General features: G+C 71.4%; 108 protein-coding genes and 1 pseudogene (2 of these 109 cut by a window edge). 68 read left to right on the top strand and 41 right to left on the bottom strand.

Translation table 11 applies throughout. The annotated features are described in order from the left end of the window. Together ACFYX4_RS09610 and hemB are read left to right on the top strand one after the other, a co-directional pair. On the top strand, positions 1–1,384 hold the 3' portion of the coding sequence (locus tag ACFYX4_RS09610; RefSeq protein ID WP_389328551.1) for a uroporphyrinogen-III synthase. The gene continues 326 nt to the left of window position 1, outside the view; 1,384 of the gene's 1,710 nt are visible here — the last part of the coding sequence; its start codon lies beyond the left edge, outside the window; it ends in the stop codon at positions 1,382–1,384. A gap of 162 nt (positions 1,385–1,546) precedes the next feature. Beyond that, on the top strand, positions 1,547–2,539 hold the full coding sequence (hemB, locus tag ACFYX4_RS09605; RefSeq protein WP_389328548.1) for a porphobilinogen synthase: 993 nt from the start codon (positions 1,547–1,549) through the stop codon (positions 2,537–2,539). Between the two features lie 56 nt (positions 2,540–2,595). Here the strand turns inward: hemB and ACFYX4_RS09600 are convergent, their stop codons facing one another. Continuing rightward, positions 2,596–3,267 (bottom strand): DUF4232 domain-containing protein, encoded by a 672-nt coding sequence (locus tag ACFYX4_RS09600; RefSeq protein ID WP_389328545.1) that lies wholly within the window; start codon positions 3,265–3,267, stop codon positions 2,596–2,598. 197 nt (positions 3,268–3,464) lie between these two features. Here ACFYX4_RS09600 and ACFYX4_RS09595 point away from each other — a divergent pair, with 197 nt between their 5' ends. After that, positions 3,465–4,841 carry a helix-turn-helix domain-containing protein gene (locus tag ACFYX4_RS09595; protein ID WP_389328542.1) on the top strand — a complete coding sequence of 459 codons (1,377 nt, stop codon included), beginning with the start codon at positions 3,465–3,467 and terminating at the stop codon, positions 4,839–4,841. Here the strand turns inward: ACFYX4_RS09595 and ACFYX4_RS09590 are convergent. The 4 genes from ACFYX4_RS09590 to ACFYX4_RS09575 form a co-directional block, all read right to left on the bottom strand. Continuing rightward, positions 4,781–4,981, bottom strand: coding sequence for a hypothetical protein (locus tag ACFYX4_RS09590; protein WP_389328539.1), 201 nt, complete (start codon positions 4,979–4,981; stop codon positions 4,781–4,783). The two genes, ACFYX4_RS09595 and ACFYX4_RS09590, sit on opposite strands and share 61 nt — an antisense overlap. Before the next feature lie 168 nt (positions 4,982–5,149). Next, the gene (locus tag ACFYX4_RS09585; RefSeq protein WP_389328535.1) at positions 5,150–5,968 is read right to left on the bottom strand and encodes a DUF4253 domain-containing protein; all 819 of its coding nucleotides are present in this window, start codon (positions 5,966–5,968) and stop codon (positions 5,150–5,152) included. A gap of 51 nt (positions 5,969–6,019) precedes the next feature. Further along, positions 6,020–7,789 carry an arginine--tRNA ligase gene (gene argS, locus ACFYX4_RS09580; RefSeq protein WP_389328532.1) on the bottom strand — a complete coding sequence of 590 codons (1,770 nt, stop codon included), beginning with the start codon at positions 7,787–7,789 and terminating at the stop codon, positions 6,020–6,022. Positions 7,790–7,909: 120 nt separating this feature from the next. After that, a complete protein-coding gene (locus ACFYX4_RS09575; RefSeq protein WP_389328529.1) occupies positions 7,910–8,923 on the bottom strand; it encodes a hypothetical protein in 1,014 nt (337 codons plus the stop codon). A gap of 160 nt (positions 8,924–9,083) precedes the next feature. On the opposite strand from ACFYX4_RS09575, the gene lysS reads away from it, so the two are divergent. Continuing rightward, a complete protein-coding gene (lysS, locus tag ACFYX4_RS09570) occupies positions 9,084–10,823 on the top strand; it encodes a lysine--tRNA ligase (protein ID WP_389328526.1) in 1,740 nt (579 codons plus the stop codon). A gap of 96 nt (positions 10,824–10,919) precedes the next feature. Here the strand turns inward: lysS and ACFYX4_RS09565 are convergent, their stop codons facing one another. From ACFYX4_RS09565 to ACFYX4_RS09555, 3 genes are all read right to left on the bottom strand, one after another. Next, positions 10,920–12,575 (bottom strand): DUF2637 domain-containing protein, encoded by a 1,656-nt coding sequence (locus ACFYX4_RS09565; RefSeq protein WP_389328523.1) that lies wholly within the window; start codon positions 12,573–12,575, stop codon positions 10,920–10,922. A gap of 76 nt (positions 12,576–12,651) precedes the next feature. After that, positions 12,652–13,608, bottom strand: coding sequence for a DUF3558 domain-containing protein (locus ACFYX4_RS09560; RefSeq protein ID WP_389328520.1), 957 nt, complete (start codon positions 13,606–13,608; stop codon positions 12,652–12,654). A gap of 118 nt (positions 13,609–13,726) precedes the next feature. Further along, complete coding sequence (locus ACFYX4_RS09555; RefSeq protein WP_389328517.1) at positions 13,727–14,647, bottom strand: DUF3558 domain-containing protein; 921 nt, start codon at positions 14,645–14,647, stop codon at positions 13,727–13,729. Between the two features lie 191 nt (positions 14,648–14,838). Here ACFYX4_RS09555 and ACFYX4_RS09550 point away from each other — a divergent pair, with 191 nt between their 5' ends. After that, positions 14,839–16,032: an RtcB family protein gene (locus ACFYX4_RS09550; protein ID WP_389328514.1), complete on the top strand. Its 1,194-nt coding sequence runs from the start codon at positions 14,839–14,841 to the stop codon at positions 16,030–16,032. A 92-nt stretch (positions 16,033–16,124) separates the two neighbouring features. Here ACFYX4_RS09550 and ACFYX4_RS09545 read toward each other — a convergent pair whose 3' ends face one another. From ACFYX4_RS09545 to ACFYX4_RS09535, 3 genes are all read right to left on the bottom strand, one after another. Next, positions 16,125–17,384, bottom strand: coding sequence for a tyrosine-protein phosphatase (locus ACFYX4_RS09545; RefSeq protein ID WP_389328511.1), 1,260 nt, complete (start codon positions 17,382–17,384; stop codon positions 16,125–16,127). A gap of 35 nt (positions 17,385–17,419) precedes the next feature. Next, positions 17,420–18,196 (bottom strand): SDR family NAD(P)-dependent oxidoreductase, encoded by a 777-nt coding sequence (locus tag ACFYX4_RS09540; protein ID WP_389328508.1) that lies wholly within the window; start codon positions 18,194–18,196, stop codon positions 17,420–17,422. 194 nt (positions 18,197–18,390) lie between these two features. Beyond that, positions 18,391–18,729, bottom strand: coding sequence for a YnfA family protein (locus ACFYX4_RS09535; RefSeq protein WP_389328505.1), 339 nt, complete (start codon positions 18,727–18,729; stop codon positions 18,391–18,393). 99 nt (positions 18,730–18,828) lie between these two features. On the opposite strand from ACFYX4_RS09535, the gene ACFYX4_RS09530 reads away from it, so the two are divergent. The 3 genes from ACFYX4_RS09530 to ACFYX4_RS09520 are packed head-to-tail and all read left to right on the top strand — an operon-like array spanning position 18,829 to position 21,322. After that, positions 18,829–19,302 carry a MarR family winged helix-turn-helix transcriptional regulator gene (locus tag ACFYX4_RS09530; protein ID WP_389328502.1) on the top strand — a complete coding sequence of 158 codons (474 nt, stop codon included), beginning with the start codon at positions 18,829–18,831 and terminating at the stop codon, positions 19,300–19,302. A gap of 2 nt (positions 19,303–19,304) precedes the next feature. Beyond that, positions 19,305–20,384, top strand: a complete 1,080-nt coding sequence (locus ACFYX4_RS09525; RefSeq protein ID WP_389328499.1) for a permease — start codon at positions 19,305–19,307, stop codon at positions 20,382–20,384. After that, positions 20,381–21,322, top strand: a complete 942-nt coding sequence (locus tag ACFYX4_RS09520) for a TIGR03943 family putative permease subunit (RefSeq protein ID WP_389328496.1) — start codon at positions 20,381–20,383, stop codon at positions 21,320–21,322. Before ACFYX4_RS09525 ends, ACFYX4_RS09520 begins: the two co-directional genes overlap by 4 nt. Here the strand turns inward: ACFYX4_RS09520 and ACFYX4_RS09515 are convergent. Then, positions 21,292–22,173 carry a DUF6597 domain-containing transcriptional factor gene (locus tag ACFYX4_RS09515; protein ID WP_389328493.1) on the bottom strand — a complete coding sequence of 294 codons (882 nt, stop codon included), beginning with the start codon at positions 22,171–22,173 and terminating at the stop codon, positions 21,292–21,294. The genes ACFYX4_RS09520 and ACFYX4_RS09515 overlap by 31 nt on opposite strands. 113 nt (positions 22,174–22,286) lie before the next feature. Here ACFYX4_RS09515 and ACFYX4_RS09510 point away from each other — a divergent pair, with 113 nt between their 5' ends. The 6 genes and pseudogenes from ACFYX4_RS09510 to ACFYX4_RS09485 form a co-directional block, all read left to right on the top strand. Further along, positions 22,287–23,384 carry an LLM class flavin-dependent oxidoreductase gene (locus ACFYX4_RS09510; protein WP_389328490.1) on the top strand — a complete coding sequence of 366 codons (1,098 nt, stop codon included), beginning with the start codon at positions 22,287–22,289 and terminating at the stop codon, positions 23,382–23,384. After that, positions 23,381–23,977, top strand: a complete 597-nt coding sequence (locus ACFYX4_RS09505) for a CE1759 family FMN reductase (protein WP_389328487.1) — start codon at positions 23,381–23,383, stop codon at positions 23,975–23,977. The genes ACFYX4_RS09510 and ACFYX4_RS09505 overlap by 4 nt, the downstream gene beginning before the upstream one ends. A gap of 204 nt (positions 23,978–24,181) precedes the next feature. Then, positions 24,182–24,898 carry a response regulator transcription factor gene (locus tag ACFYX4_RS09500; protein WP_389328485.1) on the top strand — a complete coding sequence of 239 codons (717 nt, stop codon included), beginning with the start codon at positions 24,182–24,184 and terminating at the stop codon, positions 24,896–24,898. A gap of 3 nt (positions 24,899–24,901) precedes the next feature. Further along, the gene (locus ACFYX4_RS09495) at positions 24,902–26,362 is read left to right on the top strand and encodes an ATP-binding protein (RefSeq protein ID WP_389328482.1); all 1,461 of its coding nucleotides are present in this window, start codon (positions 24,902–24,904) and stop codon (positions 26,360–26,362) included. Positions 26,363–26,652: 290 nt separating this feature from the next. Beyond that, a complete protein-coding gene (locus ACFYX4_RS09490; RefSeq protein ID WP_389328480.1) occupies positions 26,653–27,918 on the top strand; it encodes an ArgE/DapE family deacylase in 1,266 nt (421 codons plus the stop codon). Positions 27,919–28,086: 168 nt separating this feature from the next. Then, positions 28,087–28,413: pseudogene (locus ACFYX4_RS09485) on the top strand (pectate lyase); the annotation flags it as partial. A gap of 74 nt (positions 28,414–28,487) precedes the next feature. Here ACFYX4_RS09485 and ACFYX4_RS09480 read toward each other — a convergent pair. Next, complete coding sequence (locus ACFYX4_RS09480; protein ID WP_389328477.1) at positions 28,488–29,726, bottom strand: CU044_5270 family protein; 1,239 nt, start codon at positions 29,724–29,726, stop codon at positions 28,488–28,490. Next, positions 29,723–30,373, bottom strand: a complete 651-nt coding sequence (locus tag ACFYX4_RS09475; protein WP_389328474.1) for an RNA polymerase sigma factor — start codon at positions 30,371–30,373, stop codon at positions 29,723–29,725. Before ACFYX4_RS09475 ends, ACFYX4_RS09480 begins: the two co-directional genes overlap by 4 nt. A 106-nt stretch (positions 30,374–30,479) precedes the next feature. On the opposite strand from ACFYX4_RS09475, the gene ACFYX4_RS09470 reads away from it, so the two are divergent. Both ACFYX4_RS09470 and gap read left to right on the top strand, forming a co-directional pair. After that, positions 30,480–31,436, top strand: coding sequence for a GlxA family transcriptional regulator (locus ACFYX4_RS09470; RefSeq protein ID WP_389328471.1), 957 nt, complete (start codon positions 30,480–30,482; stop codon positions 31,434–31,436). 139 nt (positions 31,437–31,575) lie between these two features. After that, a complete protein-coding gene (gene gap / locus ACFYX4_RS09465; protein WP_389328468.1) occupies positions 31,576–32,574 on the top strand; it encodes a type I glyceraldehyde-3-phosphate dehydrogenase in 999 nt (332 codons plus the stop codon). A gap of 263 nt (positions 32,575–32,837) precedes the next feature. Here the strand turns inward: gap and ACFYX4_RS09460 are convergent, their stop codons facing one another. Then, positions 32,838–33,560, bottom strand: coding sequence for a hypothetical protein (locus tag ACFYX4_RS09460; RefSeq protein WP_389328466.1), 723 nt, complete (start codon positions 33,558–33,560; stop codon positions 32,838–32,840). Between the two features lie 342 nt (positions 33,561–33,902). Here ACFYX4_RS09460 and hemL point away from each other — a divergent pair, with 342 nt between their 5' ends. The 8 genes from hemL to ACFYX4_RS09420 all read left to right on the top strand — a co-directional run bounded on the left by hemL (position 33,903) and on the right by ACFYX4_RS09420 (position 42,151). Continuing rightward, positions 33,903–35,219 (top strand): glutamate-1-semialdehyde 2,1-aminomutase, encoded by a 1,317-nt coding sequence (gene hemL, locus ACFYX4_RS09455; RefSeq protein WP_389328463.1) that lies wholly within the window; start codon positions 33,903–33,905, stop codon positions 35,217–35,219. Positions 35,220–35,329: 110 nt separating this feature from the next. Then, on the top strand, positions 35,330–35,977 hold the full coding sequence (locus tag ACFYX4_RS09450) for a histidine phosphatase family protein (RefSeq protein ID WP_389328698.1): 648 nt from the start codon (positions 35,330–35,332) through the stop codon (positions 35,975–35,977). A 111-nt stretch (positions 35,978–36,088) separates the two neighbouring features. Then, positions 36,089–37,375: a hypothetical protein gene (locus ACFYX4_RS09445; protein ID WP_389328460.1), complete on the top strand. Its 1,287-nt coding sequence runs from the start codon at positions 36,089–36,091 to the stop codon at positions 37,373–37,375. Between the two features lie 77 nt (positions 37,376–37,452). After that, a complete protein-coding gene (locus ACFYX4_RS09440; protein WP_389328457.1) occupies positions 37,453–38,088 on the top strand; it encodes a TlpA family protein disulfide reductase in 636 nt (211 codons plus the stop codon). A gap of 1 nt (position 38,089) precedes the next feature. Next, complete coding sequence (locus tag ACFYX4_RS09435) at positions 38,090–38,860, top strand: cytochrome c biogenesis CcdA family protein (protein ID WP_389328454.1); 771 nt, start codon at positions 38,090–38,092, stop codon at positions 38,858–38,860. Between the two features lie 3 nt (positions 38,861–38,863). Continuing rightward, the gene (locus ACFYX4_RS09430) at positions 38,864–40,588 is read left to right on the top strand and encodes a cytochrome c biogenesis protein ResB (protein WP_389328452.1); all 1,725 of its coding nucleotides are present in this window, start codon (positions 38,864–38,866) and stop codon (positions 40,586–40,588) included. After that, entirely contained in the window at positions 40,585–41,673 is a 1,089-nt protein-coding gene (gene ccsB / locus ACFYX4_RS09425; protein ID WP_389328449.1) for a c-type cytochrome biogenesis protein CcsB, read from the top strand. The genes ACFYX4_RS09430 and ccsB overlap by 4 nt, the downstream gene beginning before the upstream one ends. Positions 41,674–41,737: 64 nt before the next feature. After that, positions 41,738–42,151 carry an SRPBCC domain-containing protein gene (locus tag ACFYX4_RS09420; protein ID WP_389328446.1) on the top strand — a complete coding sequence of 138 codons (414 nt, stop codon included), beginning with the start codon at positions 41,738–41,740 and terminating at the stop codon, positions 42,149–42,151. Between the two features lie 16 nt (positions 42,152–42,167). Here ACFYX4_RS09420 and ACFYX4_RS09415 read toward each other — a convergent pair whose 3' ends face one another. The 4 genes from ACFYX4_RS09415 to ACFYX4_RS09400 form a co-directional block, all read right to left on the bottom strand. Continuing rightward, the gene (locus ACFYX4_RS09415; protein WP_389328443.1) at positions 42,168–43,736 is read right to left on the bottom strand and encodes a hypothetical protein; all 1,569 of its coding nucleotides are present in this window, start codon (positions 43,734–43,736) and stop codon (positions 42,168–42,170) included. Then, positions 43,736–45,928: a hypothetical protein gene (locus ACFYX4_RS09410; protein ID WP_389328440.1), complete on the bottom strand. Its 2,193-nt coding sequence runs from the start codon at positions 45,926–45,928 to the stop codon at positions 43,736–43,738. The genes ACFYX4_RS09415 and ACFYX4_RS09410 overlap by 1 nt, the downstream gene beginning before the upstream one ends. A 144-nt stretch (positions 45,929–46,072) precedes the next feature. Next, on the bottom strand, positions 46,073–46,522 hold the full coding sequence (locus ACFYX4_RS09405) for a nucleoside deaminase (RefSeq protein ID WP_389328695.1): 450 nt from the start codon (positions 46,520–46,522) through the stop codon (positions 46,073–46,075). A 5-nt stretch (positions 46,523–46,527) separates the two neighbouring features. Then, positions 46,528–46,851 (bottom strand): PLD nuclease N-terminal domain-containing protein, encoded by a 324-nt coding sequence (locus ACFYX4_RS09400; RefSeq protein WP_389328437.1) that lies wholly within the window; start codon positions 46,849–46,851, stop codon positions 46,528–46,530. Positions 46,852–46,941: 90 nt separating this feature from the next. On the opposite strand from ACFYX4_RS09400, the gene ACFYX4_RS09395 reads away from it, so the two are divergent. The 8 genes from ACFYX4_RS09395 (at position 46,942) to ACFYX4_RS09360 (ending at position 53,596) form a co-directional block, all read left to right on the top strand. Beyond that, on the top strand, positions 46,942–48,399 hold the full coding sequence (locus tag ACFYX4_RS09395; protein WP_389328434.1) for a menaquinone biosynthesis decarboxylase: 1,458 nt from the start codon (positions 46,942–46,944) through the stop codon (positions 48,397–48,399). Beyond that, positions 48,396–49,298: a menaquinone biosynthesis prenyltransferase MqnP gene (gene mqnP, locus ACFYX4_RS09390; protein WP_389328431.1), complete on the top strand. Its 903-nt coding sequence runs from the start codon at positions 48,396–48,398 to the stop codon at positions 49,296–49,298. The genes ACFYX4_RS09395 and mqnP overlap by 4 nt, the downstream gene beginning before the upstream one ends. Before the next feature lie 100 nt (positions 49,299–49,398). Beyond that, entirely contained in the window at positions 49,399–50,067 is a 669-nt protein-coding gene (locus ACFYX4_RS09385) for a UbiX family flavin prenyltransferase (RefSeq protein WP_389328692.1), read from the top strand. 65 nt (positions 50,068–50,132) lie between these two features. Beyond that, positions 50,133–50,588: an Lrp/AsnC family transcriptional regulator gene (locus ACFYX4_RS09380; protein ID WP_073494711.1), complete on the top strand. Its 456-nt coding sequence runs from the start codon at positions 50,133–50,135 to the stop codon at positions 50,586–50,588. A 60-nt stretch (positions 50,589–50,648) separates the two neighbouring features. After that, a complete protein-coding gene (gene mqnE / locus ACFYX4_RS09375) occupies positions 50,649–51,812 on the top strand; it encodes an aminofutalosine synthase MqnE (RefSeq protein WP_389328427.1) in 1,164 nt (387 codons plus the stop codon). A 108-nt stretch (positions 51,813–51,920) separates the two neighbouring features. Next, entirely contained in the window at positions 51,921–52,457 is a 537-nt protein-coding gene (locus ACFYX4_RS09370; protein WP_389328424.1) for a GNAT family N-acetyltransferase, read from the top strand. An 85-nt stretch (positions 52,458–52,542) separates the two neighbouring features. Continuing rightward, positions 52,543–52,914, top strand: coding sequence for a DUF4229 domain-containing protein (locus tag ACFYX4_RS09365; RefSeq protein WP_389328421.1), 372 nt, complete (start codon positions 52,543–52,545; stop codon positions 52,912–52,914). A gap of 37 nt (positions 52,915–52,951) precedes the next feature. Further along, entirely contained in the window at positions 52,952–53,596 is a 645-nt protein-coding gene (locus ACFYX4_RS09360) for a TetR/AcrR family transcriptional regulator (RefSeq protein ID WP_389328418.1), read from the top strand. 14 nt (positions 53,597–53,610) lie between these two features. Here ACFYX4_RS09360 and ACFYX4_RS09355 read toward each other — a convergent pair whose 3' ends face one another. Next, positions 53,611–54,489: a MaoC family dehydratase gene (locus ACFYX4_RS09355; protein ID WP_389328415.1), complete on the bottom strand. Its 879-nt coding sequence runs from the start codon at positions 54,487–54,489 to the stop codon at positions 53,611–53,613. Continuing rightward, positions 54,489–55,865: a 3-oxoacyl-ACP reductase gene (locus tag ACFYX4_RS09350; RefSeq protein WP_389328412.1), complete on the bottom strand. Its 1,377-nt coding sequence runs from the start codon at positions 55,863–55,865 to the stop codon at positions 54,489–54,491. Before ACFYX4_RS09350 ends, ACFYX4_RS09355 begins: the two co-directional genes overlap by 1 nt. A 386-nt stretch (positions 55,866–56,251) precedes the next feature. Between ACFYX4_RS09350 and ACFYX4_RS09345 the strand changes: the two genes are divergently transcribed. Further along, the gene (locus ACFYX4_RS09345; protein ID WP_389328409.1) at positions 56,252–58,174 is read left to right on the top strand and encodes an AMP-dependent synthetase/ligase; all 1,923 of its coding nucleotides are present in this window, start codon (positions 56,252–56,254) and stop codon (positions 58,172–58,174) included. Positions 58,175–58,180: 6 nt separating this feature from the next. Here ACFYX4_RS09345 and ACFYX4_RS09340 read toward each other — a convergent pair whose 3' ends face one another. Continuing rightward, the gene (locus ACFYX4_RS09340) at positions 58,181–58,420 is read right to left on the bottom strand and encodes a DUF397 domain-containing protein (protein WP_389328406.1); all 240 of its coding nucleotides are present in this window, start codon (positions 58,418–58,420) and stop codon (positions 58,181–58,183) included. Beyond that, positions 58,417–59,280 (bottom strand): helix-turn-helix domain-containing protein, encoded by an 864-nt coding sequence (locus ACFYX4_RS09335; RefSeq protein WP_389328403.1) that lies wholly within the window; start codon positions 59,278–59,280, stop codon positions 58,417–58,419. Before ACFYX4_RS09335 ends, ACFYX4_RS09340 begins: the two co-directional genes overlap by 4 nt. Before the next feature lie 124 nt (positions 59,281–59,404). Here ACFYX4_RS09335 and ACFYX4_RS09330 point away from each other — a divergent pair, with 124 nt between their 5' ends. Then, positions 59,405–59,860: an ATP-binding protein gene (locus tag ACFYX4_RS09330; RefSeq protein WP_389328399.1), complete on the top strand. Its 456-nt coding sequence runs from the start codon at positions 59,405–59,407 to the stop codon at positions 59,858–59,860. Here the strand turns inward: ACFYX4_RS09330 and ACFYX4_RS09325 are convergent. After that, a complete protein-coding gene (locus ACFYX4_RS09325) occupies positions 59,826–60,725 on the bottom strand; it encodes a LysR family transcriptional regulator (protein WP_389328396.1) in 900 nt (299 codons plus the stop codon). The genes ACFYX4_RS09330 and ACFYX4_RS09325 overlap by 35 nt on opposite strands. 192 nt (positions 60,726–60,917) lie before the next feature. Here ACFYX4_RS09325 and ACFYX4_RS09320 point away from each other — a divergent pair, with 192 nt between their 5' ends. After that, the gene (locus tag ACFYX4_RS09320) at positions 60,918–61,466 is read left to right on the top strand and encodes a DUF6817 domain-containing protein (protein WP_389328393.1); all 549 of its coding nucleotides are present in this window, start codon (positions 60,918–60,920) and stop codon (positions 61,464–61,466) included. A 76-nt stretch (positions 61,467–61,542) separates the two neighbouring features. Then, positions 61,543–63,315 carry a 3-oxosteroid 1-dehydrogenase gene (gene kstD / locus ACFYX4_RS09315; RefSeq protein ID WP_389328389.1) on the top strand — a complete coding sequence of 591 codons (1,773 nt, stop codon included), beginning with the start codon at positions 61,543–61,545 and terminating at the stop codon, positions 63,313–63,315. Here the strand turns inward: kstD and ACFYX4_RS09310 are convergent. Further along, the gene (locus tag ACFYX4_RS09310; RefSeq protein WP_389328386.1) at positions 63,279–63,935 is read right to left on the bottom strand and encodes a class I SAM-dependent methyltransferase; all 657 of its coding nucleotides are present in this window, start codon (positions 63,933–63,935) and stop codon (positions 63,279–63,281) included. The genes kstD and ACFYX4_RS09310 overlap by 37 nt on opposite strands. 296 nt (positions 63,936–64,231) lie before the next feature. After that, a complete protein-coding gene (locus tag ACFYX4_RS09305; RefSeq protein WP_003974443.1) occupies positions 64,232–64,435 on the bottom strand; it encodes a cold-shock protein in 204 nt (67 codons plus the stop codon). Positions 64,436–64,721: 286 nt separating this feature from the next. On the opposite strand from ACFYX4_RS09305, the gene ACFYX4_RS09300 reads away from it, so the two are divergent. Next, positions 64,722–65,570: a menaquinone biosynthetic enzyme MqnA/MqnD family protein gene (locus tag ACFYX4_RS09300; RefSeq protein WP_389328383.1), complete on the top strand. Its 849-nt coding sequence runs from the start codon at positions 64,722–64,724 to the stop codon at positions 65,568–65,570. Between the two features lie 67 nt (positions 65,571–65,637). Then, positions 65,638–67,521 carry a serine/threonine-protein kinase gene (locus ACFYX4_RS09295; RefSeq protein ID WP_389328380.1) on the top strand — a complete coding sequence of 628 codons (1,884 nt, stop codon included), beginning with the start codon at positions 65,638–65,640 and terminating at the stop codon, positions 67,519–67,521. A gap of 37 nt (positions 67,522–67,558) precedes the next feature. Here the strand turns inward: ACFYX4_RS09295 and ACFYX4_RS09290 are convergent, their stop codons facing one another. Next, entirely contained in the window at positions 67,559–72,169 is a 4,611-nt protein-coding gene (locus ACFYX4_RS09290; protein ID WP_389328377.1) for an FtsK/SpoIIIE domain-containing protein, read from the bottom strand. A gap of 280 nt (positions 72,170–72,449) precedes the next feature. Between ACFYX4_RS09290 and ACFYX4_RS09285 the strand changes: the two genes are divergently transcribed. From ACFYX4_RS09285 to ACFYX4_RS09255, 7 genes are all read left to right on the top strand, one after another. Next, positions 72,450–72,755, top strand: coding sequence for a WXG100 family type VII secretion target (locus ACFYX4_RS09285; protein WP_389328374.1), 306 nt, complete (start codon positions 72,450–72,452; stop codon positions 72,753–72,755). Between the two features lie 82 nt (positions 72,756–72,837). Continuing rightward, positions 72,838–73,158, top strand: a complete 321-nt coding sequence (locus ACFYX4_RS09280) for a hypothetical protein (RefSeq protein WP_389328371.1) — start codon at positions 72,838–72,840, stop codon at positions 73,156–73,158. Beyond that, entirely contained in the window at positions 73,155–74,675 is a 1,521-nt protein-coding gene (locus ACFYX4_RS09275) for a putative T7SS-secreted protein (protein WP_389328368.1), read from the top strand. The genes ACFYX4_RS09280 and ACFYX4_RS09275 overlap by 4 nt, the downstream gene beginning before the upstream one ends. A gap of 229 nt (positions 74,676–74,904) precedes the next feature. After that, the gene (locus ACFYX4_RS09270; RefSeq protein ID WP_389328364.1) at positions 74,905–76,065 is read left to right on the top strand and encodes a hypothetical protein; all 1,161 of its coding nucleotides are present in this window, start codon (positions 74,905–74,907) and stop codon (positions 76,063–76,065) included. 139 nt (positions 76,066–76,204) lie between these two features. Further along, a complete protein-coding gene (locus tag ACFYX4_RS09265; RefSeq protein ID WP_389328361.1) occupies positions 76,205–76,750 on the top strand; it encodes a hypothetical protein in 546 nt (181 codons plus the stop codon). Then, positions 76,743–77,336, top strand: coding sequence for a hypothetical protein (locus tag ACFYX4_RS09260; protein WP_389328358.1), 594 nt, complete (start codon positions 76,743–76,745; stop codon positions 77,334–77,336). Before ACFYX4_RS09265 ends, ACFYX4_RS09260 begins: the two co-directional genes overlap by 8 nt. A gap of 38 nt (positions 77,337–77,374) precedes the next feature. Continuing rightward, a complete protein-coding gene (locus ACFYX4_RS09255) occupies positions 77,375–77,947 on the top strand; it encodes a hypothetical protein (RefSeq protein ID WP_389328355.1) in 573 nt (190 codons plus the stop codon). Positions 77,948–77,967: 20 nt separating this feature from the next. Here the strand turns inward: ACFYX4_RS09255 and ACFYX4_RS09250 are convergent, their stop codons facing one another. The 9 genes from ACFYX4_RS09250 to ACFYX4_RS09210 form a co-directional block, all read right to left on the bottom strand. Beyond that, the gene (locus ACFYX4_RS09250; protein WP_389328352.1) at positions 77,968–78,642 is read right to left on the bottom strand and encodes a hypothetical protein; all 675 of its coding nucleotides are present in this window, start codon (positions 78,640–78,642) and stop codon (positions 77,968–77,970) included. 73 nt (positions 78,643–78,715) lie between these two features. Next, positions 78,716–79,354: a hypothetical protein gene (locus ACFYX4_RS09245; RefSeq protein ID WP_389328349.1), complete on the bottom strand. Its 639-nt coding sequence runs from the start codon at positions 79,352–79,354 to the stop codon at positions 78,716–78,718. A 40-nt stretch (positions 79,355–79,394) separates the two neighbouring features. Next, complete coding sequence (locus tag ACFYX4_RS09240; protein ID WP_389328347.1) at positions 79,395–80,027, bottom strand: hypothetical protein; 633 nt, start codon at positions 80,025–80,027, stop codon at positions 79,395–79,397. Then, positions 80,014–80,427: a hypothetical protein gene (locus ACFYX4_RS09235; protein ID WP_389328344.1), complete on the bottom strand. Its 414-nt coding sequence runs from the start codon at positions 80,425–80,427 to the stop codon at positions 80,014–80,016. The genes ACFYX4_RS09240 and ACFYX4_RS09235 overlap by 14 nt, the downstream gene beginning before the upstream one ends. 9 nt (positions 80,428–80,436) lie before the next feature. Next, positions 80,437–81,684 carry a hypothetical protein gene (locus ACFYX4_RS09230; protein ID WP_389328341.1) on the bottom strand — a complete coding sequence of 416 codons (1,248 nt, stop codon included), beginning with the start codon at positions 81,682–81,684 and terminating at the stop codon, positions 80,437–80,439. A 98-nt stretch (positions 81,685–81,782) separates the two neighbouring features. Beyond that, on the bottom strand, positions 81,783–82,082 hold the full coding sequence (locus tag ACFYX4_RS09225) for a hypothetical protein (protein ID WP_389328338.1): 300 nt from the start codon (positions 82,080–82,082) through the stop codon (positions 81,783–81,785). A 51-nt stretch (positions 82,083–82,133) separates the two neighbouring features. Beyond that, a complete protein-coding gene (locus tag ACFYX4_RS09220; protein ID WP_389328335.1) occupies positions 82,134–83,177 on the bottom strand; it encodes a hypothetical protein in 1,044 nt (347 codons plus the stop codon). Further along, positions 83,165–83,635, bottom strand: a complete 471-nt coding sequence (locus tag ACFYX4_RS09215; RefSeq protein WP_389328332.1) for a hypothetical protein — start codon at positions 83,633–83,635, stop codon at positions 83,165–83,167. The genes ACFYX4_RS09220 and ACFYX4_RS09215 overlap by 13 nt, the downstream gene beginning before the upstream one ends. 533 nt (positions 83,636–84,168) lie before the next feature. After that, positions 84,169–84,660, bottom strand: a complete 492-nt coding sequence (locus ACFYX4_RS09210; RefSeq protein ID WP_389328329.1) for a hypothetical protein — start codon at positions 84,658–84,660, stop codon at positions 84,169–84,171. A gap of 454 nt (positions 84,661–85,114) precedes the next feature. Here ACFYX4_RS09210 and ACFYX4_RS09205 point away from each other — a divergent pair, with 454 nt between their 5' ends. The 9 genes from ACFYX4_RS09205 to ACFYX4_RS09165 all read left to right on the top strand — a co-directional run bounded on the left by ACFYX4_RS09205 (position 85,115) and on the right by ACFYX4_RS09165 (position 92,180). Then, entirely contained in the window at positions 85,115–85,987 is an 873-nt protein-coding gene (locus tag ACFYX4_RS09205) for a hypothetical protein (RefSeq protein ID WP_389328326.1), read from the top strand. An 18-nt stretch (positions 85,988–86,005) separates the two neighbouring features. After that, on the top strand, positions 86,006–86,932 hold the full coding sequence (locus ACFYX4_RS09200) for a hypothetical protein (RefSeq protein ID WP_389328323.1): 927 nt from the start codon (positions 86,006–86,008) through the stop codon (positions 86,930–86,932). Next, positions 86,929–88,236: a CpaF family protein gene (locus tag ACFYX4_RS09195; protein ID WP_389328320.1), complete on the top strand. Its 1,308-nt coding sequence runs from the start codon at positions 86,929–86,931 to the stop codon at positions 88,234–88,236. Before ACFYX4_RS09200 ends, ACFYX4_RS09195 begins: the two co-directional genes overlap by 4 nt. A gap of 219 nt (positions 88,237–88,455) precedes the next feature. Then, positions 88,456–89,451, top strand: a complete 996-nt coding sequence (locus ACFYX4_RS09190) for a type II secretion system F family protein (RefSeq protein WP_389328689.1) — start codon at positions 88,456–88,458, stop codon at positions 89,449–89,451. Continuing rightward, positions 89,448–90,368 (top strand): type II secretion system F family protein, encoded by a 921-nt coding sequence (locus tag ACFYX4_RS09185; protein WP_389328317.1) that lies wholly within the window; start codon positions 89,448–89,450, stop codon positions 90,366–90,368. Before ACFYX4_RS09190 ends, ACFYX4_RS09185 begins: the two co-directional genes overlap by 4 nt. Before the next feature lie 58 nt (positions 90,369–90,426). Next, a complete protein-coding gene (locus tag ACFYX4_RS09180) occupies positions 90,427–90,678 on the top strand; it encodes a hypothetical protein (RefSeq protein ID WP_389328314.1) in 252 nt (83 codons plus the stop codon). Between the two features lie 158 nt (positions 90,679–90,836). Next, on the top strand, positions 90,837–91,217 hold the full coding sequence (locus ACFYX4_RS09175) for a TadE family protein (RefSeq protein WP_389328686.1): 381 nt from the start codon (positions 90,837–90,839) through the stop codon (positions 91,215–91,217). Between the two features lies 1 nt (position 91,218). Continuing rightward, on the top strand, positions 91,219–91,647 hold the full coding sequence (locus ACFYX4_RS09170; RefSeq protein ID WP_389328311.1) for a TadE/TadG family type IV pilus assembly protein: 429 nt from the start codon (positions 91,219–91,221) through the stop codon (positions 91,645–91,647). Further along, positions 91,644–92,180, top strand: coding sequence for a Tad domain-containing protein (locus ACFYX4_RS09165; protein WP_389328308.1), 537 nt, complete (start codon positions 91,644–91,646; stop codon positions 92,178–92,180). The genes ACFYX4_RS09170 and ACFYX4_RS09165 overlap by 4 nt, the downstream gene beginning before the upstream one ends. 62 nt (positions 92,181–92,242) lie before the next feature. Here the strand turns inward: ACFYX4_RS09165 and ACFYX4_RS09160 are convergent, their stop codons facing one another. Continuing rightward, entirely contained in the window at positions 92,243–92,659 is a 417-nt protein-coding gene (locus ACFYX4_RS09160) for a hypothetical protein (RefSeq protein ID WP_389328305.1), read from the bottom strand. Positions 92,660–93,047: 388 nt separating this feature from the next. Between ACFYX4_RS09160 and ACFYX4_RS09155 the strand changes: the two genes are divergently transcribed. From ACFYX4_RS09155 to ACFYX4_RS09140, 4 genes are all read left to right on the top strand, one after another. Next, complete coding sequence (locus ACFYX4_RS09155; RefSeq protein WP_389328302.1) at positions 93,048–96,104, top strand: BTAD domain-containing putative transcriptional regulator; 3,057 nt, start codon at positions 93,048–93,050, stop codon at positions 96,102–96,104. After that, positions 96,101–97,084, top strand: coding sequence for a prepilin peptidase (locus ACFYX4_RS09150; RefSeq protein ID WP_389328299.1), 984 nt, complete (start codon positions 96,101–96,103; stop codon positions 97,082–97,084). Before ACFYX4_RS09155 ends, ACFYX4_RS09150 begins: the two co-directional genes overlap by 4 nt. 72 nt (positions 97,085–97,156) lie before the next feature. Next, positions 97,157–98,371: a cyclic dehypoxanthinyl futalosine synthase gene (gene mqnC / locus ACFYX4_RS09145; protein WP_389328296.1), complete on the top strand. Its 1,215-nt coding sequence runs from the start codon at positions 97,157–97,159 to the stop codon at positions 98,369–98,371. A 7-nt stretch (positions 98,372–98,378) separates the two neighbouring features. Then, entirely contained in the window at positions 98,379–98,984 is a 606-nt protein-coding gene (locus ACFYX4_RS09140) for a hypothetical protein (RefSeq protein ID WP_389328293.1), read from the top strand. Between the two features lie 77 nt (positions 98,985–99,061). On the opposite strand, the gene ACFYX4_RS09135 is transcribed toward ACFYX4_RS09140, so the two are convergent. Next, positions 99,062–100,135 carry a chitinase gene (locus ACFYX4_RS09135; protein ID WP_389328290.1) on the bottom strand — a complete coding sequence of 358 codons (1,074 nt, stop codon included), beginning with the start codon at positions 100,133–100,135 and terminating at the stop codon, positions 99,062–99,064. Positions 100,136–100,526: 391 nt separating this feature from the next. On the opposite strand from ACFYX4_RS09135, the gene ACFYX4_RS09130 reads away from it, so the two are divergent. From ACFYX4_RS09130 to ACFYX4_RS09115, 4 genes are read left to right on the top strand one after another with little or no spacing between them, the layout of a single operon-like run. After that, on the top strand, positions 100,527–100,907 hold the full coding sequence (locus ACFYX4_RS09130) for a hypothetical protein (protein WP_389328287.1): 381 nt from the start codon (positions 100,527–100,529) through the stop codon (positions 100,905–100,907). Between the two features lie 19 nt (positions 100,908–100,926). Continuing rightward, entirely contained in the window at positions 100,927–103,416 is a 2,490-nt protein-coding gene (locus ACFYX4_RS09125) for a bifunctional polysaccharide deacetylase/glycosyltransferase family 2 protein (RefSeq protein ID WP_389328284.1), read from the top strand. Between the two features lies 1 nt (position 103,417). Next, the gene (locus ACFYX4_RS09120) at positions 103,418–104,566 is read left to right on the top strand and encodes an acyltransferase (protein ID WP_389328281.1); all 1,149 of its coding nucleotides are present in this window, start codon (positions 103,418–103,420) and stop codon (positions 104,564–104,566) included. Between the two features lie 32 nt (positions 104,567–104,598). Further along, on the top strand, positions 104,599–105,294 hold the full coding sequence (locus ACFYX4_RS09115; RefSeq protein ID WP_389328278.1) for a demethylmenaquinone methyltransferase: 696 nt from the start codon (positions 104,599–104,601) through the stop codon (positions 105,292–105,294). Between the two features lie 40 nt (positions 105,295–105,334). Here ACFYX4_RS09115 and ACFYX4_RS09110 read toward each other — a convergent pair whose 3' ends face one another. Both ACFYX4_RS09110 and ACFYX4_RS09105 read right to left on the bottom strand, forming a co-directional pair. Next, a complete protein-coding gene (locus tag ACFYX4_RS09110; protein WP_389328275.1) occupies positions 105,335–105,652 on the bottom strand; it encodes a PASTA domain-containing protein in 318 nt (105 codons plus the stop codon). A gap of 127 nt (positions 105,653–105,779) precedes the next feature. Continuing rightward, entirely contained in the window at positions 105,780–106,286 is a 507-nt protein-coding gene (locus tag ACFYX4_RS09105) for a GNAT family N-acetyltransferase (protein ID WP_389328272.1), read from the bottom strand. Between the two features lie 97 nt (positions 106,287–106,383). Here ACFYX4_RS09105 and ACFYX4_RS09100 point away from each other — a divergent pair, with 97 nt between their 5' ends. Continuing rightward, entirely contained in the window at positions 106,384–107,670 is a 1,287-nt protein-coding gene (locus ACFYX4_RS09100) for a geranylgeranyl reductase family protein (RefSeq protein WP_389328270.1), read from the top strand. A gap of 264 nt (positions 107,671–107,934) precedes the next feature. Here the strand turns inward: ACFYX4_RS09100 and ACFYX4_RS09095 are convergent, their stop codons facing one another. Beyond that, entirely contained in the window at positions 107,935–108,777 is an 843-nt protein-coding gene (locus ACFYX4_RS09095; protein ID WP_389328267.1) for a C40 family peptidase, read from the bottom strand. Positions 108,778–109,488: 711 nt separating this feature from the next. Here ACFYX4_RS09095 and ACFYX4_RS09090 point away from each other — a divergent pair. The 5 genes in view from ACFYX4_RS09090 to nuoE are tightly spaced (at most 38 nt apart) and all read left to right on the top strand, a layout consistent with a single transcriptional unit that may run on beyond the window. Further along, positions 109,489–109,848 carry an NADH-quinone oxidoreductase subunit A gene (locus ACFYX4_RS09090; RefSeq protein WP_030494815.1) on the top strand — a complete coding sequence of 120 codons (360 nt, stop codon included), beginning with the start codon at positions 109,489–109,491 and terminating at the stop codon, positions 109,846–109,848. Between the two features lie 13 nt (positions 109,849–109,861). After that, on the top strand, positions 109,862–110,416 hold the full coding sequence (locus ACFYX4_RS09085; RefSeq protein WP_055635348.1) for an NADH-quinone oxidoreductase subunit B family protein: 555 nt from the start codon (positions 109,862–109,864) through the stop codon (positions 110,414–110,416). Continuing rightward, complete coding sequence (locus tag ACFYX4_RS09080) at positions 110,413–111,168, top strand: NADH-quinone oxidoreductase subunit C (RefSeq protein ID WP_389328264.1); 756 nt, start codon at positions 110,413–110,415, stop codon at positions 111,166–111,168. The genes ACFYX4_RS09085 and ACFYX4_RS09080 overlap by 4 nt, the downstream gene beginning before the upstream one ends. After that, entirely contained in the window at positions 111,165–112,487 is a 1,323-nt protein-coding gene (locus ACFYX4_RS09075; protein WP_389328261.1) for an NADH-quinone oxidoreductase subunit D, read from the top strand. The genes ACFYX4_RS09080 and ACFYX4_RS09075 overlap by 4 nt, the downstream gene beginning before the upstream one ends. A gap of 38 nt (positions 112,488–112,525) precedes the next feature. Next, positions 112,526–113,351, top strand: the 5' portion of a protein-coding gene (gene nuoE, locus ACFYX4_RS09070) for an NADH-quinone oxidoreductase subunit NuoE (protein ID WP_389328683.1). Its footprint extends 8 nt past the window's final position; 826 of the gene's 834 nt are visible here — the first part of the coding sequence; it begins with the start codon at positions 112,526–112,528; its stop codon lies beyond the right edge, outside the window.

Below are 113,351 nucleotides of genomic sequence, written 5' to 3'. Positions count from 1 at the left end.
CGCGCGGGGCGGCAGGCGGGTCGTGCGTGCGGTGTCCGGGGACCCCGGACTCGACGCCTACGCGGCCGAGGAGATGCTCGCCTGCGCCGCGGCCGGCGTGCCCTTCGAGGTCGTCCCCGGCGTGGCCGCGGCGGTCGGCGTGCCCGCCTACGCGGGTGTGCCGCTGCGCGACGCGCAGGGCGCCGACGTCCGGTTCGTGGACGCCCGTACCGCCTCCGACCGGTGCTGGACCGAGGTCGGCGCGTCGGACGGCACGGTCGTCGTGTCGACGACCCTCGACTCGGTCGCGTCCGCCGCCGGCGAGCTGGTGTCGGCCGGGCGCAAGCCCGACACCCCGATGACGGTCACCGTCGCCGGCACGACGACCCGGCAGCGCACCTGGTCGGCCACGCTCGGCACCATCGCGCAGACGCTGAAGCAGGCCAAGGTGCTGCCCTCGCCCGAGGGCGGCCGGCCGGTGATAGCCGTGGTCGGCGAGCGTTCCGCCCCCGCCCAGCGCGACCAGCTGGCGTGGTTCGAGTCCAAGCCGCTGTTCGGCTGGAAGGTGCTCGTGCCGCGCACGAAGGAGCAGGCGGCGTCGCTCTCCGACCAGCTGCGGTCCTACGGCGCCGTCCCGCACGAGGTGCCGACGATCGCCGTCGAGCCGCCGCGTACGCCCCAGCAGATGGAGCGGGCGGTGAAGGGCCTGGTCACGGGCCGCTACGAGTGGATCGCCTTCACCTCGGTGAACGCCGTCAAGGCGGTGCGGGAGAAGTTCGAGGAGTACGGGCTCGACGCCCGCGCCTTCGCCGGGATCAAGGTCGCGGCGGTGGGCGAGCAGACCGCCAAGGCGCTGATCGCCTTCGGCGTGAAGCCGGACCTGGTGCCCAGCGGTGAGCAGTCGGCGGCGGGCCTGCTGGAGGACTGGCCGCCCTACGACCCGGTGTTCGACCCGATCGACCGTGTCTTCCTGCCCCGGGCCGACATCGCCACGGAGACGCTGGTCGCCGGGCTGATCGAGCTCGGCTGGGAGGTCGACGACGTCACGGCCTACCGGACCGTACGGGCCTCTCCCCCGCCGGTGGAGACGCGTGAGGCGATCAAGGGCGGCGGCTTCGACGCGGTGCTGTTCACGTCGTCGTCCACGGTGCGGAACCTGGTCGGCATCGCCGGCAAGCCGCACAACGTGACCGTCATCGCGTGCATCGGCCCGGCCACGGCCAAGACCGCCGAGGAGCACGGTCTCCGCGTGGACGTCATGGCTCCGGAGCCGTCCGTGCACAAGCTCGCGGAGGCGCTGGCCGACTTCGGCGTACGGCGCCGGACCGCCGCGCTGGAGGCCGGCGACCCGGTGACGCGGCCGAGCGAGCGCAGGCCGGGGGCTCGGCGACGCCGGGCCACGTGAGACGCGGAAGCGCCTGACGGCGTGTGCTGTACGGCCCTGCGCCTGGGACTCGACCCGGGTGCGGGGCCGTGCGCGTTCGCGCCGACGGGGTGGCGGGCCGCGGGTGTTCGCGCCGACGGGGCGTCGGCAAAGGCGCTGTCGGGGCGGGCGTAGCTTAGGCGTATGACGAAGTACGGATCCTTTCCCGGTACGCGTCCCCGGCGGCTGCGCACCACCCCCGCGATGCGGCGCATGGTCGCCGAGACCCGGCTGCATCCGGCCGATTTCATCCTGCCCGCGTTCGTGCGGGAGGGCGTGAGCGAGCCGGTGCCGATCCAGGCGATGCCCGGGGTCGTGCAGCACACCCGGGACAGTCTGAAGAAGGCCGCGGCGGAGGCCGTGGCGGCCGGGGTCTCCGGGATCATGCTCTTCGGGGTGCCGGAGGAGGCGAAGAAGGACGCGCTCGGGACGCCGGGCACGGATCCGGACGGGATCCTCCAGGTGGCGATCCGGGATGTGCGGGCCGAGGTCGGGGACGACCTGCTCGTCATGTCCGACCTGTGCCTGGACGAGACGACCGACCACGGGCACTGCGGCGTGCTGGACGCGCAAGGGCGCGTCGACAACGACGCGACCCTGGAGCGGTACGCCGAGATGGCGCAGGTCCAGGCCGACGCCGGCGCCCATGTCGTCGGCCCCAGCGGGATGATGGACGGGCAGATCGGCGTCGTCCGTGACGCGCTCGACCAGATCGGGCGGGAGGACGTCTCGATCCTCGCCTACACCGCGAAGTACTCGTCGGCCTTCTACGGGCCCTTCCGGGAGGCCGTCGGGTCCTCGCTGAAGGGCGACCGCAAGACCTACCAGCAGGACCCGGCCAATCTGCGGGAGTCGCTGCGCGAGCTCGCGCTGGACCTGGAGGAGGGGGCCGACATGGTGATGGTCAAGCCGGCCGGCCCCTACCTGGACGTCCTCGCGCGCGTCGCCGACGCGGTGGACGTGCCCGTCGCCGCCTACCAGATCTCCGGCGAGTACTCGATGGTCGAGGCCGCCGCCGAGAAGGGCTGGCTCGACCGGGACCGGGCGATCCTGGAGACGCTGACCGGCATCAAGCGGGCCGGGGCGCGGAACATCCTCACGTACTGGGCGACGGAGGCGGCTCAGAAGATCCGGTGAGCTGAGCGCCTGCCGGTGGCCGCGGTGGCCTGAGGGGACCCCGGTGGGCCCGGTGTCTACCGGTCGAGGGCGTCGTCCATGTCCCGCTGCCAGTACGTCACCGTCAGCGAGCTGTCGTAGTACACGCCCGCGGCCGGCAGGGGCGGCGTCGCCGACGCGCCGCCCTCGCTGTTCGGCGTCCGGCCCTGGAAGCCGACCGTCAGCTTCTTCGCCGTCGTCCCGCCCTCGCCGCTGCCGTCGGCCGCCGACAGCAGGACGCCCGCGTAGCCGGACTCACCGGGGGCGAGGGTCGTCACGGCCTGCGGCCGGGTGTCCTTCGCGGCCTGCGGCACCCACTGCATCTCGTCGAAGCGCAGCACGGGGTAGTAGGTGAGGTCGCAGACCTTGCTGCCGGTGTTGGTGACCGTGATCAGCATGTGGTTCAGGGGGCGCGGGACCGGCTTCGCGGTCACCTTCGTGTTGGAGCCGTTGCACAGGACGCGGTTCTCCGGGGCGTACGGGTCCTTGTCGTCCTTGCTCTGCGCGGTGCCGCCGGAGGACGGCTTGCCGGAGGTGCCGCCGGTGCTCTCGGCGCCCGTTCTCGCGGGCAGCGGGGTCCCCGACGACGCCGCGGGCGTCGACCCGCCGGCGCTCCGCGCGTCCGTGCCCTCCTCGCACGCGGTCAGGGACAGGGCGGCGACCGCGGCGATCGCGGGGACGAGCAGACGGCTGGTGCGACGGATGCGCATGGCGAAGTCCTCTTCCGGAAAAGGGTGGTTGGCGCAGGCCGCTCGACCGGTCGGCGGGAGCGGCGTGCTTGGATGGCCTCAGCTTGTTGGGAGATCCGTCCCGGCCGCCACGCCTGGCGGGCCATCAGGGACGCTGGAACGGCCACAAGCCTTCTGAGCTGGAAAGACAGACCGTCCCCGGAACGCCGGGATGGGACATGGGGGGTGGACGAACGGTGTCTGCGACCGAGTTCGCGGATCTGCTGCGGGAGTTCAAGGAGCGGTCCGGGCTGAGCTACGGGACGCTCGCGAAACGGCTCCACATGAGTACGTCGACGCTGCACCGCTACTGCAACGGGGACGCCGTCCCCGCCGACTACGCGCCGGTGGAACGGCTCGCCCGGCTCTGCAAGGCGAAGCCCGAGGAACTGGTCGAACTGCACCGGCGGTGGGTGCTGGCGGACGCGGGGCGGGGGAAGAAGGGCGCGGGGGTCGCCGTCGCCGGCGAGGCCGCGGACGTGTCCGAGGCGACGCAGGCAGACCGGGACGTCGAAGCGCCGACACGAGGCCCGGCCGGTCCGGACGATCCGGCCGGTCCGGACGAGGGCGAGTCATCGGACGACGGCGACGGCGACGGCGCGAACGAGGGCGGAGCGGCATCCGGCGTTCGCCGTCGCCCGCGTATCCTCGCCGCGGTCGCCGCCGCCACGGCCCTGAGCGCCGTCGCGCTCGCGCTGTCCCTGACCCTGCCGGGCGGCGGCTCGGACGACGACGAGGGCGCGCGTCCGGCCGGCAACGTCTCCGCGCAGGGGAAGCGGGGGGCGGAGTCGAGCGTCTCGCCGTCGGTCTCCGTGTCGTCCACGACGTCGTCCTCTCCCTCGCCCTCCGCTGCTGGCGCGTCGCCGTCCGGGTCGCCCTCGACGTCGGCTCCCGCCGGGGGAGGCGCGGGGCCGGAGGCCCCTGAGGCGGACGACACCGCGCCTCCGCTGACCGTCGCCGTCCGTCCGTACGCCTGGCTGGACCCCTGCTCGCCGCACTACCTGGTCGACAAGGAGCCGGGGCGGGTGTCGCCGCCGCCGCTCGAACAGGACGCGCACGCCTGGGTGGCCGCGCACGGGGCCGTGCCCTCGGGGGAGCAGATGGTGGAGGTGACCGTGCAGGGGACCGGGGCCGCGACCGTCGTCGTGGAGAGCCTCAAGGTCCGTACGGTGCAGAAGAGTTCGCCGCTCGCCTGGAACGACTTCGCCATGGGGTACCCCGGCGTCGGCTGTGGCGGCGGGGTGCCGAAGCGCTACTTCACCGTCGCGCTCGACGCGGTGCGTCCGGCGCTGCTGCCGGAGGCGGGAGCCGACGACTTCCCGTTCTCGGTGAGCGAGTCCGACCCGGAGGCCTACTACGTCGCCGCCGACGCCTCCGCGTACGACGTGCGGTGGGTGCTGGAGCTGTCCTGGTCCAGCGGGTCGCGGCGGGGCACGCTGACCGTCGACGACGACGGCAAGCCGTTCCACACGAGCGGCAACAACGGGCGGCCCTCCTACGAGTTCCCGATCGGCGGTTCCGCGTGGGGGCGGGCCGGGGCCTCGCCGACGCCGTAGGAGCTCGGCTCGGAAGGGCCCTCGTCGCGTACGCCCTGGCCGTCCTCGCAGGCGGTGAGGGCCAGGGCGGCGGCGCAGGCGAGGGCGGTGAGGAGCAGGCGGGTGCGGCGGTGCCGGGTGGGGGCGCGGTGTATCGGCATGGGATCAGAGTGGTGCGTGCGGGGGCCGTGGGGCCAGAGTTGCCGGGGAAGTCGGGACGCTGGTCCGTTCCTCCCCTCTCTGACCTGCGGTGACGTCACCCGCCCGGGACGGCGCCCGGGACGGTCAGGCGTGCTCCCGTCCCGCCTGCCGGCGCGCTGGGGCGTCGGTCAGTCCCACCAGAAGGTCCAGGCCCGTTCGTCGACGAGGTCCTTCGCGTACTCCCGCAGCGTCTGCTGGTTGAAGTTGTCGGGGCAGAAGGCGTAGTGCTCCGCCGCCAGCGCCTCGGCGTCGGCGGGGTCGGTGGGCGGGGCGGCCACGGAGACGGTCAGGGTGTCGAAGCCGAGGGCGACGACGCGTATGCCGAAGCGGTCCTCCCAGGAACGCAGGACCGCGCAGAGCCGGGCCACGTCGTCGTCGTGGTTGAGCGGGCCGGACCAGCCGATGGCGGCGGGGATGTCGGCGGAACGGCGGGCCGGGACGAGGGCCACGCGGGGATCCTTGAGCCAGGGGCGCGAGCCGTCGGAGAGGGCGTCCGCGAGCTGCGTGGCGCAGGCGCCGGGGTCGACGGTGAGGGGGAGGGCGGGGGCGAGACCGGGCCAGTCGGGGCCGAACGGGGCGAGCCAGTCGCCGAGTTCGTCGTCCGGCTCGTCCTCCTCGTCGCCCTCCCAGTAGTCGGCGAGGACGTCCTCCGCGTCGTGGTCGCCGGGGTAGGAGACGTCCCCCGGCATCAACTCCCATTCCTCGGGCCCCCCTTGGCGGTCACCCGTGTCGACGAGCACGGGCAGCAGCCCCGCACGCCCCGCCGGCCCGCCCAGCGCCGCCCAGTTGCCGGAGGACGCCGACTGCTCCGCGTGCCACAGCAGCGGCTCGTCCCACACCCCCTCGTCCGTGGTGTCGATCAGCCGCCCCGGCGGCAGCCGGAGGCCGAGGGTACGCCCACTGGGATCGGAGGCCAGCACGGGAAGAGGATTGGGAAGAGTCGCCATGGTGGGGACTGTAGGGCCCGGCACTGACAGTCGGGCCCCCGCCGGTCGGCGTCAGAGCTTCTCAGGCGTCCTGATGCCCAGCAGGGCCATCCCCCGGTGGAGGGTTCGGGCCGTCAGGTCGATCTGGAACAGGCGGTTTTCCTTCTGTTCCGGGGTCTCCGCCTTCAGGACCGGGCACTGGTCGTAGAACGTCGTCAGGTGTGAGGCCAGCTGGTAGAGGTACGCCGCGAGCTTGTGGGGCTCGTAGGCCGACGCGACCTCCAGGATCGTCTCGCCGAACTGGTCCAGGTGCAGGCCGAGCGCGCGTTCCGCCGGGGCGAGGGGCAGCTCCGGGTGGGCGGTCGGCGTCGCGCCCTCGGACTTGCGCAGGATCGACTGGATACGGGCGTACGCGTACTGGAGGTAGACGGACGTGTCGCCGTTCAGCGAGACCATCTGGTCCAGGTCGAACTTGTAGTCCCGCACGGCCGACGTCGACAGGTCGGCGTACTTCACCGCGCCGATGCCGACGTGCCGGCCGTTCTCCTCGATCTCCTGCTCGGCGAGGCCCATCTTCTCGGCCTTCTCCCGGACCACGGTCGTCGCCCGGTCCACCGCCTCGTCGAGGAGGTCGACCAGCTTCACCGTCTCGCCCTCGCGGGTCTTGAACGGCTTGCCGTCCTTGCCCAGCACCGTGCCGAAGGCGAGCTGGTGCGCCTTGACGTCGTCGTTCAGCCAGCCGGCCCTGCGCGCGGTCTCGAAGACCATCTTGAAGTGCAGCGACTGACGGGCGTCGACGACGTAGAGCAGTGACTGCGCCTTGAGGTTGAAGACGCGGTCGCGGATCGCGGAGAGGTCGGTGGCCGCGTAGCCGTAGCCGCCGTCCGACTTCTGGACGATCAGCGGGACCGGGTTGCCGTCCGGGCCCTTGACGTCCTCGAAGAACACGCACAGCGCGCCCTCGGAGCGGACGGCCACGCCCGACTCCTCCAGCAGGCGGCAGGTCTCGGCCAGCATGTCGTTGTAACCCGACTCGCCGACGATGTCCGCGTCCCGGATCTCCATGTCCAGCTTCTCGAAGACGGAGAAGAAGTAGATCTTCGACTCGTCGACGAACTTCTGCCAGGTGGCCAGCGTGTGCGGGTCGCCGGCCTGGAGGTCCACCACCCTGCGGCGGGCCCGCGTCTTGAACTCCTCGTCGGAGTCGAAGACTTTGCGCGCGGCCTTGTAGAGGCGGTCGAGGTTGGACATCGCCTCCTCGCCGCTCGCGTGGGACTCCTTGTGGTCCAGTTCGTGCGGGTGCTCGTCCAGATACTGGATGAGCATGCCGAACTGGGTTCCCCAGTCGCCGATGTGGTGCCGGCGGACCACCGTCTCGCCCGTGAACTCCAGGAGTTGGACCACCGCGTCACCGATGACGGCCGACCGCAGGTGGCCTACGTGCATCTCCTTCGCCACGTTCGGCTGCGCGTAGTCGATCACCGTCGTGCCCGGGTGCGCGGCGTGCGGCACGCCGAGCCGGCCCGTGTCGTCGGCGTAGCGCGCGGCCAGGTTCTCCGTGATCGCCCTGTCCGTGATCGTGACGTTCAGGAAGCCGGGGCCGGAGACCTCGACCTCCTCGATCACCTCACCGGTGACGACCTCGGCGACGACCTTCGTGGCCAGCTCCCGCGGGTTCGCCTTCGCCTTCTTGGCCAGCGCGAGGATGCCGTTGGCCTGGAAGTCGGCCCGGTCGCTTCGTCGCAGCAGCGGGTCCGCGTCGGCGGCCTCCGGCAGGGTGGCCGAGAGGGCGGACGCGAGGTGCTGCCGGACGGAGTCGCTGAGGGACGTGACCGAGGCCATAGGAGTGGGTGCCGTTCTCCTCGTGGAATTGATGGACCCGGCCAGTATCCCACGGGGGGTAAAGCGCTTTTCCGGCCTCGCGGGTCTCGCGGGCCTCGCGGGCTGGGTCGGCCTGGCGGCTCAGCCGGTGCGGCGGGACCGGTTGCGCAGCAGCACGAGTGCGCCACCCGTGAGGGTGAGCGCCGTCGCGCCCGCGGCGGCGGCCATGACCGGTCCGGCCCCGACTTCGGCGAGCCACCCGCCGGTGGTCGACGTGGTCGAGGACGCCTTGGCGACGGTGAGGACGAGGGTGGCCTCGTCGTTCGACCGGTCCGGGTCGTTCGGAGTCGGCGTGGGGAGGGAGGCCTGCACGCGGTGCGTGGTGCCGGCGGCCTCCTTCGGGAAGTTCCAGGCGAAGGGAATCGTGACGGTGGCGCCCGGTGCCAGATCCTCGAGGACGTCGCAGATCAGCACGTCCGGCTCGGCCCAGCAGTCCTTCTCGTACCCGGACTCGGTCCCGTAGTCGGTGCCCATGGAGAAGTGCACGGCGTCGAGCCGGACGGGGGCGGGGCCGTGGTTGGTCACGACGAGCCGCGTCGTCACGCCCTCGCCGACGGCCACCGGCCCCGAGGGCGCCTCCCATGCGAAGCCGAGATCGGCGGGCGTCCGCACCGCGACCTTTCCCGTCACGGTGTCGTTCCCGGGCTGGGCGTCGACCGTGTCGCCGGTGTCGGCGGTGGTGGTGAACGTCAGCGTCGTCCCCGGCGCCACGTCCGCGTCGACCTCGACCAGCACGTACGCCGCGACGTCCGCCTTCCCGTCCTTCGCAGTGCACTTCACGATCCGGCCGTCGGCGGACGGTGCGCAGTCGCCGTCGGTCCCGTCCTCGTAGGTCCGCACGTAGGCGACGCCCTGCGGGAGCGTCAGGGTGAGGCCCCACCGGGGAGCCTGACCCGTCAGGAGTTCGGCGGTCGGCCGCACGCCGATGGTTCCGCCCGGCGCGGCGCTCGCGTTGACGAAGGCCTGCCTCGCCCGCACGTCGACCGGACCGGCCGCGGGCGCCGCCCGCGCGGCCGTCGTCGTGGCGGCCAGCAGCGACAGCGTGGCCGCCCCTGCTCCGGCGGTGAGGCATCCCCGGCGTCGGCGCGTGCGCAATGTTCCCCCTGGTCGTCTCGGTCGTCGGGAGCGGCGCGTCGCGCCGTCACCGGAAGTCGTTTTCGTGGTTGGGGGCCGGGCTGGGACAATGGGTGCGCCGGCCGTGCGACCGTACCGGCCGCCGTTGAGGAAACATCCAGAGAAACCAGAAAAAGAGGACGTGCCGAACGTGGCTCAGAGCACCGAGACCACCGACTGGGTCTCCCGTTTCGCGGATGAGGTCATCGAGGAGTCGGAGCGTCGGGCCCCCGGCAAACCCGTCGTGGTCGCGTCCGGGCTCTCCCCCTCCGGCCCCATCCACCTGGGGAACCTGCGCGAGGTCATGACCCCGCACCTCGTCGCCGACGAGGTCCGCCGACGGGGGCACGAGGTCCGGCACCTGATCTCGTGGGACGACTACGACCGCTACCGGAAGGTGCCGAACGGCATCCCGGGCGTGGACGCGTCCTTCGCCGAGCACATCGGCAAGCCGCTGACCTCCGTCCCCGCGCCCGAGGGCTCGGCGCACCCGAACTGGGCCGAGCACTTCAAGGCCGCGATGGTCGAGGCGCTGGCGGAGCTGGGCGTCGAGTTCGACGGGATCAGCCAGACCGCGCAGTACACCACCGGCGTCTACCGGGAGCAGATCCTGCACGCCGTCCGGCACCGGGGCGAGATCGACGCGATCCTCGACCAGTACCGGACCAAGAAGGCCCCGGCGAAGAAGCAGCAGAAGGCGGTCGACGAGGCCGAGCTGGAGGCCGCCGAGGGCTCGGGCGCGGCGGCCGAGGACGACGGCAGCTCCGGCTCCGCCGGCTACTTCCCGTACAAGCCGTACTGCGGCAACTGCGAGAAGGACCTCACCACCGTCACCTCCTACGACGACGACAGCACCGAGCTGACGTACGCCTGTGACGCCTGCGGCTTCTCCGAGACGGTGCGGCTGAACGAGTTCAACCGCGGCAAGCTGGTCTGGAAGGTCGACTGGCCGATGCGGTGGGCGTACGAGGGCGTGGTGTTCGAGCCGAGCGGCGTCGACCACTCCTCCCCGGGGTCCAGCTTCCAGGTGGGCGGCCAGATCGTCGGCATCTTCGGCGGCGAGCAGCCGATCGGGCCGATGTACGCGTTCGTCGGCATCAGCGGCATGGCCAAGATGTCGTCGTCGCGGGGCGGTGTGCCCACCCCGGGCGACGCGCTGAAGATCATGGAGCCGCAGATCCTGCGCTGGCTGTACGCGCGGCGGCGGCCCAACCAGTCCTTCAAGATCGCCTTCGACCAGGAGATCCAGCGGCTCTACGACGAGTGGGACAAGCTGGACGGCAAGGTCGCCGACGGGTCCGCGCTGCCGGCCGACGTGGCCGCGCACTCGCGCGCGGTGCGCACCGCCGGCGGTGAGCTGCCGCGTACGGCCCGGCCGCTGCCGTACCGGACGCTGGCCTCCGTCGCCGACATCACCGCCGGGCACCAGGACCAGGCGCTGCGGATCCTCTCCGAGCTCGACCCGGAGAACCCGCTCGGCTCGCTGGAGGAGGCCCGGCCGCGCTACGACCGGGCCGAGGCCTGGATCAACACGCAGGTGCCCGCCGACCAGCGGACCATCGTGCGCGAGGAGGCCGACGGCGAGCTGCTGAAGTCCCTCGACGAGACGTCGCAGCAGTCGCTGCGGCTGCTGCTCGACGGGCTGGAGTCGCACTGGTCGCTCGACGGGCTGACGCACCTCGTGTACGGCGTGCCGAAGGTGCAGGCCGGGTTCTCGGCGGACGCGACGCCTAAGGAGCTGCCGGCCGAGATCAAGACCGCGCAGCGGTCGTTCTTCGCCCTGCTGTACCACCTGCTGGTGGGGCGGGACACGGGGCCTCGGCTGCCCACGCTGTTGCTGGCGGTGGGGCAGGAGCGGGTGCGGATTCTGCTGGGGGAGTAGCGAGAGCGTGAGAGAAGCGCCCGGTGCCTTGGGGTACCGGGCGCTTTCTCGTGCGGGTTTCTGTGCCGCTGCTCATGCGGCTTCTTATGCCGCTTCTTATGCGATGTGGTCCTCTTCCAGTTCCGCCGAGTGGCGCATCTGGAAGCGTTCCGTCAGGGTCTTCAGGTCGCTCGGGCTGAGGATCGTGCCGTACGTCGTCTGGATGTTGTCGCCGAGGACGCGGGGGGTGGGGTAGCTGCCGTCTATCGACTGACGGAAGACCTGGTAGTAGGCGTCCTCGTCCGGCTCCGGGGGGCCGCCGCCGTCGCCCAGTTCCCGGGTGCGGCCGCGGCTGACGGGGATGGGGAAGCTGCCGGTTTCCTCGGGGGAGGGTTCCTCCGGCGGGGGTTCTTGGCGGTACTGCTCCTCGTCCCACTGGATGCCGGGGTCGAAGTCGGGGTTGTAGCCGCCGTGGTACTCGATCTGCTGCGGGTGGCGGGAGTGCAGCCACTGGTTCACGTCGGGCTCGGCCGGGTTGCCTGGTTGCCCGGGGTTCTGGTGGCCGCCGGGGTATGCGCGCTGCTCGCTGTGAGGCGCCGCTTTCTGTGGGACGGGCGCCGCCCCAGCGGCACGATTGCCCGCGGCGGCGGGTGTGCCTGCGTCGGCGGCAGGTGTGCCTGCGGCGGCGTTGGGTGTGCCCGTGGCTGAGAAGGGGCCTGCTGCGGGGCCCATGCCGGCGGCGGAGGGGTCTGTTGCTACGGCGGGTGTGCCTGCGGCGGCGCCAGACATGCCTGCGGCGGCGGGTGTGCCCGCGGCGGCTGCGAGTGGGCCTGCTGCGAGGCCCGTGCCGGCGGCGGAGGGGTCCGCTGCTGCGGCGGCATACGTGCCCGCGGCGGACGGGTCTGCTGCCGTGTTCGTGCCGGCGGCGGAGGTGCCCGGTGCCGCGGTGGGCGTGCCTGCGGCGGCGTCCGTGCCCGCTGCTGCGGCGGACGTGCCCCTTGCGTCGGTGGGTGTGGCTGCGGCCAGGGCTGGGGGCTGTGTAGGGCGTAGTTCCGGTTGGGGAACCGGGGGCAGGAGGGCTGGTTCTATGCCTGCTGCTGCCAGGCCCGCCGGGGCTGTTTCCGCCAGGGGGACGCCGTAGCGGGCCAGGCGGAGGGGCATCAGGGATTCGACCGGGGCCTTGCGGCGCCAGGCGCGGCCGAAGCGGGAGCGGAGGCGGGCCTGGTAGACGAGACGTTCCTGCTCCAGCTTGATGACCTGGTCGTAGGAGCGCAGCTCCCAGAGCTTCATCCGGCGCCAGAGCAGGAAGGTCGGCACCGGGGAGAGCAGCCAGCGGGTGAGGCGGACGCCCTCCATGTGCTTGTCGGCCGTGATGTCGGCGATCCGGCCGACCGCGTGGCGGGCCGCCTCGACCGACACCACGAACAGGATCGGGATCACCGAGTGCATGCCGACGCCCAGCGGGTCCGGCCAGGCGGCGGCGCCGTTGAACGCGATGGTCGCCGCCGTCAGCAGCCACGCCGTCTGCCGCAGCAGGGGGAACGGGATGCGGATCCACGTCAGGAGCAGGTCCAGGGCGAGCAGGACGCAGATGCCCGCGTCGATGCCTATCGGGAAGACGTACGAGAAGTTCCCGAAGCCCTTCTTGACGGCCAGCTCGCGCACGGCCGCGTAGGAGCCGGCGAAGCCGATGCCGGCGATGATCACGGCGCCGAACACGACCACACCGATGAGAACGCGGTGCGTCCGGGTCAGCTCTATTGGCGCGGCCACCCGCACTCCCCTCCCCTTGCGTGTTGTTGCGCGCAACAGGGTGGCACACGCGTGCGACGCACGCGGTGCCGGTCTGTCAGCTCTTGTTCTCGGCGGAGGCCGAGGCCGACGGCTTCGAGGGGGACGCCGACGGGGACGGCGACGACGTCGACGGCTTCGAGGGGGACGGGCTCGTGGCCGAACCGCCGCCCGTGGCACCGCCGTTGGCCGATTCGCCGTTGGCCGACCGGACCGCCGCCACCACTTCCTTGGCGGCCTTCTCCGCGGACTTCGTCAGCGCGTCCGGGCTGGGGGTCTTGTCGCCGGCCAGACCCGCGCCGTTGTAGTCGAGGGTGACGACGACGTTCTCCACGCGCGCGACGACGGTCTGCTGCTTGAAGGCGCCCTCGGTCTTCTTCAGGTCGTAGCGCACGGTCGTCGCCTGGTCGCCCGCGCCGGTGAGCGCCTGCGTCTTGGCGTTCGCCGCGCCCGAGACCGCCTGGGCGCCCTTGACCTGCTTGGCGTAGTACTCCTGCGCCTGCTGGTCGCCGGAGCTCGCCGCGTCCGACTCGAAGCGCAGCAGGGAGACGTTCAGCCAGCGGAACTGCGAGCCCTTCACCCCGTTGTTCTGAAGGCTGGACCAGGAGCAGGACGCGCGGGCGCCGGTGTCCTTCGACGCGCCCTCCTTGCCCGCCGCGCCCGCCTTGGGCACCAGTTCGGTCAGCGTCTTCTTCGACAGCGCCTTGCAGGCCTCCGGCAGCGCCTTGTACGCGGCGGCCTGCACGGTCGGCTGGGCGCTGACGGTGGCGCCCGCGCCGGCGGCGGTGTCGGCGCCGGTGTTCTGCGTGGCGTTGGCGTCGGCGGAGCCGGAGCCGGAGCCGGAGTCCGAGGAGCAGCCGACGGCGACCAGCATCACGGGGAGTACGGCCGCCGCGGCGAGGGCGCGGTTCAGGCCTCCGACTCGCTGCGTCCGCCGGCCGCGCCGGTCGCGGTCGTCGCGGTGGTCGTGCTGGTCGTCTCGCTGGGCTCGTCGCTGCATGGTTCCTTCACTCATGACGCTCGTGGTTCCTGCGGTCGGATCGGGTCCGAGTGGCCACGGTACGCGGTGAAGGAGATGTGCGGTCTCGCTTGGAGGGGTTCGCGGGCGGAGGGCGGCGGGGCGTGAAGTCGCCTCAGCCGCGCAGGGAGTCGGCGAGCTGAGCGGCCAGTTTCCGGGCCCTGTCCTGCATTTCCTCGCTGTCCGGCACCGTGGCGATCGTCGTCGGCTGCTCCTCGTACCGGATGGTCACAATGACGTTCGACGTGCGGAACGCCACAGTCACCGTGCGCTGTTTGGCCGTCGAGGCGGAGTCGTCGAGCACGTCGTCGACGAACGCCTCGTCGCCCAGGCCTTCGAGGAGGCGGGGTTGGAGTTCGGCGGGCGTGGTGGTGGCGGAGGGGGAGGGGGCGGCGGAGTCGCTCGCGGGGGCGGTCGCGGTGCCGTTCGCGGGGGCGCTCGCCGGGGCGGTGCCCTCGCCGCCGGCCGCGGGGGCCGTGCCCTTGGCGGGGCTCGCGGACGGGGACGCCGCCGCGGACCCCGACGAGGACCCGGACGGGGACGCCGACGGGGAGGCCGGCGAGGCGTCGCTCGTCGAGGCGACGGGCACGGGCAGGTCGGCCGCCGTCACCTTCCCCGCGAACAGGTCCTCGGCCTCGGTGTCGTCGCTGACCGCGGTGTCGTACGACACCACGCGCTCGAAGTCGACCAGCAGGTGGTCGGTGGCGTCCGCCGACTCCACCTTCCAACGGCAGCCCGTCTTGCGGTCGGTGTCGAACGTCTGGGTCGCCTCGCCCGCGTAGGCGTCCTCCCGCCGCGTCGCGTCGGCGATCTCGCGGACGCCGGGCAGGAGCGTGTCGAGGGTGCCGCGGCTGACGGCGCGACAGGCTTCCGGGAGGGTGTCGTACCGGCCGGGTTCGGCGACGGCGCTGGCCGTGCCGGCCTTGCCCGGGTTGGCGTCGTCGGTGGGGCCGCCGTCGTCGGAGTCGCCGGTGCAGCCGGCCAGCAGCGCCGCGAGGAGCGCGGCGGCGCCGGTTACGTACGCCTTCCGCTGCACGGTCGGCTCCTCTCGACGGTTCGACGGTCATGACGTGGACGGTTATTCGCTTGCCGGGCGGGGGCGACCACTGGAGACAATGTGTATCGCACGCAACGCCGTGGATGCCGGTCCCTCGTCCTGTACGTCGACCTTGGCACCGGTTTTGCTATTAGAGACTTCTGTTGTGACTCCGGGGGAATGAGGGCGATATGTCGTACGTGGAGATGCCGGGCGCGAAGGTACCCATCCGTATGTGGGCCGACCCGGCGACGGTCGAGGACGTGGCGCTCCAGCAGCTGCGCAACGTCGCCACCCTGCCCTGGATCAAGGGCCTCGCCGTGATGCCGGACGTGCACTTCGGCAAGGGCGCGACGGTCGGTTCCGTGATCGCGATGCAGGGCGCCGTGTGCCCGGCTGCGGTGGGCGTGGACATCGGCTGCGGCATGTCCGCGGTGCGGACCTCCCTCACGGCGAACGACCTGCCGGGCGACCTGTCGCGCCTGCGGTCGAAGATCGAGCAGGTGATCCCGGTGGGGCGGGGCATGCACCAGGACGCCGTCGACCCGGGCCGTCTGCACGGCTTCGCGACCGGCGGCTGGGACGACTTCTGGGAGCGGTTCGACGGGATCGCGGACGCGGTCAAGTTCCGTCAGGAACGCGCCACGAAGCAGATGGGAACGCTCGGAAGCGGCAACCACTTTGTCGAGGTGTGCACGGACACGACCGGCGCCGTCTGGCTGATGCTGCACTCCGGTTCCCGCAACATCGGCAAGGAGCTCGCCGAGTTCCACATCGGTGTGGCGCAGAAGCTCCCGCACAACCAGGGCCTGGTCGACCGCGACCTCGCCGTGTTCATCGCGGAGACCCCGCAGATGGCGGCGTACCGCAACGACCTGTTCTGGGCGCAGGAGTACGCGAAGTACAACCGCACGCTGATGATGGCGCTCCTGAAGGACGTGGTCCGCAAGGAGTTCCGCAAGGCGAAGCCGGCCTTCGAGCCGGAGATCAGCGCGCACCACAACTACGTGGCCGAGGAGCGCTACGACGGGATGGACCTGCTCGTGACCCGCAAGGGCGCGATCCGGGCCGGTTCCGGCGAGTACGGGATCATCCCGGGCTCCATGGGCACGGGTTCGTACATCGTGAAGGGCCTCGGCAACGAGAAGGCCTTCAACTCGGCGTCGCACGGCGCCGGCCGGCGCATGAGCCGCAACGCGGCGAAGCGGCGGTTCTCCACGAAGGACCTGGAGGAGCAGACGCGGGGCGTGGAGTGCCGCAAGGACTCCGGTGTCGTGGACGAGATCCCGGGCGCGTACAAGCCGATCGAGCAGGTGATCGACCAGCAGCGGGACCTGGTGGAGGTCGTGGCGAAGCTGAAGCAGGTCGTCTGCGTGAAGGGCTGACGACGGCGGACGACGGCGGGGGATGGCGAAGGGGCTCGGGCCGGTCGGTCCGGGCCCCTTCGCGCGCATGACCGGCGCCGAGTTCCCGGGCGTCAGCCGAGCCGCTTCTCCAGCAGCGTCACCGCGTACGGGCTGCCCTGGCCGCCGTTCTTCGCTCGGTTCTCGCCGACGACCTTGTAGCCCGCCGACTCGTAGTAGGCGCGCAGGCGGGGGTTGGAGGCGAGGCAGTCCAGGCGGGCGTAGGCGCGGCCGGACGCGGCGATGCGGGACTCGGCCTCGGCCAGCATGCGGCGGCCGGTGGCCGGCGGGGACGTGTGCGGGGCCGTCATCAGACGGTGGACGTATCCGGCGTCGGGCGGGCGCGGGCCCCAGGCGGCCGGGTCGTCCCACCAGATTTCCCAGGCGCCGGTGACCGTGCCCGCCACCCGGGCGAGCCACACCTCGCCCTCCCGCATCCGGGTGTGGAAGTGGGCCGCGGTCTTGCCGCCCGGCGTCCACTGGTCGATCTCCCGGGCCGACTGCCACAGGGCCGCCGTGTCGTGCAGACGGACCAGGGCCGGGACGTCCTCGGGGGTCGACCGGTGGAACGTCGACTCCGGCCAGGCGGAGGGGATCGGCTCCAGCAGGCGGTCACGGAGAGCACCGGCGACGGCGTCCGGGTCCAGGCCCAGGGCCTGGGCGACGTAGTTCCTGGTGCTGCCGTAACGGGAGTCGACGGCCGCCAGGTAGTGGCGCATTGCCGAGGCGGGGGCGCGGCCGAAGCCGGGCCAGGCGGGGGTGCGGCCGTCGTTGCGCGCCCGCCAGTCGGCGAGCAGGGCGTCCGTCGCCAGTTCCGTCAGGCTGAAGTCCTCGACGATCACCTGCTCCTCGACGCCCAGCAACCCCAGTACCAGAGCGGCCAGTTGGCCCGTGCGGTCCTTGCCCGAGGCGCAGTGGAAGACGAGCGGGGCGTCCGTGTGCGCGATCAGCTCCAGGGCCTCGCGGATCTCCTTCGTGCCGTCCTCCGCCACCTCCATGTAGCGCTCGGCGAGGTACGGGCCCGGGTCGACGTCGGCGGTCTGGACGGCCTGGTCGTAGGGCCGGTGCTCGATGCTGAGGTTGCGGTACGCGAAGGAGGGGTGGGCGGGGATCCGGCCCCGGCCCTCCGCCTCCCAGGGGTGGCGCAGGTCGATCACCGTGCGGACGCCGAGGGACAGGAAGAGGTCCCAGTCCGGCGTGTTCTCGGTCAGCTTGCCCAGGGAGTCCGCGCGGTACAGGAGTCCCGCGCGGACGCGCGAACGCCCGTCCGCGGTCCGATACCAGCCCAGATCACGGAAGTTGTGCAGCGTCTCGAAGGCTATGTGTCTGTCCACGGGCGCGACCCTACGGGCGCGTGGGGCGACCGTGATCAGATTTTCCGGTGCACCTTCGTGTTGGACGCCTGGGCGCGGGGGCGCAGGACCAGGAGGTCGACGTTGACGTGGCTGGGGCGGGTCACCGCCCAGGCGATCGTCTCGGCGACGTCGTCGGCGGTGAGGGGCTCGTCCACGCCCTCGTAGACCTTCGCCGCCTTGTCCCGGTCGCCGCCGAAGCGGGTCAGGGCGAACTCGTCGGTCTTCACCATGCCGGGCGCGATCTCGATGACCCGCACCGGCTGTCCGACGATCTCCAGGCGCAGCGTCTCGGCCAGCACATGCGCGCCGTGCTTGGCGGCGACGTAGCCCGCGCCGCCCTCGTACGTGCCGTGTCCGGCCGTCGACGACACGACCACGACCGTGCCGTCGCCGCTCTCGACCAGCTTGGGCAGCAGGGCCTGGGTGAGGTTCAGGGTGCCGATGACGTTCGTCTCGTACATCGTGCGCCAGTCGTCCGGGTCGCCGGAGGCCACCGGGTCGGCGCCGAGCGCGCCGCCCGCGTTGTTGACGAGGACGCCGATCGTCCTGAACGCCGTCGCGAACTCGTCCACCGCGGTCCGGTCGGTGACGTCCAGCTGGTACGCGGTCGCCGAGCCGCCCGCCGCGACCAGCTCCTCGGCCAGCGCCTCGATACGGTCCTTGCGGCGGGCGGTGAGGACCACGCGGTAGCCGGCCGCGGCGAGCCGGCGGGCGGTGGCGGCGCCGATCCCGCTGCTCGCACCGGTGACGACGGCGATGCGGGAGGCGGGGGACGGGGCGGCGGGGGCCATGGGACTGCTCCTAGGGCGGGGCGGCGGGGTGGACGGCACAGGAGGGGCGGACGGGTGCGACGGGGCGGACGACGCGCCGACCCTCCGGCGGCCAGGATAGGCACGCGGAGATCACGAACGGCCCGCGATCCCGCTTTTCGGACAGGCGAGTTCGCAGCGGGCCGGGTCAGCCGCCGTTGCGTGGGCGGGCAGGGTCAGCCGCCGTTGCGCGGGGCCCACATGATCACGGCCATGCCGGCGAGGCAGACCAGCGCGCCCGTCACGTCCCACCGGTCCGGGCGGTAGCCGTCGGCGACCATGCCCCAGGCCAGCGAACCGGCGACGAAGACACCGCCGTACGCGGCCAGGACGCGGCCGAAGTCGGCGTCCTCCTGGAGGGTGGCGACGAAGCCGTACGCGCCGAGGGCCATGACACCCGCGCCGATCCACAGCCAGCCGCGGTGCTCGCGCACGCCCTGCCAGACCAGCCACGCCCCGCCGATCTCGAAGAGCGCGGCGACGACGAAGAGGGCGGCGGAGCGGAGCACGAGCATGCGATCAGCTTCGCACGCGCCGCGGAGCCGCTTCCGGCCGGTCGGGTTCCGCCGCGTCGTACGATCTGCGGACGGCGCTGACGAAGGGGTGTGCGGGCGATGTCCGGGAACGTGCGGTCGCGGTTGCTGGACGAGCTGTCCACCGTGTCCCGCCGGTACGTGGCGGCGTTCGCGCTGTTCAACCAGGCCGTCGCCGACCGTCTCGGGCTGCACCCCACCGACCTCCAGTGCCTGAACCTGTTGTCGCTGGAGCGGGAGCCGGTGACGACGGGCCGGGTCGCGGAGCTGACGGGCCTGACCACCGGATCGGCCACCCGGCTGGTGGACCGGCTGGAGAGGGCGGGGTACGTCGTGCGGCAGCGGGACGCGGTCGACCGGCGGCGGGTGCTGGTGGCGACGGTGCCGGAGCGGATCGCCGAGTTCGGGCGGACCTGCGAGCGGCTGGGCGGTGACTGGTCCCCGCTCTTCGAGGATCTCGACGAGGCCGAACTCGCGGTGATCGTGCGGCACATGAGGCGGACGGTGGAGTTCAGCGGGGAGCAGGTCGTGCGGCTGCGGGAAGGCCAGGGCTAGGCATGGGGGTCGTCGACGACACCGGCATACGCGCGGACCGCGACGGCGAGCACGTCGGTGACCGTGACCGTGACCGTGACCGTGACCGTGACGGTGACCGCGGCCGGGAGGCGGGGCCCGCGCGCGGCCTGCCCCGGAACTGGCCGCTGCTGCTGGCGGCGGCCGCCGTGGTGCCGGGCGCGCTGTTGGTGCTGGTCGGGCGGTCGCTGGAGGAGCCGGCCGTGCAGGCGTGGCGGACGGTGGCCCTCGCGGTGACCGTGCAGGCGCTGCCGTTCCTGCTGCTGGGTACGGCCCTGTCGGGGGCGATCAACGCGTTCGTGCCGGAGCGGGTGTTCAGCCGGCTGCTGCCGAAGCGGCCGGCGCTCGCGGTGCCGGTGGCCGGGGCCGCCGGGGTCGTGCTGCCGGGCTGCGAGTGCGCGTCGGTGCCGGTGGCGGCCAGTCTGATCGGCCGGGGGGTCACCCCGGCCGCCGCGTTCGCGTTCCTGCTGTCCGCGCCGGCCGTGAACCCGGTGGTGCTGACCGCCACCGCGATCGCCTTCCCCGGCAGCCCCGAGATGGTGCTGGCCCGGCTGCTGGCCTCGCTGGTCACCGCGGCCGTGATGGGCTGGCTGTGGCTCTGGCTGGGCCGCGCGGAGTGGCTGAAGCCCGCCGTACAGCACACCGGGCACCGGCCGGGGCACAGTCGGTGGACGGAGTTCCGGCAGGGCTTCCAGCACGACTTCCTGCACGCGGGCGGGTTCCTGGTGGTCGGCGCGATGGCCGCGGCGACCTTCAACGTGGCGGTGCCGCGCTCGGTCGTCGACACGTTCGCCGGCTCGCCCTGGCTGTCGGTGCTGTTCCTGGCGCTGCTGGCGATCGTGCTGGCGGTGTGCAGCGAGGCGGACGCGTTCGTGGCGGCGTCGCTGACCGGGTTCTCGCCGACGGCGCGGCTGACGTTCATGGTGGTCGGGCCGATGGTCGACCTCAAGCTGATCGCGTTGCAGGCGGGGACGTTCGGACGGGCCTTCGCGCTCCGATTCTCGACGGCGACCGCGGTCGTCGCGGTGGTGTGCAGCGTGCTGGTGGGAGGGGTGCTGCTGTGAAGCGGCTCGCGCAGGTCGGACTGCTGCTGCTGAGCGGGCTGGGCCTGTTGCAGGCCTCGCTGCTGACGGACGCGTATCTGCGATACGTGAAGGAGGGCATGCGCCCACTGCTGATCGCGTCGGGGGCGGTGCTGGTGGTCCTGGGGGCGATGGAGGCGTGGTCGGCGTGGCGCGAGGGGCGGCGGGGGCGGGACGGCGAAGGGGCGCGGGGGCGTGACGGCGAGGGCGCGCGGGGGCGTGACGGCCGCGACCACGGGCAGGACCACGGCCACGGTCACGGGCAGGACCACGGCCACGGTCACGGGCAGGACCACGGCCACGGTCACGGGCAGGACCACGGCCACGGCCAGGACCACGGCCACGGGCACGGCCACGGCCAGGACCACGACCAGGACTACGACCACGGCCACGATCACTCCGGCGTCCCCCGTGTCGCCTGGCTGCTGTTCCTGCCCGCGTTGAGCCTGCTCTTCTACGCCCCGCCCGCGCTCGGCTCCTACACCGCGTCGCGCGGTGCGCCCAAGCCGGTCGCCGTCGTCGAGGAGGACGGCTTCGACCCGCTGCCCGCGACCTCGCCGCTGCCGATCACGCTCACCGACTTCACCCAGCGGGTGCAGCAGGACGCCGAGCAGGCGATCAAGGGCCGTACGGTCCGGATGACCGGGTTCGTCACACCGGCCGGCGGGAACGGGGCCGAGGGCTGGTACCTGACCCGGATCATGATGTCGTGCTGTGCGGCGGACGCGCAGTCGGTGAAGGTGCGGGTGTACGGCGTCGACGCGCCGAAGGCCGACACCTGGGTGACGGTGACGGGGACCTGGCACGCGGGCGGCACCCTGGGGACGATGTCCGCGGCGGTCGCGCTGGACGCCCGGGGCGTGGAGAAGATCGAGCGGCCGTCGAACGGCTACACGGACGCGTTGCCGTTCGGCTCCTGAGCGGAGCCGAGGCCGGGGCTGGAGCCGGGGCCGGAGCCGGGACCGCGGGGAGGGCCCCCGGGCTCCCGCCGGGGTGAGTAGGCAGTGGGCGGGACCCCGACCGTCGCCTTGAAGTCGCGTACCAGATGAGCCTGGTCCGCGTAGCCGAGGTCGGCTGCCAGGGCCGCCCAGTCGACGTCGGTCGAGGTCTCCGCGCGCTCCAGGGCCTCGTGGATGCGGTAGCGCAGGATGACCCACTTCGGGCCGACGCCGACGTACGCGGCGAAGAGGCGCTGGAGCAGGCGCACCGAGACGCCCTCGGTGCGCGCCAGGTCGGCGACGCGGCGGACGGAGCGGTCGGTGCGGATGCGGTCGGCCAGGGCCATCGCCCGGTCGGCCTCGGGGTCGGGGCGCGGGCCGAGACCGAGGAGGAAGGCGTCGAGGGCGGCCACGCGGGCGTCCTCGTCGTCGGGGGAGAGGACGGCCCCGGGGTCGGCGTCGGGGAGGCGGACGCGGCGGCCCGTCCAGTCGCCGACGGGGTGGTCCGGGGCGAAGGGCCGGAAGCCGCCCGGCCGGAACTGGACCCCACAGACCCGCCCCGCGCCTTCGAGTTTCTGGGTGAAGAGGCCGAGGCCGATGCCGGCGATCTCGGCGAAGGGTTCCTGGCCCTCGAACCGCTGGAAGACGACGTTCACCGAGGGGTGCGGGACGACATGGGAGGCGTACGGCTGGTTCAGGTCCCAGTCGATCAGCCAGTAGTGCTCCAGGTACGGGCGCAGCGGCGGGGCCGGTTCGCGGCGCCGGAAGCGGACGCGCGCGAGGAGCTCCGCGGCGTCGACGATGCCTCGGGTGTCGCGGCGTGGGGCGGCCATGAGTCGATCGTAGGGCGGGGCGCCGACAGCCGGGGGTACTCGGGAATAGGGGTCGGGGGGCGGTCGTTCAGAGGTATAGTTGAACGGTCAACAACTTTGGAGGTTGAGGGGCCATGCAGTTCGGGATCTTCACGGTCGGCGACGTCACGCCGGACCCCACCACCGGGCGCACGCCGACCGAGCGCGAGCGGATCAAGGCCATGGTCGCCATCGCGCAGAAGGCCGAGGAGGTCGGGCTCGACGTCTTCGCGACCGGCGAGCACCACAACCCGCCGTTCGTGCCGTCGTCGCCGACCACGATGCTCGGCTATGTGGCGGCCCGCACGGAGAACCTGATCCTCTCCACCTCGACCACCCTGATCACCACCAACGACCCGGTGAAGATCGCCGAGGACTTCGCGATGCTCCAGCACCTGGCCGACGGGCGCGTCGACCTGATGATGGGCCGCGGCAACACCGGCCCGGTGTACCCGTGGTTCGGCCAGGACATCCGGGAGGGCATCAACCTCGCCATCGAGAACTACAACCTGCTGCACCGGCTGTGGCGCGAGGACGTCGTCGACTGGGAGGGGAAGTTCCGCACCCCGCTCCAGGGCTTCACCTCGACGCCGCGCCCGATGGACGACGTGCCGCCGTTCGTCTGGCACGGCTCCATCCGCTCGCCCGAGATCGCCGAGCAGGCCGCCTTCTACGGCGACGGCTTCTTCCACAACAACATCTTCTGGCCGGCCGACCACACCAAGCGGATGGTCGAGCTGTACCGGGCCCGGTACGCGCACTACGGGCACGGCACGGCGGAGCAGGCCATCGTCGGCCTCGGCGGCCAGGTGTTCATGCGGAAGAACTCGCAGGACGCGGTGCGCGAGTTCCGCCCCTACTTCGACAACGCGCCGGTCTACGGGCACGGGCCGTCCCTGGAGGACTTCACCGACCAGACCCCGCTGACCGTCGGCACGCCGGAGCAGGTCATCGAGAAGACCCTGGCCTTCCGGGAGTACGCGGGCGACTACCAGCGTCAGCTGTTCCTCGTCGACCACGCGGGGCTGCCGCTGAAGACCGTGCTGGAGCAGCTCGACCTGCTCGGCGAGGAGGTCGTGCCGGTGCTGCGCGAGGAGTTCGCCAAGGGCCGCCCGGCGGACGTGCCGGACGCGCCGACCCACCAGTCCCTGCTGGCCGCGGCGCACGCGAAGAAGAAGGAGACCGTGGCATGAAGCTCGTCGTCGTCTCGGCGGGACTGAGCGTCCCCTCGTCCACCCGCCTGCTGGCCGACCGGCTGGCGACGGCCACGGCCGAGCGGACCCCGGCGGAGGTGGAGGTCGTGGAGCTGCGCGACCTCGCCGTGGAGATCGCGCACCACTTCACCAACGGCTTCCCCGGGCGCAGGCTGGCGGCGGCGCTGGACGCGGTGGCGTCGGCGGACGGCCTGATCGTCGTCACCCCGGTGTTCTCGGCGTCGTACAGCGGACTGTTCAAGTCGTTCTTCGACGTGCTGGAGCAGGACGCGCTGGCGGGCAAGCCGGTGCTGATCGCCGCCACCGGCGGCTCGGCCCGGCACTCGCTGGTCCTGGAACACGCGCTGCGCCCCCTCTTCGCCTACCTGCGCGCGGTGATCGTCCCGACGGCGGTCTACGCGGCCTCCGAGGACTGGGGCGCGGAGGGCCTGCCCGAAAGGGTCGAACGGGCGGCGGGCGAACTGGCGACCCTGATGAGGGGCCTGCCGGCGGCGAGGGGACCGAAGACCGGCGGTATGGAGGTCATCCCGTTCGCGGAACAACTGGCGGCACTGTCGAACAGGGGGGTGTGAAACTGCGGGGTGCGCTCTTGGCGGGGGCCGGTCCCATCAGCCCGTCCGGCGTTTGAGGACGAGGCCCGTTCAGGGCCGAAGCGGGGGCCCGGGGGCGGCAGCCCCCGGAGACGCCCACACCGACGGTGAGAGCCGAGTAAGAAGCCAAGCAGCACCACCGCACGACTCCGCCAAACCGCCGGAGGCCCTGGCAGAGTGGACCGCGTGCCTCAGACCGTTCTCCTGGCCGAAGACGACCGCGCCATCCGCCACGCCCTGGAACGCGCCCTGACCCTGGAGGGCTACCAGGTCACCGCGGTCGCCGACGGCGTCGAGGCGCTGGCGCACGCGCACAGGACGCCGCCGGACATCCTCGTCCTCGACGTGATGATGCCCGGCATCGACGGCCTCCAGGTCTGCCGGGTGCTGCGCGCCGAGGGCGACCGCACGCCCATCCTGATGCTGACCGCGCTGGTGGAGACCGCGGACCGGATCGCCGGACTGGACGCGGGCGCCGACGACTACGTCCTGAAGCCCTTCGACGTCGAGGAGGTCTTCGCCCGGCTGCGCGCGCTGCTGCGCCGCAGCGACCCGGCCGCCCGGACCGACGTGCCGAAGCCCGCGGCGGCGGCGCCCGCCCGCTACCTGGAGGCGGCCGGGCTGCGGATGGACCCGCAGGCGCGGCGGGCCTGGCGCGGGGAACGCGAACTGGAGCTGACCCGAACCGAGTTCGAGCTGCTGGAGCTGCTCGTGCGCAACGCGGGCATCGTCCTCGACCACTCCACGATCTACGACCGCATCTGGGGCTACGACTTCGGGCCGGGCTCCAAGAACCTCGCCGTCTACGTCGGCTACCTCCGCCGCAAGCTGGACGGTCCGGGCGGCGCCCCGCCGCTGATCCACACCGTGCGGGGCGTGGGCTACGTGCTGCGGGAAGACTGACGCGTGGCACGCACGGGCGGGGCGGACGACCGGTCGGCGAGGTCGCCGTCCCGGCGGCGCGCCGAGCTGGTCTCGCTGCGCACCACCTTCGCGGTGTCCTTCGCCGCCGTGACCGCCGCCGTCACCGTCCTCGTGGGCGTCCTGTCGTACGGGGCCGCCGCGCGACTGGTCAGGGTGGACCAGGAGTCGGTGTTCGACGAGGTCGTGCAGGACCTGCGGGACGAGGTGCGGGACCAGGCGATGGACCCCGAGGACTTCTCCTCGTCCGCGCCCGGCCACGACATCGTGCGGCCGGCCCGCACGGACGTGCAGGTGCTGGGGCCGGACGGCGCGGTCGTCGACCCCGGCGACCCCGGGCTGCCGGTCAAGGAAGCCGACCGGGAGGTCGCCGCCGCGGCGACGGCGGGGACGCTCGCCGAGCACGAGGACGTCGACGTCGGCAGCGACGTCTACCGCGTCGCCACCGTCGCCCTCGGCGGCGGCCGGGGCGCGGTGCAGATCGCGCAGGAGTTCAGCGACACGGAGGACCTGCTGCGGGCGCTTCAGCAGCGGACCCTGGTCCTGATGACCGCCGTGGTGACGGCGGCCGGGCTGTTCGGCTGGTGGCTGGCCCGGCGCATCACGCACCGCCTGGTCATCCTCACCACCGCCGCCGAGGACGTCGCCCGCACCCGACGGCTGGGCGTCCAGGTGCCCGTCACCGGCCATGACGAGGTGGGCCGCCTCGGGCGCGCCTTCGACCGCATGCTGGGCCGGCTCGCGCAGTCGGAGGAGGACCAGCGCCGGCTGGTCCAGGACGCCGGCCACGAGCTGCGCACTCCGCTGACCTCGCTCCGTACGAACATCTCGCTGCTGCGCCGCATCGACGAGCTGCCGCCCGCGGCCCGTGAGGAACTCGTCGCCGACCTGGGCCAGGAGGCGCGTGAACTGACCGATCTGGTCAACGAGTTGGTGGATCTCGCGGCCGGCCAGTCGGACACCGAGCCGCCCCGGCGGGTCGACCTCGCCGACATCGCCGAGGACGTCGCGGGCCTCGCCCGCCGCCGCACCGGGCGGACCGTCCAGGTCCGGGCGAGCGGGGACACCACGACGGACGGGCGGCCGGGGATGCTCCAACGGGCGCTCAGCAATCTCGTGGAGAACGCGGCGAAGTTCGACCGGGAGGGGGCGGGCCCGATCGAGATCGCCGTCACCGGCCCGGCGGGCCCCGGCCCGGTCCGCGTCGAGGTCCTCGACCGGGGTCCCGGCATCACCGCGTCCGACCTCACCCGCGTCTTCGACCGCTTCTACCGCGCGGCCGACGCCCGCTCCCTGCCCGGCTCGGGCCTCGGCCTGTCGATCGTCCGCGAGGTGGCGCTGGCCCACGGCGGCACACCGTTCGCCTCGCGGCGGGAGGGGGGCGGCTCGGTGATCGGGTTCACGGTGGGAGGGGGGTCAGGGGAGCAGGGGGCGCGGGAGGGGTGAGGGATGAGGGGTGAGGGGTGGGTCTGGGGGTGCGGGGCTTTCGTGGCCATGGCGACGCCTGTCCGGGACTGTGTGCCGCGTGGCGGGTCCCCGGTGAGCGGAGGAGTCCCCGGCGCGGGCAGGTGGCCGTTCGGGACGGGTCGTCGTCGGCCGCGTATCGGCCGCTCCGGGTGAACAGGATGCGTTCGGGGCGGAGGCGGCGGCGGTCGTCGTCCGACCGCCCGTTCGTTCGTTCGTTCGTCCGTCCGTTCGTCCGTCCTTCGACTGTGGACCGGGGAGGTGGTCGGCGCGTGCTGACCGATGAGGAGGCCGCCGTGCTGGCGGCGATCGACGAGCAGGCCGCCGGGCGGGCGCTGCTGGAGCTGATCGCGATACCCAGCGTCACCGGCAGCGCCGCCGAGGCCGAGTTGCAGCACCACCTCGCCGGCCGGCTGGAGCGGCTCGGGCTCGACGTCGACCTGTGGTCCATGGACCTGCCCGCCCTGCGCGCCCACCCCGGCTTCCCGGGCGCCGAGGCGCCGCGCGAGGAGGCGTGGGGCCTGGTGGGACGGACGGAGGACGGCGGCGACGGGCCGACGCTGATCCTCCAGGGCCACGTGGACGTCGTACCGCCGGGAGACCTCGCGGCCTGGGAGGGCGACCCGTTCGTGCCGCGGGTGACCGGCGATCTCGTGCACGGGCGCGGCGCCTGCGACATGAAGGCCGGGCTCGTCGCGCACCTCGCCGCGCTGGCGGCGATCCGGGCGGCCGGGGTGCGGCTGCGCGGGCGGGTCGCCGCGCACTTCGTCGTCGGGGAGGAGGACGGCGGGATCGGCGCATTCGGCACCCTGCGGCGCGGGTACGGCGGAGACGCGTGCCTGATCGCCGAGCCGACGGCCGGGACGCTGATCACCGCGAACGCGGGCGCGCTGACCTTCCGGATCACCGTCCCCGGCAAGGCCGCGCACGCCAGCTCACGGGAGCGGGGGGTGAGCGCGATCGACGCGTACCTGCCGCTGCACCGGGCGCTGGCCCGCCTGGAGGACGACCGCAATCGCGACCCGGACCCGCTGCTCGCGGAGTATCCGATCCCGTACTCCCTGTCCGTCGGCACGGTGCGCTCCGGGGACTGGGCGAGCAGCGTGCCGGACGCGCTGGTCGCGGAGGGCCGGCTCGGGGTGCGGCTCGGGGAGGACCCGGCGCGGGCGCGGGCGGAGCTGGAGCGGCGGGTGGCCGAGACGTGCGCGGCGGACCCGTGGTTGCGGGAGCACCCGGCGGTGGTCGGCTGGCCGGGCGGGCAGTTCGCGAGCGGACGGCTGCCGGCCGGGCATCCGCTGCGGGACGCGGTGGCGGAGGCGCACGCCGACACGACCGGCGCCCCGCGCCCGAGGGAGCGCGGCGCGACGTACGGCAGCGACCTGCGGCTGTACGCGGGGGCGGGCATCCCGACGCTCCAGTTCGGCCCGGGGGACATCGCGGTGGCGCACAGCGCGCGCGAGCACGTGTCCGTCCGGGAGGTGACGGAGGTCGCGCGGACGCTGGCGCTGACGGCGCTGCGGGTGGTGGGGACGAGATGAGCGACGGGGCGACAGCCGTTCGGAGCCCCCACCCCGCCGGCCCTCAGCCCCGCCGGGATCGCGGGCGGCCCCGGCTGAGCGGCTCGCGGTCCTGGCCGAGCTGCCCTCGGTCCCGGCTGAGCGGCTCGCGGCCCCGGCCGAGTTGCCCTCGGTCCCCAGTTCAACGGGGCCGGCACGCTGACCGTCCGGGACTTCGAGGTGGCCGACTTCGGCAAGCTCGTCCGCACCTGCGGGAATTGCAGCGAGCAGTTCCAGCGGGACGTCGTGCTGGAGAACGTCACGGCGACCGCGCCCGGCGGTGAACTCGTCGGTATCAACAGCAACTTGGGGGACACCGCCCGGCTGACCGGCATCACGATCCTCAACGACCCCGAGCGCGAGATCGTGCCCTGCCAGAAGTTCGAGGGCGTCACCGACGGCGAACCGGAGAAGCTGGGCTCGGACGCCGACGGCGTGAACTGCGTCTTCCAGGAGTCCGACATCACCTTCGGCTGACGACCGCCCCGAAGAGCGGCCGTCCCCGCGACCACCGTGATCGCGGGATCACCCCGATCCCGCGATCACCGTGCTCAGTGCTGAGCGTTCTCCGGCACGGTGATCTGCCGCTCGCCCCAGCTCATCCGCGTCGTCGCCTCGTAGTGGACCGTCGTGCCCGCGGTCAGACCGGCCTGCCGGGCCCGGGCCGACGGCTCGACCAGCACGACCTGCTCGGCGAGCATCGCCCCGGTGGCCGGGTCCACGATCAGCCGCTGCTCGACGCTCCCCAGCGATCCCTGGAAGGCGTCGGGGAACGCGATGCCGACCCCCGCGCGACCCAGCGGATCGTTGACGCGCCCCAGCCCCCGGACGCCGGGCAGGTCCGCCATCACCCGGTACGCGGCCGCCCGGACGGCGGGCTTCACCGGCATCGTGACGAGGTCGGCGGCCACCCGCAGCACGTAGTTCGTACGGCCGCCGCCGGCCTCCGCGCCGCTGTCCTCCGCGTGCAGGGCTTCCAGCTGACGGCGCAACTCACCGCTGTCCGAAGGGAGTTCGAGCAGGTCCTGATAGGAGACGTTGTCCGGGCCGAGGGCGTAGATCTTGTCGTCGGCGTCCGTCCGCATGACCATCGGCCGGTGGGCTCCCATCCTGTAACCGAGGGTGCCGCCTTCCTCGTTGCCCGGGACCTCGGCCTGGGCCGACGCGGGTGAGCCGGCGGCCCGCCAGCGCGCGTCGTCCTCCGCGGTGCGCGGCTCGGTCACCGCGTCCAGCCCGGAGACCATCAGGCTGCGCGTCCCCGGACGCACGCCCACCGACCACTCGCCGGTCGACGTGTCGCGCACGGCGAAGATCCGCCCCGCGCTCTCGACGACGTCCACGCTCTCCGAGCGCGTGACGGTCTGCCAGTACGTCCCCTCGGCGGCCGGCGTCTCCGCCTTCTTCGCCGCGCTGAGCAGTTCGAGACGGACGTCGCCCTGCCTGTCCGGCGACGACGAGCCCGCCCCCGCCGCGGCGGAGGAGGCCTGCGGGGACGCGCTCGGGCGCACGCCCGACGGGTCCCGGTCGAGCGTCGTCACGACCACCGCGGACGCGGCGACGGCGGCGAGGGCCGTCACCGTCCCGAGCGGCCGGATCCCGATCCGCAGCAGCCCCGAGGGCCGGAAGCGCGCGGTGCGACCGTCCGTCGCCCCGGCGGCCAGGATGTGCGCCAGGTCCTCGCGCTGCCGCCGGGAGCCCGCCAGCGCGGCCGGGTCCAGCTCGTCGGGCCGGGCGTCCGCGAGCAGCGTCATGACGTCGGGCCGCCCGGACCGGGTGTGGGTGTTCTTCACGTGAGTGCTCCTGTGCGATCGGTGCGGTGGGGTGCTCGTGCTGTCTGTGATGTCTGTGCTGCTTGCGCTGTCTGTGGGGCTGCTTCGGTGCCGCCGGGCCTCCGCGCGGACGCCGGCCTCTGTACGGGTGCCGGCCCCGGCGAAGGGGCCGGCCCCGCCGGCTCCAGGGCCTTCTCCAGCCGCCGCCGGGCCCGGTGCAGCCGGACGGTCAGCGTCGCGGTGGTGCAGCCCAGGACCCGCGCGGCCTGCTTGGCGGTCAGTCCGTGCCAGGCGATGAGCGTCAGCAGCTCCCGGTCGGCGTCGGACAAGCTCGCCAGGGCCTGCAACGCCGCTTCCCGGTCGGTCACGTCGGCCGCGACGTCGCCGACGTCGCTGCGGTGGCCGCTGCTGATCCGCTGGGCCTCCGCGGCGGCGAGGGCGTACTGACGGCCGTCCCGGCGACGCATCTCGCGCACCAGGTTGCGCGCCACCCCCAGCAGCCAGGGCAGCGCGGGCTGCGAGATGTCCCGCATCCGCCGCCAGGCCACCGTGAACGTCTCGCTGGTGATGTCCTCCCCTACCTGCCGCCCCACCAGGCTGGTGGCGTAGGCGAGGACGCGCGGATAGCACTCCTCGTAGATGTCCCGGAACTGTTGGGCATGTGTCACGCGCCGTCCCCTCATATCGGCTGTCTCACCGAGCAATGCGCGCAGCGGGCCACTTCTTACAGGGGACGGCGAAAAAGATGCGCGCCGCTCCGCGTAACCTCTCCCCGTGCCCGCACCCCGCCCGCATCGCGTCGCCGTTCTCGTGCTCGAGGGTGCCAAGCCGCTCGACGTCGGGATCCCCGCGCAGGTCTTCACGACCCGCGCGAGCATGCCGTACGAGGTGCGGGTGTGCGGGGCGACCCCCGGGCTCGTGACCGGCGGCGACGGCCTCGCGTACTACGTCGCCCACGGTCTCGACGCGCTCGCGTGGGCCGACATCGTCTTCGTCCCCGGCTACCGGTTCCCGGACCGCGACGACCCGCCGCCGGCCGTCGTCGAGGCGCTGATCGCCGCCCACGACCGGGGCGCGCGGCTCGCCGCCATCTCGACGGGCGCGTTCGCGCTCGCCGCCACGGGCCTGCTCGACGGCAGACGCGCCACGACGCACTGGCACTACACGCGGGCGCTCATGGCCAGGCATCCGCTCGTCCGGGTCGACGAGAACGTGCTGTTCGTCGACGAGGGCAGCGTGCTCACCTCGGCCGGCGCGGCCTCCGGCATCGACCTGTGCCTGCACATCCTGCGCGGCGACCTCGGCGTGGCCGCGTCCAACCACGCGGCCCGGCGGCTGGTCGCGGCCCCCTACCGCAGCGGCGGCCAGGCCCAGTACGTGCCGCGCAGCGTCCCCGAGCCGCTGGGCGAGCGGTTCGCCGCCACCCGCGAGTGGGCGCTGCACCGGCTCGGCGATCCCCTCACCCTCGACACGCTGGCGCGGCAGGCGGGGGTCTCGCCGCGCACGTTCTCCCGGCGCTTCGTCGAGGAGACCGGTTGTACGCCGATGCAGTGGGTGATGCGGGCCCGTATCGACCTGGCCCGCGAACTGCTGGAGCGCTCGGAGCGCGGCGTCGAACAGATCGCCGCCGACATCGGGCTGGGCACCGGCGCGAACCTGCGCCTGCACTTCCAGCGCATCCTCGGCACGACGCCGAGCGAGTACCGGCGCACGTTCACCCGGGGCGAGTGACCGCCGTTCGGCACCGGGCGGCGCCCGGGTACGGGGCATGGCGGGATCCTTGTGAACCCTGGCGATCCCGCCACTGTCGGCGGCCCGGCCCGCGCGCGAGCCTGATGCGGCAGGGACGGGAAAGGAAGGAACCCCACTCATGACTCGCATCGCCATCAACGGATTCGGCCGCATCGGACGCAATGTGCTGCGCGCGCTGCTGGAGCGCGACAGCGCCCTGGAGATCGTCGCCGTCAACGACCTGACGGAGCCCGCCGCTCTCGCCCGGCTGCTCGCCTACGACAGCACGGCCGGCCGGCTCGGGCGCCCGGTGACCGTGGACGGGGACGCCTTGGTCGTCGACGGCCGCCGGATCAAGGTGCTGGCCGAGCGGGAACCGGCGCGGCTGCCGTGGGCCGAACTCGGCGTCGACATCGTCCTGGAGGCCACCGGCCGCTTCACCTCGGCGAAGGACGCCCGCGCCCACCTCGACGCGGGCGCGAAGAAGGTCCTCGTCAGCGCGCCGTCGGACGGGGCCGACGTCACGCTCGCGTTCGGGGTGAACACCGACGCCTACGACCCGGCCGTGCACACGATCGTCTCGAACGCGTCCTGCACCACTAACGCGCTCGCGCCGCTGGCCGCGGTCCTCGACGAACTCGCCGGCATCGAGCACGGGTTCATGACGACGGTGCACGCCTACACGCAGGAGCAGAACCTCCAGGACGGCCCGCACCGCGACGCCCGCCGCGCCCGTGCCGCCGGCGTCAACATCGTGCCGACCACGACCGGCGCCGCCAAGGCGATCGGCCTGGTGCTGCCCAACCTGGAGGGCAAGCTGTCGGGCGACTCGATCCGCGTGCCGGTGCCGGTGGGCTCGATCGTCGAGCTCAACACGACCGTCGCCCGCGACGTGACGCGCGCCGACGTCCTGACGGCGTACCGCACCGCCGCGGAGGGCCCGCTCGCCGGCGTCCTCGAATACTCGGAGGACCCGCTCGTCTCCTCCGACATCGTGGGCAACCCCGCCTCGTCGATCTTCGACTCGGCCCTCACCCGCGTCGACGGCCGCCACGTCAAGGTGGTCGCCTGGTACGACAACGAGTGGGGCTTCTCGAACCGAGTGATCGACACACTCGAACTCCTCGCCGCCGGCTGAGGTCACACCGGGCCCGGCAGGTCCATGAGCACGAGTTCGGCCGGGTCGACGACGGCGGTGATCTCGGTGACGCGGCCGTCGGCGACGGTGAAGGTCTTCAACAGAATCAACCACACCATCAAGGAACCAGCCGGCCAAACCTGGTCCTGACCCCAATGCGGCTCCCACCGAGGCCGTCGGCCTTCTGGCCGTGTGACGGCCCCTCTCCGGCACGAAAAGGGCGAGGTCCGAAGACCCCGCCCGTTCCTCCAAGAAACCCCGGCTCAGGGCCACACCAGGCAGTACGGCTGGTGTCCTGCCTCGTGCAGGCGGTGGCTGAAGTCCTGCCATTCGTGGAGGAGTTGGTAGACGTTGAACGCGTCTCGGGGGCCGCCGCGGTCCGGGACCGTGGACCAGATGAAGGCTGCCGCGCCGACCGCCTCCTCGCCGATCTCGCGGAGGGGGTCCACCACCGTCATCGGGAGCTTGACGACCGCGTAGTCGGGGTGCAGGACGACCAGTTCCAGTGGCGGGACCTTGTGCAGGGGGACGCCCTCGATGCCCGTCAGGACCATCGCCGCCATCGTCTCCGGCTTGATCTTGGTGAACATGCCGCCCATGCCGAGCTCGTCGCCGCCGAGCTCCTCGGGGCGCATCGAGATGGGGACGCGGGCCGCCGTGGCGCCGTCCGGCGCGCCGAAGTACTTGTACGTCACCCCCACCCGACCACCATTCCTGCTCCCCGCCCGGAGCCGGTCGACCGCCTGGTCGAGCCGCTCGGACTCGTTCGATGCCCCGGGTGACACCCCGGGCGATACCCCGGGCGTGCCCGGTAGTCCCGGTACTCCCGGCACGCCGGGTACGCCCGGTACTCCCGGTACCCCGGACACACCCTGTGTGTGCCGGGCTTCGTCGGCTTCCTCCGCGTCGCGCCGGTGCCTTCCCCGCCGGGCACGTCGAGGACCCAGGTCATCAGTCCCCTCGCCCAGTCCGCCACCGCGATGCATATCTCCACCCGACTGCTTTTCTAGGACGCGCGGCCCCCGCCGCGCAACCCGATCATCGTGTCAGTGACCTCCCCCACGGCCGCCCGCCGAAACGTGCGGTGAAACACCTGTCCGCGGGAGCTGCGCAGCCACACGACACATCGTCGCAGTGAGCTACGTCTACGAGGCTCGGTCCGTTTCAGTTTCGCAGATGGCGGGCCGACGGGGGGCTCGGAGACCGGCCCGGCTGCCGTCGGCCGCCGCTGGCCTACCCTGAGGAGGTCACTGGCAACCGGAGTTCCGGACCGGCGTCCCTGTAGCCGGAGTCCCAGAAGTCGGAGAAGGTCGGAGTAGTCGCAGATCATGAGCGAAATGCCCTATTCATACGATGCGCCTGTCTCGCAGGCCCTGTTCGACCGGGCGGCCGTCGTCACGCCGGGCGGCGTGAACTCGCCGGTGCGCGCCTTCCGGGCCGTGGGCGGGACGCCCCGGTTCATGGTGTCCGGCACCGGTCCGTACCTGACCGACGCGGACGGGCGGGAGTACGTCGACCTGGTCTGCTCCTGGGGCCCCATGATCCTCGGGCACGCGCACCCCGAGGTCATCGCCGCCGTCCAGGAGGCCGTCGCCCGCGGTACGTCCTTCGGCACGCCCGGTGAGGGCGAGGTCGCGCTCGCCGAGGAGATCGTCGCGCGCGTGGAGCCCGTCGAGCAGGTGCGGCTCGTCTCCAGCGGGACCGAGGCGACCATGTCCGCGATCCGGCTGGCCCGCGGCTTCACCCAGCGCTCCAAGGTGATCAAGTTCGCCGGCTGCTACCACGGGCACGTCGACTCGCTGCTCGCCGCGGCCGGCTCCGGGGTCGCCACCTTCGCGCTGCCCGACACCCCGGGCGTCACCGGCGCCCAGGCCGGCGACACCATCGTCCTGCCGTACAACGACCTGGAGGCCGTGCAGGAGGCCTTCCATCGGCACCCCGGTGAGATCGCGTGCGTGATCACCGAGGCCTCACCCGGCAACATGGGAGTCGTGCCGCCGCTGCCCGGGTTCAACCAGGGGCTCAAGGACGCCTGCGCCACCAACGGCGCGCTCTACATCTCCGACGAGGTCATGACGGGCTTCCGCACCAGCCGGGCGGGCTGGTTCGGGGTCGACGGGGTGCGGCCCGACCTGATGACCTTCGGCAAGGTCATGGGAGGCGGCTTCCCCGCCGCCGCGTTCGGCGGTCGCGCCGACGTGATGGCGCACCTCGCGCCCGCCGGGCCCGTCTACCAGGCCGGCACCCTCTCCGGGAACCCGATCGCCACCGCCGCCGGGCTCGCCCAGCTCCGGCTGCTCGACGACGCCGCGTACGCCACGGTGGACGCCGTGTCCGAGCAGATCCAGGCGCTGGTCTCGGAGGCGCTGTCGAAGGAGGGCGTGACGCACACCGTGCAGAGCGCCTCCAACATGTTCTCCGTCTTCTTCGCGGACCGGCCGGTACGGAACTACGAGGACGCGCGGGCGCAGGAGTCGTTCCGGTTCACCGCCTTCTTCCAGTCGCTGCTGGCGAACGGCGTGTATCTGCCGCCCTCGTCCTTCGAGTCCTGGTTCGTGTCCACGGCCCACGACGAGCGGGCCCTCCAGCGGATCGCCGACGCCCTCCCGGCGGCGGCCCGAGCAGCCGCGGAGGCCACGGCGTGAGCACCGAGAAGAACGCGAGCACCGAGAAGAACGTGAGCACGGAGAACGGCGTGAGCACCGAGAACCGAGGCGTGAGCTCCGGCAAGAAGGACATCACCGTCGTCCACCTCATGCGGCACGGCGAGGTGGAGAACCCGGACGGCGTCCTCTACGGCCGCCTCGGCGGCTACCACCTCTCCGAGCTCGGCCGGCAGATGGCCGACCGGGTCGCCGAGCACCTCGCCTCCCGCGACGTCACCCACGTCTGCGCCTCCCCGCTGGAGCGGGCGCAGGAGACGGCGACGCCGATCGCCAAGGCGCACGGGCTCGACCTCGCCACCGACGCGCGGCTCATCGAGGCCGACAACGTCTTCCAGGGCAAGACCTTCGGCGTCGGCGACGGGGCCCTGCGCCGGCCGGAGAACTGGAAGCATCTGTTCAACCCGTTCAAGCCGTCCTGGGGCGAGCCGTATGTCGACCAGGTCGTGCGGATGATGGGCGCGCTGGACGCGGCGCGGGACCAGGCGCGCGGTCACGAGGCCGTGCTGGTCAGCCATCAGCTGCCGATCTGGATCGTGCGGTCCTACGTCGAGCGGCGGCGGCTCTGGCACGACCCGCGCCGCCGGCAGTGCACCCTCGCCTCGCTGACGACCTTCACGTACCAGGGCGACAGCATCGTGTCCGTCGGCTACACCGAGCCCGCCCGCGACCTCGTCCCCGCGCACCTCCTCGCCGGCGCCAAGCCGGTCAAGGGCAAGGGGAAAGCCTTCGGCGCGTAAGTGGCCTAATCCCGGCCTTCGTTACCAAACCCGCACGAATCAGCGGAACCTCCCCGTTCGCCGCGTCCTCTGACTGGGTGACCACCAGAGAACGTGACGAACGGGGATGCCATGCGCACTCTCAGCCGCAGGGGAGCGATCGGGCTCGGAGCCGGGACCCTGGCCGCCGCCGGACTCACCGGATGCGCCGACCACTCCACCCCCTCAGAGGGGCCGAAGCAGCCCTCCGGTTCCGGGAAGAATCGTTCCGGCTCCCCGCAGCCCAGCCCCACGGTCACCGCCCGCCCGCTCGGTGACGGCTCCACCTCCTTCACCGGCAAGCAGCCCCACCAGCCCGCCGCCCCCCGGCCGCTGGAACCCGGCCAGGAACCGCCGCAGTTCGTCGTCTTCTCCTGGGACGGCGCCGGCGAGGTCGGCAACGGGCTCTTCCCGCGCTTCCTCGACCTCGCCAAGGAGCACGGCGCGGCCATGACCTTCTTCCTCTCCGGGCTCTATCTGCTGCCCGAGTCGAAGAAGCGCCTCTACGACCCGCCGAACAACCCCCGCGGCGCGTCCGACATCGGCTACCTCACCGACGATCACATCAAGGACACCCTGAAGGGCCTGCGCCGCGCCTGGCTCGAAGGGCACGAGATAGGCACCCACTTCAACGGCCACTTCTGCGGCGAGGGCCGCGGCTCCGTCGGCAACTGGACATCCAAGCAGTGGCGCGACGAGATAGACCAGGCCAAGTCCTTCGTGAAGGAGTGGCGGACCAACTCCGGCTGGACCGACCTGCCCGCGCTGCCCTTCGACTACGACAAGGAACTCGTCGGCGGCCGCACCCCCTGCCTCCTCGGCCAGGACAACCTGCTGCCCACCGCCCGCGCCCTCGGCTGGCGCTACGACGCCTCCTCGCCCGGCGGCCGTCAGGTCTGGCCCACCAAGAAGCAGGGCATATGGGACCTGCCGTTGCAGCAGATACCCTTCCCCGGCCGGGGTTTCGAGGTCCTCTCGATGGACTACAACATGCTCGCCAACCAGTCGATCAACTCGACCAAGGCGCCCAGTCACAACTACCCGCGCTGGCGGGAGCAGGCCGCACAGGCGTACATCCAGGGATTCAAGCGGGCATTCGAGACGAACCGCGCGCCCTTCTTCGTCGGCAACCACTTCGAGCAGTGGAACGGCGGCATCTACATGGACGCCGTCGAGGAGGCGTTCAAGCACATGGCCCGGGAGAAGGAGAAGGGCGCGGACGTGCGCCTCGTCTCCTTCCGGCAGTTCGTCGACTGGCTCGACGTGCAGACGCCGCAGACCCTGGCCAAGCTGCGGACGCTGGAGGTCGGACAGCGGCCGGCCGGCGGCTGGCGGACCTTCCTGTCCGCGCCCTCCAAGGGAACCGGATCCGCCGCCTGAAATGCAGGTTTCCCCCCACAAGGCCACCATGAGGGGGGTGCGCAAGATCCCCAGAACGGGCATGCGAAACTTTTCACATGAGTGCCGCCTGCCGCGCCCCCCAGAGCCCGAGGAACCGCGCCCGGATCCGCTCGCGCCGCGCCGCCGTGACCGCCGCCGGCGCCGCCGTCGCGGCGCTGCTCGTCTCCGCGTGCACCTCCTCAGGCACTTCCGGCGGGGGCGGCGACACCAACTTCGTCATGGGCGAGGACGGCATCGCGACCGCGGAGAAGGGGGAGCGGGCCGAGGCCCCGGACCTCTCCGGCAAGACGGTCGACGGCGGGCAGCTCGCCGTCTCCTCCTTCAAGGGCAAGGTCGTCGTCCTGAACGTGTGGGGCTCCTGGTGCGCCCCCTGCCGCGCCGAAGCGCCCAACTTCGAGAAGGTCTACACCGACCTCAAGGGCAAGGGCGTGCAGTTCGTCGGCATCAACACCCGTGACAACGAACGCGACAACGCCCTCCGCTTCGAGGAGCAGCAGGGCGTCACCTACCCGAGCCTGTACGACCCGACCGGCAAGCTGATGCTCCGCTTCGAGAAGGGCACGCTCAACCCGCAGGCGATCCCCTCCACCCTCGTCATCGACCGGGAAGGGAAGATCGCGGCCCGCTCGCTCGCCGCGCTCAGCGAGGAGAAGCTGCGGAGCATGATCGACCCGGTCCTCGCGGAGAAGTGACGTGAGCGCGGTCACGACCCTCGCCGAGACGGGCTACAACGGCACGGTGCTCAACGGCGCTCTGCTCGTCGCCCTTCCCATCGCGCTCCTCGGCGGCCTGGTCTCCTTCTTCTCCCCCTGCGTCCTGCCCCTGGTCCCCGGCTACCTCTCCTACGTCACCGGGGTCACCGGCACCGACCTCGCCGAGGCCCGGCGCGGCCGGATGGTCGCCGGCGCCTCCCTCTTCGTCCTCGGCTTCACCGTCGTCTTCGTCTCCAGCGGGGCCCTGTTCGGCTACTTCGGCGAGACGCTGCTGGAGAACCAGGGCGTCCTGTCCAAGGTGCTGGGCGTGCTCATGATCCTCATGGGCGTGTTCTTCATGGGCCTGATGCCCTGGCTGACCCAGCGGGAGTTCCGCTTCCACAGGAGGCCCGCCGCCGGGCTGGCCGGCGCGCCGCTCCTCGGCGCGCTGTTCGGCATCGGCTGGACCCCCTGCATCGGGCCCACCCTCGCCTCCGTCCTCGCCCTGTCCTCGCAGCAGTCGAGCGCCGGCCGCGGTGCCATACTGACCGTCGCCTACTGCCTCGGCCTCGGCGTGCCCTTCGTGCTCGCCGCGGTCGCCTTCCGCAAGGCGCTCGGCGCCTTCGGCTGGGTCAAGCGCCACTATGTCTGGGTGATGCGGATCGGCGGCACGATGATGATCGTGACCGGTCTGCTGCTGCTGACCGGCGCCTGGGACAGTCTCGTGCAGGACATGCAGTCCTGGTCCACCGGCTTCACTGTGGGGATCTGATCCATGAGCAAGACGACCGTCGGCGAGCAGACCCCGGCCGCCCCCGACGACCCGGACCTCGGCGCGGCCGGCTCCCAGCTGTCCACCGCCCCGGCCGAGACGCTCACCGGCGTCCCCGGGATCGGTCTCGTCGGCTGGGCCCGCTGGTTCTGGCGGCAGCTGACCTCCATGCGGGTCGCCCTGCTGCTCCTGCTGCTGCTCGCGCTCGGCGCGATCCCCGGCTCGCTGATCCCGCAGTCCGGCACCGACGCCACCAAGGTCGCCGCCTTCCAGAAGGACAACCCGACCCTCGCCTCGGTCTACGACACGCTGGGCCTGTTCCACGTCTACAGCTCGGTGTGGTTCTCCGCGATCTACCTGCTGCTGTTCGTCTCCCTCATCGGCTGCATCGTGCCCCGCACCTGGCAGTTCGTCGGCCAGCTGCGCGGCCGGCCCCCGGGCGCGCCCAAGCGGCTGACCCGGCTGCCCGCCCACACCACCTGGCGCACCGAGGCCGCTCCGGAGCAGGTCCGCGAGGCGGCGCTCGCGCTGCTGAAGAAGCGCCGCTTCCGCGCCCATCTCGCCGGTGACGCGGTCGCCGCCGAGAAGGGCTATCTGCGCGAGGTCGGCAACCTCGCCTTCCACATCGCGCTCATCGTGATGCTGGTCGCCTTCGCCTGGGGCCAGCTGTTCAAGATGGAGGGCAACAAACTGATCGTCGAGGGCGACGGCTTCTCCAACACCCTCACCCAGTACGACGACATCAAGTCCGGCACGCTCTTCAGCACCGACGACCTCGCGCCGTTCAGCTTCACCCTCGACGACTTCAAGGGCACCTACGAGGTCTCCGGGCCCAACAAGGGCACCCCGCGCACCTACCAGGCCTCTCTCACCTACTCCGAGGGCGCCTACGGCAAGGACCGGAAGACCGTCGTCAGGGTCAACCACCCGCTGGAGATCGGCGACTCGAAGGTCTACCTCACGGCCCACGGGTACGCCCCCCTCGTCACCGTCCGGGACGGCAAGGGCAAGGTCGTCTACCGCGACGCCGTGCCCCTGCTGCCGCTCGACTCCAACGTCACCTCCTCCGGCGTGATCAAGGTCTACGACGGTTACCGCAACGCCAAGGGCGTCAGCGAGCAGCTCGCCTTCCAGGCCTTCTTCCTGCCGAGCTACGCCAAGGGCAACGAGCTGTCCTCCGTGTTCCCGGCGCTGCTGAACCCGGTGCTGAACCTCCAGCCGTACCACGGCGACCTGGGCGTCGACTCGGGCATCCCGCAGAGCGTGTACCAGCTCGACAAGACGCACATGAAGGCGTTCAAGGACGTCAAGGACCTCGACGTGCGGGAGAACCTCAAGCCCGGCGAGACCATGACGCTTCCGGGCGGCGCGGGCTCGATCACCTACGAGGGCACCCAGGAGTGGGCGAACTTCCAGATCACCCAGCAGCCCGGCAGCGGCTGGGCGCTGGGCGGCGCGATGGCCGCGATCTTCGGTCTGGCCGCGTCCCTGTTCATCCAGCGCCGCCGGGTGTGGGTGCGCGCGGTGCGCGGCGCCGACGGGGTGACGGTCGTCGAGATGGCCGGCCTCGGCCGCAGCGAGTCCGCCAGGCTCCCGGAGGAGCTGGGCGACCTCGCCGGCATCCTCTACGACCAGGCTCCGGGCGCGCCCGACCCGGACGACGACCCCGACGACCCCTCGAAAACCCCCGACCCCCACGTCGTACCTGCCGAAGGGGCTGAGAAGTGACTCTCGCCGCCGCCACCAACGAGAACCTCGCGAACATCAGCAACACGCTGATCTACTCCGCGATGGCCGTCTACACCCTGGCCTTCTTCGCGTACATCGCCGAATGGCTCTTCGGCAGCCGCAGCAAGGTCGGCCGGACGGCCGCCGCGCTCACCGCCGGCGCGAAGGCCGACGCCAAGGCCAAGGGTCCGGCCGTCACCGTGCAGAAGGCCGGCGGCACCGCCGTGCTGGAGCGGCCGAAGGTCGTCGTGCGGTCCGCGTCCGGCGCGCGTGACGTGCCCGACGGGCCGGGCGCGCACGGCGGGGACGAGCAGGGCGACCTCTACGGCCGGATCGCGGTCTCCCTCACGGTGCTCGCCTTCCTGGTCGAGTTCGGCGGGGTGCTCACCCGGGCCCTGTCGGTGCAGCGGGCCCCCTGGGGCAACATGTACGAGTTCAACATCACCTTCTCCACGGTGGCCGTCGGCGTGTACCTCACGCTGCTGGCGCTGCGGAAGAACGTGCGCTGGCTCGGCCTGTTCCTGATCACCACGGTCCTGCTGGACCTGGGCCTCGCCGTCACCGTCCTCTACACGGCGAGCGACCAGCTGGTCCCGGCCCTGCACTCGTACTGGCTGTACATCCACGTCTCCACCGCGATCTTCTGCGGCGCGGTGTTCTACGTCGGCGCGGTCGCCACGATCCTGTACCTGTTCAAGGACGCCTACGAGAACAAACTCGCGAGCGGCGGCAAGCCGGGCAAGTTCGCGAACTCGGTCCTGGACCGGCTGCCGGCCGCGGCCTCCCTGGACAAGTTCTCCTACCGCGTCAACGCGGCCGTGTTCCCGCTGTGGACGTTCACGATCATCGCGGGCGCGATCTGGGCGGGCGACGCCTGGGGCCGCTACTGGGGCTGGGACCCGAAGGAGACCTGGTCCTTCATCACCTGGGTCGCCTACGCCTGCTACCTCCACGCCCGCGCCACCGCCGGCTGGAAGGGCCGCAAGGCCGCCTACCTGGCCCTGATCGCCTTCGGCTGCTGGCTGTTCAACTACTACGGCGTCAACATCTTCGTCAGCGGAAAGCACTCCTACTCGGGCGTCTGACACCCGGGCCCCGAGCGCGCCCCCAAGGGGTGCGCGAGCCCCTCGCACGGGTCAGGCTGGTGTCATGAGCGGTTCGATCGAGCAGGGGATCAGCCAGACCCACGGCGACACCCGCATCCTGCACTTCCTGGTGCGGCTTCCGCGGTCCATGGAGGCGGTCTGGCCGGCCTTCACCACTCCGGAGGGGCTCGCGGAGTGGTTCGGGCCCGTCGACGTGCTCGAACCGCGGTACGGGGGCGTGATCGGACTGCCCGGCCTGGGCGGCGGGCAGGTCACCGCGTGGGACGTGGACCGGGTCGCCGAGTACACGGTGGAGGGCGGCGGCCGGATGCGGTTCCACCTGGAGCGGGACGGGGAGCGCGGGTGCGCGCTGCGGTTCACCCATGAGTTCCAGGGCGGGGGCGAGGGAGCAGGCGGGAGCGAGCCTCAGTGGAGGGCTCGCTTCGAACGCCTGATCGAGCATGTGGGGCAGGGCTGACGGGGGCGGAGCACGGCTAGGACGGCGGCAGGCACTCCTTCGCCGGCGGCCTTCCCTCCGGCCAGGCGATGCGGACGAAGCGGGAGGCGCCCTGCGGGGTGAGCTCCACGATCGGGACCGCCTTGTCGTACGGATTGCCGTGTACGTCCAGACAGATCCAGCCGCTCGCCCCGCTCACCCGCAGCGAGCCCTTGACCTGCGGCCATTGCAGGCCGACGTCGGCGAGGGAGGGGACCGTCCCGCCGGCCGGGGTGGCCTCGCGGATGCCGTGGACGGCCAGCCGCAGCGCGTCGTACGCGATGATCAGCTGGCCGTCCTCAAGGGCCGTGCTCCCGATGGGCCCGACCGGCGCACGGGTGCTGCGGGCCAGCAGCGAGGTCAGCGCCGCCGCGTCCCGCGCCGAGCCGCCGGTCGCCGGGGCGCCCTTCGTCCAGGCGTCCGGGTGGGCGAGCGCGGTGTAGCGGACGGAGAGGTTGCGGGTGAGGGCGGTGCGGTCCAGCTCGGGGTCGCCGGTCAGATAGGAGCCCTCGTCGCCGGTGAGCAGCGTGAACCCGCGGTCCTGGCAGCCGCGCGCGCCGAGCGCGTTGATGAACTGCCGCAGCTGGATGTGGCGGCCGGCGAAGAGGATGGTGTCGGTCCCCGGCGAGGTGTCGCACACCAGGTGGGTGATCTGCCGGAAGGTGTTCGCGGTCGTGCCCTCCTGACTGCGGTCGGCGGGCGGCGTGAACGGCTGCGGCTCGTACGGCGAGCCCTCGATCAGCGCGGCGAACGACGCCTGGAGCGTCCGCGTGTACGGGTCGCCCGGCTTGTCGTACACCAGCAGCGCCCGCCCCGCGGTGACCTTCGCGAACGAGGCCAGGGCGCGGGCCTCGTCGGTGTTGGTGGGGGAGACCCGGGCGAGCCCCGGGAACGGGTCCTGGCCGCTCCCGCCGTTGGCGAGGTCGTCGGCGGTGATGGACGCGCCGATGACCGGGATGCCCCGCCGGGTCAGCTCCGCTACGGCCTTCTTGTTGTTTTCGGTGCTGGTGCCGACCCCGGCGACCGCGCGCAGCCGCTCCGGGCCCTTCGTCATCCGCTCCAGCTGGTCCACCAGCCGCTCCCAATGCGCGCTGGTCGCACCCGGGTTGGCGAGCACCAGCCGGATCGCCGGGGCCTGCCCGTTGGAGGTGTGGTTGGCCTCCCACTGGGCCAGATACGCGCCCTGCACCTCGTGCAGGATGTCGCCGATGGTGGAGGGCGTGGTTGCGGTGTACGGCAGCATCAGCGCGACGGTGACGTAACTCCCCTCCTTCAGAGAGTCGTTCTCCCGGTCGATCGCCCGCGCCGCCTCCCGGTAGCGGGGCCGCCCGAAGTCGTACGCGGTCGAGGTCACGCCCACGCACTCGTCGCTGCCCTCGGGCCGGGACACGCCCGGCGCGCACGAGCGGTCCTCCTGGGTGAACGCCCGCACCGCGAAGACCAGTCCGGCCACCAGGGCCGCCGTGACCAGCACCGCGACATAGCGGTAGAGGCGGATCTCCCAGACCTCCCGCAGCCACCGCACAAAAGCACCCGAAGCACCCGGACCACCCGGAGCACCTGCCATCACGCCTCCCCCTCTCCGTCGTCGGAACCGTCGTCCGCCGGGGTGCGCAGGGGGCGGCCCGCGAGCGCGTCCCGGCGCCAGGCCCGGGACGCCGCGAACAGCAGCGCGCCCCCGGCGGGCCGCAGGTCGGACAGTTGCAGCAGTTCGAACCGCAGCCGGTCGCACACCGCCGGCTCGGGCGGCACCAGCGGGTCGGTCACCTGCCACACCGCGTGCAGCAGCCGCCGCACCCGCAGGTGGAGCGGCCCGTCCACCCCCTCCGGCGGCGGCTCGGAGCCGTCCGTGCGGCCCAGGGCGATCGCGGCGCGGCGGTCGTCGTCGTGGGCGGGGAAGCAGGGCGCGGAGCCGAGGAAGGCGAGGGTGTCCAGCCAGGCGCGGGTGTCGATCGTGGGGAAGGCGTCGCGCAGATGGGCCACCGCGCCGCTCGTGTCGCCGAGGGCCAGCTCGTGGTAGAGCCGGTAGCGGGCGTGAGCGGGTCCCCTGCCCGCCGCGCCGTCCCCGCCGTCCCCGCCTCCGCCTCCGCCTCCGCCGCCTCCGCCGCCTCCGCCTGCGCCGTTCCCGCCGTCCCCGGAGTCGCGCGTGTAGTGCCGGATCAGCGTCTCGTGGACCTCGCGCCACTTGGCCCGGTCGGCGTTGCGGTGGTGCAGCCGGAGCAGCAGCAGGGTGCGGACGAAGGGGTCGCCGACGAAGTGGCCCGGCTCGGCGGCGAGTCCCTCCCCGGCGAGCCGTACACGCAGGGACCGTACGCCCGACGGGCCGAAGTCGTCGGCGAGTTGGGACGCCGCGAGGGCCACGGCGGAGTCGTGGTCGTGGGCGGCGGCGAGGACCGTCAGCTCGTCGAGGCGGTCGGCGGGGACCAGGCGGGTGAGCAACTCGGTGCAGGCGGGGCGGCCGTCGTCGGCCTGGTCCTCGGTGAGTTTGATCCTCGCGGTGAGCAGCCGGCCCAAGGACGCGGCCCGGTCGGGGTGTTGGCGTGCGGCCTCGGCGACGAGCAGGATGCCGAGCGGGTTGCCGCCGGTCAACCGGTGCACGGCGTGCGGGAGTCGGGGCGGGATCGGGACGTCGTCGCAGACCGCGCCGACCATGTGCAGGGTGTCGTCCGGGGACAGCGGCGGCAGCGGCACCAGCAGCGCCCGCGAGGACGGCGAGGGGCCCGGCTCCCATCCGCTCGCGCGGGCGACCTCGGCGAGCTCACGCCGTACGGCGTCCCGCAGCGCGGGATGGCCCGTGCCGCGTACGGTCGCCGCCCACAGCACCTGGTCGGCGACGCCGTCGGCCCGGTCCCGCAGCACGGCGTCCAGCAGCCCCGGTCCCGGTCCGCCGCGCGCGTTGTCCAGCAGGACCATCGGCCGGCCGAGCCGCCGCAGATGGGAGTTGAGCCCCGCGTACGCCTCCGTGAGGTCGGCGAGGAGCGCCCGCACCAGCCAGCGTTCGGCGTGCTCGCGGGAGGCGCCGCCGGCCCGGAAGTTCCCCGCGAGCAGCAGCAGTCCGCGCTTGGCGTTGCCGCCGGCGTTCGGGTAGGCGCGGTACCAGGCGGCCGGCTTCTGCTCCTTGCGGGAGGTGACGCCCTCCGACAGCGCCTCCAGCGTCGCCTCGATCGCCGCCGCCACGAACGCCCCCTGCCCGCTCGCCGTCGACGCCACCTGCACCGCGACCCGGGCCGCCCACCGCCCGGCGAGGCCGAACCGGGAGGCGCGCTCGTTCAGCAGCAGGATCCGGGTCAGCTCCCGCCGGATGCGGTCCGAGTCGCCGCGTCCGCTCCAGTCGCTGGCCCGCACCGCGACCAGGCCCGCCGTCAGACGCGGGAAGGTGAGCTGTCCGGCCGCCTTCACCGGCTCGGTGAGCTGCTCGGCGAGCACCAGCAGCGCCTGCCAGACGGGCGACCAGGACTCGGGGCTCTCCTCGTGCGGCGGGCGGGCGAACTGCTCGTCCTCGCAGTCGATCAGCGCGACCGGGGTCCGTTTGCGGGACTCGCCGCCGCGCAGCCGTTCCGTGTAGGCGTCGAGCAACTCGGCGAGCACCGCGCTCTTGCCGGACCCGCGCCCGCCGGCCAGCACCAACAGGGGCGGCCCGGCGGGGTGTTCGACCCGCTCCGCGTGATGCTCGTACGGCCGCAGCCCGACCAGCCGCGGCACGAGCCCGGCCGGCTCGACGTCGAAGAGCGCCCCCCGCCCGTGCAACCGTCTGTGCACCGCACCTCCCCCGTGGCCGGCCTACAACGCCAGGGTAAAGAGGGTGAGTTGATGTGTGCCAGATCGCGTGATGTCCGTTGGGTCACGAAAGTTCAGCGGACGGTGACCGAAGCCGCTTCCGCGAGGTGGTCCGCCGGACGGGCCCTACGCCCCGATGTCCTCGTTCCACAGGGCGGGCTCGTCCCGGATGAACTCGCGCATCATGCCGACGCAGCCGGGGTCGTCGAGCAGGACGATCTCCACGCCGTGCTCGGCCAGCCAGTCGTGGCCGCCGTGGAAGGTGACGGCCTCTCCGACGACCACCCGTGAGATGCCGAACTGCCGGACGAGACCGGAGCAGTACCAGCACGGCGAGAGCGTCGTCACCATGGTCGTGCCCCGGTAGGACCGCTGCCGTCCCGCCGCCCGGAACGCGGACGTCTCGGCGTGCGTCGAGGGATCGCCGTCCTGGACCCGGCGATTGCGGCCGCGCCCCAGCAGGACGCCGTCGGCCCCGTACAGCGCGGCCCCCACGGGGACCCCGCCCTCGGCGAGCCCGGCCCGCGCCTCCGCCACGGCCTCACCGAGCCACGCGCGCGCCGTCGCCTCGTGCAGGGGGATCACCCGGGCTGGTCCCCCTCGTCCTTCTTGCGCTTCTTCTCTTCCTCGTCCAGCGACTTCAGGAACTCCGGGTCGTCGTCGGGGGCCACCCACCGGCGGGTCGGCCGGCCGCCGCGGACGCCGGACCAGCCCTGCGCGGCGGGGCTGCGCTTCTTGCCGGCGATCAGCCAGGAGAGGGAGCCGACGAGCGGGAAGAGCAGGACGAGGATCGCCCACAGCGGCTTCGGCATGTGGCGGATGTCGTCGTCCTTCGTGCTGATGCAGTCGATGAACGCGTACACGCTCAACGCCAGCGGCACCAGGAACATCAGGACCCGGAGCATCGGGGGGCCTCTCAGAACTGTCGTCGTGCGGGGCCGCAGCGAGGGCCCCAGGTACTGGGCCAGGGTAGCCGCTCGGACATACTTGACCCCATGGCTTACGACGATCTTCGCTCCCTGCTCAGGGCCCTGGAACGCGAGGGCGACCTCAAGCGCGTCAAGGCCGAGGTCGATCCGTATCTGGAGGTCGGGGAGATCGTCGACCGGGTCCAGAAGTCGGGCGGGCCCGCGCTGCTCTTCGAGAACGTGAAGGGCTCGGCGATGCCCCTCGCGATGAACGTCTTCGGCACCGACCGCCGCCTCCTGAAGGCCCTCGGGCTCACCTCGTACGCGGAGATCTCCGAGAAGATCGGCGGCCTGCTCAAGCCCGAGCTGCCGCACGGCTTCGTCGGCGTCCGGGAGGCCTTCGGCAAGCTCGGCGCGATGGCGCACGTCCCGCCGAAGAAGGTGAAGGAGAAGGACGCCCCCGTGCAGGAGGTCGTCCTGCGCGGCGACGACGTCGACCTGGAGGCGCTGCCCGCGCTCTTCACCTGGCCCCAGGACGGCGGCTCCTTCTTCAACCTGGGCCTGACCCACACCAAGGACCCGGAGAGCGGGATCCGCAATCTCGGCCTGTACCGCCTCCAGCGCCACGACAAGCGCACGATCGGCATGCACTGGCAGATCCACAAGGACAGCCGCAACCACTACCAGGTCGCGGCCCGCCGGGGCGAGCGCCTCCCCGTCGCCATCGCCTTCGGCTGCCCGCCCGCCGTCACCTACGCCTCCACCGCCCCGCTCCCCGGCGACATCGACGAGTACCTCTTCGCCGGGTTCCTCGCGGGCAAGCGGATCGAGATGGTCGACTGCAAGACGGTCCCGCTCCAGGTGCCGGCGCAGGCGGAGGTCGTCCTCGAAGGCTGGCTGGAGCCCGGCGAGATGCTCCCGGAGGGCCCCTTCGGCGACCACACCGGGTTCTACACCCCGCAGGAGCCGTTCCCGGCGCTCACCATCGACTGCGTCACCATGCGCCGCCGTCCGCTGCTCCAGTCGATCGTCGTCGGCCGCCCCCCGACGGAGGACGGGCCGCTGGGCCGGGCGACGGAACGCTTCTTCCTCCCGCTCCTGAAGATCATCGTCCCGGACATCGTGGACTACCACCTGCCCGAGGCCGGCGGCTTCCACAACTGCGCGATCGTCTCGATCGACAAGAAGTACCCGAAGCACGCGCAGAAGGTCATGCACGCGATCTGGGGCGCGCACATGATGTCGCTGACGAAGCTGATCGTGGTCGTGGACTCCGACTGCGACGTCCACGACCTGCACGAGGTCGCCTGGCGCGCCCTCGGCAACACGGACTACGCCCGCGACCTGTCCCTCGTCGAGGGCCCGGTCGACCATCTCGACCACGCCTCCTACCAGCAGTTCTGGGGCGGCAAGGCGGGCATCGACGCGACGAAGAAGTGGCCCGAGGAGGGCTACACCCGCGACGGCGGCTGGCCGGACATGGTCCTGCCGGACCCGGCCACGGCCGAACGGGTGACCCGGCGTTGGAAGGAATACGGACTGTGAGCAGCGCTTCCGCCGCGATTCCGCAGCCCGGCAGGGCGCGGGCCTTCCTGCGTCTGGTGATGATCGAGCACTCGGTCTTCGCGCTGCCCTTCGCCTACATCGCGGCCCTCACGGCGATGTTCCAGCTGGACCGGAACGTCCACTGGGTGCGGCTCCTCCTGGTCACCGTCTGCATGGTGGGCCTGCGCACCTTCGCGATGGCGGTCAACCGGATCATCGACCGCGAGATCGACGCGCGGAACCCGCGCACCGCGCAGCGCGAGCTCGTCACCGGCGCGATGTCGGTGAAGCACGCCTGGACGGGCGCGCTGATCGCGCTGGTGGTCTTCCTGGGCGCGGCGGCCCTGCTGAACCCGCTGTGCCTGGCGCTCGCGCCGGTCGCCGTGATCCCGATGGTCGTCTACCCCTACGGCAAGCGGTTCACGAACTTCCCGCAGGCCATCCTGGGGGTGGCCCAGGCGATGGGCCCGATCGGCGGCTGGCTGGCGATCACGGGGGAGTGGTCCTGGGACGCGGTGATCCTCGGTCTGGCGGTCGGCGTCTGGATCGGCGGCTTCGACCTGATCTACGCCTGCCAGGACGTGGAGACCGACCGGGAGATCGGCGTGAAGTCGGTCCCGGCCCGCTTCGGCGTCCCGGCGTCGATCTGGGGCGCCCGCGTCTGCCACGCGATCACCACGGCCCTGTTCGTCTGGTACGCCCTCGCCACCGACGCGGGCGCGTTCTTCTGGCTGGGCCTGCTGATCGTCGCGGGCGCGTTCGTCTACGAGCACACCATCGTCCGCCCCCACGACCTGTCCCGCGTGAACAGGGCGTTCTTCAGTGTCAACGGCTTCATCGGCATAGCTCTGTTCGTGTGCGCGCTGCTGGATCTCCTGGTGAGGGGTCTGACCGTCTGACGGGCCTTGGCCCGCCCCGCCCTCCTACGCCCCCACCGGTCCTGAACACTGACCGCCCCACCGGTACGCTCAAGGTGTGAACGCAGGAGAAACGCAGCGCGTGCCTTGGATCGTGGGGGTGTCCGGGGCGTCCGGTACGCCCTATGCCGCCGCTGTCCTGCGGGCGCTGCTCGCCGCGGGGGAGAGCGTCGACCTGGTGGTCAGCCGGGCCTCGCGGCTCACGCTGCTCGACGAGACGGGGATCTCGTTCCGGGACGCGCACTGGCGGGACGACCTGGGCGAATGGCTCGCGCGGGGGGCGGACGGCAAGCCGGACACGTTCGACGTGAGCCTGGAGGCGGTGCGTTACTGGGGCGCGGGGGACCTGGCCGCGGGGCCGTCCTCCGGGTCGTACGCGACGAAGGGGATGCTGATCGTCCCGGCCTCCACGGCGTGTGTCGCCGGGGTCGCGCTCGGGCTGTCGAAGGACCTCCTCCAGCGTGTGGCGAGCGTGACGCTGAAGGAGCGCCGGCCGCTCGTCGTCGCTGTGCGGGAGACCCCGCTGAACGGGCAGACGCTGCGGCACCTCGTCGCCCTCGACGACGCGGGCGCGAACGTCGTCCCCGCCTCGCCGGCCTTCTACGCGGGCGCCACCCACATCCAGGACCTGGTGGATTTCGTCGCCGGCCGGGTGCTGGACGCGGCGGGCGTCGAGCACCGGCTGTACCGCCGCTGGGAGGGCGAGCTGGGGCAGGCCCGCGGCGGTGGTGGCGCAACCCGCACGGCGTGAGCGGCATCTGAGCAAGTCGCAGTACCTCTCATCACTTCAGGAACTCTTTCGGAAGGCTCGATCGCATGGACGCGGTGGACAGGCAGCTCATCCAGGCCCTGAGGGAGAACGGCCGGGCCTCGTACGCGGAACTGGGGCGCCTTGTCGGCCTGTCGGGACCCAGCGTCACCGACCGCATCAACCGGCTGGAGGCGGCCGGCGTCATCACCGGCTACCGCGCCACGGTGAACGCCGCCTCGCTCGGCCTGGGCGTGACCGCCCTGATCGGCATCTCCCTCTCCGACGCGGCCGACCACGAGGACGTGGCCGCCCGGATGAAGGATCTCAGCGAGATCGAGGACTGCTGGTTCATCGCCGGCGACGACTCGTTCATGCTCAAGGTGCGGGCCAACGACGTCGACGGCCTGGAGAAGATCATCCGCCGCCTCTCGGGCACGAAGGGCGTCTCCCGGACCCGTACGACCATCGTGCTCTCCACGAAGTGGGAGAACCGGGTCGGAGAGCTGCCCGAGGAGGTGTAGGGCTCTGGGCGTACGGTTTACGGAGTTCTGTCGGCGAGTCTGCCTACGAGAGGGATGATCATGGACGTCGGGCTCAAGCGCGAGCTGGAGCAGAAGGTCAGGGCCGGTGAGCGGCTGACCCGCGAGGACGGCATCGCGCTGTACGAGTCGGACGACCTGGCCTGGCTCGGCGGCCTCGCGCACGAGGTGCGGACGCGCAAGAACGGCGACGTCGTGCACTTCAACGTCAACCGGCACCTCAACATGACGAACGTGTGCACGGCCTCCTGCGCGTACTGCTCCTTCCAGCGCAAGCCGGGGGAGAAGGACGCGTACACGATGCGCATCGAGGAGGCCGTCAAGCTCGCCAAGGCGATGGAGGGCGAGAACCTCACGGAGCTCCACATCGTCAACGGCCTGCACCCCAACCTGCCCTGGCGCTACTACCCGCGTTCGCTGCGGGAGTTGAAGGCCGCGCTGCCCGGCGTCTCGCTGAAGGCCTTCACGGCCACGGAGATCCACCACTTCGAGACGATCAGCGGTCTGTCGGCCTCCGAGATCCTCGACGAGCTGATCGACGCCGGTCTGGAGTCCCTCACCGGCGGCGGCGCGGAGATCTTCGACTGGGAGGTCCGGCAGCACATCGTGGACCACCGCACGCACTGGGAGGACTGGTCCCGGATCCACCGCCTGGCGCACGAGAAGGGGCTGAAGACCCCGAGCACCATGCTCTACGGCCATATCGAGGAGCCGCGTCACCGTGTGGACCACGTGCTGCGGCTGCGTGAACTCCAGGACGAGACGGGCGGGTTCCAGGTCTTCATCCCGCTGCGCTACCAGCACGACTTCGTCGACATGCAGGACGGCAAGGTCCGCAACCGGCTCCAGGCGCGCACGCAGATGGCGACCGGCGCCGAGGCCCTGAAGACCTTCGCGGTCTCCCGCCTCCTCTTCGACAACGTCCCGCACGTCAAGGTCTTCTGGGTCATGCACGGCGTCCAGACGGCGCAGCTGGCGTTGCAGCACGGGGCGGACGACATGGACGGCTCGGTCGTCGAGTACAAGATCACGCACGACGCGGACAACTACGGCACGCCGAACAAGCTGACCCGCGAGGACCTCCTCGACCTCATCCGCGACGCGGGCTTCCGCCCGGTGGAACGCAACACGCGCTACGAGATCATCCGCGAGTACGAGGGCCCGGACCCCCAGCTCCGGGAGTCCCCCCAGCCGATGCGGGTCTGACCTCGCCGTCGTGTGAACCTCACCGTCGTGTGAACCTCACTGTCGTGTGAGCCTCACTGTCGTGTGAATCACGGTGATCCGAGCGGTCGTAATAGATAAAGTCCTCCTGTGTCTATTACGACCCCTCTCACCTTCACGCTCGACCCCGCCATCACCCCCGAGCTCCGGGACGGCATCCTCGATCTGTGGACGGACGTCAGCAACGCCGGCGGCGCGGTCGGGTTCGTGGCGCCGGTGGCGCGGGAGACGATCCGGCCCGAGCTGGTCCGGGCGATCGCCCAGATCGCCGAGGGCCGCACCCGCCTCCTCGTCGGGCGTGACGGCGACGGCCGGGTCGTCGCGAGCGTGTTCCTCACCTCCAACACCCACCGCCTGATGACCCACTGGCTGTGGCTGTACACCGTGATGGTGCACCCGGGCCACCAGGGCGCGGGCCACGGCCGCGCCCTCCTGGCCGCCGCCGCGGACGCGGCCCGCACCGTCGACGGCATCGAGGCGATACGCCTCACCTGCCGCGGCGGTCTCGGCCTGGAGGACTTCTACGCCTCCTGCGGCTACAAGGAGGTCGGCCGCGTCCCCGGCGCGATACGGGTGGCGCCGGGCGACGACCGCGACGACATCACGCTCGTCCTCCCCCTGGGCTGACCCTCTCCACCCCCCTGCAAGATCGGTCCTCCGGCGTGCTTCACTGGACGACGGCCCCCATTTCGGATCGGAAGAGTGGATTGAGATGCTCCGCTACACGTTGATGCGCCTCGGTGTGTTCGCAGGCTGCCTCGTGGCCGTCTGGGGGCTCGTCTACTCCGGTGTGGTGCCGCGCGGCCTCGGCCAGGCCAACGGCATGTGGGTCATCCTGCTCGCGCTGGTGATCTCCGCGCCGATCAGCTTCGTCCTGCTGCGCAAGGAGCGCGACCGCGCCTCGGAGACGGTGGTGCGCCGGGTGGACCGGATGAAGGCCGGCCTGGAGGCCAACCGCTCCCAGGAGGACGAGGCCGCCGACACCGCCCACGACGAGAGCCGGACGTCGAGCGAGAACCAGACGCAGAGCCAGGCGCAGAGCCAGGCGCAGAGCCAGGCGCAGAACCAGGCGCAGGCCTCGTAGGGAAGTCGTCCGCGTCGGCCCCAACTAGGCTTGCCCCATGGGTGCCGTGAAGACCAAGCGGATGCCGCGAGCCGTCCGTGAGCAGCAGATGCTGGACGCCGCCGTCGAGATCTTCGGGCGACGGGGGTACATGGCCGCGTCGATGGACGAGATCGCCGAACTGGCGGGCGTGTCCAAGCCGTTGGTCTATCTGTACCTGAACTCCAAGGAAGACCTCTTCACCGCCTGCATCCGCCGCGAGGCGAAGGCGCTCGTGGCGGCGGTGCGCGCTGGCGTCCGCACCGACCTGCCCGCCGACCGCCAGCTCTGGGACGGCCTGCTGGCCTTCTTCGCGCACACCGGCCGGCACCCGCACGCCTGGTCCGTGCTGCACCTCCAGGCCCGCACCCACGGCGAGCCCTTCGCCGCCGAAGTCGCCGCGATGCGCGCGGAGATCGTCGCGTTCGTGACGCAGCTGATCGCCGTCGCCGCCCGCGAGGCGCACCGCGACCCCCACCTGCCCGAACGCGAGGTCGGTGGCCTGGCCGAGGCCCTGGTCGGCGCCGCGGAGTCGCTCGCGGCCTGGGCCAACGTCACCGAGGGCGTCACCCCCCGCCAGGCGGCGGCGACGCTGATGAACTTCGCCTGGGCGGGCCTGGACAACCTGATGACAGGCCACCCCTGGTCCCCGCCGGAGGCGTAGCCCACCTGCGCCCCTCACTCCAGGGGATCCACCCGGCCGCTCACGTGCAGCCGTCCCGCCTCCCCGGGGCCGCGCAGCTCGAACCGGCTGCCGTCGGCCGCGAAGCGCACCGCGCCCGGCAGCAGGACCGGCGCCCGGAAGTCGACCCGCACCCGCACCGCCTGCGGCGTCCCGTGCGCGGCGAGGCAGCGGGCCGCGGTCCACATGCCGTGGGCGATGGCCCGGGGAAACCCGAACAGCCGGGCGGTGAGCGGATGGAGATGGATGGGATTCCGGTCCCCCGAGGCAGCGCCGTAACGCCGCCCGACGTCCCCGGCGAGTCGCCACTCCTCCAGCACGGGCAGGCGACCGCCCCCTCCCGCCGCATCCCCCGGCTCCGTCGAGTCCGGCGGGGGTGAGGTCCCGTGGCGGGCCAGGTACGTGCTGTGGGAGTGCCATACCGGCTCGCCGCCGTCGCGTAGCTCCGTCACCACGGTTGCCTCCGTGCCGCGGCGGTGGGGGATCAACCCGGCCACGTGGACGGAGAGTTCGTAGTGGGCGGCGACCGGGAGGGGGCGGCGGCGGGTGATGGTGATCGACGTGTGGACGAGGCCGAGCAGCGGCAGCGGGAAGCGGCGGTCGCTCATCAGCCGCATGGCCGGCGGGAAGCCGAGGACGTGCGGATAGGTGACCGGCAGCGTGTCCTCGCCGGTGCCGAAGCCGCACACCCGCTCGTACGCGGTCAGCCGGGCGGCGTCGATCCGCAGGTACGGCACGACGAGCCGCGTGCGCGGGAAGTCCGCGTCGGCGCGCGGGCGTTTGAACGGGGAGAGCAGCGCGCCCCGGGCGAGGGACGGCCCGAGCGCGGGCAGCCCCGGCAGCGTGACGGCGGGCGACGGCGGTGGAGTAGGCATCAGGCCCCCAGCAGGCTCTGCCCGCACACCCGCACGACCTGCCCGTTGACCGCCCCGGAGGCCGGATGGGCGAGCCAGGCGGTGGTCTCGGCGACGTCGGCCGGCAGCCCGCCCTGGGCGAGGGAGTTCATCCGGCGGCCCGCCTCACGGATGAACAAGGGCACCGCCGCGGTCATCTTCGTCTCGATGAAACCCGGCGCGACCGCGTTCACCGTCACCCCGTGCCCGGCGAGCGCGCGCGGCGCGAGAGCCCGGACCAGCCCCGCGACGCCCGCCTTGCTCGCGCCGTAGTTGGTCTGGCCCGCGTTGCCCGCGAGACCGGCGATGGAGGCGGTGGCGACGATACGCCCGCCCGGACGCAGCGTGCCCTTGGCGAGCAGCGCGTCGGTGGTGCGCAGCACGCTCGCGAGGTTGACATCGAGCACCGAACTCCACCGCTCGGCGGGCATGTTGGCCAGTCGCCGGTCCCGGGTGATCCCGGCGTTGTGGATCAACACGTCGAGCCCGTCGGGGAGTTCGGCGGCGATGCGCTCACCGGCGTCGGCGGCCGTGATGTCGAGCGGGAGGGCGGTGGCGTCGCCGCCGAGCCGGGCGGCGAGTTCACGGGCGTCCCGTTCCGCCGCCGGGACGTCGAGGACGACGACCCGCGCGCCGTCCCGGGCGAGCGTCTCGGCGACCGCCGCGCCGATCCCGCGGGCGGCCCCGGTGACGAGGGCGGTCCGGCCGGCGAAGGGGCGACTCCAGTCGACCGCGTCGCTGACCGCGCCCGGGACGGAGACCGCGTCCGCGCCGACGCCTGCGTCCGCGCCGACGGCGATCACCTGGCCGCTGACGTAGGCCGACTTGGGGGAGAGGAGGAAGCGCAGGGTGGACTCGGCGGCGACCGGGTCGGTCAGCCGGACCAGGTTCACCGTCCTGCCCCGGCCGATTTCCTTGCCGAGGGAGCGGGTGAAGCCCTCCAACGCCTGCTGTACGGCGGCCTGATGATGGTCGTCGGGGTCGAGCGGCGCGCCCAGCAGCACGATCCGCCCGCTCGCGGCGACCGACCGCACGACCGGGTGCAGCGCCGCGTGCACCTCGGCGAGCGTGTCGACGTCCCGGACGCCGGTGGCGTCGAGGACGACGGCGGCCGGGGGCGGGGAGTCGGGCGCGGAGGAGCAGCCGCGCACCAGGGGGCCCGGTCTCAGTACCGCACGGGCCAGGACGGCCGCCCGGTCGAGTGTGGAGGTTCCGGCCGTGAGGTGGAGCAACTCGCCGTTCAGCCACGGGCGTTCGGCGGACCAGCGGTGGAGCGCCGCCGGTTGCGGAAGGCCGAGCCGCCGGGTGAGGAAGCGGCCGGGTGCGGTGCCGGTGAGGCTCAGATAGCGGTCGGCCACGTTCAGCTCCTAGCTGTCCCGGGTCATGACGACAGTTCTTACTCTGAAGTAAGGTTACCGACGGTAAGCCTATGTCACAGGTGAGGAGCAGGTCGAGGTGATCCCGTGAAGCGGCCGCCGTCGGCGGTCGCGCCCCTCAGGTGCGTGCAGTGCACCCACGTTGAGGGGCGCGGGGGAACTGCGCGATCAGCCCCGAGGTTGCACAGCCCCAGCCCCGTACCATCCCGGAACACGCACACACTCCCCACGCGAACGCCGTACGATCCCCTAACTAACCGGCGGTAACCCCTTACTTCGGGGCCAATCCGGTGAACGCCTCGACACGCGAGGCACGTACCTCATGCAGCAAGCAGTTCTTTGTCGCTGCACGCCCAGGGAGCCGCCCCGTGTCCACCTCGTACCCAGAGCCCGCCCCGGACTACGCCGACCCCGACGCTCCCCCCACGCTCGTGGAGCCCGAGACGCGCCGCCTGGACGGCGCGGTGCGGGAGGCGTCCGTGCCGGCGCTGGCGCGCCCGGTGACCTACGGCTCGCTCGCCGACCTGCCGTTCGAGAACGCGGCCGCCGCCCCGGACGCGGTGGTCCTCAGCCGCAAGGGGCAGGAAGGCCAGTGGACGGACGTGACGGCGGAGCAGTTCGCCGCCCAAGTCCACGCCGTCGCCAAGGGGTTGATCGCCGAAGGGCTGATGCCGGGCGACCGGATCGCCATCATGGCCCGCACGATCTACGAGTGGACGCTGCTCGACTTCGCCGCCTGGGCGGCCGGACTGGTCACCGTCCCCGTCTACCCCACCTCCTCCGTCTTCCAGACCCGCTGGATCCTCCAGGACTCCGGCGCGGTCGCCCTGGTCACCGAGACGGTCGCGCAGGCCGCGGCCGTCGGTCCCGAACGCGACCGGCTGCCCGACCTCCAGCACATGTGGGTGATCGAGAAGGGGCACGTCGACCGGCTCGCGGAACTCGGCGAGCACACGCCCGACGCCGAAGTCGACATCCGCAGAGGGATGTTGGTGCCCGACACCCTCGCCACGCTCATCTACACCTCCGGCACCACCGGCCGCCCCAAGGGCTGCGCGCTCACCCACGGCAACTTCTTCGCCGAGGTCGACAACGCGATCGAACTCCTCTACCCGGTCTTCAAGTCGTCCACCGAGGACCTCTCCGTCCTCCTCTTCCTCCCCATGTCCCACGTCTTCGGCCGGATGGTCGCCATCGCCTGCGTCCGCGCCCGCGTCCGCCTCGGCCACGCGCCCAACCTCAAGGCCGACCAACTCCTGCCGGATCTGGCCGCGTTCAGACCCACCTGTCTCCTCGCCATCCCGTACATGCTGGAGAAGATCTTCAACTCGGCCCGTGCGAAGGCCGAGTCGGGCGGCCGGGTCGGCTCCTTCGACCGCGCCGTGAACACCGCCGTCCGCTACGGCGAGGCCGTCGAGGCCCAGAAGACCGGTACCGGCCACGGCCCCGGAGCCACCCTGCGCGCCGCCCGCACCGTCTACGACCCGCTGGTCTATCGGCGTCTGCGCAACGCCATGGGCGGCCGGGTCCGACACGCCATCTGCGGCGGCTCCCCGCTGGGCCGCCGCCTCGCCGCGTTCTACCTGGGCGCCGGCATCGAGATCTACGAGGGCTACGGCCTGACCGAGACCACGGGCGCGTCGACCGTCACCCCGCCGCTCAAACCCCGTCTGGGCACGGTCGGTTGGCCGCTGCCCGGCACCAGGATCCGGATCGCCGCGGACGGCGAGATCCTCATCGGCGGCGAGCACGTCCTGCGCGGCTACTGGGACCCCGCGGCCGGCGGGGTCGTCCCCGCCGCCCCCGACGGCTGGCTCCCGACCGGCGACATCGGCGAGCTGGACGACGAGGGCTACCTGACGATCACCGGCCGCAAGAAGGAAATGATCATCACGGGGGGCGGTAAGAGCGTCGCCCCCGCCCCGCTGGAGAACTGGCTGCGCTCCCACCCCCTGATCTCCCAGTGCATCGTCCTCGGAGACGGCCGCCCCTATGTCTCCGCGCTCATCACCCTCGACCTCGACGGCCTCACCCACTGGCGTCAGATGAACGGCAAGCACCCGGTGCCGCCGGAGCTGCTGATCGGCGACGAGGAACTCAACGCCGTGCTCCAGCGGGCGGTCGACGAGGCCAACAAGCTCGTCTCCCGCCCCGAATCGATCCGCCGCTTCGCCGTACTGCCCCGCGACTTCTCGGAGGCGGACGGCCACCTCACCCCGTCGATGAAGCTGCGCCGCGAGACGATCCTGCGGGACTTCGCGACGGAGGTGGAGGGGCTGTACGAGAGGTGACTCCGGCTACTTGAGAGCGGAGGTGAACGCGGCCCAGGTGGTGGGGGAGAGGTCCAGCACCGGGCCGGCGGGGTTCTTGGAGTCGCGGATGTGGATGGTGGAGGGGCAGGAGGCCACCTCGACGCAATCCCCGCCCTCGCCGCTGCTGTGCGTCGACTTGCGCCAGGTGTAAGCGGCCTCCACGCAGTCCCCGCCCTCGCCGTCGCTGAAGCTGGACTTGAACCAGGTGAGGTTCGCGCTGTTCATAGCTCCTCCAGCTTCTTCTCGATCAACGTGCGGGTCTCCCTCGGTGGGAGAGCCATCGCCCGCATGATCCCATAGCGCTCGGCGATCTTCCGGACATCCTCCGGGTCAGTGATCAGTCGGGGGTATCCCTGAGCCTCCGTGTATGCCACCTGGGGATGCTTCTTGGGGATCAGCAGGTTGAACGCCCCGCCGAGGTTGGGGTGTTCCTCGACCTGCGTAGGCATCACCTGCATCTCGACGCTCCGCATGGTGCTGACTGTCAGCAATCGCTCCAGCTGTGCCCTGTGCACTTCGCGCCCGCCGATCGGCCGGTCCAGCACGACTTCCTCGATCACGTAACTCACGACTGGCGTGGGCCACCGCTCGAAGATCTGCTGGCGGGTGAGGCGGTCGGCGACGCGCTTCTCGATCGTTTCCTCGCTCAGCAAAGGACGCCGTTTCGCGAACACCGCGTGCGCGTGCTGCGGTGTCTGAAGGAGCCCGTGCACCGCGTGGTTGGCATAGAAGTGCAGCTCAACCGCCTCCGCCTCCAACGCCGCATATCCCCGGTACCACTCCGGATGCCGCGTCCGAACGCGCCCCATCGCCTCCCGCACCTCGGGAATCGCGTCCTTGAGCATGCCCCCGGCGTCCAGCAAGTCGTCCGCCTGCTCCAGCACCTCCGGGCGGATGAGCCGTACCCCCCGCTCCATCGACGAGATCGCGTCCGGCCCGTACCCCACCAGCTGGCCGAACTCCCTCTGCGTCAGCCCCTTCCGCTCACGCAGCCGCTTCAGCATCTTGCCGAGGGCTGTGAACAGGCCCGTCGTGCCGTCGGCCTCCGACGGCGTCTCCGGCCTGCGTTCCTGCTCATCCTGCACGCCACTCACGTCCCTGTGGTCACGTCCGACAACGCGTACGCTCCGCCGAGCGCATCCGTACGGCTACGGAGCGTCGCCGGGTCGCTCTTGGCCAGGGTAGGGACAACCGACCACGCTCGGTGAGGTGAACTCCGAAATCACCACCCAGATCTCCGCGCCCCTCGGGGAGCTGACCCTGCGGCTGAGCTCGACGCCGCGGGGCGCCCGTCTCGCCCGGCGGCTCACCGCGCAGCAGTTGGACGCGTGGGGCCACCCGCACGACGGCGAGGCGAGCGACACCGCGCAGCACGTGGTCGCGGAGCTGGCCGCCAACGCCGTCACGCACGGCAGGGTGCCGGGGCGGGACTTCGAGCTGCGGTTGGTGCTGCTGCCGGAGGACGTGCTGCGGATCGAGGTGAGCGACACGCGGGGGGACCGCCGGCTGCGGATCGTGACGGAGGCGGACGCGGAGGGCGGGCGGGGGCTGATCCTCGTCACGGTGCTGTCGCGGACGTGGGGGGTCGCGGAGCGGGAGGTGGGCAAGACGGTGTGGGCCGAGGTGTCGCTCAGGTCGCGGCGGCGGGACCGCGCTGCTCCGTGACCATGTCGGCGAACGCGCGCGCGGGCGGACTCAGCGCGTCCCAGCGGCGGACCGCCCAGCCGACGGGGAGGGGGCGCAGGGCGGGGACGGGTATCAGCCGCAGGGTGCCGTCGCCGGGAGCGGACAGGCCGGGAAGGGCGGGGACGACCGACCGGCCCACCCCCAGTTCGGCGAGGAGCAGGGCCGTGTCCCAGTCGGCGACGCCGGTGTCGTAGGCGAAGCGGACGCCCAGCTCGGCGCAGGAGGCGTCCAGTTGGGCGGCGGAGGCGGAGTTCGGGGGGAGGCGGATGAGGCGGACGTCCCGCAGGTCGGCGGGGTCGACGTGGGGGAGGGCGGCGAGCGGGTCGTCGGCGGGCACGGCGAGCATCCACGGCAGGTCGACCACCCGCCGCTGCTCGATGCCGCGCACCGGCGGGCCGAGGGTGATCCAGGCGAGGTCGAGCGTGCCGTCGGCGAGCGCGTCGAAGGTGCCGCGCCCCGAACTCACCGTGCGGAACTCCAGGTTGACCTGGGGATGGCGGCGGCGGTAGGTGACCAGGGCGTCGGACATGAAGTGCCGGACGGTCGTCGCGCCGGTGGCGACCCGGACGTACCCGCTCACACCGTCGGCGAGATCGCGCAACTGCCGCACCGCCAGGTCGAGTCCGGCGATGCCGTCGGCGGCGGCGGTCTCCAGGATCCGGCCGGCCCGGGTCGGCGTCACGCCCCTCGGCCGGCGCTCCAGCAGGGCGACGCCCGTCTCCTTCTCCAGCCGCCTGACGTGCTGGCTCACCGCCGACTGGGTGCACCCCAGCTCCCGGGCCACCGCGCTCAGGCTCCCGGCCCGGCACACGGCCGTGAACACCCGCAGATCCTCAAGAGTCACGAGACCCAAGCCTAGGCTTGGGTGTGGCCACAGATCCCCAGGATTGACTGGGCCTTGAGGCCGTACGACGATCTCCTCAGGGCCCAGGCGGCAACCCGCTCCCGGCCCCCCGTGGGCGGTCCGGACGCCCGGGACGGGAGCGGGTGCCGACCCCGTACGACGACCCGTCCGTATCCGACGAAGGGCATCGCCATGCCGGAAGAAGAGGCGCTGCCGCGCGCCGAGGCGCTGCTGCTGGACCTGGGCGCGGGCACCCTGGCCCACCCGGGCGGCACGCTCCTCGCGCACCTGCGCCGGGTACGCTCCCGGCTCGCCGCCTGGGAAGCGCGCCCGGCCCTTCGACTCGCGGGCCTGTGCCACGCCTTCTACGGCACCGACGGTTTCCCCGAGCCGTTGCTCCCGCTGGACCGCCGTCGCGAACTGGCGGACGCGGTGGGGAGGGAGGCCGAGGAGCTCGTGTACCTCTACGCGAGCTGCGACCGCCGGGCCACCTACCCCGGCCTGACCGGCCCGGCCCCCTGCTTCCACGACCGCTTCTCCGGGGTGCGGTGGACCCCCGCGCCCCGCGCACTGCGCGACTTCGCCGAGCTCACCGCCGCCAACGAACTCGATCTCGCCGCCCACGACCCGGTGTTCCGCGAGCGGTGGGGCCCGGATCTGCTGGTTCTGTTCACCCGCCTCCGGCCGCTGTTGAGCCGGGCCGCCTGGGACGACTGCCGACGGGTGCTCGCGGTCGCGTAGGCCTTGACTTCCCAAGACCCCCGCGCCAGATTCCCGTCCCGTCCCCCTGTCCCGTCTGGCTGGAGGGAGGGCTGTGATGCCCTCGGTCGCCGGTGGATCCGTTCCCGTGCCGTCCCGCAGACAGGTGCTCGGCGTCACCGCCGGGGCGGGCCTCGCCCTCGCCGCGGGAACGACGGGGGCCAAGGCCGCCGACCTCCCCCTCCTCGGCACGTACGACGTCGTCGTCATCGGCTCCGGCGCGGCCGGCATGACCGCCGCGCTCACCGCCGCCCGGCACGGGCTGAGCTGCGTCGTCGTGGAGAAGGCGAGCACCTTCGGGGGGTCCGCCGCGCGGTCGGGGGCCGGCATCTGGATCCCCGGCAACCAGGTGATCCTGGCCGCCGGCGTCCCGGACACCCCCGCCAAGGCCGCCGCCTACCTCGCCGCCGTCGTCGGCCCGGACGTCCCCGCCGACCGCCAGGCCGCCTTCCTCTCCCACGGCCCCGCCATGCTCTCCTTCGTCATGGCCCACAGCCCGCTGCGGTTCCGCTGGATGGAGGGGTACAGCGACTACTACCCCGAGCTGCCCGGCGGCCTCCCCGGCGGACGCTCCGTCGAACCCGACCAGCTCGACGGCAACGTCCTCGGCCCGGAACTGGCCCGCCTCAACCCGCCGTACCTCGAACTCCCGCCCGGGATGGTCGTGTTCAGCGCGGACTACAAGTGGCTGGCGCTGGCCGCGGTGAACGTGAAGGGGGCCGCCGTGGCCGCCGAGTGCCTGGCGCGGGGCACGAAGGCCGCCCTGCTCGGGCAGAAGCCGCTCACCATGGGCCAGTCGCTGGCGGCCGGGCTGCGCGCGGGGCTGCTGTCCGCCGGGGTGCCGGTGTGGCTGGACACCCCGCTCACCGACCTGCTGGTGGAGTCCGGAGCCGTCACGGGCGCGGTCGTCACCCGCGACGGTGCCGCCGGGCTCGTCCGCGCCCGGCGTGGGGTCGTCGTCGGCTCCGGCGGTTTCGAGCACAACGCGGCCATGCGGGCCCAGTACCAACGGCAGCCCATCGGCACGGAGTGGACGGTGGGCGCGAAGGAGAACACGGGCGACGGCATCAGGGCGGGCCAACGGGCGGGCGGCTCCCTCGCGTTGATGGACGACGCGTGGTGGGGCCCCGCCATCCCCCTGCCCGGCGAACCGTACTTCTGCCTCGCCGAACGCACCCTCCCCGGCGGCCTGTTGATCGACCGGTCCGGCAAGCGCTTCGTCAACGAGGCCGCCCCCTACGGCGACGTCGTCCACACCATGTACGACCGCCACCCGACCGACCCCGCCATCCCGGCCTGGCTCATCGTCGACCAGAACTACCGCAACCGGTACCTGTTCAGGGACGTCGCGCCGACCTTCCCGTTCCCCGCCGACTGGTACTCCTCCGGAGCCGTCCACAAGTCCTGGACCTGGGACGGTCTGGCCGCCTCCGTCGGCGTCCCCGCCGCCGCCCTGCGCACCACCGTCGACCGCTTCAACTCCCTCGCCCTGCGCGGCCAGGACACCGACTTCGGGCGCGGCGACAGCGTCTACGACCACTACTACACGGACCCCGCCGTCCTCCCGAACTCCTGCCTCGCCCCCCTCTGGCTGCCCCCGTACCACGCCTTCCGCATCGTCCCCGGCGACCTCGGCACCAAGGGCGGCCTGCGCACGGACGCCCGCGCCCGCGTGCTGCGCGCCGACGGCTCGGTGATCCGGGGCCTGTACGCGGCCGGCAACGCCAGCGCGGCCGTGATGGGCCACAGCTACGCCGGCGCGGGCTCGACGATCGGCCCCGCGATGACGTTCGGCTATATCGCGGCGCGGGACTTGGCGGCGATGAGGTAGGCCTGCGGCACCTTCTCCTCGAAGGAGGCCTCCGGCTCGCGCTCCGTCCGCGAACGCACGTCGAACCCGGCCGGGACGAGCAGCTCGGCCATCGCCTCCGGCCGGCGCCGCAGGAAGTCCAGCGCGACCGGGTGCCCCCAGGGCCGGTCGTAGTGCCGGGGCTCGTCCCCCACCTGGAAGGCGAGCAGCAGATGGCCGCCGGGCTTCAGCACCCGGTGGAACTCGGCGAAGAGCGCGGGCAGCTCGTGGGTGGGGGTGTGGATGGAGGAGTACCAGGAGACGACCCCGTCGAGCGTCCCGTCCCCGTACCCCAGCTCCAGCATCGACCCCAGCTCGAACCGGATCCCCGGATTCTCCCGCCGGGCGACGCCGAGCATCCCCTCGGAGAGATCCACCCCCGACACCGCCAACCCGAGCGACCCGAGATACCGAGTCACCCGCCCCGGCCCACACCCCACATCCACCACATGCCCACCCACCCCCACAAGCTCGGCGAACGCGAACAGCACCCCCCGATCCATGGGCCGAGCCGGCTCATCGTGATACCGCACGGCGTAGTCGTCGGCGATGGCGTCGTAGAAGGTACGGGTGGCGGAGAGGAAGTCGGCTTGCTGGGTCATGGGGACGAGTTTCCCAGCCCGTCCGGCGTTTGAGGACGAGGCCCTTTCGGGGCCGAAGCGGGGGTCCGGGGGCGGCAGCCCCCGGGGACGATGGGGGAGGGAAGGGGCGGCGGGGGCGACAACCTCCGATCAGCCGCACCAAATCCACCCCCAAGGGTGACAACAGGGGCAAACCCCAGAACCGCCACCCCGCCACCCGGCCAACCCGCCGGAGGCAAAGGCAGGAGCCCCGCTGCCATACGGCACGGGGCTCCTTGGGTACTGCTCTCAGACTTGCGATGTCACGAACGCGACAATCAGACGGGAGTAACGTTCTCCGCCTGCGGGCCCTTCGGACCCTGAGTCACGTCGAAGGAAACCTGCTGGTTCTCCTCCAGGGAACGGAAGCCCTGCGCGTTGATCGCGGAGTAGTGGACGAAGACGTCGGGGCCGCCGCCTTCCTGGGCGATGAAGCCAAAGCCCTTTTCGGCGTTGAACCACTTCACGGTTCCGGTAGCCATAAGCCCTCCTTGGGCCCAAAGGGTTGCCCTGCTCCAGAACCTGCAAGTGTGAAAACAGTGCCGCACAACTGCATACGTCTGAAAACGACGAGAGCCCGCGGTTACATGCTCCGCAGGCTCTGTACTGCAAGGGAAACCAAACTGCAACTTGCGGCGAGCCTAGCACGCGGCCAGCCGAAAGCAATAGAGGTCAAGATCACGTCACCCGAATGTTTGAACATCCGGCGAACCGGTTGACCCAGGGGTCGGATAGGGCAGCGTACCCGACGGGGTCTAGTCTCGCGATGTGGACATTTCTCGCACCCGGCCACGCGTGGGCCACATCCAGTTCCTCAACTGCCTGCCCCTGTACTGGGGGCTCGCGAGAACGGGCACGCTCCTCGACTTCGAGCTCACCAAGGACACCCCCGAGAAGCTCAGCGAGCAGCTGGTGCGCGGCGACCTCGACATCGGCCCCGTCACCCTCGTCGAGTTCCTGAAGAACGCCGACGACCTGGTCGCCTTCCCCGACATCGCCGTCGGCTGCGACGGCCCGGTGATGTCCTGCGTGATCGTCTCGCAGGTCCCGCTGGAGCGCCTCGACGGGGCCCGCGTCGCCCTGGGCTCCACTTCACGCACCTCCGTGCGGCTGGCCCAGCTCCTCCTGTCCGACCGCTACGGCGTGCGGCCCGACTACTACACCTGCCCGCCCGACCTGAGTCTGATGATGCAGGAGGCGGAGGCGGCCGTACTGATCGGCGACGCCGCCCTGCGGGCCAACCTGCTGGACGGGCCGACGTACGGCCTCCAGGTCCACGACCTCGGCGCGCTGTGGAAGGAGTGGACGGGGCTGCCGTTCGTCTTCGCGGTGTGGGCGGCCCGCCGCGACTACCTGGACCGCGAGCCGGTCATCACCCGCAAGGTCCACGAGGCGTTCCTCGCCTCCCGCAACCTCTCCCTGGAGGAGGTCGCCAAGGTCGCCGAGCAGGCGGCCCGCTGGGAGGCCTTCGACGAACGCGTCCTGGAGCGCTACTTCACCACCCTCGACTTCCGCTTCGGCCCCGCCCAGCTGGAGGCCGTGACGGAGTTCGCCCGCCGCGTCGGCCCGACGACGGGCTTCCCGGCGGACGTGAAGGTGGATCTGCTCCAGCCCTAGCCGCCCCTGGCCGTACGGTCCTGGCACTACGCTTCTGCCCTCAGGCGTACGGGGAGGGGTGGACGCCATGCAGCCGCTCGGAGCCGACGAACCCACCGCGATGGGGCCCTACCGGCTGCTCGGCCGGCTCGGCTCGGGCGGGATGGGCCGCGTCTACCTCGGCCGCAGCGCCGGCGGCCGCACGGTCGCCGTGAAGATCGTGCACCCGCATCTCGCGCTCGACGAGGAGTTCCGCGCCCGCTTCCGCCGCGAGGTGGACGCCGCCCGGCGGGTCGGCGGCGCCTGGACCGCCTCCGTGCTGGACGCCGACCCGGAGGCGGACGTCCCCTGGGTCGCCACGGCCTACGCGGCCGGCCCCTCCCTGGCGTCGGCCGTCGCCGCCGGGGGCGCGCTGCCCGCGCACACCGTGCGGGTGCTGGGCGCGGGCCTCGCGGAGGCGCTGGCCGCCGTCCACGCCCTGGGCCTCGTCCACCGGGACGTGAAACCGTCCAACGTCCTGCTGACCGTCGACGGCCCCCTCCTGATCGACTTCGGCATCGCCCGCGCCACCGACGGCACGGCCTCGCTCACCTCGACCGGCGTCTCCGTCGGCTCCCCCGGCTACATGGCCCCCGAGCAGATCCTCGGCCACGGCGTGACGGGCGCGGCCGACGTCTTCTCCCTGGGCGCGGTCCTCGCGTACGCCGCGACCGGCGAGCCCCCCTTCCCCGGCGACTCCTCGGCCGCCCTCCTCTACAAGGTCGTCCACGAGCAGCCGGTGCTCGGCCGGCTGGAGGGCGAGCTGCGGGAGGCCGTCGAGGAGTGCCTGACGAAGACCCCGAGCACGCGCCCGACCCCCGGCGAGCTGGCCCGACGGCTCGCTCCCCGCGGCACGGCCCACGAGGTGACGTCCGGCTGGCTGCCGGGCCCGCTGGTGGAGCAGGTGGGGCGAAGCGCCGTGGAACTCCTGAACCTGGAGGCAGCGGGGACGCGGCCGGCGGGGCCGGGGTCGGGGGCGGCGTCGGGGTGGGGGTCTGGGTCGGGGTCGGCGCCGGCGTCGAGGTCGGGGTCGGAGTCGGGGGCGGCGTCGAGGTCGGGGTCGGAGTCGGGGTCGGGACCGGCGTCGGAGTCGGCGTCGGGGGCGGGAGCGGCGACGGGATCGGCATCGGCGTCGGCGTCGGGCCCGGTGGCGTTCACGAACGCGTCGTCGGCGGAGCAGCCGCACACGCCGACGCCGCCGGGACCTTTCGCCCCGCCGGGATCCTTCGGCCCACCCCCGCTGATGCCGCCCCCACTGGTGCCGCCCGCGCTGGTGCCGACCCCGCCCGCGGCGACTCCGGTCCGGGACGGGGTACCCGCGCCCCGGGCCGCGACGAACCCCTCAGGACCGGGCAAACTCTCTGTCACCGTGGCGGCGACGGCGACGCCCGGGGAGGGCGGCCGGGGCAGACGCCTGAGCTGCACCGTCGCACTGGCGGTCGCCGGGGCGCTGGCGGCGGTGACGGTGGGCTCGGCGTTCCTGTTCGACCTGCTGCCCGGCACGTCCGACGACCCCGGCCCCGACTCCGCCGACGGCGCGTACACCCGGCCCCCGGCCGCGTCCACCACCCCGCAGACCACCGCACTGCCCTCCCGCTACCTCGGCACCTGGGAGGGCGAGGGCAGCGGCCTGGACGGCAAGGTGCCCATGGGAACCTTCCGGCTGACGGCCCGACAGGCGTCCGTGGGCGGCCAGTTGGGCCAACTGCGGCAGACGGACATCCTGGGCGGGGTCTGCGTAGACATACTGACCCTGAAAGAGGTCACCCCGAAGGAGGTCATCGCCACCTCCACAGGCGCCCCCACCAACCACGACGGCTGCAACCCGACCCCCCACACCATCCGCCTCACCCCGACTGGCGACGACCTGACATACCGCTCGGAGAGCGAGGCGGAGGGAAATCCGGTGGCTCGGCTGTCGAGGGTCAGGTAGCGGGGTTCGGGGGCTCGGCCGTCGCAGGCCGGGTGACCTACATCGGCGTCGTGACGGTGAAGTGCTCCCCGGTGCCCAGGTGCAGCATGCCCTTGCCCGGGGTGATCGGCCCGCCGACCATGCTCCGGTTCGTGCGGATGCCGATCAGCTCGCCCGCGGACGACTCCTGCGGCGACAGCAGCACACCGCGCCGGGCCTTCTTCGCGTCGACCTGCCAGCCCGAGAAGCCGTCGCAGATCTCGTCCTCGTCACCCGCGATGACGACGGCGAGGCCCTGCTCGACGCCGCGCTCGACGATCCGCTTGAAGATCCCCTCGGCGTCGCAGTCGTCCAGCACCTCGGCGTCGTCGACCAGGACGACGATCGGCTCCTCGGGCGAGGCCGAGCCGAGCACCTCCTCGAGGTCGTCCTCGTCGACGTCCCGGCCGGTGAAGACCTTCAACACGCCTTCCTGCCCCTCCAGTTCGCGCAGCGGCGACTGGCGCGGGGCCGCGATCACCATGCGGACGCCCTGTGCGGCGTAGGAGCGCGCGAAGTTCATCAGCACCGTGCTGCGGCCCGACTTGGCCGGGCCGCCGATCACGAACGCCGGCACGCCCTGCGCGAGATCCGGGCCGAACGCGGTCAGCTCGTCGCCGCCGACGCCGACCAGCGCCCACAGCGGGGACGCCGTCGACTGCGGGTCGCGCATGGCCCACGCGTCGTCGAAGGAGATACGGCTCGGCAGCACGTCGACCCGGAACGGCCGCCGTGAGCGCGGCACTTCGGCGTCCCGGACGGCCGCCGCCTCGCCGATCGCCGTGAGCGCGGAGGCCTGGCCCTGGCCGGTGGTGTCCTCGGAGAGCAGCGCGAACTGCGTCTCCGTGGCGGTCTCGGCGCGGAAGGCGCGGCCCGGCGGGATCTCCTCGGGGATCTTGCGGGCGTTGATGTCCAGCATCGAGAAGTCGCCGCGGTCGGCGAGGCGCAGACCGTACTTGTCCTCGGTGAGGGAGGCGATCCGCCCGGTGAGGAGCTGCCGGTCACCGGTGATGACGAGATGGACGCCGACGCTCGCGCCCTCGCGCATCATCGCCATGATCTGGTCGGTGAGATCGCCGTGGTCGTGCTCGCCGAGCGTGGGCAGCCAGCCCTCCCAGCGGTTGAGCAACAGCACGATGTGCGGCAGCCGCTCGTCCTCCGCCGCGGCGGCCCGCTGCTCCCCGATGTCGGCGTAGCCCTTCTCGGCCAACAGGTCCTGTCGGCGCGAGACTTCGGCGGTGAGCCGACCCATCAGCCGTACGACGCGCTCCAGTTGGTTGCGGCTGACCACCGCGCCGCAGTGCGGCAGCTGGGTGAGCGGGTTGAGGGCGCCGTTGCCGCAGTCCACGCCGTAGAGATGGACGTCGGCGCAGGAGAGGGTGCGGGCCAGGGAGCCGGCGATGGTGCGCAGCACCTGCGAGCGGCCGGAGCGCGGGGCCCCGGCCACCAGCAGGTGCCCGAAGAAGGCGAAGTCCACGACGACCGGGCGGCGGGCCTGCTCGGAGGGCAGGTCCTCGACGCCGTACGGGGCGGCGGGCAGTGCGCCCTGCGGCCGCGCGGCCGGGACGTCGTCGAGGAGCAGGGCATCGTCCAGGGCGGGCAGCCAGGGGGAGTGCTGGGCCGGGATGGCCAGCGCCCGGTCGGCCTCGCGGACCGCGTCGACGAGCACCTTCAGGTCGGTGATCTCGTCGTCCTCGCGGGCCTCCGTCTTGGGCTTGACCAGCGCGGCCCGGCCCAGGTCCGGCCAGGCGAGCGGCCCGGCCCACGGCGCGAGCGCCGCCGGGTCGGCGGCCCCCGGCCGACGTCCGCCGACCCGGCCGGACTGGAAGGGGATGAGGGAGGCGTGGCCGAGCCGGACGTACGCGCGGCCAGGCGTGCTCTTGGAGATGTGCCCGGCCTCCGGCGCGTCGATGACGTCGGTGGACTCGCCGGCGTCGGTCACGCGCAGCGCGATGCGCAGGTTGGTGTTGGCGCGGATCTCCGGCGAGACGACGCCGCTGGGCCGCTGGGTGGCCAGCAGGAGGTGGATGCCGAGGGAGCGGCCCCGCTGGGCGATGTTGACCAGGCCGGTGACGAAGTCGGGCAGGTCGCGCACCATCGACGCGAACTCGTCGATGACGATGAGGAGTCGGGGCACCGGAGGATGGGAGGGATCCCGGCGCACCAGGTCCTGGTAGTCCTCGATGTCCTTGGCGTCGGCGGCGGCCAGGATGTGCTCGCGCCGCTTCAGCTCGGCGCCCAGCGACTCCAGCGCCCGCTCGACGAGATGGGCGTCGAGGTCGGTGACCATGCCGACGGTGTGCGGCAGCTTCACACAGTCCTTGAAGGCCGACCCGCCCTTGTAGTCGACCAGGACGAACGTCATGTTCTCCGGGGTGTTGGCCACCGCCAGGGCCGCCACGATCGTCTGGAGCAGCTCGGACTTGCCGGATCCGGTGGTGCCGGCGATGAGGCCGTGCGGGCCGTCCCGGCGCAGGTCGATGCCGAAGGGCCCGTCGTACGACTCGCCGATGACGGCCATCGTCGACTGCCCGCCCGTCCGCCAGCGCGCGGTGATCGCGTCGGACGTCGGCGGCTCCAGCCGCAGCACGTCGAGCAGCCGGCTGGCGGACGGCAGCGCGGAGTCCTCGGTCTCGCCGCTGATGTCCCGCAGCGCCGACAGCGACCGGGACAGCCGTCCGCACCAGGCGGCGGAGACGAAGTCGGGCCGCACCCCGGCCCTGCGCCGCGCCCCGCTCTGCTCCACGCGCAGCCGCAGTTCGAGCTCCCGCCCGGTGTCCTCATCCGGCTGCCGGGCGGTCAGGTGCCAGGCGTGGAAGGAGGGGAAGCCGCCGGCCGGCTGCTGGGCGGCGACCGCCGGAGCGGCGGCGTGCTCGGCGGCGCGGGGCTCGGCCACGACGACGGCCTGGCACTCGCCCGGCAGGAACCGCTCCTCCTCGTCCAGGCAGAGCGCGTACATGGCGACGGCCGGACCCTCCCGCAGCAGCCGTACGACACCCGGCAGCGACCGCAGCCGCCGCGAACCGTCCCAGACGACGACGAGGTCCGGGTCGGAGAAGGCGGGGCCGTCCCCCCGGCGGCCGGACTCCTTGAGGGCCTTCTGCCGGGCGTCGAGGATCTGCGTCAGCTCGCCGACCCGCGCGCCGACGGTCTCGGAGTCGGTGCCGATGAGGACGTTCACGTCCTGCCCGCCGGACGGCCTGGAGTGCGGCAGCCAGCGCACCCAGCCCCAGCGGGTGTGCGCGTCGTTGTCGGTGAGCACATAGAACTGCACGTCCATCGGGCTGTGCAGCACCGCCGTCTGCGCGACCGCCCAACGCCCCAGCGCCTGCGCGGAGTCGCCGGGGCCCGCGATGCCGACGACCCCGAGGTCCTTCAGCGGCAGCGCGACCGGGGCGTCCTCGATCTTCCAGGTGACCTGGCGCTTGTGCTCGTCCCGCTCGGGATCGTCGAGGACCACCTCGGAGGGGACCCGTCCGGTGCCGACCCGCAGCAGCAGATGGTCGGGGTCGGTGCGCCGCCGCTCCCACAGCCGCGTCCGGGGCCCGGTGCCGAAGGCGAGGACGGCGGCCGGGTCCGGTATCGCCTGCCGCCGGTCCGACCGCTCGACGACCAGCGCGTCCTGGGCGTCCTGCTCGATCCGCTCCTTGTGCTCCTTGTACTCCTTGACCTGCTTGGCGTGCGACTTCCGGCCGTGCTTCTTGTCCATGAAGTAGTTGCCGAAGAGCAGCAGCGGACTCATCAACGCCATGATCAGGAAGTACCAGCGTCCGAAGATCATGACGGAGACGACGGCGCCGACCAGCGGGAACAGCGCCATCAGCCACGGCAGGGGCCGCGCCTCGTAGTCGCTTGGCGGGTTCGGCAGCCGGAAGTGCGTCTTGCGCTCCGCCGGCCGCAGCCGGGGCGGTCTGTTGTAGTCGAGTCCGGCGCCGTCCTCGGACCACTTCAGGGCCGCGTCGGGCGGGGTGTAGCCGGTGACTTCCAAGAGGGTGTTGCCGAGGGCGAGTTGAGCGCCGAGGGGCCAGTCGCCGCCGGTGAACTTCTCGCCGTCGAGCCGGGGTTGGTCATCATCGCCGTCGGTCTCCTCGTGCAGGGTGACCTTGCAGGCGCCGTCGATGGCGAGGGTGAGGGTGGCGGCGCGGGCGGGGAGTTCGGGATCGTCGATCCTGAGCGGGGCCGCGGGCCCGCTGCCGATGTCGTACCGCCCGACCCCGAGCCGGTGCACGGCGCCGGCCGCGGGCCCGCCGACCACCCGCAACTCCACGACGCCGGTGGGCTCCCCGAGGAGACACCCCGCGGGATCGTGCAGGCTGACGATGGCGCCCTCGCGGAGCGGCGAGCCGAGGATGTCGGCGTCCGGGTCGAGGGCGTAGCCGTCGACGTAGGCGTGGATCGTGCTGCCGGGGAGGTGCCGGCTTCCGATGGGGATGACCTGAGCGCCGGAGCCGGCGTTGTCGTCGTTGTCGTGCTGGTCGTCGTCGGCGTGGCCGCCGAGCCGGTCGGAGGCGGCGACGTGCCGCGCCAACTCCCGGGTGATGTCACCGACGGACGACTCCGGATCGGCGTCGAGCACGACGTCGGCGCTGGAACCGCCGATCGGGTCGACGACGGTCAGACTCAGGCGCACGTCTCGTCCTCCTAGCTGGCTCCCCGCCGGCCGCCCACCCGGGCCGCGGCCGCCCCCGGAACGCCGAACACAGTCGAAGTGACCTTAGCCGTCCGCGCTTCACCCGACGCAACGGGACTGTGCGGCGGTTCACGATTCCCCCGCCCGACGGGCCTGTGGCCCCAAGGACCCCACCCGTAGACTCTTTGCGCATGCGGACACCGGCGGCGGTCTGCCGGCGATCCGCGCACGAGCCACGGGGGAACGCCCTGCGGCGAACACAACGGGAGGAAGAGCCGCCATGGCCAAGGGCAAGGACGCAGACCTCACTTATGCCGAGATGGAGAAGGTCGCCAACGACCTGATCACCGACATGGGCAACCTGGAGGACCAACTCCAGGGCGTGGAGAAGCGGGTCAAGAACCTCGTCGAGAACGGCTTCACCACCCAGAAGGCGTCGGGCGCGTACGAGGAGTCCATGCGCGACTTCACCAAGGGCGCGACGAAGACGGTCCAGGGCCTCCAGGGCCTGGCGGACTTCCTGAAGAAGGCGAAGCAGGCTTACGAGGACCTGGACGAGCAGCTGGCCCGCAGCTCGAAGGGCTGACCACACGTAGCGTCTTCGTAGCACGCCTGCCGGTCCGGCTGACTCGGCCGGACCGGTGCGGCCACAGGCGAAGGGGGAGCCCGTGTCTGATCAAAAGGCTGATCTGTCACGCATCAAGGAGAGCGCCAAGTCTCTCTCCAGGATCCACCGGGAGTTCACACACCATGCGAACCCGGCGGACGGGTTCGGCGTGTCCGTTCTCGGCGAACGGGGGTTGGTCGACGTCTTCCACGACTTCGATGACAACTGGAAGATCCACCGGGAGCGTCTGACGGACGAACTGGAGAAGCTTTCGAAGATCCTCACCACGGCCGCCAAGGCGTACGAGGACATCGATTACCAACTGGCGGAAGCCCTCCGTGGTACAGACAAGAAGCCGACCGCTGGCGGAGATGCCAAGTGACGCGCCCCCGCGCCGACGAGTGGGCGGTGATCGGTGAGTCGGCCGATCCGATTCCGGGCGATCCCGAAGAAGTCGCCAGACTCGGCAGGAGTCTGCGGAAGACGGCGGAGGCCATCAGGAAGCAGGCCGACGAGATCAAGGCGCTCTCGTCCGTCGAGGCATGGAAGAGCAAGGCAGCCGAGGAGTTCCGCGGGCAGGCCGAGGAAGCCGAAGGGAAACTGCGCAAGGCGTACAAGCGCTATGACGCTGCCGCAGACGCACTGGGTGAGAAGGTGATCGAAGGGGGTAGCTACAGCGAGTACGCCTCAGAACTTCACCGGGCGCAGAAGATGGCCGACAAAGCCCTTCGTGACGCGCAGAATGCCGACGGCGAGGACAAGGCGAGCAGCGGCGCGATCGACAAACTGCCCAAGGACACTGCCGACGACGCCCCCGACCGCAAGAAGCTGGAGAAACGCCAGGAGGCGGCCGCTTCAGCGATGGAACGGGCGAAGAAGGATCTGGAGGCGGCCAAGGACGTCCGCGACGCCGCGGCCAAGAGGGCACGCGACGCCATTCGATACGCGATCGACAATGACGGCCTGAAGGACGGCACCTGGGACAAGTTCAAGGACTGGGTGCACGACAACTCAGGCTGGATCAAGGCCGTACTGGAGGTCTCCGGATGGGTTGCCACCATCTGCGGAACGTTGTCCTTGCTTGTCGGGTGGATTCCGATTGTCGGCCAGGCGCTTGCGGCACTCCTCGGATCCATTGCGCTCGCCGCCACTCTGGTGTCCCTCGTCGGTCACGTCCTGCTGGCGCTGTCCGGTGACGGCAGTTGGTTCGACGTGGCGCTCGACGTAGTCGGCCTTGCGACGTTCGGTATCGGTCGCGGTGCCCTGGCGGGTGCAAAGGCAGCGTCACAGGGGGCACAGAGCCTCGGCCGGTCTGCCGCCGCCAAGGCTCTGCGGGAGGGCATCAAGGCGAAGCCCGGCACTCCCGCTTACAACAGGGCGATCAACCGGGCCTGGAGGGAAGCGAACGAGCTCAGCGGCGGGGCGCTACGCGGTAAGGCGGGAGCCAAAGCGATTGCCGAGGCGCCGAAGAGCTGGTTCCCCGGAGCATCGCGTCTCGGAGACGCCTTCAACCCGAAACTTATCGGTAAGGAGTGGCTGGACGGCCTCAAGGGGATCAAGGAACTCCGCCCCAGCAACGTCCGACAGCTTGGGCAGGGTGACAATTGGACGGGCGTGCGTCCGAGAGTCGGTGACTCGGGCATCGCCGACCTGGAGAGCAGCCTGGGCCGAATGGCGGAGTCCGTTCGCTCGCTCGACGAGGTGAAGGCGGCCACGGACGTGTTTCAGGCGCAGACCCGTCTCTGGCAGGGTTCGACCATGATTGCTTCGACCACCGATGCCCTTGACAAGGGGCTGATCACCGGGTCGATCGGCGATCTGGTCGGTGTGGACGGGCTGGACGAGGGCGTGTGGGACGCGACCGGTCTCAAGGACGCCACGACAACAAGCGACGGATGACCGGAGCGAGGAGAGTTGCGCGGGATGAGCGATGGCTGAGGCATCACTGGCCGACGAGCCCCTTCGGCCTTTGAACGAGCCGGTAGTGCGTCCGCGGGCTATGCGCGCTCATGCCGCCGACGTCGTGCGGCGAGCCCGGATCCACGCCGACGGCGAGGACCTCGTCGTCCGCGACCGTCAGTTGCGGGAGCGCAGGTACCCGGTGGGCTCCACGGGGATACGGCGTGCCGTGGTCATCCCTGCCAAGGACCTCTGGGAGACCGTGTCTAAACGTCCGGCGGAGCGCTTTGGTGTCCTCATTCTCCGGACCGAGAGCGGGAATGACATCCTGAAGGTCCCCCTTGCGGAGTGGCTGCCGGAGGCAGGCGTCGTCGGGGCGGGCGAGATGAAACCGGCACAGTGTCTGAGACGGACTGGGCTGGACGAACTGGTTGCTCGGCTCGGTCTCCAACTGGAGGAGAGCCCTCCGTCGGCCGCCGACAACAGCCGCGCCGAGGAGTCAGAAAACCGAGCGGACCGGGCGGTCTTCGGAGAATTGCCTCGCTGGCACTCCTGGGCCAGAGGCCTCGGCATTCTGGGCTGGTTCGTCTCACTGGTCGTCGCCTTCGCCGCGGATGCCAACTGGGCTTTCCCCCTCGCGGCGGGAGCCCTTCTCCTGGTGCCGGGTTCGGACGTTGTGGTGCGCACCCGTGCCTGGTGGAGCAACCGACGGGCCCTGCGCCCCGGCGACCACGTTGCCGAGTCCGTGCTGATCACCCCCTCGCCGGAGACCGGGGCCGGCGCCACGCGGCGCTTCCTGCGCACGGCGTCGCTCCGGGTGCTGCCCGCTGAGGTTGCGCTGACCGACACTGTCGGCACGGAACGCCGACTTGGGCGGAGCGGCCCGCACGGAGTCGCGCGGCTGGTGCGACTCGTAGCCGGGAGCACGGGACAGGCGCTTGGGGTCGAACTGCGGGACGGCAACGGGGACACCCGGGCCCTCCTGCCCTGGCGGTACTGGTTCGCGGGTCCCCAGGGTGCGCAGCGTTGGTCGGACCTGGTGACGGCGCTGGCGGTACCCGTCACGGACGAACAGATCCAGCGGAAAGCAGCAGAAGAGCCCTGGTGGCGCAACCACCTGTACGCGGCGGACGCCCGCAGGATGTCCCCCCTGAACGCCAAGGAAGCTCGCAAAGAGACCAGTTGGAACCGTTCGGTCATCGGCGGCGGCGACCTTCTGCTCGTCCCGCTCTTCAGCGCCCCGCTGGCGGTCCTGCTCTTCGGCGACAACGTACTGGCCCGTTTGACGGGAGTGCTGGCCACGTTGACGATCGTGGCTGAGCTGGGCCCGGCGGTTGCGGCCTCCCTCAAGAGCCGCTTCTCATACGACAAAGCGGACGACAAACCGTAGTAGCGCTCGAATTGTGAGTACCGCCCCCGACGACACCGGAGCTCCCGTGCCCCCGACCCCAGGCACCGAAGCCGTGCCCCCTACGGACTACCGACTCCTCCTACCGGAGGGGTGGTTCCGTCTGCGTATCGAACCGGAAGTGCGCGAACGCTCGGTTGACGCGTTGCTCGACCGGAAGTTCGACGGAATCGACAACGCTCCGCACATCAAGCGACTGATGCGCGAGAACCTCGTAGAACAGGCCGCAGCGGCTTACGCAGGTGGTGGGATTGAGCTGTACCTCAGTTTGCAGCAGGCGGGACCTCTGACCATTCCGGCTTCGCTTCTGATCACATTCCTTCCACCGGGGGGTGACCGGCCAACTCCGCTCGACCTGGCCAACCGGCTGGCCTCCGATGGTGAGACAGAAGCCTCCGTGGTGGGATTGCCTGCGGGCACGGCGGTCAGGACGCGCAGGATGACGGGCCGGCCGGACCGTCCTGCTCCGACCGGGGTCGTGGGCAGCGCGGACGAGGCGCTTCCCTCGGTCACTCTGGATTACCAGTTGGCGATTCCGGAAACAGACGCGCATCTCCTCCTGACCTTCTCCACGCCTCTCGTGCAGATAGCCGATGCGATGGTGGAGCTCTTCGACGCAGTGGCGGGGTCCTTGAGCTGGACGGGAGGTGAGAGCGATCGTGACTGACATCCAGACATGCGGCATCGTCTGCCCGACCGACTGGGTTCCGCTCCCGCTCGAACCTTCGGACTCCGTCCGTCACTGGGCCAAGAGCACCGCGGCGACGGTGTCCGAGCGCAGCAGAGCGGCCGGCCATCCGCTGGATGAGCGGACACTGCGGCGGGACCTGCGGGAGCGGGCCGACGACAGTCGCAGACGTGACCCGTTCTACGCGTTCGCTCTCTACCCGGACGGCTTTGACACCGCCCTGGCCCTCATTGAGGTCGACCTGATCCACCCGGACGCAACGGTCCCCGAGATCACCCTCGAATGGCTCGCCGAGGTCTTCAGCGCCGATGACTTCGGCCCTCCGGAGGTCACCGGCACAGTGTTGCCCGTAGGGCCGGCCGTACGCATTCGGCAGAATCTCGCCACGAAGCGAAACCGCCGCGGCGCGCCGGGACTTCTGAGGGAGACGGTGACGTACGGGATCAGACCCGATGACACGAACTTTGCTCTCATGCTCCTCGCCTCATGGACGGTCCCCGGCATCAGCGAGGAGCTGGAGACCGCGGTGGATGAGATCGCGCAGACTCTGACCGTCGGTTTTTGAATCGGGACGGGATCCACGAAGAAAAGAGGCAGGGCGGAATGATCGGGCAGAACGAGACCGAGTTCCGGGCGCGTGACGGTTGGGGCCTTGCCGGGGGTGTTCTGTTCGCCGCGGTCGTCGTGGCGATCCTTCTGTTCGCGTTCGGTGTCGTGAAGCGGGTGGTGCGGGCGACCGCTCCCGTCCTCATCGAGCTGCCCGGTGGGGGATGGACGGTCGGAGGTGTGCTCGGGCTGTTGTCCGTGGCCGGCTGGGCCGGGGCCGCGTGGTTCTCCTTTCCGCGGCGGCGCCGTGTGCGTTCGCGTTCCGGGCGGGTCGGGCACGCGGTCGGGGGCACGGTCTGCTGGACGGTGGGCTTCGGCGCGCTGTACTACGTCCTCGGTGCCCTGCCCGGCCGCAACTGCCGCTCCGGGGCCGACATGTGCGCGTACATCCCGGGCACCGGCAGCGCGCTCGCGGCGTACGCCGTCACCGTGGCCGTCGTCGGCTGGCTCTCGTACCACCGCTACCGGACGGTGACGGAGGCCCGCCGTGCGGCGGAGCGGGAGCGGCTGAAGCGGCTGCGGAAGAAAGGCAAGGGGAGGAGCCGCAGGGCGGCGGAGCGGGCTCGGTAGCGCTGCCGTGGGTGCCGGACCTACGACGTGCGGCCGCCGAGGCGAGGGCGGCGCATCAGATGCATATGGATATCGCCGCGGGGCTTGTCGGTGACGACCGTCAGCCATGAGCCGTCGCCGAACCGGATGCGCAGTCGGTCGTGGGCGTACCGGCCGCGGAGGGGATCCTCGACGACCGCCTCGTCTGCCCGGATATCGGCGACGATCTGTGTCTGCTCGGCCTCGCGGACCGAAACACGTCGAGGCGGCGCGGCGAGCACGAGACGCTCCGGGGTGAGCACGAGGAGACGCCGGTGGTGCGGGGAGTGGCCGTACCATCGCAGCAGGAACTGCCCGGCCGCGGCCGACCAGTCGCCGTCGAAGGCACGGTCGAGGCCGTGCGTGACGATGGCCTCCTTCAGCTCCTTGTCCTCCTTGGCCTTGGCTTTGGCGCGGGCTCGGGCCGCTTTGCCCGCCAGCAGCTGTTCCACCACGTCCTCAGCGGCCGAGAGGAGCACAAAAGGAGCGAGGAGCCACGCGCCGACATAGCCCAGCGCGCCCAACGGCCGGATGAACGCGGGCCGCAGCCGACCGCCGCCGGCCGCGACGTGGACGTCCTTCGGGGGTGCGGGGATGGCGAGGAGGGTGCACCAGCCGGCGGCTTCGGGGGTGAGGCCCAGGCGGGTGCTGGTGGCTCGGGCGGAGTTGGTGGTCACGCCGGGGGCCTTCCTGGATGTCTGCGCGGGGTGCGATGGGGAAGCGTGAGGTCCGGTCACTCGGCAGACGGCGTCAATGTGTCGCCCCGGGCAGTCGGAGTGTTCGCGCGAAGTCGTCCAGCGGCTCCATTGCCGCGGCGACCACTTCCGGATCGTCGTGGTGGCCGCGGAGCACGACGTCGGGGACGCCGGGCGGGGTGTGCCAGTGGTACGTCACCGAGGTCATCATGATCGTGCTGTCCGCAGGGTAAGAGCGGGTGACCCGGACCCCGTTCGCGCCCAGGTGCGGAGAGGGGAACGGAACACTGCCGGTTCGCTGCTGCGACTCGGGGATGTCCGGGTGCGGCACCGTGGCCGCGGTGCTTCCCTCGCAGGAGGACGCGTCACGGGCGTCGCAGTGGATGCGGGTGGCGTGCACCACCAACGGCATGTAGGTCAGCGGAACGGGGTGGTAGATGAACGCCTCGTCGGCCTGGAGTTTGTCCCTGAGCGTGACGATCGTCTGCTCGTAAAAGCTTTTGTGGAATCGGCGGAGTTTGCGGGTGAGTTCGATGTTGTGTGCGGCAGCCAGGTCACCCAGAGACGCGTCCAGCCATGTCTTGAAGGTCTTCTTGTCCATCTGGAGCCAGAGATAGCCCCAAAGACCCTTATTAGCATCTGTGTCGATGTGAAGCGCACCGAGATCGGCGCTCCACAGGGTGCCTTCGGACATGAGTGGTCTCTTTCTTCGGGGGGCACGACAGAAGGGGCCCTCAGGCGTAACTCCACCGGAACGTGCCCATCACGGCATCGAACAACTCTACGAGGGTGTCGTAGAAGACGGGATCCGAGCCGGGCGCGATCAGGGCGCTGAAGGAGAAGGTGAGGTACTGATCGGGGTCACTGTCCGGGACCGGAACGAAGTATTCGACCTGGCGGTGAGCGACGTCGATGCCCTTGGCTGTGTCGGCGGGTACGTCCCGCTCGGAGCGCAGGGCCGCGGTGTCGTCGAGCTCCCGCGACTGGGCACCGGGAGTCACGGAGGCGAGCGCGGCCAGGACCGCTTCCGGGCCGCTGCCGGGCCTGACCCGCGGAACCTCGATCGGCTGGGAGGCCACGATCGAGACGGGCAGCGCGACGCCGTGGAGGCGTTCGGTGGGGAGGTAGAGGGTCATTCCCCCCTTGGCCCTGGCCCGGCGGATGACCTTCTTCATCTCCTGGGTGAGCTTCAGCCGGGCTTTCGGAATGTCGTCCTTGGGGAAGCCGACGGGCAACTGTGCGACGGCCTTGCGCACGATGCGGTCCATCGCTTCCTCGGTGCCCGTGCGCAGCGGGATCACGTCCCAGCCGGGTGGCGGCACGAGGTTGAAGCCGTTCGGGGCCCGGCGGTGCTCAGCGGTGGCCATTGCGCCCCCGCGTCACTTCCACGGCATAAGCGACGCCCACGAAGAGCGCCCACGCCGGGGCGGCGATCATGCCAGGCCAGAAGCCGAGCATCAAAGAAGGCAGGAAGAAACCGCCGCCCATGGCGAGATCTCGGGTGAGGTAGGGCGGACGGCCCTCGTATCGGGGGTACTTCGCGAAAACCCAGACATAGTGGAGGAGGCAGCCGATTATCCCGGCCTCATAGACGTAGAGAACGTCGTTTCTCAGGAACGCCGGCACGAGAATCATGATGCCGATCACTGGAAAGATAAACGGCATTCCGATGAACAATGTCAGCCTGAGCCGCCGGTTGGGGCCGGTGCCGAGTCCCGTGCGGGCGGCTTCGGCTTCGGCAATGCGTCTTGCCGAGTGAAGGTCCATGATCTCTCCTCACCAATGGGTGTCGGGTGCGGGCTTCAGGGTGTTGTCTTTCCAGTCGGAATACCCCTCGTTGTACGGCTTTTCGCCGGTGCCCAGGTTTTCGTGGGTCCAGCTTGTCATGTCGCTCTTGCCGAGCGCCTTGTCCATGACGTCCATTCCCATGCCGGTCCACGCGATGCCGAGGCCCACCTGATAGGACTTGTACGCCTTGTCCGCCGCGGCCCCGGCGGCCGCCGGGAAGGTGGCCTTGTTCGCCTTCAGCATCTGGGCCATGCCGGCCATCTCTTTGTCGCCGAGGTGCACCAGCGTCGACAACGGGCTGACCCTCAGCGGCCCCTTGACCACCAGACCGACGTTCTGGGAGATGGACTTGCGTATGCCGTTACGGGCCGCACCGACTACCTGTCGCCCTGCCCCTTCCGGCATTTTGGACATCAGGCGTCCCATGTCGTCCATGATTCCCTTGACGCCACTGAGTCCTCGACTCAGGCCGGCGGTCCGAGCGGCCTGAGCGGCACCCACGGTGGCCTTGGCGCCGCTGGCGAGCTTGGCGGCGGCTCCGAGGCCACCCACGACGAGCAGCCCACCCACGACGTCGAAGATGACATCCGTCCAGGTGGCGTCGCCGGATGCCACCAGCAGGAGTCTGAGCCCGATCGTGAGCGCCGCGATGCCGAGGACGAGGAGGTTCAGGCCGGGAATGGCGAGCGCCAGAAAGCCCGCGAACGTCGCGACCCAGCCGAGAACATCGATGAAAGCCTTGATCTCGTTCGCATGGTCATGGACCCAGCCCTTGACGTCGTCCCACCACGAGTCCTCGATCACGTCCTCGATCTCGTCGCGGATCTTCCCGGCATGGTGGTTGGCGCGGGTGTCCCGGGCGCCGGTGATGTCGTCCAGCCGCTTTCGGTACGACTGGAGGGGGTCCCCCTCTGCGCCACTGACGGACGGCCGGGGAGCGTCCTTGTCGGCGGAGTCGGCTTCCTTCTTCTTCTCCGCCTCGATCTCGCCCTGCTTCTCCTTCGCCTGGTGCAGGACCTTGTCGGCGTCCGACTGGAAGTCCTCCAGCTCGTTCGACCAATTGGTCAGATGGCCGTGTACACGCTCGTAACGGCTGGCCACCTCCCGCATGTGCTTCTCCAGCGTGCCGGACTCCTCGCGCAGGCGTTTGACGTACTTGCCCTTGAGGGTGTCCTCGTCGCTGATCGCCTTGAGGTTCTTGGCCTGGTCCCGGAGTTTCTCGGCGACCGCGACCATGTGCTTGACCTCGGCGCGGATCTCCTCCGGATCACCGGGAACGGGGTCGGAGTCGCACAGCGGTTGCCAGTCGACGGGACGGCGCTTGGATGTAGGTGTCACTGCTTCTGCTTCTTCTTGCCCTGCTCGGCCAACTGCACGTCCAGGTCTCCGAAGGCCTTCTTGGTTCCGGCCACCATCTCGCCCACCGACTTGAGCGACTCGACGAGCCGGGTGCGGTAGTCGTCCCAGTTGTCGACGAAGTCCTCCATGACGTCGGCTATGGCACCGGAGCCCCAGTACTTGTCCATCTCGTCGCGACGGTTCTCGATGTCGTCGAAGGTCTTCTTTAGCTGCCCGAGCTTGCGTTCGCAGTCCGCGAGGAACTCGTAGTCGACCGTCAGGTCCGGATCGCCCATGGACGTCCTTTCATCCGTCTTTCGTCCGTGCGTGTTTCCACTGCTGTCGGTTCACCGGTTGACGGCCTGGATCTCCTGGACGGTCACCGCCTGGTCGTCGCCGAACGTCCCGTCGGGAAGGTCGCCGCCCGCTCCGCCGCTGCCGGTCCAGCTGATTTGCCAGGTGACCGTTGCCTGGAGCTTGAACGTGCTGTCGCCCGAGGAGCGCAGGTATTTCAGGCCGCATGGCGGCATCTGATCGGCTTTGCCGGTCGCGTACGGCTCTCCGATCGAGCCGTCGGCGTTGATCGTGCACTCGCCCGAACCGGGGTAGGTCTCCGCGTCCGTGGTGCCGGGGTCCAGTTTCAGGGAGACCGGCTTGGCGGTGGTGGTGGCCTGGATGGTGAGACCGCCCACGGCGAGGGAGGCGCTGACGGAGACCTCCTTGAACCGGGCCTGATCGAGCCAAGCCCAGGTGGGGAGGTTGACCTTGGTGGCGGCGGCGGGGGTCAGCGTGACCTTGGTGGTGGGGAGTTGGATGCGGTTGTAGGCGAGTTCGGCGAGCACCTCAGGGGTCACGGCGTTCTCGACCGGGGGTGTGGCACCGTTCTCGACCCAGAATGGCTGCCTGTCGCAAGCCTGAGCTTCCGGTTCCATCCAACGGTCCTCGTCACGGACCGACACCCACCAGTTGCCCTTGTCCTTCTGGCCGAGGTTGTAGTTCTTGTAGGTGCCGTCCTTGTATTCGTCGCGGAACATGCCGACGGATGCCTTGGCGTAGCTGTGCTGGCCCGGTGTGTTGACCGTGTCGGTGTACATGCCCTCGACGTACTGGGCGAACTCCTGGGCGGATCGGGGCTCGTACCAGCACGCCGGCGGGCTCCAGTCGCCGACTGGTTGAACCTTCTGAGTACCGCTGCCCCTGCCCCGCGTGGAGCCGCTGTAGGTCACTTTGGAGACGATGCTGGCGCCGCTCTGTCCGCCGCTGGTCTCCGTTTTCTCACCGTTGGACTTGCCCGGGGCACCCCACGCGAACGCCGTCCCGGGAGTGAGGGCGAGGAGCGTCGTCGTCGCCCCGGCGATGAGCCACGGGTGTCGTGGCCTTACGGGAGGCACTTCTGGTTCCCCCGCTCCGATTCGAGCTTCGTCGTCTGCCAGACGCCGTCGGCGTTCTTCTCCAGACGGGTGCTGTACAGCACGTACGAGTCGTTCGTGACCGGCACCTTGTCGACCTTGTTGGTCTTCCGGTTCTTGTTGAACGCCTTGCTCTCGTCCGCGCAGTAGGAGACACCGGCGGACTTGGCGTCGAACACGCTGATGTCCGGGGCGTAGTAGCGCACCGATCCGGAGTACGTGGACCCGGCGTCCACGATCTCCTTGACCCAGTCCTGGCTGCCGGCGAGGGCCGATCCCGTCTGGTAGAAGCTCAGGGCCGAGGACTCGGGCTCGCCCTTTGTGACCGAGAAGGTCACCGCAGTCTGTGCCTGGCCGGCGTCCGCCAGGACGGCATCCTTCGTGGCGTCACCGGTTTTCCAGCCTTCGAAGGTTTCCGTGACATCGCTCGGCAACGTCATGTCGGGCCTTTGGGCAGTGGAGGCGGACGTGCCGGCTGGAGCCGACGCCGAACCGGACCCCGTGTCTGCCCCCGCGATCTTGTCTTTCCCGGCCGAGTCGTCGTCCCCGCCCCCACACGCGGTCAACAGCAGGGCCGTTGTCGCGGTGAGCGCGAGAGCAACGGGCAAAGAGCGGCGCTTCACAGTGGACTCCCCGTAAGACAGCAAGGCAATCAAGAGCACTGACGCTATCGGTGGGGGTTGCGGTTCGCCAGATTGGGTCTGTCGCGTCGGAGCGGAGGCCGGGCATCAGTTACCGCAAAATGGTGGATTCGGCGGCCTGGTCGGGTCCGAGCCCTGCGGCCGGGCCCGATGACCGCGCCTTCCTGCGCGGAGGGAGCGGCGGGAATGTCGGAAGCCGTGACGGAAGCCGAGGCCGCCACCCGCTTCGCGAGCGCGATCGCCGTCGTACGCGTGAGCCCTGCCCCCGCTTCCCCTGCTTCCGAGCTCTGCCCCACCTCACCCGACGTTCGCGCTCTCCCTCGTGCCGGCGATCAGCCGAGAGATCCCTCGTGGCGCAGCGGCCAGTGGCCCCTCCGTGTCGTAGTACGGCGTCTCGCTCCCCGGCAGCCGCAGCAGCAGCGTCGGAATCGTGCGGGGCTCTGCGATGGCCGTGTCCTGGCAGGGGGCGCAGACTCCCAGCATGCGTCGGGCGGGGCCTTCTGCTCCGGCTGGAGGGGCGACGCGTACGTGGTGGCGGGTGGTCCCGGGCCGTGGAGGGGGTTGACGCCGCAGCACAGGTCCTCGATGCGGCCCTCCATGGCGGCGCGGCCCGCGCGGGCGAGGAGGGTGATGGTGAGGAGGGTCGCCGGATCGGGTGACGTGTCGGCGCTGTCGATCCGGGTGACGTCGCCGTCGACGAGCGCGAGCGCCGTGTCGAGGCAGTCGAGGAAGCGGGCCCGGGCGGTGGCGTCGAAGAGGGCGGCGGTCGGCTCGTGGGCCTCTGAGAGCCGTACCAGGCTGCGGAGCTCGCAGCGCGCCACCATCCGCAGATATGTCGGTGACGGCTCGGTCGGGGCTGTGTACGGGAGGAGCTTGTTGTTCCTGTCCCGTCCGTGCTGTCCCCGGCGGACTCTACGGACGGCTTCGCTGCCGCGAAACCGGCCCGGGAGCCGGGCGTCACGCCTTCCGGCAAAGATTCACTTCCGCACACCGGGCCGCACCCGGTCCGTCCCCTGCGATCAACCCAGGTGCGGGGCATGACAGTTGCAGCCGGACAGCCTCGTACATGGTGTGCTGTGAGGGGTCGGACGCGCCTTGAGGGGCTTATGTACGGCTGATACCGTGCGAACGCTTGACACTCGCCCCGGCCTTGGCGGGCCGGTCGCCGAAGACCTCGGCGCACTCGCCTGATGTGCGAAGTCCTCTGGGAGTGTCCGCATTTGCAGCGAATGCAGAGTATGTGACAGACGGTTTTCTGGGTGTACGGGGAGCGGTTGCGTGAAGATCCAGGAGCGTACGGGGGCGGGCGCGGGGCGTTCCGCGGGTCCGGCTCAGCCGCCGGTCGGCGACCGGCTTCCCACGCCGCCGCGCGAGCGCAAGCCGGCGCTGGCCGCTCTCGCGGTGCTGCTCATCCTGGTGGGCGCGCTCGGCGCGACGATGCTGGTGCTGCGGGTCGGTGACCGGATCGAGGTCATCAAGGTCGTCAAGGACGTCGAGGCCGGGACGTCGGTCCAGGACTCCGACGTGACGTCCGTGATGGTCTCCGCCGACAGCGGCATCAACTACGTCCGCAGTGAGCAGCTGGACCCGCTCAAGAAGCTCAAGGCCAAGTCCACCATCTACACGGGGTCGGTCCTGGTCGGCGAGATGTTCGCCCCGAGCGAGGACATCCCCGCCGGCAAGGCCGCCGTCGGCGTCGCTCTCAAGGAGGGGCAGTACCCGTCCGACATCAAGCCCGGCGACGTGGTGAACGTCTACAACGTCGACGGCACCTCCGGTACGGGCAAGTCGGGTTCCTCGTCCCCGTCCTCCTCCGCCGGTTCGCTCCTCGTCGCCGGCGCCAAGGTCAGCAACAAGTCCGACGAGGGTGACTCGACCGTCACCACCGGCAACCTCAGCCTCACCCTCCTCGTCGGCCAGGACGAGGCCGCCGCCGTGGCCCGGGCCGCCTCCGCCGGTGCTGCCGCGATCGTGCGCGTCGCCGGAACCGGAGCCGGAGCCGGGGCCGGGACCAACTCCAGTACCGGCACCGACTCCGGCACCGGCAACACCGATTCGGGTTCCGGCACCGGTGCCAGCTCCGGTACCGACTCCGGTTCCGGCACGGACTCCGGTTCCGGCACCGGTGCCAGCTCCGGTTCCGGCAACTAGAAGGCGGCCCCCCTCACCATGGCGCTCATCGCTCTCGCCGCCGACAAAGGGTCCCCCGGCGTCACCACCACGGCCGTCGCGCTCGCAGCGGTCTGGCCGCGGCGGGCGCTGCTCGCCGAGACGGATCCGGCCGGCGGGGACCTCGTCTACCGCAGTGCCGCCGCCCACGGCGGGCCGCTCAACCCGAACACCGGGATGCTGTCCATCGCCGCGACCGCCCGCCGCGGTCTCGTGCCGGACCAACTCTGGGACCACGTACAGCCGTTGAGCGGTGGTCTCGAGGTGCTGGTCGGGCTCGGGGTCGCCGAGCAGGCGGCCGGTCTCGCCGGGCTGTGGCCCACCCTCGGGCATGCCTTCGCCGCGCTCGGCGACTCCCCGCAGGCGCCCGCCGACGTCATCGCCGACTGCGGGCGCGTCAGCGGCGAGACCCCGGCCGTGGAGCTGTTCCCGCACGCCGCCCTCGTCCTCCTCGTCTCGCGCACCGAGCCGGAGGCGATCGCCCGCGTGCGCGACCGCGCCGCTGCCCTGTCGGCCCGGCTGCACGGCGGGCCGCGCGGCGCGGCGAGCCTCGCCACCCCGCTGATCGGCGTGCTGCTGGTCGTCGACCCCGGGCACGCGGGCAAGATCTCGGCGCAGGTCAACGACATGCTGGTGCACGCCCAGACCGGCGCCCGCGTCGTCGGCACCCTCGCCGACGACCCCACCGGCGCCGACCAGTTGGCGGGTCGCAAGCGCGGTCGGCTCGACAGGTCGCTGCTGGTCCGCTCGGCCCGCAAGGTCGTCGCCGACCTCCACCAGCAGTACGGCGCGGCCTGGAGCATGCCCGCACAGGCGCACCAGACACACCAGGCGCATCAAGCACACCAGACGCATCAGCCGCACCAGACCCCTCAGCAGCATCAGACGCATCAGACGCATCAGGGCCAGGCGGGGGCCGGGCGGTGACGGCGGTCGACCATCAGTTGGTCAAGCGGTTCCGGCAGGACGCCGGCGACCGCATCGCCGAGCAGCGCCGCCTCGACCAGGCCTCCGGCGTCACCCCGATGTCCACCGAGGACGAGCGGCAGTACGCCCGCGCCGTCATAGCCCAGATCCTGGAGGAGTACGCCCGCACGGAGATCAACGCGGGCCGTACGCCGCCGGACGCCGAGACGGAGGAGCAGTACGCGGCCGCCGTGCACGCCGCGCTCTTCGGCGTCGGCCGGCTCCAGCCGCTGCTGGACGACCCGCAGGTCGAGAACATCGACATCAACGGCTGCGACCAGGTCTTCGTCGGTTACGCCGACGGACGCGAGGTGCGCGGCGAGCCGGTCGCGGAGACCGACGAGGAACTCATCGAGCTGATCCAGGTGTTGGGCGCCTACAGCGGTCTGTCGTCCCGGCCCTTCGACTCCGCGAACCCCCAACTCGACCTGCGGCTGCCGGACGGTTCGCGTCTGTCGGCCGTGATGGACGTGGCCCGGCGTCCGGCGCTGTCCATCCGTCGCGCCCGCATGGGCAAGGTGTTCATCTCCGACCTAGTCGGAAACGGCACGCTCACCCCGGAGTTGGGCCACTTCGTCGCCTGCGCGGTCCGCGCCCGCAAGAACATCATGATCGCGGGGGCCACCAACGCCGGCAAGACGACGCTGCTGCGGGCCTTCGCCAACGAGATCCCGCCGCACGAGCGACTCATCACCGTAGAGCGGGCGTTGGAGCTCGGGCTCGACACCTTTCCCGAACTCCACCCCAACGTGGTCGCGTTCGAGGAAAGGCTGCCCAACTCCGAGGGGCAGGGCGCCATCAGCATGGCCGAACTCGTACGCCGTTCCCTGCGCATGAACCCCTCCCGGGTCATCGTCGGCGAGGTCCTCGGCGACGAGATCGTCACCATGCTCAACGCGATGTCGCAGGGCAACGACGGCTCGCTGTCCACGATCCACGCCAACAGCTCCAGCGAGGTCTTCAACCGCATCTCCACCTACGCGCTCCAGGCGACGGAACGGCTGCCCATCGAGGCCAGCCAGATGCTGATAGCGGGCGCGGTGAACTTCGTCGTCTTCATCCAGCGGCGCAACGACTACGAGACGGGCGGCCGTCTCCAGCGCATGGTGACCTCCGTCCGCGAGGTCAACGGCGTCGACGGACGCGTCCTGTCCAGCGAGGTGTTCGCCGAGACGCCCGACGGCCGGATCGTCCCGCACGCGCCCATCTCCTGCCTGGACGACCTGATCGCGTACGGCTACCGGCCCGCGGCGACGTGGGGGTGAGGTGACGTCATGAGCATGAACGCACTGGCCGCGAGCACGCATGCGCTTGCCGGGGGCACGAACGGACTCGCCGCGAACGCGGACGCGAGCGCACTGGCCGCGAGCACGAACTCACTCGCCGCGAGCACGAACTCACTCGCCGCGAACGCGAGCGCCCTCGCCGCCACCGGCCCCGCCCCGGCCACGAACAGCCTCGCCGCGCTCGACTCGCTCGGATCGATGGGCGGCCTCTTCTCCACGACCGTCCTGTACGCCCTCGGCTGCGGCCTCGCCGTCGGCGGCGGCCTCGCGCTGCTCCTGGTCGCCGTCCGCGGGCTGCCCGTCAAGCCCGAGCACGAGAAGCAGAAGGCCAGCCGGCGCGTGAACGAGCTGCTCCGGTTCGCCGGGCAGCGCGGCTCGATCGCCGCGATCGCCGGACTCGTCGTGCTGCTGCTCACCCGCTGGGCGGTGGCCGGGCTCGCGGCCGCCGTGCTCGTCTTCTTCTGGGACCGCCTCTTCGGCGGCGCCGCCGAGGAACGGGTCGCGATGAAGCGGGTGGAGGCGCTGGCCTCTTGGACGGAGTCGCTGCGCGACACCATCGCCGGCGCGGTCGGCCTGGAGCAGGCCATCCCCGCGTCCGCGCGCGCCGCCGCGCCCGTCCTGCGCCCGCACCTCGACGCCCTCGTCGACCGCCTGCGCGCCCGCACGCCCCTGCCCGACGCGCTCCAGATCCTCGCCGACGAGATCGACGACGCGTCGGCGGACATCATCGTCGCCGCGCTGATCCTCAACGCGCGGCTGCGCGGCCCTGGTCTGCGCCAAGTCCTCGGCGCGCTCGCCAAGTCGGCGCGCGAGGAGGTCGACATGCGGCAGCGCGTGATGGCGCAGCGCGCGTCGACCCGCCGTTCGGTGCAGATCGTGGTCGCGGTGTCGATCGCGTTCGTCCTCGGACTGTCCATCTTCAACCGGGAGTTCGTCGAGCCCTACGGCACGGCGGTCGGGCAGCTCGTCCTCGCCTGCGTCTGCGGCCTGTTCGGGCTCGGCTTCTGGTGGCTGCGCAAGCTGTCCACCATCGAGACGCCCGAACGCTTCCTCGTCCGCGACGAGTCGTCGGTGCGGTTCGTACGACCCCGTACGGCGGCTTCGACGGCGGCAGGGGCACCGACAGCCCCGCCGGCGTCGTCCGCGCCCGGGCAGGCGCAGCTTCCCACCCACGACGAGGGGGTACGACGGTGAACCTCACCGCACCGATCGCCGTCGGCGTCGTCCTCGGCCTGGGCGTCTACGCCCTGGTCCGCGCCCTGATGCCGTCGAAGCGCAGCGCGGTCGCGCAGGTCGCGCGGATCGACGCGATGCGGGCGCGCGGGGCGGCGTACGAGTCGGCGCGGCAGCCCCAGGCGGGCGGCCGGTTCGGCTCGCTGCGCGCGGAGGTCGGCCGCAAGGTCGCCGACCTGTACCTCCAACAGGGCTGGGAACAGCGCTCGTTGCGCGCGGACCTCAACGTGCTGGAGCGCGGCTGGGAGAGTTTCCTGGCCACGAAGGCGCTGCTGGGCGTCGCCGGTCTGTTCTTCGGTCCGCTGCTGTTCGCGGTCGGGTGGACGATGGGCATCGGCGACAGCCCGGTCGTGCCGGTCTGGCTGGCCCTGCTCTGCGCGGTGCTCTTTTTCTTCCTGCCCGACCTGGAGGTGCGGCGGGACGCGAGCCAGAAGCGCCGTGACCTGCGGCGGGTGATCGGCGCGTACCTCGACCTGGTGTCGATGAACCTGGCCGGGGGGCGGGGTCTGCCGGAGGCGTTGATGGCGGCGGCGGAGGTCTCCGACGGCTGGGCCACCCAGCGCATCCGCAACGCCCTCGCCGACGCCCGTATCACCGGCGTCAGCCAGTGGCAGGCGCTGGGGGCGTTGGGGGAGGAGCTGGGCGTGGAGGAACTGAAGGATCTGTCGGCCTCGCTGGCCCTGGTCGCGGACGACGGCGCGAAGGTCCGCGAATCGCTCGCCTCCCGCGCGGAGACCATGCGGCACCGCGAGCTCGCCGAGATCGAGGGCAGCGCGGGCGAGAAGTCGCAGTCGATGCTCGTGGCGCAACTGCTGCTGTGCGCCGGGTTCCTGGTGTTCCTGATCTTTCCCGCGGCGATGCGGGTGTTCCAGGTCTGAAGCTGCCGTGACCACTGGTCGAACCGGTCCGAGAACCGCTCTGAAAGGACAACGCACAATGAACGGACGGAACTTCCACACCGGTATCCCGGCGATGGACTTCCTCGTCACCTTCCTGCGCGGACGCGTCGAGCGCGCCCGCTCCGGGGAACTGGACCGCGGCGCGTCCGCGGTCGAGTGGGTCATCATCTCCGCGGTCGTCGTGGCGATCGTCGGCGTCGTGGCCGCCATCATCAACCAGGCGCTGAGCGACGGCGCCGAGAAGGTCGGCGACTGCATCGAGGGCGCCGGCGCGAGCAAGACCTGCTGACGGGACGGACGCGGGCACGCGGTGAACGGTCTTACGGGGTAACGGGGTTGCACGTGGGTGCGCGAGGTTGTTCCGGTGCGGGTGCGCACACGGGCAGATGGCTGCGCCGCAGGGTGAGGGCCGCGCGAGAGGGCGCGGTCGCCCGCGGCGACTCCGGCATGACCGCGATCGAGTTCGTCTTCCTCACCCCCGTCCTCTTCTTCATGATCTTCGCTACGGTGCAGTTCGCGCTGTACTTCTTCGCCGACCACGTGGCCCAGGCGGCCGCCCAGGCCGGGGCCCGCAAGGCCCGTGCCACGGCCGACGCGAGTCCGGGCACCTGGCGGGGCGAGGCGGAGGACGTCGTCGACTCCTATATCCGGCAACTGGGCCCGCAGTTGGTGCTGTCGCCGGACGTGACTCTGCTCCAGCCCGAACAGGGCACGGTGGGCGTGGAGATCACGGCGCGGGTGCCGTCGGTGTTCCCGGGGCTGGATCTGACGGTGCACGCGCGGTCGATGGGGCCGGTCGAGCGGTTCGTGCCCGAGGGAGGGAACTGAGATGGCCGCTGCCGCCGCAGCGCGTCGCCGGGTCGGCGGTGGGGATCGCGGTCTGTCCACCGTGGAGGTGGTGATCCTCGCCCCCGTGATGATCATGTTCATCCTGGTCCTGGTCGCCTTCGGCCAACTCGTGGACGGGCGGGGCGCGATCGACGGCGCGGCCCGGGACGCGGCGCGCGCGGGCTCGATCCAGAAGGACCGCCCGACGGCGATGGCCGAGGCGCGCAAGGCGGCCCAGGCCGACCTGGAGGACGTCTGCTCCGGCCCGGTCTCCGTGATTCAGACCAGCCAGGGCTTCGAACCCGACACCATCTTCACGGTCGAGGTGAGCTGCGAGGTCCGGGGCCTGTCGATGCTCGGCCTGGACATCCCGACCACCCTCTCGGCGAGTTTCAGCTCCCCGTTGGACCCGTTCCGGAGGACGGCGTGAACACGGCGCAGCCAAAGCGACGAACACGCCGGCGGCCGACCGCGGGTCCCTCACGGGCGAACGAACCGTCGACCACACGCCCGTCGCGCGCCAATGGATGGTGGACGAGCCGATGCCGCGACGACCGCGGCTCGGGCGCCGGCGCCGTCATCATCTTCGCCCTGGTCTTCCTCTCCCTCTCCGCCTTCGTCATCGACGGCGGCCTGTCGATCTCCAAGCGGGAACGCGCGGCCGACATCGCGGAACAGGCCGCCCGCTTCGCCGCCCAGGACATCGACCGGGAGGCCCTCTACGGCAACGAGGGCGGCGCCGCCCCCATCAACTTCCAGAACTGCGACACCCGAGTGAAGGCCTTCGCCCGCGAAATGGACCTGTCCGGCCCGGACATCGCTGCCACCCACTGCGTGGCAGCGGACGCCGACCAGGTGGAGGTCGAGGTCCAACTCACCTACGAACCGGTCTTCACCGGCATGTTCTTCAACGACGACGTAACCGTCCACGGCCGCTCGGTGGCGGAGAACCTGGTGGGATGAAGGGGGTTCGTCATGCTCCTGCTGTCCTTGCGGAGCATGGCGGTCAAGTCCGCTCGAAAGGGTTACCCGGGCTTCGGCGCGGAGAGGATCGCACGGCGTTCCTCGGACAGCTGCCGCAGGTCCTCCGGCGAGATCGAGGGGACCGCGTAACGGCGTTCGCGGACCAGGGCGACGAAGTCGTCCGGGAGCAGGACGTGGTAGCGGTCGAAGTAGTGGCGCAGATCCTCTCGCCACAGCCACGTCCCGTCGGTACGGAGGGAGTCGGCGCCGAGGATCAGCTTCTCCCTCGTGACGACGTCCCGCCGAGCGCCCATGGCGGAGAACAATTCGTGCCCCGACGCCAGGTAGGCGGAAATGCGCGCACTGTCGGGAAGGGGATCGGCGGCCATCGACTGTCCGAGCTGCCCGAGCTCGACGGCCGGGTCGTCCTGGAGATGCCGGGGGAGGAAGTCCCGGTGGATCGCGAGCCTGAGAACCATCGTCGTGCTCCGGAGGCGACGTCAGTCGGCGAGGGGGGCAAAGTGCGCCGGCGCGAGTTGTCTGACGCGGTGCGGGTCGCCGGGTGTCGGGTCCTTGTCCAGGTCGAGCATGTACCAGTCGGTCGGCCTGTGTGTCACCTGGCCCCCTCCGTAGCGCCGGCAACGATCGACTCCTGAGCCTCGGGTGAACCTAGCGCATCGGGGTGTCGCCGGGGCGTGGCGAGAGCGTCGGCGACTCGGGCATACGAGGGGAAAGCGGCGAAACGGGCGGGCGTGGGGCTCCACTTGTGCTCGGCTTGTGCTCGGCGGGCACCGGCGGCCGTGTCAGTCCATAAGATCTCTGTAGGCTCAACGCATCCCCTCTCACACAGGACGCAGGACACCCGCCATGGCGCGACGCAGGACTTCAGGCTCGACGGGAAGCTCTACGGGCTCTACGGGCTCTGCGGGGTCCGCCGGTTCCGCGGGGGCCGGTGGCTCGGCGGGGGGTCCGGTGGGGCCGCGTAATCGGACGCCGCAGCCGGTGCGGGTGCGGCGGCGTACGGCCGGGGACTTCGTCAAGGCGTTCCTCGCCTTCGTCGCGTTGCTCGTGCTGGTCGCCGGGGTGCCGGGGGCGCTGGCCGTGCTCGTCGGGTGGCCGTTGCCGGACGGTGCGCCCTCGCTCGACTGGCTCCAGCAGGAGATCACCGTCAGGACGTTCCTGAACATCCTGACCGTCGTCGTCTGGCTGGCCTGGGCGCAGTTCACCGCGTGCGTGCTGGTCGAGGTGAAGGCCGCCGCGTCGGGGGTGGGCGTGCCGGGGCGGGTGCCCGGCACGGGCCCGAGCCAGCTGCTCGCGCGGCAGCTCGTCGCCGCCCTGCTGTTCGTCGGCGCCACCGCCGCCAGCCTCACGCCGGGGCTCTCGCAGCTCGGGCACGGCCTGGAGGGCAACCAGCGGGGGACCGTCGCCGCGGCCCAGCAGACTCCCGGCGCGTTCCTCGCGCAGCAGCAGGAGCAATCCGCCGCGAGCGCGCTCGCCGCGCAGGCCTCGAACGCCGCCGCACAGGCCGACGACGGCAGCGCGGCCATGATGCACGGCGAGACGAAGTACTACCGGATCCAGCCGCCCGAGGGCCGCCACCACGACTCCCTCTGGGAGATCGCCGAGCGCCACCTCGGCGACGGACGCCGGTACAAGGAGATCTATGCGCTCAACAAGGACCGGGTGCAGCCGGACGGCTCCCGGCTGTCCGAGGCGAGCCTGATCCGGCCCGGCTGGATCATGGAGATGCCCGGTGACGCCCGCGGCGGCGACCTCGTCGAGCTGCCCGACCGGGCCGGCAAGGTCTCCGCGGACGTCGAGCGGCAGATGGACGAGTACGCGCGGACCGGCACCAGTGCCGGAACAAGTGGTGGAGAGCAGGCGCGGGGCGCGGACGCCGGGCAAGGGGGCAGCAGCGGGCTCGTGCAGACCGACACCTCCCGCGGCGCCGCCGGCGGCGGAAGCGCGGGGCACACCTCCCTGCCCGGCCAGCGGCACGCCGCCCCGGCCGCCGGCGCGCACTCCGACCCCGGCGTCGCCTTCGGCCTCCCCGAGGCCCTCGTCACCGCGCCCCTCCTCGCCGCCGGCCTCCTCGGCGCCCTCGGCCGCCGCCGCCGTCAGCTGCTGTGGCAGTCGGCGCTCGGCGCCGTCGCCGGGCGGCGCGGCATGGAGCCGCCCACGCCGACCGGCGACGCCCAGGACGTCCAGGACGCGCTGCTCGTCGGCGCCGACCCCGAGGGCGTACGGCTGCTCGACCGGTCGCTGCGCGGCCTCGCCGCGTCCCTCGCCGCCGAGTCGCGCGCCCTGCCCGTCGTCTACGCCGTCTGGATGACCGGCGGCGATCTGCACCTCCAGCTCGCCCAGCCGTCCGGCAAGCCGCCGACGCCGTGGCAGCTCGGGCAGGACCAGACGTTCTGGGTGCTGTCCCGCTCCGACGCCGAGCGGTACGAGGACGTCGACACCGCCGCCCCGTACCCCGGCCTCGTCAGCCTCGGCACCATGGACTACTCCCGCCTGCTGCTCAACCTGGAGGCCGTGCCCGGCATCGTCTCGCTCAGCGGGCGCGAGGCCGACCGCGCCGCCGTCTTCGCGTCCGTCGCCGCCGAACTCGCCACCAACGGCTGGTCGGACCGCATGACCATCACCCTCGTCGGCTTCGGCGAGGACCTCACCCCGCTCGCTCCCAACCGCATCCGGCACCTGGACGACGTGGACGCCCTCGTCGAGACCATGGCCGCCGAGACCCGGCAGCGGCGGGGCGCGCTCGGCGCCGCCGGACAGGACTCCGTGCTCACCGGCCGCACCGGGCCCGCCCAGCACACCCGTTGGGCCCCGCACCTCGTCCTGCTCGCCGCCGCGCCCTCCGCCGAGGACGCCGTCAAGCTCGCCGAACTCGCCGCCGACGCCAGCCGGTTGGGCATCGGATACCTCGTCGGCACCGAGAGCGGTGATCTGCCGGGCGCCGCCTGGGAGATGGAGGTCACGAGCGACGGCAGGCTCCTCGCGCCGCTCCTCGGGCTGGAGTTGGACGCCCAGCTGCTGCCCGCCGCCCAACAGCGCGCCGTCGTCGAGCTGTTCGTCGAGGCCGATCCCGAGCGCGGACCGGACGGACCGGCCCCCGCCCCGCCGTTCCTCGTCGACATCAGCGAACAGGGACGGCCCGCGGTGTACGCGCGGCTCGTCGGCCCGTACGAGATCATCGGCCTGGACGCGCCGGACGGCGACCGCAGCGTGCTGCTGCACGAGGCGCTGGCGCTGCTGCTCCTGCACCGCGAGGGCGTGCACCCGCGCGTGCTCACCTCCGCGCTGTGGCCGCGCGGCGTGACGGACGACGTCCGCGACGCGCTCATCGAACGCCTGCGCGCCTGGCTGGGCGCCGACCCGGACGGCACCGCCCGCCTCGGCGCCGACGCGCGCGGCCGTCTCGTCCTCGCCAAGTCGGTCGTCTCCGACCTGGACGTCCTGCGCTCGCTCTACCACGAGGCCACCCAGGGCAAGGGCGTCGACAGCCGTGCCGTCCGCGGACGGCTGCTCACCGACGCGCTGGTGCTGGTGCGCGGGCCGCTGCTCGCCGACCGGCCCGAGGGCCGCTACCGCTGGCTCACCCACGAGATCGTCGACGCCCAACTCCCGCTGCTGGTCGCCGACATCGGGCTCGCCCTGTCCGCGTTCCACCTGGAGAAGGACCGCGCGGAGAAGGCGATCGAGGCGCTGAACGCGGCCCTGCGGACGGCTCCCGCCGACGAGCGCCTGTGGAACGAACTCCTGCGCGCCACCCACGCGACCGGCGACCCGGCCCGCCTCACCGCCCTCGCCGCCGACCTCGTCACCCGGGGCGGCGTCCGCGGCCTGCCTCCCCGCACCGAGGCCCTCCTGGACGAACTGCACCCCGCCTGGCGCGACGCCGCCCCGGCCGCGGGATGACCGGGCTCACCACGCTCCACGCCGTCGTGCTGCTCGCGGTCGCGGCGGCATGGGGCGCGGCGGCGGGTGCGCTGCTGCCGCGTGCCGTGTACCGGTTCTCGGTGGCGTTGCCGGAACGGGGGGAGGGGGCGGGGGAGCAGCCGGACGCGGAGGCGTCGGAGGCGGAGGCCGAGGGGGCCTCGCCGGAAGCGGAGTTCGGGGATCCGCCCGTGCCGGGCTGGCACGACTCCTGTCCCCAGGGGCACCCGCTCCACGGCTGGATCGGCCCCGCGCGCTGCCGGACCTGCGCCGAAGACGCGAGAGCCGGCAGCGACGCAGACGCAGACGCAGACGCAGACGCCGGCACCGACGCAGACGCCGGCACCGACGCAGACGCCGGCACCGAGTCCAGCGCCGACGCCGACGCCCGTACGGCCGTACCCAGGCGAGGGATCCCCTACGGCCTTGGCGCCCCCCTCCTCGCCGCCGTCACCGCCCCCCTCTGCGCCGTCCTCGCCCTCGCCACCGGCGCCCGCCCCGAGCTGGCCGTCTGGCTGCTGCTCGCGCCCGTCGGGGTGCTGCTCGCCGTCGTGGACCTGCGGGTGCGGCGGCTGCCCGACCCGCTCACCCTGCCGTTCGCGGCGGCCGCCCTCGCCCTGCTCGGCGTGGCCGCGCTGCTGCCCGAGCACGCCGGCGACTGGACGAGAGCCCTCGTGGCGTCCCTCACGCTCAGCGCCGCCTATCTCGTGCTGCACCTCATCAACCCGGGCGGCATGGGCTTCGGCGACGTGAAGCTGGCGCTCGGCGCGGGCGCCGTCCTCGGCTGGTACGGCTGGGCCACGGTCATGCTGGGCACCTTCGCCGGTTTCCTGCTCGGCGCGCTGTACGGCGGCGCGCTCCTCGCCGCGCGCAAGGCCGACCGCAAGACGGCGATCCCGTTCGGGCCGTTCCTCATCGCGGGCGCGTTCGTGGGGCTGCTCTTCGGCGCGTACGCGGCCTGAGGTGAGCCCGGAGAAAGGGCTGGCGTAGGCTGGCTTGGTCCGTCCACACCCCTTGACGAAAGGGACGTTCCGGTGACCGAGCAGGCCGACCTCACCTCAGTTGATGTCACAGCCGTCCTCGAACGTGCCGCCGCGGGCGGACGGATCACGCCCGAGGAGGCGCTCGTCCTCTACCGCGACGCGCCGCTCCACGCGCTGGGCTCCGCCGCCGACGCCGTACGCCGACGTCTGTACGCCGGGACCGAGCACATCGCGACGTACATCATCGAGCGGAACATCAACTACACGAACGTGTGCGTCACGGCGTGCCGTTTCTGCGCCTTCTACGCGGCCCCGAAGGACAAGGCCAAGGGCTGGACCCGCGACCTGGAAGACATCCTGCGCCGCTGCGCCGAGACCGTGGAACTGGGCGGCACCCAGATCATGTTCCAGGGCGGCCACCACCCGGACTACGGCGTCGAGTACTACGAGAAGCACTTCTCCGCCATCAAGGAGGCCTTCCCGCAGCTCGTCATCCACAGCCTGGGGGCGAGCGAGGTCGAGCACATGGCGCGGATCTCGAAGGTGTCCGTCGACGAGGCCATCCAGCGCATCCACACGGCCGGCCTCGACTCCTTCGCCGGAGCCGGCGCCGAACTGCTGCCCGCGCGCCCGCGCAAGGCCATCGCTCCGCTGAAGGAGTCCGGCGAGCGCTGGCTGGAGATCATGGAGATCGCGCACAACCTGGGGGTGGAGTCCACCTCCACCATGCTGATGGGCACCGGCGAGACCAACGCCGAGCGCATCGAGCACCTGCGGATGATCCGTGACGTACAGGACCGGACGGGCGGCTTCCGCGCCTTCATCCCGTACACCTACCAGCCCGAGAACAACCACCTGAAGGGCCGCACCCAGACGACCCTCTTCGAGTACCTGCGGATGATCGCCATCGCCCGCCTGTTCCTCGACAACGTCCGCCACATCCAGGGCTCTTGGCTGACGACGGGCAAGGAGGTCGGCCAACTCTCCCTGCACTACGGCGCGGACGACCTCGGCTCCATCATGCTGGAGGAGAACGTCGTCTCCTCGGCCGGCGCCAAGCACCGCTCCAACCGCCTGGAGATCATCGACCTGATCCGCAAGGCGGGCCGCGTCCCGGCGCAACGCGCCACGACGTACGAGCACTTGCTCGTCCACGACGACCCGGCGAGCGACCCCGTCGACGAGCGGGTCGTCTCCCACATCTCCTCGACGGCGATCTCGGGCGGCACGGCGCACCCCGAGCTGAAGATCCTCGCGCCCAACTAGCCGCACCGTGCTCACGATCCACGCGGACTCCAGGGGCCATGCGCTCGTCGTCGAGGGCGCGTGGATCGCCGAGGCCGGCCCGCTGGAGAAGCTCGCCGCCGACCGCCCGCGGGCCCGGGTGCGCCAGTGGCCCGGCATCCTCACCCCGGGGCTCGTCAACCTGAGCGGCAACGAGCTGCTGGAGGAGGCCTACCACCCGGATCCGCGCGAGGCCGACGAGCTGGGCGCCGAGCCGCTGTTCGGGGACGCGCTCTCGATGCTGACCATGGACGACGCCCGCTGGGGTGCGAGCGCCCGCCGCGGGGTGCAGCGCATGCTGGCCCACGGCACGGTCGCGGCGGCCTGCGAGGAACTGCGCAACCGCGCGGTGCGGGACGCCGTACGCCGCACCGGGCTGGGGACCATGGGGCGGCTCGGGCGTCCCGGCGGGGCGCCCTCGCTCGACCCGTACGCCTGCGGCCTGCCGGTGGAGTTCGCGGCGCCGCGCGAGCGCGGCTCGGCCGCCCGGTTCGCCGTCTTCGACGTCCCGGACGAGGCCGCCCTCGCCGAACGCGGCGCCGGGACGTGCGTGGCGACGGTCGTCGAGGGACGCCTGGTGTACCGGCGGCGCTGAGCGCCTGCCGAGGCGCGGGGAACTGCGCGACCAGCCGGCGAGGATCCGCAGTCGGCGGACACCGAACCCACCGAGTCCTATTGCGAGAACGCTTCCGCGAACGCCCCGTCCTCCTGCTCGACCCCGCTACAGGTGGTCAACGCGTCGCCCGCAGAGGAATCGTCCGCGCACTGCTGGTCGCGGAAGGTCGACCACATCGACACCCAGGCGACGCCCTTCCCCTCGGCGAACGTCCGCACCTGCGCGGCGTCCGCGAGCGTGAACGTCTCGCCGTCGACGTCGTTGACGCCGATCATCGAGGTGAGCGCCATGCCCTTCCAGGCGGCGGCGTCCGTCGTGCCGAAGGTCTTCTTCAGCTGGGTGTGCGCCGCCGTGGCCGCGGCGATCGCGTAGCCGCCCATGTCGCCGGTGTACGACTCGCCGTAGTTCATCGTCATGATGTTGACGGTGGAGACCTGGACGTCGTACTTGTTCGCCGAGTCGAGCAGCGCGAGGCTGTCGGCGTCCAGCCCGGAGGGCATCACCGGGAGCGTGAAGGAGACTTCGAGGTCCGTCCGCTCCTTCTGCAACAGGGCGATCGCCTGGGAGCGCAGGGCGACCGAGTCGGCGTCGCCGATGTCGTCGCCCTCGATGTCGAAGTCGGCCCGCGCGGAGCCGGCCGCGTCGAGCGCCGCGCCGTACGCCTCGGCCAGCGCCGCCGCGCTGCCGCAGGTCGCCGCCAGCTCCTTCCCGGAGGCCCCGCCGAAGGAGACGCGGACCGAGGCGCCCGACTTCGTCAGCGCGGAGACGCGGGAGGCGACGGACGTGTCGTCGATCGCGTGCGTCCCGCTCCACTTCGGCGTGCAGCCGACGCCGTCCGAGATGACGAAGGCCAGGTTGTACGTCGTCGGGGAACCGGCCGCGTCGTTGGCGGATGCCGTCGTGGCGTTGACATAGGGCGCGTACGCCGTACCGGCCGCCGCACCGGCGTCGGCGCTCGCACCGGGACTGGCGCTCGGTGACGGGGAGGCGCTGCCGCCTCCCGCGGGGGCGGTGGTCGACGGGGCGGCGCGCGCCGCGTCCGACGTGTCGCCGGACCCCGCGGAGCAGCCCGCCGTGGCCAGGGCGAACAGGCAGCTTAGCCCGGCCACCGGCTTCAGGAGACTCCTCATTGCGCATGCACCCGCTCTCGTGATTTCTGTCTCAGCAGGGAAACAAAAGCCGTTTCCGAAATGGAAATGTCTCACACGCGGGCAGCTCACGCGGGAACAGTGAACACACAGACAGATCAGTGAGGTAATCGCGCAAAAGGGGACTACTGCCCGCCCAAAAGGGACGATCGACCCTCTCGTCACCGAGGTCGATCGCGCAGGTATTCGCTGTTTCTCTCAGGCAAGGGACAGGTTCGGGCATATCTCATGGGCTACTCACAAGAAGTCCAGAGTTTAGGCCACATAAAGGCTCCCTAACATCCGGGGAATGCATTCAGAGCCTGCCATCGAAAGCCGTGCCGCCACTCGCGGTCGCCGCCGCAAACGCGTCGACGACTCCGGCGAAGGGCCCGTGTTCGTTGACAACTCCGGACGCAGATCCAAGCTGCTGCGTCGGATCGGCCTCCTCGTCGGCGTCGGCTGCCTCGCCTACGCGGTCGTCCTCGGCGCCGCGTTCATGGGCTGGGGCACCTCGCTGACGCCGTCCTCACTGCTGCCGTTCGGCGGCAACGGCCAAGGCGGTCAGGGCGGGCAGGGCGGCCAGGGGCAGGGCGGTCAGGGGCCCGGGGGCGCTCGTCCGGACGGCGGGAGGGGCGACCAGGTCGGGCTGCCGGGCGGCGCACCGCCCTCGGCCCCGGCCTCCACGTCCCCGACCGCCGCCCCCTCTCTTTCCTCCCCTTCCACGTCCGCCTCGCCGTCGGCCTCGCCGTCCGCGTCCGCGACCGCCGACTGACCGGAGCCCAGCCACCCCCATGACCACCACTCCCTCTCGCCGTCGCCGCCGCGCCCCCTCCCGCATCGAGCGGGCGGCCGGCAAGGCCGCGGCCCTTCAGAAGCCGCGGGTCATCCTCGCCGCGCTGCTCCTGCTCGCGCTCACCAGCGTGATGCTGCTCGACGGCTATCTGCGCGCCGAGGTCGGCGGCGACCAGCGCGTCCGCACCGGGGCCAGCTCCAGCGAGGTGCCCGACGACGTCCTCGACGGCGGCCCGATCCTCACCTTCCGCGGCGGACAGGCCACCACGGTCTCCGTCCCGGACAAGACGATCGCCCTCACCTTCGACGACGGTCCCAACCCGACCTGGACGCCCCAGGTGCTGGAGATCCTCCAGAAGTACGACGTCCCCGCCACGTTCTTCGTCGTCGGCTCGATGGTCTCCCGCTACCCGAGCCTCGTCGAGGACATGGTCGAGCAGGGCAGCGAGGTGGGCATCCACACGTTCACCCACGTCGACCTCTCCTACCAGAGCGACGCCCGCGTCGACCGCGAGATGCAGCAGACGCAGCTCGCGCTCGCGGGCGCGGCCGGCATCACGACCACGTTGTTCCGCGCGCCGTACTCCTCGGAGGCCGACGCCATCGACAACTACAGCTGGCCCGTCTACCAGCGGCTCGGCGAGGACGGCTACACCAGCGTCTTCATCGACACCGACAGCGACGACTGGAAGCGGCCGGGCGTCACGAAGATCATCGAGGGGGCCACGCCGGAGGACGGCGAGGGCGCGTCGGTGCTCTTCCACGACGCCGGCGGCGAGCGCTCCCAGACGATCGAGGCGCTGCCGACGTACATCGAGAAGATGAAGGCGGCTGGGTACACCTTCACCACGATCAGCGGCGTGATGCAGGAGGACGAGGCGTCTGCCGCGCCGGGGGCGGCGGCGGGGGCGGCGTCGGGGGCCGAGAGCGGGGCTGCGGCCGGGACCGGCAGCGAGGCCGGGAGCGGGGCTACGGCTGGGGCCGGGGCTACGGCTGGGACCGGCGCTGAGGCCGGTACCGGTGCTGCCGCCGGGACCGGTGCGCCGGGCGGGCAGCCGGGCACCGCGCCGAACGGCGAGGGCGCCGCCGGGGGGAACGGCGGAGCCGGGGGTGCCGGAGCAGGTGGTGCAGGTGGGGCAGGCGGGGCAGGCGCGGCGGGTGCGGCGGGTGCGGCCGGGGGAGCCGGTAACCGGCTTCAGGCCGCCCACCGGGAGGCCACCGGCCTCACCCTCTACGAGGGCAAGGCCCTCGTCGCGGCGGTCGCCTTCGCCGAGTGGACCGTCCCCGCGCTCTCGGTCGGGCTGATGGTCGTCGGCGTGGCCGTCATCGGCCGGTTCGGGATGATGCTGATCCTGGCCCGCCGCCACTACCGGCTCCGCAACAAGCGCGGCTTCAGCTGGGGGCCGCAGATCACCGGACCGGTGAGCGTGATCGTCCCCGCGTACAACGAGAAGGAGTGCATCGCCAACACCCTGCACTCGCTGGCGCAGAGCACGCACCCGATCGAGATCATCGTCGTCGACGACGGCTCAACCGACGGCACCAAGGAGATCGCCGAGGCGCTGGGCATCCCCAACGTCCGCGTCATCCGCCAGGAGAACGCGGGCAAGCCGGCCGCCCTCAACAACGGTGTGCGCAACGCCCGTTACGACATCGTCGTGATGATGGACGGCGACACCGTCTTCGAGCCCGACACCGTGGGGCAGCTGGTGCAGCCGTTCGCCGACCCCAAGGTGGGCGCCGTCGCCGGCAACGCCAAGGTCGGCAACCGCGACACGATCATCGGCGCCTGGCAGCACATCGAGTACGTGATGGGCTTCAACCTCGACCGCCGGATGTACGACCTGCTGCGCTGCATGCCCACGATCCCCGGCGCGATCGGCGCGTTCCGCCGGGACTCGGTGCTGGAGGTCGGCGGCATGAGCGAGGACACCCTCGCCGAAGACACCGACATCACCATCGCCATGCACCGCGCGGGCTGGAACGTCGTCTACCAGGAGCACGCGCGGGCGTGGACCGAGGCGCCCGGCTCCCTGAAGCAGCTGTGGTCCCAGCGCTACCGCTGGTCCTACGGCACGATGCAGGCGCTCTGGAAGCACCGCAAGTCGCTCACGGACAAGGGGCCTTCGGGCCGCTTCGGCCGGGTCGGCATGCCGCTGGTGGTCCTCTTCCAGATCGTCACGCCGGTCTTCGCCCCGCTCATCGACGTGTTCACCGTCTACTCGATGATCTTCATCGACTTCAAGGCGGCCCTGCTGGCCTGGCTGGCCGTCCTGGGCGTGCAGTTGGTGTGCGCGGCGTACGCCTTCCGTCTCGACCGGGAGAAGTACCGCTACCTGCTGATGATGCCGCTGCAACAGCTGGCCTACCGCCAGATGATGTACCTCGTCCTCATCCACTCCAGCATCACAGCCCTCACCGGCGGCCGGCTCCGCTGGCAGAAGCTGAAGCGGACGGGCGAGGTGGGGACACCGGCGGGGGTGAGCTGAGGTGGGCTCACACCGGAGGGGCGGGAGTGTCGCCACGGAGGCGCACGTGCCGGCGGCGCCGGGCGTCGCCGGTGGGAACAGCGGGTCGGCGGACGCCGAAGGCGCCCATCCTCCCGCGCCCCCGAGGGACCGCTACTTCGACACCCTGCGCGCCCTCGCCCTCATCAGGGTCGTCGCGTACCACACCTTCGGCTGGGCCTGGGCCGGCATGGTCTTCCCCTCCATGGGCGTCATGTTCGGCCTCGCCGGCACCCTGATGGCCAAGTCGCTGGAGCGGCCCCCGCTCAAGGTGGTGCGGAGCCGGTTCCGCCGGCTTCTGCCCCCGTTCTGGTTCTGGGGTCTGTTCGTCGTCCTGGCGATGCTGGTCCACGACTGGATGCCGGGCCGGCAGATCGTCTACTGGGTCGTCCCGCTCGGCGACCCGCCGGGCAACGCCTGGGGCGCGCAGGCCTGGGAGATCCTCTGGTATCTGCGCACCTACCTGTGGTTCGTCCTGCTCTCCCCGCTCCTCCTGCGCCTCTTCCGGCTCGCCCCGATGCCCGTCCTCGCCCTGTCCCTCGCCCCGATCCTGGTCCTGAACTTCGTCTGGTCCGGCCCGGACAACCGGTTCGGCAGCGGCCTGTGGGACCTGTCGACGTACCTCTTCTGCTGGATGCTCGGCTTCGCACACCGCGACGGCGTGCTCCAGCGGGCGAAGCCGGCCCTGGTGACGCTCCTCGCGCTCGCCGCGATGGCCTACGGCGGCTGGTACGCCCTCGCCCACCAGGCCGACTTCGGCACCTACGACCTGGACGAGAACCCCCTCGCGCAGGCCTTCTGGTCGGCCGGCTTCGTGATGCTGCTGATGTGGGCGAAGGCGTACTTCCGCATCGACTTCGCCTGGCTCACCCGCTTCCGGCGCACCGACCGGGTCGTCACCGTCTTCAACGCGCGCGCGGTCACGATCTACCTGTGGCACGAGATCGCGCTGATCCTGGCGGTCCCGCTGATCGATCGTTGCTGGGACGTGCCCGCGTTCGAGAGGTACCTGCCGTTGGACAGCCAGTGGTTCACGTTCGCCGTCGGCTGGCTGCTGATCGGCGTCTTCGTGCTGCTGTGCGGCTGGGTCGAGGACGTGGCGGCACGGAAACGGCCGAGACTCCTGCCGTGAGCCGGTGGTGCGCGGGCTGCCACAATGGGCGGGTGACCCGCGCTTCCCTGAACAAGCAGCCGCACGAAGTCGCCTCGATGTTCGACGACGTGGCGGAACGGTACGACCTGACGAACGACGTCCTCTCGCTCGGCCAGGACCGCAGGTGGCGCAAGGAGGTCGCCCGCGCGGTCGACGCGCGCCCCGCGCAGAAGGTCCTGGACCTGGCGGCCGGCACCGCCACCTCCTCCCTGCCGTTCGCCCAGGCCGGCGCCTACGTCGTCCCCTGCGACTTCTCCCTCGGCATGCTCCAGGTCGGCAAGCGCAAACACACCTGGCTGCCGTTCACCGCGGGCGACGCGACGAGGCTGCCGTTCAAGGACGACACCTTCGACGCCGTCACGATCTCCTTCGGGCTGCGCAACGTGCAGGACTTCGACGCCGCCCTGCGGGAGATGCACCGGGTGACGCGCCCCGGCGGCCGGGTCGTGATCTGCGAGTTCTCGCACCCGACCTGGGCGCCCTTCCGCACGGTCTACACCGAGTACCTGATGCGAGCCCTGCCCCCGGTCGCCCGTGCCGTCTCCTCGAACCCCGACGCGTACGTCTACCTCGCCGAGTCCATCCGCGCCTGGCCCGACCAGCCCGCCCTGGCCGAGCACCTGCGCAAGGCCGGCTGGTCGAAGGTCGCCTGGCGCAACCTGACGGGCGGCGTGGTCACCCTGCACCGGGGCTTCAAGAAGAGCTGACGCGTACCGGGGCTTCAGGGCGACCTGGCCGAGGCGGGGCTCAAGAAGAGCTGACCGCCTCGAAGGCGTCCCCTGGTCGGTCCAGTTCGCGTTCCAGACCGCCCCCGCCCGGTCTGGGCACGCGCGGCTCGCGCACGCCCGCGCCTCCGCCGCCCTCGCCCTCGGCGAAGTCGAACCACACGGTGACCACGGCGCCGCGCGGCACCTCGACCCCGGGCGGCGGGTACTGCCGTACGACGTAGTCGACGACGGTGCGGTGGAAGTCGGGCCGGTCGGGCGCGGCCAGCAGCACTCCTCGCGCCATGGCCGTCTCGCGCGCGTCCATGGCCATCAGGCCGACGAGTCTCGGCACGCGCACTTCGGGTGTTTTGGGCCGTATGAGCACAGATGTCACCCCCAGCGGTACTGGAAGGGTAACCGCCCGGGGGTGCCGTCCGGAAGCGTCAGGTGGCTTTCCGTGACAATCGACTACTCAGAGTCACGCATCACAGGTGGAGGCGGTAGCAGTGCCCCTCCGTCTTCGACTGCGGTGCGGTGTAGACCTCGGCGAGCCGCATGCCGAGCCGCTGCGTGACCGCGATGGAGCGGGCGTTGCGCGCGGCGACCATGGCCACGACACTCGGCACGCCCGCCTCCCGCACCCGGTCCAGCGTCATGCGCGCCGCCGCCGTGGCGTACCCCTGGCCCCAGTGCTCCCGCCCGAGCCGCCAGCCGATCTCGATCTCGCCCGTCGGACCCCAGTCCCGCTCCCAGGGCTGCGCGCCGGTGAAGCCGACGACACGGCCGGACTCGTCGAGCATCGTCCACAGGCAGTACCCGCGCTCGGCGTCGTGCCGGCGCTGGCGGGCGGTCAGCTCCTCGTAGACGGACAGCCCCGCCGACCGGCCGCCGTGGAACTCCATCACGTCCGGGTGGTCGAAGATCCGGTGCCAGGCGACCGCGTCCTCGTCGGTGGGGACGCGCAGCCGTACTACGGGGAGAACTCGCTTCACGGGGGCAGCCCTTCAGCCGGTGATCAATGTCGCTGAATAGACTGCCCATGTCCAGTGCCGGTCGGCACGCAGATTCCGAACTTGGGGAGTTCCCGCCGTGACTCAGCCCCTCTCCGAAAACACCGCCGACGTGATCGTCGTCGGCGCGGGGCCGGCCGGCTCCACGACCGCCTACCACCTCGCCAAGGCCGGGCTCGACGTACTCCTGCTCGAGAAGACCGAGTTCCCGCGCGAGAAGGTCTGCGGCGACGGCCTCACCCCGCGCGCTGTCAAACAGCTCGTCGCCATGGGCATCGACATCTCGGAGGAGGCCGGCTGGCTCCGCAACAAGGGGCTGCGCATCATCGGCGGCGGTGTCCGCCTCCAGCTGGACTGGCCGGATCTCGCCTCCTTCCCCGACTACGGCCTCGTCCGTAAGCGCGACGACTTCGACGAGCAGCTCGCCCACCAGGCCCAGAAGGCGGGCGCCCGGCTCTACGAGCGCTGCAACGTCGGCGCCCCGGTCATCGACGACCGCACCGGCCGCATCACCGGCGTCCACGCCAAGCTGGGCGAGGAGAAGCGCGAGGTCACCTTCCACGCCCCGCTGGTGGTCGCCGCCGACGGCAACTCCACCCGCCTCTCCCTGGCGATGGGCCTGCACCGCCGCGAGGACCGTCCCATGGGCGTCGCGGTGCGCACCTACTTCACCTCGCCGCGCCACGAGGACGACTACCTGGAGTCCTGGCTGGAGCTGTGGGACCGGCGCGGACCGGGCGAGGACCGCCTCCTGCCGGGCTACGGCTGGATCTTCGGCATGGGCGACGGCACGTCCAACGTCGGCCTCGGCGTCCTCAACACCTCCGACTCCTTCAAGGAACTGGACTGGCGCGAGGTCCTCAAGGCCTGGTGCGCCTCCATGCCGGAGGACTGGGGCTACACGCCGGACAACATGACGGGACCGATCCGCGGCGCCGCCCTGCCCATGGCCTTCAACCGCCAGCCCCACTACACCAAGGGCCTCTTGCTCGTCGGCGACGCCGGCGGCCTGGTCAACCCCTTCAACGGCGAGGGCATCGCCTACGCCATGGAGTCCGGCCAGATCGCCGCCGACGTCATCGTCCAGGCCCACGCGCGCGCCACCCCCGGCCAACGCGAACTGGCTCTCCAGAGCTACCCGCGGATCCTCAAGGACACCTACGGCGGCTACTACACACTGGGCCGCGCCTTCGTGAAGCTCATCGGCAACCCGAAGGTCATGAAGATCGCGGCTCAGCGCGGCCTGACCCACCCCATGCTGATGAAGTTCACCCTGAAGCTGCTCGCGAACCTCACGGACCCGACGGGCGGCGATGCGATGGACCGCATCATCAACGGCCTGAGCAAGGTGGCCCCGAAGGCGTGACCTTCGCCCCCTCGCGCGGGCGCTGAGCCCGCGCTGCCCGGGGACCCGGCGGGCGAGGACCTCGTCCCGCCGGGCGGCGGTCGTGGACGAACAGCCGCAGCACGACGCCGACTTGGCCGACGGCGAGACGGCCCCGGCACCCGGCGGCGAGACCGGCGTCCGGCGGCGAGACCGGCATCCGGCGGCGGCAGCCCAGGGTGCCGGGAGAGCCCGAAAGGGCCGCTGCCCCGAACGGCTGCGGCCCTTGCGGTCAGTCCCCGCGTCTCAGAGGACGCGCACCGCGCCCGACGCCGGGTAACCGGAGAGGTCCTGGACGACGACGCCCTTGGACGGGTTGGCCGCGTCCAGGTACTGGCCGTCCCCGATGTAGACGCCCACGTGGTAGGCGGAACCCTTGCCGCCCCAGTACAGGATGTCGCCGACCTGAAGGTTGGACAGCGACACGTCCGTGCCGACCATCGACTGGTCCTGCGAGACGCGCGGCAGGTCGACGCCGACCTGCTTGAACGCGGCCTGGACCAGGCTGGAGCAGTCCCACGCGTTGGGGCCGGTGGCTCCCATGACGTACGCGTCGCCCAGCTGTGCCTTGAGGAAGGAGATGACGGTCCCGACGCTGCCGCTGGCAGGAGTGGAGACCGACGTGGAAGTGGACTCGGAGGCGGAAGCCGAGGCGGAGAGGGTGCTGCGCTCCTCGGAACGGGACGCGGCGGCCTCGGCGGCGGCCCTGCGGGCCTCCTCGGCCTTCTTCTTCGCCTCGGCCTTCTTGGCGGCGGCGAGGTCCTTCTTGGCCTCGGCGGCAGCTGCCGCGGCGGCAGCGTCGCGCTCGGCCTCGAGCTGGTAGTTAGCGGCAGCCTGCTGCGTGACTTCGGCGGACTGCGCGACCTGAGCGGCCAGGTCGCCCGTGAGCACGGGCAGTTCGAGCGTCTGCGTCACCGGCTCGGCGGCGTTGGCCGATCCTGCCGCCGTGGCGACGGCCAGCGTGCCGAGGACACCACTGGCGACTCCGGCCCGCATCGCGATCTTCGACGCGCTGCGGCGGGGTTTCCGGTGGCTGCGTATGTGAGCGGTGTGGGACATGGGTACAACCGGTATCAGGGGCTCCTCCATACCTTCAAGAAACGTGTGGTGCGCCACAATTGTTCAACGGCCACCCCGAACACCTGCCGCCTCGCCCTTTATTGACGGCTTAACGGACATTGCGGACGCAGGTGCTCAAGCCTGTGATCATGGCCTTTCGTCGTTACGTCCGGATTGCCCCGCACCTACCACTGGTCGAGGCAGTTGGCCAAGCCCGGTTCTCGGGCCCCCTTCCGGGTGTGGCGGAGGTCACGGAACGGTCACCGGAGTCGGGGCGTCCCGTGCGCGTGGAGCGGCCGGCTCCGCTCGTGAACGCGTGCACGCGTCCACATCCCGCCCCCTCCCTCCCCCTGATGTGTGAACGGGTGCTCTAGCAGGGCGTCCCGCCCAGCGCGAATTTGCATGCAGGGGAAGTTTCTTGATATTGAGACGCCCCCTCCGGCCTGCGGTGACGAGCGCAAATGTCACTACTTGTGATCACTCTTGCGCTTCCCGTGCGAAGATCACTGCTGATATGACTTCATGATCCTTCGTCAGGTGGTGGAGATCACAAAGCTTGTGTAATACCCCGTGTCGCAGATCACAGACCGGCAGGCATAAGATGCGTGGCAGTTGGGCTTGTGACCTGCTTCACATGTTCGCGATCTTCGCTGGGACGAGCGGTGTTCGCGGGGCGCGTGAGCCGGATGTGGGCCCAAGCCATCGCCAGCAGTCAGTGCCGACTGAGAGGAGCGAGGAGCGGTGAACGCCTATGCGCCCATCCTCGTACTGGGAGCCCTCGGGGCAGGCTTTGCGATCTTCTCCGTGGTCATGGCCACGCTGATCGGGCCGAAGCGGTACAACCGCGCCAAGCTCGAGGCCTATGAATGCGGAATCGAGCCGACCCCCACGCCGGCCGGCGGCGGGCGCTTCCCCATCAAGTACTACCTGACGGCGATGCTCTTCATCGTCTTCGACATCGAGATCGTCTTCCTCTACCCCTGGGCCGTCACCTTCGACGCCCTGGGGCTTTTCGGGCTCGTGGAGATGCTGCTCTTCGTGCTCACCGTCTTCGTCGCCTACGCGTACGTGTGGCGGCGCGGCGGTCTGGAATGGGACTGAGGGGCCTTTAGCCATGGGACTCGAAGAAAAGCTGCCGAGCGGCTTCCTGCTGACCACCGTCGAGCAGGCCGCGGGCTGGGTGCGCAAGGCGTCCGTCTTCCCCGCCACGTTCGGCCTCGCCTGCTGCGCCATCGAGATGATGACCACCGGCGCCGGCCGCTACGACCTGGCGCGCTTCGGCATGGAGGTCTTCCGCGGTTCGCCCCGCCAGGCGGACCTGATGATCGTCGCGGGCCGGGTCAGCCAGAAGATGGCGCCCGTTCTCCGGCAGGTCTACGACCAGATGCCGAACCCCAAGTGGGTGATCTCCATGGGGGTCTGCGCCTCCTCGGGCGGCATGTTCAACAACTACGCGATCGTCCAGGGCGTCGACCACATCGTCCCCGTCGACATCTATCTCCCGGGCTGCCCGCCGCGCCCGGAGATGCTCATGGACGCCATCCTCAAGCTCCACCACAAGATCCAGAACTCCAAGTTGGGCGTGAACGCCGAGGAGGCGGCCCGCGAGGCGGAGGAAGCGGCGCTCAAGGCCCTGCCCACGATCGAGATGAAGGGGCTGCTGCGGTGAGCGACGCCAACGGCACCGGCCAAGGGGCGAACGGGACCAACCCCGAGAAGGACCTCTCCGCCTCCAACCTCCCCGGCCAGCGTGGCCAGGGCGGCGAGGAGATCCGCGTGCAGCGCGGCATGTTCGGCGCCGACAGGGGCGGCGACACCTCCGGCTACGGCGGCCTGGTCCGCTCCGTCCGGCTCCCGGGACCGGCGAGCCGGCCCTACGGCGGCTGGTTCGACGAGATCGCCGACGAGCTCGAAGGCGCGCTGGAGGAGCAGGGCCTCCTCCCCGAGAACGCGATCGAGAAGACGGTCGTCGACCGCGGCGAACTCACCTTCCACATCGAACGTGAGCACCTGCTCCGCGTCGCCCGCACCCTGCGCGACGACCCCGCCCTGCGCTTCGAACTGTGCACCGGCGTCAGCGGCGTCCACTACCCGAGCGACAAGGGACGCGAACTGCACGCCGTCTACCACCTGCGCTCGATCACCCACAACCGGCTGCTCCGCCTCGAAGTCAGCGCCCCCGACAGCGACCCGCACGTGCCGTCCCTGGTCTCCGTCTATCCGACCAACGACTGGCACGAGCGCGAGACCTACGACTTCTTCGGGATCGTCTTCGACGGTCACCCGGCGCTGACGCGGATCATGATGCCGGACGACTGGCAGGGCCATCCGCAGCGCAAGGACTACCCCCTCGGCGGCATCGCCGTCGAGTACAAGGGCGCCCAGATCCCGGCTCCGGACCAGCGGAGGTCGTACTCGTGAGCACTTCGCACGCCTCCCCTCGGGAGACCACCGAGGGCACCGTCTACACCGTCACCGGTGGCGACTGGGACGAGGTCGTCCAGTCCGCGGCCCGCGCCGACGACGAGCGCATCGTCGTCAACATGGGTCCCCAGCACCCCTCCACCCACGGAGTGCTCCGCCTCATCCTGGAGATCGAGGGCGAGACGGTCACCGAGGCCCGCTGCGGCATCGGCTACCTGCACACCGGCATCGAGAAGAACCTCGAGTTCCGCACGTGGACGCAGGGCACCACCTTCGTGACGCGCATGGACTACCTGACGTCCTTCTTCAACGAGACCGCCTACTGTCTCGCCGTCGAGAAGCTCCTCGGCATCGAGGACCAGCTCACCGAGCGAGCCAAGATCATCCGGGTGCTCCTGATGGAGCTGAACCGGATGTCGTCCCACCTGGTGTGCATCGCCACCGGCGGCATGGAGCTCGGCGCCACCACGATCATGATCTACGGATTCCGTGATCGTGAAATGATTCTCGACATCTACGAGCTCATCACGGGCCTGCGGATGAACCACGCGTACATCCGCCCCGGCGGACTCGCCCAGGACCTCCCGCCCGGCGCGGTGGACCAGATCCGCGAGTTCGTGAAGAAGATGAAGAAGAACCTCCCGGAGTACGACAAGCTCGCCACCGGGAACCCCATCTTCAAGGCCCGCATGCAGGACGTCGGCTACCTCGACCTCGCCGGCTGCATGGCCCTCGGCGCGACCGGCCCGATCCTGCGCTCCACGGGCCTGCCGCACGACCTGCGCAAGACGCAGCCGTACTGCGACTACGAGACCTACGACTTCGAGGTCCCGACCGCCGACTCCTGCGACTCCTACGGCCGCTTCCTCGTCCGCCTGGAGGAGATGCGCCAGTCGCTGCGGATCGTCGAGCAGTGCCTCGACAGGCTCCAGCCCGGCCCCGTCATGGTCGCCGACCGCAAGATCGCCTGGCCCGCCCAGCTCGCCCTGGGCCCCGACGGCCTCGGCAACTCCCTCGACCACATCAAGAAGATCATGGGCACCTCCATGGAGGCCCTGATCCACCACTTCAAGCTGGTCACCGAGGGCTTCCGCGTCCCGCCGGGACAGGCGTACGCGGCCGTCGAATCGCCCAAGGGCGAACTCGGGGTGCACGCCGTCTCCGACGGAGGCACCCGCCCCTTCCGGGTCCACTTCCGCGACCCGTCCTTCACCAACCTGCAAGCCATGGCGGCGATGTGCGAGGGCGGCCAGGTCGCCGACGTCATCGTCGCCGTCGCGTCCATCGACCCCGTGATGGGAGGCGTCGACCGGTGAGCACCACCTCTTCCTCGGAGCGGGGCGTCAGCCTGGGCATGCCCGAGCTGCCCGCGCCCGCGTACCCGGACGACGTCCGAGCCCGGCTCGAGCGGGACGCGCGCGAGATCATCGCCCGCTACCCCGACTCCCGGTCCGCGCTCCTGCCGTTGCTGCACCTGGTGCAGTCGGAGGAGGGACACGTCACGCGCACCGGGATGCGGTTCTGCGCGGACGTGCTGGACCTGACCACCGCCGAGGTCACCGCGGTGGCCACCTTCTACACGATGTACCGGCGCCGTCCCAGCGGCGACTACCAGGTGGGCGTCTGCACCAACACGCTGTGCGCGGTGATGGGCGGCGACGCGATCTTCGAGGCGCTCCAGGAGTACCTGGGCGTCGGCAACGGCGAGACCACCGGCGACGGCAAGGTCACGCTGGAGCACATCGAGTGCAACGCGGCCTGCGACTTCGCGCCGGTCGTGATGGTCAACTGGGAGTTCTTCGACAACCAGACCGTGGAGAGCGCGAAGCGCCTGGTGGACGACCTGCGGACCGGTCGCACCGTCTCGCCCACGCGCGGGGCGCCGCTGTGCACCTTCAAGGACACCGCCCGGATCCTGGCGGGCTTCCCCGACGAGCGCGACGGCGCCGTCGAGGCGAGCGGCAGCGCGGGACCGGCGTCGCTGGTGGGCCTTCGCCTGGCAAGGGGAGAGGCCGCACCCGCGCGCGTGGTCCATCCGCGCGACGGCAAACCGCACGACGAGCCGCAGGACCGGCCCGTGCACGAACCGTCGCCGACCGAGCACCTCAGTTCGCATGACGCTCCGCAGGACACATCGGCATCCGACCCGGCTCACCCGGCAGGGCCTACCGCCGAGGAGG

This window comes from Streptomyces sp. NPDC002328 (genome assembly GCF_042890065.1).
Classification (GTDB): domain Bacteria; phylum Actinomycetota; class Actinomycetes; order Streptomycetales; family Streptomycetaceae; genus Streptomyces.
Note: the sequence above shows the minus strand (reverse complement) of the source record. Positions and strands in the feature narration are given on the sequence as shown.

Bases quoted from the DNA above. Each gene is read 5' to 3' on its own strand.
- ACFYX4_RS09340 (WP_389328406.1), bottom strand. From the start codon at position 58,420: ATGAACAGCGCGAACCTCACCTGGTTCAAGTCCAGCTTCAGCGACGGC.
- ACFYX4_RS09285 (WP_389328374.1), top strand. From the start codon at position 72,450: ATGGCCAAGGGCAAGGACGCAGACCTCACTTATGCCGAGATGGAGAAG.
- ACFYX4_RS09095 (WP_389328267.1), bottom strand. From the start codon at position 108,777: ATGGAGGAGCCCCTGATACCGGTTGTACCCATGTCCCACACCGCTCAC.
- ACFYX4_RS09540 (WP_389328508.1), bottom strand. From the start codon at position 18,196: ATGGCCCCCGCCGCCCCGTCCCCCGCCTCCCGCATCGCCGTCGTCACC.
- ACFYX4_RS09155 (WP_389328302.1), top strand. From the start codon at position 93,048: ATGGCGCGACGCAGGACTTCAGGCTCGACGGGAAGCTCTACGGGCTCT.
- ACFYX4_RS09365 (WP_389328421.1), top strand. From the start codon at position 52,543: ATGCTCCGCTACACGTTGATGCGCCTCGGTGTGTTCGCAGGCTGCCTC.
- hemL (WP_389328463.1), top strand. From the start codon at position 33,903: ATGAGCGAAATGCCCTATTCATACGATGCGCCTGTCTCGCAGGCCCTG.
- ACFYX4_RS09135 (WP_389328290.1), bottom strand. From the start codon at position 100,135: ATGAGGAGTCTCCTGAAGCCGGTGGCCGGGCTAAGCTGCCTGTTCGCC.
- ACFYX4_RS09160 (WP_389328305.1), bottom strand. From the start codon at position 92,659: ATGGTTCTCAGGCTCGCGATCCACCGGGACTTCCTCCCCCGGCATCTC.
- ACFYX4_RS09595 (WP_389328542.1), top strand. From the start codon at position 3,465: ATGGGGGGTGGACGAACGGTGTCTGCGACCGAGTTCGCGGATCTGCTG.
- ACFYX4_RS09190 (WP_389328689.1), top strand. From the start codon at position 88,456: ATGGGCGGCCTCTTCTCCACGACCGTCCTGTACGCCCTCGGCTGCGGC.
- ACFYX4_RS09550 (WP_389328514.1), top strand. From the start codon at position 14,839: ATGTCGTACGTGGAGATGCCGGGCGCGAAGGTACCCATCCGTATGTGG.
- ACFYX4_RS09535 (WP_389328505.1), bottom strand. From the start codon at position 18,729: ATGCTCGTGCTCCGCTCCGCCGCCCTCTTCGTCGTCGCCGCGCTCTTC.
- ACFYX4_RS09600 (WP_389328545.1), bottom strand. From the start codon at position 3,267: ATGCGCATCCGTCGCACCAGCCGTCTGCTCGTCCCCGCGATCGCCGCG.
- ACFYX4_RS09255 (WP_389328355.1), top strand. From the start codon at position 77,375: ATGATCGGGCAGAACGAGACCGAGTTCCGGGCGCGTGACGGTTGGGGC.
- ACFYX4_RS09510 (WP_389328490.1), top strand. From the start codon at position 22,287: ATGCAGTTCGGGATCTTCACGGTCGGCGACGTCACGCCGGACCCCACC.
- ACFYX4_RS09530 (WP_389328502.1), top strand. From the start codon at position 18,829: ATGTCCGGGAACGTGCGGTCGCGGTTGCTGGACGAGCTGTCCACCGTG.
- ACFYX4_RS09200 (WP_389328323.1), top strand. From the start codon at position 86,006: ATGGCGCTCATCGCTCTCGCCGCCGACAAAGGGTCCCCCGGCGTCACC.
- ACFYX4_RS09125 (WP_389328284.1), top strand. From the start codon at position 100,927: ATGACCACCACTCCCTCTCGCCGTCGCCGCCGCGCCCCCTCCCGCATC.
- ACFYX4_RS09225 (WP_389328338.1), bottom strand. From the start codon at position 82,082: ATGGGCGATCCGGACCTGACGGTCGACTACGAGTTCCTCGCGGACTGC.
- ACFYX4_RS09525 (WP_389328499.1), top strand. From the start codon at position 19,305: ATGGGGGTCGTCGACGACACCGGCATACGCGCGGACCGCGACGGCGAG.
- ACFYX4_RS09085 (WP_055635348.1), top strand. From the start codon at position 109,862: ATGGGACTCGAAGAAAAGCTGCCGAGCGGCTTCCTGCTGACCACCGTC.
- ACFYX4_RS09590 (WP_389328539.1), bottom strand. From the start codon at position 4,981: ATGCCGATACACCGCGCCCCCACCCGGCACCGCCGCACCCGCCTGCTC.
- ACFYX4_RS09420 (WP_389328446.1), top strand. From the start codon at position 41,738: ATGAGCGGTTCGATCGAGCAGGGGATCAGCCAGACCCACGGCGACACC.
- gap (WP_389328468.1), top strand. From the start codon at position 31,576: ATGACTCGCATCGCCATCAACGGATTCGGCCGCATCGGACGCAATGTG.
- ACFYX4_RS09560 (WP_389328520.1), bottom strand. From the start codon at position 13,608: ATGAGTGAAGGAACCATGCAGCGACGAGCCCAGCGAGACGACCAGCAC.
- ACFYX4_RS09320 (WP_389328393.1), top strand. From the start codon at position 60,918: ATGCCGGAAGAAGAGGCGCTGCCGCGCGCCGAGGCGCTGCTGCTGGAC.
- ACFYX4_RS09175 (WP_389328686.1), top strand. From the start codon at position 90,837: ATGACCGCGATCGAGTTCGTCTTCCTCACCCCCGTCCTCTTCTTCATG.
- ACFYX4_RS09515 (WP_389328493.1), bottom strand. From the start codon at position 22,173: ATGGCCGCCCCACGCCGCGACACCCGAGGCATCGTCGACGCCGCGGAG.
- ACFYX4_RS09450 (WP_389328698.1), top strand. From the start codon at position 35,330: ATGCGGCACGGCGAGGTGGAGAACCCGGACGGCGTCCTCTACGGCCGC.
- ACFYX4_RS09235 (WP_389328344.1), bottom strand. From the start codon at position 80,427: ATGGACCTTCACTCGGCAAGACGCATTGCCGAAGCCGAAGCCGCCCGC.
- ACFYX4_RS09245 (WP_389328349.1), bottom strand. From the start codon at position 79,354: ATGTCCGAAGGCACCCTGTGGAGCGCCGATCTCGGTGCGCTTCACATC.
- ACFYX4_RS09180 (WP_389328314.1), top strand. From the start codon at position 90,427: ATGAACGGACGGAACTTCCACACCGGTATCCCGGCGATGGACTTCCTC.
- ACFYX4_RS09305 (WP_003974443.1), bottom strand. From the start codon at position 64,435: ATGGCTACCGGAACCGTGAAGTGGTTCAACGCCGAAAAGGGCTTTGGC.
- hemB (WP_389328548.1), top strand. From the start codon at position 1,547: ATGACGAAGTACGGATCCTTTCCCGGTACGCGTCCCCGGCGGCTGCGC.
- ACFYX4_RS09360 (WP_389328418.1), top strand. From the start codon at position 52,952: ATGGGTGCCGTGAAGACCAAGCGGATGCCGCGAGCCGTCCGTGAGCAG.
- mqnE (WP_389328427.1), top strand. From the start codon at position 50,649: ATGGACGTCGGGCTCAAGCGCGAGCTGGAGCAGAAGGTCAGGGCCGGT.
- ACFYX4_RS09400 (WP_389328437.1), bottom strand. From the start codon at position 46,851: ATGCTCCGGGTCCTGATGTTCCTGGTGCCGCTGGCGTTGAGCGTGTAC.
- ACFYX4_RS09505 (WP_389328487.1), top strand. From the start codon at position 23,381: ATGAAGCTCGTCGTCGTCTCGGCGGGACTGAGCGTCCCCTCGTCCACC.
- ACFYX4_RS09395 (WP_389328434.1), top strand. From the start codon at position 46,942: ATGGCTTACGACGATCTTCGCTCCCTGCTCAGGGCCCTGGAACGCGAG.
- ACFYX4_RS09445 (WP_389328460.1), top strand. From the start codon at position 36,089: ATGCGCACTCTCAGCCGCAGGGGAGCGATCGGGCTCGGAGCCGGGACC.
- ACFYX4_RS09460 (WP_389328466.1), bottom strand. From the start codon at position 33,560: ATGCATCGCGGTGGCGGACTGGGCGAGGGGACTGATGACCTGGGTCCT.
- ACFYX4_RS09310 (WP_389328386.1), bottom strand. From the start codon at position 63,935: ATGACCCAGCAAGCCGACTTCCTCTCCGCCACCCGTACCTTCTACGAC.
- ACFYX4_RS09415 (WP_389328443.1), bottom strand. From the start codon at position 43,736: ATGGCAGGTGCTCCGGGTGGTCCGGGTGCTTCGGGTGCTTTTGTGCGG.
- ACFYX4_RS09585 (WP_389328535.1), bottom strand. From the start codon at position 5,968: ATGGCGACTCTTCCCAATCCTCTTCCCGTGCTGGCCTCCGATCCCAGT.
- kstD (WP_389328389.1), top strand. From the start codon at position 61,543: ATGCCCTCGGTCGCCGGTGGATCCGTTCCCGTGCCGTCCCGCAGACAG.
- ACFYX4_RS09295 (WP_389328380.1), top strand. From the start codon at position 65,638: ATGCAGCCGCTCGGAGCCGACGAACCCACCGCGATGGGGCCCTACCGG.
- ACFYX4_RS09440 (WP_389328457.1), top strand. From the start codon at position 37,453: ATGAGTGCCGCCTGCCGCGCCCCCCAGAGCCCGAGGAACCGCGCCCGG.
- ACFYX4_RS09230 (WP_389328341.1), bottom strand. From the start codon at position 81,684: ATGGTCGCGGTCGCCGAGAAACTCCGGGACCAGGCCAAGAACCTCAAG.
- ACFYX4_RS09355 (WP_389328415.1), bottom strand. From the start codon at position 54,489: ATGCCTACTCCACCGCCGTCGCCCGCCGTCACGCTGCCGGGGCTGCCC.
- ACFYX4_RS09215 (WP_389328332.1), bottom strand. From the start codon at position 83,635: ATGACGTTGCCGAGCGATGTCACGGAAACCTTCGAAGGCTGGAAAACC.
- ACFYX4_RS09430 (WP_389328452.1), top strand. From the start codon at position 38,864: ATGAGCAAGACGACCGTCGGCGAGCAGACCCCGGCCGCCCCCGACGAC.
- ACFYX4_RS09210 (WP_389328329.1), bottom strand. From the start codon at position 84,660: ATGGTGGCGCGCTGCGAGCTCCGCAGCCTGGTACGGCTCTCAGAGGCC.
- ACFYX4_RS09170 (WP_389328311.1), top strand. From the start codon at position 91,219: ATGGCCGCTGCCGCCGCAGCGCGTCGCCGGGTCGGCGGTGGGGATCGC.
- ACFYX4_RS09380 (WP_073494711.1), top strand. From the start codon at position 50,133: ATGGACGCGGTGGACAGGCAGCTCATCCAGGCCCTGAGGGAGAACGGC.
- ACFYX4_RS09240 (WP_389328347.1), bottom strand. From the start codon at position 80,027: ATGGCCACCGCTGAGCACCGCCGGGCCCCGAACGGCTTCAACCTCGTG.
- ACFYX4_RS09150 (WP_389328299.1), top strand. From the start codon at position 96,101: ATGACCGGGCTCACCACGCTCCACGCCGTCGTGCTGCTCGCGGTCGCG.
- argS (WP_389328532.1), bottom strand. From the start codon at position 7,789: ATGGCCTCGGTCACGTCCCTCAGCGACTCCGTCCGGCAGCACCTCGCG.